Annotated in this window: 101 protein-coding genes, 3 tRNA genes, 3 rRNA genes and 4 pseudogenes; 65 read left to right on the top strand and 46 right to left on the bottom strand. The window is 56.0% G+C overall.

Going from position 1 to position 114,229, the window contains the following annotated elements:
- Positions 1-220 precede the first annotated feature (220 nt).
- Genes ulaA through H7R76_RS21160 form a run of 6 tightly spaced genes read left to right on the top strand, consistent with a single transcriptional unit; the run spans position 221 to position 4,627 of the window.
- On the top strand, positions 221-1,618 hold the full coding sequence (gene ulaA / locus H7R76_RS21185) for a PTS ascorbate transporter subunit IIC (protein ID WP_182966402.1): 1,398 nt from the start codon (positions 221-223) through the stop codon (positions 1,616-1,618).
- A 15-nt stretch (positions 1,619-1,633) separates the two neighbouring features.
- Positions 1,634-1,939, top strand: coding sequence for a PTS ascorbate transporter subunit IIB (ulaB, locus tag H7R76_RS21180; RefSeq protein ID WP_106927487.1), 306 nt, complete (start codon positions 1,634-1,636; stop codon positions 1,937-1,939).
- A 9-nt stretch (positions 1,940-1,948) separates the two neighbouring features.
- Positions 1,949-2,416: a PTS ascorbate transporter subunit IIA gene (gene ulaC / locus H7R76_RS21175; RefSeq protein WP_106927489.1), complete on the top strand. Its 468-nt coding sequence runs from the start codon at positions 1,949-1,951 to the stop codon at positions 2,414-2,416.
- 13 nt (positions 2,417-2,429) lie between these two features.
- A complete protein-coding gene (locus H7R76_RS21170; protein WP_106927491.1) occupies positions 2,430-3,080 on the top strand; it encodes a 3-keto-L-gulonate-6-phosphate decarboxylase UlaD in 651 nt (216 codons plus the stop codon).
- 9 nt (positions 3,081-3,089) lie between these two features.
- Complete coding sequence (locus H7R76_RS21165) at positions 3,090-3,944, top strand: L-ribulose-5-phosphate 3-epimerase (RefSeq protein ID WP_182966400.1); 855 nt, start codon at positions 3,090-3,092, stop codon at positions 3,942-3,944.
- Complete coding sequence (locus tag H7R76_RS21160; RefSeq protein ID WP_182930677.1) at positions 3,944-4,627, top strand: L-ribulose-5-phosphate 4-epimerase; 684 nt, start codon at positions 3,944-3,946, stop codon at positions 4,625-4,627. The genes H7R76_RS21165 and H7R76_RS21160 overlap by 1 nt, the downstream gene beginning before the upstream one ends.
- Before the next feature lie 124 nt (positions 4,628-4,751).
- On the opposite strand, the gene H7R76_RS21155 is transcribed toward H7R76_RS21160, so the two are convergent.
- On the bottom strand, positions 4,752-5,027 hold the full coding sequence (locus H7R76_RS21155; protein WP_106927495.1) for a YdgH/BhsA/McbA family protein: 276 nt from the start codon (positions 5,025-5,027) through the stop codon (positions 4,752-4,754).
- A gap of 338 nt (positions 5,028-5,365) precedes the next feature.
- Here H7R76_RS21155 and rpsF point away from each other — a divergent pair, with 338 nt between their 5' ends.
- The 5 genes from rpsF to H7R76_RS21130 all read left to right on the top strand — a co-directional run bounded on the left by rpsF (position 5,366) and on the right by H7R76_RS21130 (position 7,881).
- Complete coding sequence (gene rpsF / locus H7R76_RS21150; protein WP_042321529.1) at positions 5,366-5,761, top strand: 30S ribosomal protein S6; 396 nt, start codon at positions 5,366-5,368, stop codon at positions 5,759-5,761.
- Positions 5,762-5,767: 6 nt separating this feature from the next.
- Complete coding sequence (gene priB, locus H7R76_RS21145; RefSeq protein ID WP_064546888.1) at positions 5,768-6,082, top strand: primosomal replication protein N; 315 nt, start codon at positions 5,768-5,770, stop codon at positions 6,080-6,082.
- 4 nt (positions 6,083-6,086) lie between these two features.
- Complete coding sequence (rpsR, locus tag H7R76_RS21140; protein WP_000135199.1) at positions 6,087-6,314, top strand: 30S ribosomal protein S18; 228 nt, start codon at positions 6,087-6,089, stop codon at positions 6,312-6,314.
- A 41-nt stretch (positions 6,315-6,355) separates the two neighbouring features.
- The gene (rplI, locus tag H7R76_RS21135; protein ID WP_106927499.1) at positions 6,356-6,805 is read left to right on the top strand and encodes a 50S ribosomal protein L9; all 450 of its coding nucleotides are present in this window, start codon (positions 6,356-6,358) and stop codon (positions 6,803-6,805) included.
- Between the two features lie 146 nt (positions 6,806-6,951).
- The gene (locus H7R76_RS21130; protein ID WP_182966398.1) at positions 6,952-7,881 is read left to right on the top strand and encodes a DMT family transporter; all 930 of its coding nucleotides are present in this window, start codon (positions 6,952-6,954) and stop codon (positions 7,879-7,881) included.
- 87 nt (positions 7,882-7,968) lie between these two features.
- On the opposite strand, the gene H7R76_RS21125 is transcribed toward H7R76_RS21130, so the two are convergent.
- Positions 7,969-8,607 (bottom strand): OapA family protein, encoded by a 639-nt coding sequence (locus H7R76_RS21125; protein ID WP_106927503.1) that lies wholly within the window; start codon positions 8,605-8,607, stop codon positions 7,969-7,971.
- A gap of 206 nt (positions 8,608-8,813) precedes the next feature.
- On the opposite strand from H7R76_RS21125, the gene bamJ reads away from it, so the two are divergent.
- The 3 genes from bamJ (at position 8,814) to nudI (ending at position 11,725) form a co-directional block, all read left to right on the top strand.
- The gene (gene bamJ, locus H7R76_RS21120; protein ID WP_181358011.1) at positions 8,814-9,434 is read left to right on the top strand and encodes a BamJ family beta-barrel-assembly machinery protein; all 621 of its coding nucleotides are present in this window, start codon (positions 8,814-8,816) and stop codon (positions 9,432-9,434) included.
- Between the two features lie 302 nt (positions 9,435-9,736).
- The gene (cycA, locus tag H7R76_RS21115; RefSeq protein ID WP_106927507.1) at positions 9,737-11,143 is read left to right on the top strand and encodes a D-serine/D-alanine/glycine transporter; all 1,407 of its coding nucleotides are present in this window, start codon (positions 9,737-9,739) and stop codon (positions 11,141-11,143) included.
- 156 nt (positions 11,144-11,299) lie between these two features.
- On the top strand, positions 11,300-11,725 hold the full coding sequence (gene nudI / locus H7R76_RS21110) for a nucleoside triphosphatase NudI (RefSeq protein WP_106927509.1): 426 nt from the start codon (positions 11,300-11,302) through the stop codon (positions 11,723-11,725).
- Positions 11,726-11,763: 38 nt separating this feature from the next.
- On the opposite strand, the gene ytfE is transcribed toward nudI, so the two are convergent.
- Positions 11,764-12,426: an iron-sulfur cluster repair protein YtfE gene (gene ytfE, locus H7R76_RS21105; RefSeq protein WP_106927511.1), complete on the bottom strand. Its 663-nt coding sequence runs from the start codon at positions 12,424-12,426 to the stop codon at positions 11,764-11,766.
- A 231-nt stretch (positions 12,427-12,657) separates the two neighbouring features.
- Between ytfE and H7R76_RS21100 the strand changes: the two genes are divergently transcribed.
- Complete coding sequence (locus H7R76_RS21100; RefSeq protein ID WP_182968053.1) at positions 12,658-14,307, top strand: methyl-accepting chemotaxis protein; 1,650 nt, start codon at positions 12,658-12,660, stop codon at positions 14,305-14,307.
- Positions 14,308-14,415: 108 nt separating this feature from the next.
- Here H7R76_RS21100 and H7R76_RS21095 read toward each other — a convergent pair whose 3' ends face one another.
- The 3 genes from H7R76_RS21095 to H7R76_RS21085 all read right to left on the bottom strand — a co-directional run bounded on the left by H7R76_RS21095 (position 14,416) and on the right by H7R76_RS21085 (position 17,213).
- Positions 14,416-15,384: a DMT family transporter gene (locus H7R76_RS21095; RefSeq protein ID WP_182968051.1), complete on the bottom strand. Its 969-nt coding sequence runs from the start codon at positions 15,382-15,384 to the stop codon at positions 14,416-14,418.
- Between the two features lie 75 nt (positions 15,385-15,459).
- On the bottom strand, positions 15,460-16,284 hold the full coding sequence (locus H7R76_RS21090) for an AraC family transcriptional regulator (protein WP_182929589.1): 825 nt from the start codon (positions 16,282-16,284) through the stop codon (positions 15,460-15,462).
- 80 nt (positions 16,285-16,364) lie between these two features.
- Positions 16,365-17,213, bottom strand: a complete 849-nt coding sequence (locus H7R76_RS21085; protein WP_182966396.1) for an SDR family oxidoreductase — start codon at positions 17,211-17,213, stop codon at positions 16,365-16,367.
- Positions 17,214-17,297: 84 nt separating this feature from the next.
- Here H7R76_RS21085 and H7R76_RS21080 point away from each other — a divergent pair, with 84 nt between their 5' ends.
- Positions 17,298-17,678: a winged helix-turn-helix transcriptional regulator gene (locus H7R76_RS21080; protein ID WP_106927521.1), complete on the top strand. Its 381-nt coding sequence runs from the start codon at positions 17,298-17,300 to the stop codon at positions 17,676-17,678.
- A gap of 98 nt (positions 17,679-17,776) precedes the next feature.
- On the opposite strand, the gene H7R76_RS21075 is transcribed toward H7R76_RS21080, so the two are convergent.
- A complete protein-coding gene (locus H7R76_RS21075) occupies positions 17,777-19,720 on the bottom strand; it encodes a bifunctional 2',3'-cyclic-nucleotide 2'-phosphodiesterase/3'-nucleotidase (protein ID WP_106927523.1) in 1,944 nt (647 codons plus the stop codon).
- Between the two features lie 212 nt (positions 19,721-19,932).
- Here H7R76_RS21075 and cysQ point away from each other — a divergent pair, with 212 nt between their 5' ends.
- Positions 19,933-20,679 (top strand): 3'(2'),5'-bisphosphate nucleotidase CysQ, encoded by a 747-nt coding sequence (gene cysQ, locus H7R76_RS21070; RefSeq protein ID WP_106927525.1) that lies wholly within the window; start codon positions 19,933-19,935, stop codon positions 20,677-20,679.
- On the opposite strand, the gene H7R76_RS21065 is transcribed toward cysQ, so the two are convergent.
- Entirely contained in the window at positions 20,676-21,230 is a 555-nt protein-coding gene (locus H7R76_RS21065) for a YtfJ family protein (RefSeq protein WP_106927527.1), read from the bottom strand. The genes cysQ and H7R76_RS21065 overlap by 4 nt on opposite strands.
- A gap of 323 nt (positions 21,231-21,553) precedes the next feature.
- On the opposite strand from H7R76_RS21065, the gene H7R76_RS21060 reads away from it, so the two are divergent.
- Positions 21,554-21,760 (top strand): DUF1107 domain-containing protein, encoded by a 207-nt coding sequence (locus H7R76_RS21060; RefSeq protein ID WP_064546918.1) that lies wholly within the window; start codon positions 21,554-21,556, stop codon positions 21,758-21,760.
- Between the two features lie 88 nt (positions 21,761-21,848).
- Here the strand turns inward: H7R76_RS21060 and paeA are convergent, their stop codons facing one another.
- From paeA to H7R76_RS21030, 6 genes are all read right to left on the bottom strand, one after another.
- Positions 21,849-23,192 (bottom strand): polyamine export protein PaeA, encoded by a 1,344-nt coding sequence (gene paeA / locus H7R76_RS21055; protein WP_106927529.1) that lies wholly within the window; start codon positions 23,190-23,192, stop codon positions 21,849-21,851.
- Between the two features lie 143 nt (positions 23,193-23,335).
- Positions 23,336-24,880: an MFS transporter gene (locus H7R76_RS21050; RefSeq protein ID WP_182966394.1), complete on the bottom strand. Its 1,545-nt coding sequence runs from the start codon at positions 24,878-24,880 to the stop codon at positions 23,336-23,338.
- 88 nt (positions 24,881-24,968) lie between these two features.
- Entirely contained in the window at positions 24,969-25,991 is a 1,023-nt protein-coding gene (locus tag H7R76_RS21045) for a Gfo/Idh/MocA family protein (protein ID WP_182966392.1), read from the bottom strand.
- Between the two features lie 12 nt (positions 25,992-26,003).
- Positions 26,004-27,071 (bottom strand): Gfo/Idh/MocA family protein, encoded by a 1,068-nt coding sequence (locus tag H7R76_RS21040; protein WP_182929585.1) that lies wholly within the window; start codon positions 27,069-27,071, stop codon positions 26,004-26,006.
- A 2-nt stretch (positions 27,072-27,073) separates the two neighbouring features.
- A complete protein-coding gene (locus H7R76_RS21035; RefSeq protein ID WP_182966390.1) occupies positions 27,074-28,252 on the bottom strand; it encodes a Gfo/Idh/MocA family protein in 1,179 nt (392 codons plus the stop codon).
- 19 nt (positions 28,253-28,271) lie between these two features.
- The gene (locus tag H7R76_RS21030) at positions 28,272-29,426 is read right to left on the bottom strand and encodes a Gfo/Idh/MocA family protein (protein WP_182966388.1); all 1,155 of its coding nucleotides are present in this window, start codon (positions 29,424-29,426) and stop codon (positions 28,272-28,274) included.
- A gap of 189 nt (positions 29,427-29,615) precedes the next feature.
- On the opposite strand from H7R76_RS21030, the gene H7R76_RS21025 reads away from it, so the two are divergent.
- The gene (locus tag H7R76_RS21025; RefSeq protein WP_182929583.1) at positions 29,616-30,674 is read left to right on the top strand and encodes a LacI family DNA-binding transcriptional regulator; all 1,059 of its coding nucleotides are present in this window, start codon (positions 29,616-29,618) and stop codon (positions 30,672-30,674) included.
- On the opposite strand, the gene msrA is transcribed toward H7R76_RS21025, so the two are convergent.
- The gene (msrA, locus tag H7R76_RS21020; RefSeq protein WP_182929582.1) at positions 30,671-31,315 is read right to left on the bottom strand and encodes a peptide-methionine (S)-S-oxide reductase MsrA; all 645 of its coding nucleotides are present in this window, start codon (positions 31,313-31,315) and stop codon (positions 30,671-30,673) included. The genes H7R76_RS21025 and msrA overlap by 4 nt on opposite strands.
- Before the next feature lie 269 nt (positions 31,316-31,584).
- Here msrA and tamA point away from each other — a divergent pair, with 269 nt between their 5' ends.
- From tamA to H7R76_RS21005, 3 genes are read left to right on the top strand one after another with little or no spacing between them, the layout of a single operon-like run.
- Positions 31,585-33,318 (top strand): autotransporter assembly complex protein TamA, encoded by a 1,734-nt coding sequence (gene tamA, locus H7R76_RS21015; protein WP_106927543.1) that lies wholly within the window; start codon positions 31,585-31,587, stop codon positions 33,316-33,318.
- Entirely contained in the window at positions 33,315-37,091 is a 3,777-nt protein-coding gene (gene tamB, locus H7R76_RS21010) for an autotransporter assembly complex protein TamB (protein WP_182966386.1), read from the top strand. The genes tamA and tamB overlap by 4 nt, the downstream gene beginning before the upstream one ends.
- 2 nt (positions 37,092-37,093) lie before the next feature.
- On the top strand, positions 37,094-37,438 hold the full coding sequence (locus H7R76_RS21005) for a gamma-glutamylcyclotransferase family protein (protein WP_064546942.1): 345 nt from the start codon (positions 37,094-37,096) through the stop codon (positions 37,436-37,438).
- A 169-nt stretch (positions 37,439-37,607) separates the two neighbouring features.
- Here H7R76_RS21005 and ppa read toward each other — a convergent pair whose 3' ends face one another.
- Positions 37,608-38,135 (bottom strand): inorganic diphosphatase, encoded by a 528-nt coding sequence (gene ppa, locus H7R76_RS21000; protein WP_004109025.1) that lies wholly within the window; start codon positions 38,133-38,135, stop codon positions 37,608-37,610.
- 402 nt (positions 38,136-38,537) lie between these two features.
- Between ppa and ytfQ the strand changes: the two genes are divergently transcribed.
- The 5 genes and pseudogenes from ytfQ (at position 38,538) to H7R76_RS20975 (ending at position 44,893) form a co-directional block, all read left to right on the top strand.
- On the top strand, positions 38,538-39,494 hold the full coding sequence (ytfQ, locus tag H7R76_RS20995) for a galactofuranose ABC transporter, galactofuranose-binding protein YtfQ (RefSeq protein WP_182966384.1): 957 nt from the start codon (positions 38,538-38,540) through the stop codon (positions 39,492-39,494).
- A gap of 222 nt (positions 39,495-39,716) precedes the next feature.
- On the top strand, positions 39,717-41,219 hold the full coding sequence (ytfR, locus tag H7R76_RS20990) for a galactofuranose ABC transporter, ATP-binding protein YtfR (protein WP_182966382.1): 1,503 nt from the start codon (positions 39,717-39,719) through the stop codon (positions 41,217-41,219).
- Positions 41,220-41,232: 13 nt separating this feature from the next.
- Positions 41,233-42,253: pseudogene (ytfT, locus tag H7R76_RS20985) on the top strand (galactofuranose ABC transporter, ATP-binding protein YtfT); the annotation flags it as partial.
- On the top strand, positions 42,243-43,244 hold the full coding sequence (gene yjfF / locus H7R76_RS20980) for a galactofuranose ABC transporter, permease protein YjfF (RefSeq protein ID WP_182966380.1): 1,002 nt from the start codon (positions 42,243-42,245) through the stop codon (positions 43,242-43,244). The pseudogene ytfT and the gene yjfF, both read left to right, overlap by 11 nt.
- 86 nt (positions 43,245-43,330) lie before the next feature.
- Positions 43,331-44,893 (top strand): methyl-accepting chemotaxis protein, encoded by a 1,563-nt coding sequence (locus H7R76_RS20975; protein WP_106927624.1) that lies wholly within the window; start codon positions 43,331-43,333, stop codon positions 44,891-44,893.
- Between the two features lie 124 nt (positions 44,894-45,017).
- On the opposite strand, the gene fbp is transcribed toward H7R76_RS20975, so the two are convergent.
- Positions 45,018-46,016 (bottom strand): class 1 fructose-bisphosphatase, encoded by a 999-nt coding sequence (fbp, locus tag H7R76_RS20970; RefSeq protein WP_106927555.1) that lies wholly within the window; start codon positions 46,014-46,016, stop codon positions 45,018-45,020.
- 176 nt (positions 46,017-46,192) lie between these two features.
- Between fbp and mpl the strand changes: the two genes are divergently transcribed.
- On the top strand, positions 46,193-47,563 hold the full coding sequence (gene mpl / locus H7R76_RS20965; RefSeq protein WP_106927557.1) for a UDP-N-acetylmuramate:L-alanyl-gamma-D-glutamyl-meso-diaminopimelate ligase: 1,371 nt from the start codon (positions 46,193-46,195) through the stop codon (positions 47,561-47,563).
- 210 nt (positions 47,564-47,773) lie between these two features.
- Positions 47,774-48,298 (top strand): GNAT family N-acetyltransferase, encoded by a 525-nt coding sequence (locus H7R76_RS20960; protein WP_182929576.1) that lies wholly within the window; start codon positions 47,774-47,776, stop codon positions 48,296-48,298.
- Positions 48,299-48,439: 141 nt separating this feature from the next.
- On the opposite strand, the gene yjgA is transcribed toward H7R76_RS20960, so the two are convergent.
- Entirely contained in the window at positions 48,440-48,991 is a 552-nt protein-coding gene (gene yjgA / locus H7R76_RS20955; RefSeq protein ID WP_182929575.1) for a ribosome biogenesis factor YjgA, read from the bottom strand.
- Between the two features lie 106 nt (positions 48,992-49,097).
- Between yjgA and pmbA the strand changes: the two genes are divergently transcribed.
- The 12 genes from pmbA to H7R76_RS20895 all read left to right on the top strand — a co-directional run bounded on the left by pmbA (position 49,098) and on the right by H7R76_RS20895 (position 59,974).
- Positions 49,098-50,438, top strand: a complete 1,341-nt coding sequence (pmbA, locus tag H7R76_RS20950) for a metalloprotease PmbA (protein ID WP_182929574.1) — start codon at positions 49,098-49,100, stop codon at positions 50,436-50,438.
- A gap of 60 nt (positions 50,439-50,498) precedes the next feature.
- The gene (gene cybC / locus H7R76_RS20945) at positions 50,499-50,885 is read left to right on the top strand and encodes a cytochrome b562 (RefSeq protein ID WP_106927565.1); all 387 of its coding nucleotides are present in this window, start codon (positions 50,499-50,501) and stop codon (positions 50,883-50,885) included.
- A 289-nt stretch (positions 50,886-51,174) separates the two neighbouring features.
- On the top strand, positions 51,175-51,513 hold the full coding sequence (locus H7R76_RS20940) for a glycine dehydrogenase (RefSeq protein WP_182929573.1): 339 nt from the start codon (positions 51,175-51,177) through the stop codon (positions 51,511-51,513).
- 10 nt (positions 51,514-51,523) lie between these two features.
- Positions 51,524-51,886 (top strand): SFCGS family glycine-rich protein, encoded by a 363-nt coding sequence (locus H7R76_RS20935; protein WP_004206501.1) that lies wholly within the window; start codon positions 51,524-51,526, stop codon positions 51,884-51,886.
- Between the two features lies 1 nt (position 51,887).
- Positions 51,888-52,187: a DUF4312 family protein gene (locus tag H7R76_RS20930; protein ID WP_106927568.1), complete on the top strand. Its 300-nt coding sequence runs from the start codon at positions 51,888-51,890 to the stop codon at positions 52,185-52,187.
- A gap of 21 nt (positions 52,188-52,208) precedes the next feature.
- Positions 52,209-52,985, top strand: a complete 777-nt coding sequence (locus H7R76_RS20925; RefSeq protein ID WP_182966378.1) for a DUF4311 domain-containing protein — start codon at positions 52,209-52,211, stop codon at positions 52,983-52,985.
- 12 nt (positions 52,986-52,997) lie between these two features.
- Positions 52,998-53,642, top strand: a complete 645-nt coding sequence (locus tag H7R76_RS20920) for a DUF4310 family protein (RefSeq protein WP_065358444.1) — start codon at positions 52,998-53,000, stop codon at positions 53,640-53,642.
- Between the two features lie 104 nt (positions 53,643-53,746).
- Positions 53,747-54,880, top strand: a complete 1,134-nt coding sequence (locus H7R76_RS20915; RefSeq protein WP_182966376.1) for an amidohydrolase/deacetylase family metallohydrolase — start codon at positions 53,747-53,749, stop codon at positions 54,878-54,880.
- Entirely contained in the window at positions 54,864-55,982 is a 1,119-nt protein-coding gene (locus H7R76_RS20910) for a DgaE family pyridoxal phosphate-dependent ammonia lyase (RefSeq protein WP_182929570.1), read from the top strand. The genes H7R76_RS20915 and H7R76_RS20910 overlap by 17 nt, the downstream gene beginning before the upstream one ends.
- On the top strand, positions 55,979-56,719 hold the full coding sequence (gene dagF, locus H7R76_RS20905; protein ID WP_106927574.1) for a 2-dehydro-3-deoxy-phosphogluconate aldolase: 741 nt from the start codon (positions 55,979-55,981) through the stop codon (positions 56,717-56,719). The genes H7R76_RS20910 and dagF overlap by 4 nt, the downstream gene beginning before the upstream one ends.
- A gap of 167 nt (positions 56,720-56,886) precedes the next feature.
- Complete coding sequence (locus H7R76_RS20900) at positions 56,887-58,038, top strand: lactonase family protein (protein WP_106927576.1); 1,152 nt, start codon at positions 56,887-56,889, stop codon at positions 58,036-58,038.
- A 22-nt stretch (positions 58,039-58,060) separates the two neighbouring features.
- A complete protein-coding gene (locus tag H7R76_RS20895; RefSeq protein ID WP_182966374.1) occupies positions 58,061-59,974 on the top strand; it encodes a BglG family transcription antiterminator in 1,914 nt (637 codons plus the stop codon).
- A gap of 17 nt (positions 59,975-59,991) precedes the next feature.
- Here the strand turns inward: H7R76_RS20895 and nrdG are convergent, their stop codons facing one another.
- The 5 genes from nrdG to treR form a co-directional block, all read right to left on the bottom strand.
- Positions 59,992-60,456: an anaerobic ribonucleoside-triphosphate reductase-activating protein gene (nrdG, locus tag H7R76_RS20890; RefSeq protein WP_182966372.1), complete on the bottom strand. Its 465-nt coding sequence runs from the start codon at positions 60,454-60,456 to the stop codon at positions 59,992-59,994.
- 107 nt (positions 60,457-60,563) lie between these two features.
- Positions 60,564-62,702, bottom strand: coding sequence for an anaerobic ribonucleoside-triphosphate reductase (nrdD, locus tag H7R76_RS20885; RefSeq protein WP_182928407.1), 2,139 nt, complete (start codon positions 62,700-62,702; stop codon positions 60,564-60,566).
- 384 nt (positions 62,703-63,086) lie between these two features.
- The gene (gene treC, locus H7R76_RS20880; RefSeq protein ID WP_106927584.1) at positions 63,087-64,742 is read right to left on the bottom strand and encodes an alpha,alpha-phosphotrehalase; all 1,656 of its coding nucleotides are present in this window, start codon (positions 64,740-64,742) and stop codon (positions 63,087-63,089) included.
- 57 nt (positions 64,743-64,799) lie between these two features.
- Entirely contained in the window at positions 64,800-66,221 is a 1,422-nt protein-coding gene (treB, locus tag H7R76_RS20875; RefSeq protein ID WP_106927586.1) for a PTS trehalose transporter subunit IIBC, read from the bottom strand.
- A 194-nt stretch (positions 66,222-66,415) separates the two neighbouring features.
- On the bottom strand, positions 66,416-67,363 hold the full coding sequence (treR, locus tag H7R76_RS20870) for a trehalose operon repressor TreR (protein ID WP_106927588.1): 948 nt from the start codon (positions 67,361-67,363) through the stop codon (positions 66,416-66,418).
- 156 nt (positions 67,364-67,519) lie between these two features.
- On the opposite strand from treR, the gene mgtL reads away from it, so the two are divergent.
- A complete protein-coding gene (gene mgtL / locus H7R76_RS25185) occupies positions 67,520-67,570 on the top strand; it encodes a mgtA regulatory leader peptide MgtL (protein ID WP_219906270.1) in 51 nt (16 codons plus the stop codon).
- Positions 67,571-67,720: 150 nt separating this feature from the next.
- Positions 67,721-70,429: a magnesium-translocating P-type ATPase gene (mgtA, locus tag H7R76_RS20865; protein WP_182966370.1), complete on the top strand. Its 2,709-nt coding sequence runs from the start codon at positions 67,721-67,723 to the stop codon at positions 70,427-70,429.
- 160 nt (positions 70,430-70,589) lie between these two features.
- Here mgtA and ridA read toward each other — a convergent pair whose 3' ends face one another.
- The 4 genes from ridA to H7R76_RS20845 form a co-directional block, all read right to left on the bottom strand.
- Complete coding sequence (ridA, locus tag H7R76_RS20860; RefSeq protein WP_000047540.1) at positions 70,590-70,976, bottom strand: 2-iminobutanoate/2-iminopropanoate deaminase; 387 nt, start codon at positions 70,974-70,976, stop codon at positions 70,590-70,592.
- A 73-nt stretch (positions 70,977-71,049) separates the two neighbouring features.
- On the bottom strand, positions 71,050-71,511 hold the full coding sequence (gene pyrI, locus H7R76_RS20855; RefSeq protein WP_106927592.1) for an aspartate carbamoyltransferase regulatory subunit: 462 nt from the start codon (positions 71,509-71,511) through the stop codon (positions 71,050-71,052).
- A gap of 12 nt (positions 71,512-71,523) precedes the next feature.
- The gene (gene pyrB / locus H7R76_RS20850; RefSeq protein WP_182966368.1) at positions 71,524-72,459 is read right to left on the bottom strand and encodes an aspartate carbamoyltransferase; all 936 of its coding nucleotides are present in this window, start codon (positions 72,457-72,459) and stop codon (positions 71,524-71,526) included.
- Between the two features lie 36 nt (positions 72,460-72,495).
- On the bottom strand, positions 72,496-72,600 hold the full coding sequence (locus H7R76_RS20845; protein WP_072351778.1) for a pyrBI operon leader peptide: 105 nt from the start codon (positions 72,598-72,600) through the stop codon (positions 72,496-72,498).
- Between the two features lie 262 nt (positions 72,601-72,862).
- On the opposite strand from H7R76_RS20845, the gene H7R76_RS20840 reads away from it, so the two are divergent.
- The gene (locus H7R76_RS20840) at positions 72,863-73,315 is read left to right on the top strand and encodes a YhcH/YjgK/YiaL family protein (RefSeq protein WP_106927596.1); all 453 of its coding nucleotides are present in this window, start codon (positions 72,863-72,865) and stop codon (positions 73,313-73,315) included.
- A 137-nt stretch (positions 73,316-73,452) separates the two neighbouring features.
- Here the strand turns inward: H7R76_RS20840 and argF are convergent, their stop codons facing one another.
- Together argF and argL are read right to left on the bottom strand one after the other, a co-directional pair.
- Positions 73,453-74,457: an ornithine carbamoyltransferase gene (gene argF, locus H7R76_RS20835; RefSeq protein ID WP_106927626.1), complete on the bottom strand. Its 1,005-nt coding sequence runs from the start codon at positions 74,455-74,457 to the stop codon at positions 73,453-73,455.
- Positions 74,457-74,522, bottom strand: coding sequence for a putative translational regulatory protein ArgL (gene argL / locus H7R76_RS25300; protein ID WP_374956744.1), 66 nt, complete (start codon positions 74,520-74,522; stop codon positions 74,457-74,459). The genes argF and argL overlap by 1 nt, the downstream gene beginning before the upstream one ends.
- A 95-nt stretch (positions 74,523-74,617) precedes the next feature.
- On the opposite strand from argL, the gene rraB reads away from it, so the two are divergent.
- The 3 genes from rraB (at position 74,618) to H7R76_RS20820 (ending at position 76,813) form a co-directional block, all read left to right on the top strand.
- Entirely contained in the window at positions 74,618-75,040 is a 423-nt protein-coding gene (rraB, locus tag H7R76_RS20830; protein WP_106927598.1) for a ribonuclease E inhibitor RraB, read from the top strand.
- Positions 75,041-75,090: 50 nt separating this feature from the next.
- The gene (gene miaE, locus H7R76_RS20825) at positions 75,091-75,849 is read left to right on the top strand and encodes a tRNA isopentenyl-2-thiomethyl-A-37 hydroxylase MiaE (RefSeq protein ID WP_106927600.1); all 759 of its coding nucleotides are present in this window, start codon (positions 75,091-75,093) and stop codon (positions 75,847-75,849) included.
- 133 nt (positions 75,850-75,982) lie between these two features.
- The gene (locus tag H7R76_RS20820; protein WP_106927602.1) at positions 75,983-76,813 is read left to right on the top strand and encodes a topoisomerase II; all 831 of its coding nucleotides are present in this window, start codon (positions 75,983-75,985) and stop codon (positions 76,811-76,813) included.
- A 21-nt stretch (positions 76,814-76,834) separates the two neighbouring features.
- Here H7R76_RS20820 and H7R76_RS20815 read toward each other — a convergent pair whose 3' ends face one another.
- From H7R76_RS20815 to pepA, 4 genes are all read right to left on the bottom strand, one after another.
- Complete coding sequence (locus tag H7R76_RS20815) at positions 76,835-77,338, bottom strand: GNAT family N-acetyltransferase (RefSeq protein ID WP_106927604.1); 504 nt, start codon at positions 77,336-77,338, stop codon at positions 76,835-76,837.
- A 231-nt stretch (positions 77,339-77,569) separates the two neighbouring features.
- Positions 77,570-80,425: a valine--tRNA ligase gene (locus H7R76_RS20810; protein WP_106927606.1), complete on the bottom strand. Its 2,856-nt coding sequence runs from the start codon at positions 80,423-80,425 to the stop codon at positions 77,570-77,572.
- The gene (gene holC, locus H7R76_RS20805; protein WP_106927608.1) at positions 80,425-80,868 is read right to left on the bottom strand and encodes a DNA polymerase III subunit chi; all 444 of its coding nucleotides are present in this window, start codon (positions 80,866-80,868) and stop codon (positions 80,425-80,427) included. The genes H7R76_RS20810 and holC overlap by 1 nt, the downstream gene beginning before the upstream one ends.
- A 169-nt stretch (positions 80,869-81,037) precedes the next feature.
- On the bottom strand, positions 81,038-82,549 hold the full coding sequence (pepA, locus tag H7R76_RS20800) for a leucyl aminopeptidase (protein WP_064546996.1): 1,512 nt from the start codon (positions 82,547-82,549) through the stop codon (positions 81,038-81,040).
- A 267-nt stretch (positions 82,550-82,816) separates the two neighbouring features.
- Between pepA and lptF the strand changes: the two genes are divergently transcribed.
- The gene (gene lptF, locus H7R76_RS20795) at positions 82,817-83,917 is read left to right on the top strand and encodes an LPS export ABC transporter permease LptF (protein WP_182929562.1); all 1,101 of its coding nucleotides are present in this window, start codon (positions 82,817-82,819) and stop codon (positions 83,915-83,917) included.
- Positions 83,917-84,999, top strand: a complete 1,083-nt coding sequence (lptG, locus tag H7R76_RS20790) for an LPS export ABC transporter permease LptG (RefSeq protein WP_106927612.1) — start codon at positions 83,917-83,919, stop codon at positions 84,997-84,999. Before lptF ends, lptG begins: the two co-directional genes overlap by 1 nt.
- A gap of 161 nt (positions 85,000-85,160) precedes the next feature.
- On the opposite strand, the gene H7R76_RS20785 is transcribed toward lptG, so the two are convergent.
- Entirely contained in the window at positions 85,161-86,663 is a 1,503-nt protein-coding gene (locus H7R76_RS20785; RefSeq protein ID WP_182966366.1) for a helicase HerA-like C-terminal domain-containing protein, read from the bottom strand.
- Positions 86,664-86,791: 128 nt separating this feature from the next.
- Positions 86,792-87,811, bottom strand: coding sequence for an NADPH-dependent aldehyde reductase Ahr (gene ahr / locus H7R76_RS20780; protein WP_106927616.1), 1,020 nt, complete (start codon positions 87,809-87,811; stop codon positions 86,792-86,794).
- Between the two features lie 203 nt (positions 87,812-88,014).
- On the opposite strand from ahr, the gene H7R76_RS20775 reads away from it, so the two are divergent.
- Together H7R76_RS20775 and H7R76_RS20770 are read left to right on the top strand one after the other, a co-directional pair.
- Positions 88,015-88,099 (top strand) — tRNA-Leu (locus tag H7R76_RS20775).
- Between the two features lie 163 nt (positions 88,100-88,262).
- Positions 88,263-89,522, top strand: coding sequence for a tyrosine-type recombinase/integrase (locus H7R76_RS20770; RefSeq protein ID WP_182966364.1), 1,260 nt, complete (start codon positions 88,263-88,265; stop codon positions 89,520-89,522).
- A gap of 100 nt (positions 89,523-89,622) precedes the next feature.
- Here H7R76_RS20770 and H7R76_RS20765 read toward each other — a convergent pair whose 3' ends face one another.
- The 4 genes from H7R76_RS20765 to sid all read right to left on the bottom strand — a co-directional run bounded on the left by H7R76_RS20765 (position 89,623) and on the right by sid (position 92,598).
- Complete coding sequence (locus tag H7R76_RS20765; protein ID WP_182966362.1) at positions 89,623-90,351, bottom strand: type II toxin-antitoxin system death-on-curing family toxin; 729 nt, start codon at positions 90,349-90,351, stop codon at positions 89,623-89,625.
- Between the two features lie 690 nt (positions 90,352-91,041).
- Complete coding sequence (locus H7R76_RS20760) at positions 91,042-91,605, bottom strand: phage polarity suppression protein (protein WP_182966360.1); 564 nt, start codon at positions 91,603-91,605, stop codon at positions 91,042-91,044.
- Positions 91,606-91,633: 28 nt separating this feature from the next.
- Positions 91,634-91,852: an ogr/Delta-like zinc finger family protein gene (locus tag H7R76_RS20755; protein WP_126340312.1), complete on the bottom strand. Its 219-nt coding sequence runs from the start codon at positions 91,850-91,852 to the stop codon at positions 91,634-91,636.
- A gap of 2 nt (positions 91,853-91,854) precedes the next feature.
- On the bottom strand, positions 91,855-92,598 hold the full coding sequence (gene sid, locus H7R76_RS20750) for a capsid size-determining scaffold Sid (RefSeq protein WP_182966358.1): 744 nt from the start codon (positions 92,596-92,598) through the stop codon (positions 91,855-91,857).
- Positions 92,599-93,135: 537 nt separating this feature from the next.
- Here sid and H7R76_RS20745 point away from each other — a divergent pair.
- The 8 genes and pseudogenes from H7R76_RS20745 to dptF all read left to right on the top strand — a co-directional run.
- The gene (locus H7R76_RS20745; RefSeq protein ID WP_182966356.1) at positions 93,136-93,402 is read left to right on the top strand and encodes a helix-turn-helix transcriptional regulator; all 267 of its coding nucleotides are present in this window, start codon (positions 93,136-93,138) and stop codon (positions 93,400-93,402) included.
- Positions 93,399-93,731: pseudogene (locus tag H7R76_RS25055) on the top strand (ash family protein); the annotation flags it as partial. The gene H7R76_RS20745 and the pseudogene H7R76_RS25055, both read left to right, overlap by 4 nt.
- A gap of 24 nt (positions 93,732-93,755) precedes the next feature.
- Entirely contained in the window at positions 93,756-93,950 is a 195-nt protein-coding gene (locus H7R76_RS25050) for a host cell division inhibitor Icd-like protein (protein ID WP_286187656.1), read from the top strand.
- Positions 93,947-94,174, top strand: a complete 228-nt coding sequence (locus H7R76_RS20735; RefSeq protein WP_182966352.1) for a hypothetical protein — start codon at positions 93,947-93,949, stop codon at positions 94,172-94,174. Before H7R76_RS25050 ends, H7R76_RS20735 begins: the two co-directional genes overlap by 4 nt.
- Positions 94,171-94,491, top strand: coding sequence for a DUF5375 domain-containing protein (locus tag H7R76_RS20730; protein WP_182966350.1), 321 nt, complete (start codon positions 94,171-94,173; stop codon positions 94,489-94,491). Before H7R76_RS20735 ends, H7R76_RS20730 begins: the two co-directional genes overlap by 4 nt.
- A gap of 14 nt (positions 94,492-94,505) precedes the next feature.
- A complete protein-coding gene (locus tag H7R76_RS20725) occupies positions 94,506-96,839 on the top strand; it encodes a primase-helicase zinc-binding domain-containing protein (RefSeq protein WP_182966348.1) in 2,334 nt (777 codons plus the stop codon).
- Between the two features lie 746 nt (positions 96,840-97,585).
- A complete protein-coding gene (locus H7R76_RS20720; RefSeq protein ID WP_182966346.1) occupies positions 97,586-98,854 on the top strand; it encodes a tyrosine-type recombinase/integrase in 1,269 nt (422 codons plus the stop codon).
- 209 nt (positions 98,855-99,063) lie between these two features.
- Positions 99,064-99,504 (top strand): annotated as a pseudogene (dptF, locus tag H7R76_RS20715) (DNA phosphorothioation-dependent restriction protein DptF); the annotation flags it as partial.
- A gap of 33 nt (positions 99,505-99,537) precedes the next feature.
- Here the strand turns inward: dptF and H7R76_RS20710 are convergent.
- From H7R76_RS20710 to H7R76_RS20700, 3 genes and pseudogenes are all read right to left on the bottom strand, one after another.
- A pseudogene (locus H7R76_RS20710) lies at positions 99,538-100,659 on the bottom strand (IS3-like element ISSen4 family transposase).
- A gap of 109 nt (positions 100,660-100,768) precedes the next feature.
- Positions 100,769-101,218 (bottom strand): putative zinc ribbon protein, encoded by a 450-nt coding sequence (locus H7R76_RS25180; protein WP_227673988.1) that lies wholly within the window; start codon positions 101,216-101,218, stop codon positions 100,769-100,771.
- On the bottom strand, positions 101,218-101,556 hold the full coding sequence (locus tag H7R76_RS20700) for a DUF7828 domain-containing protein (protein WP_182966342.1): 339 nt from the start codon (positions 101,554-101,556) through the stop codon (positions 101,218-101,220). The genes H7R76_RS25180 and H7R76_RS20700 overlap by 1 nt, the downstream gene beginning before the upstream one ends.
- A gap of 196 nt (positions 101,557-101,752) precedes the next feature.
- Here H7R76_RS20700 and H7R76_RS24960 point away from each other — a divergent pair, with 196 nt between their 5' ends.
- The 6 genes from H7R76_RS24960 (at position 101,753) to rrf (ending at position 107,533) form a co-directional block, all read left to right on the top strand.
- The gene (locus H7R76_RS24960) at positions 101,753-101,923 is read left to right on the top strand and encodes a hypothetical protein (RefSeq protein WP_227673927.1); all 171 of its coding nucleotides are present in this window, start codon (positions 101,753-101,755) and stop codon (positions 101,921-101,923) included.
- Between the two features lie 483 nt (positions 101,924-102,406).
- Positions 102,407-103,946, top strand: a 16S ribosomal RNA gene (locus H7R76_RS20690).
- Positions 103,947-104,016: 70 nt separating this feature from the next.
- A tRNA-Ile gene (locus H7R76_RS20685) sits at positions 104,017-104,093 on the top strand.
- A 38-nt stretch (positions 104,094-104,131) separates the two neighbouring features.
- A tRNA-Ala gene (locus H7R76_RS20680) sits at positions 104,132-104,207 on the top strand.
- A gap of 206 nt (positions 104,208-104,413) precedes the next feature.
- Positions 104,414-107,320: ribosomal RNA gene (locus tag H7R76_RS20675) — 23S ribosomal RNA — on the top strand.
- 97 nt (positions 107,321-107,417) lie between these two features.
- A 5S ribosomal RNA gene (gene rrf, locus H7R76_RS20670) occupies positions 107,418-107,533 on the top strand.
- The 16S, 23S and 5S rRNA genes sit together here with 2 tRNA genes alongside, the layout of an rRNA operon.
- Before the next feature lie 125 nt (positions 107,534-107,658).
- On the opposite strand, the gene H7R76_RS20665 is transcribed toward rrf, so the two are convergent.
- The 4 genes from H7R76_RS20665 to trpS form a co-directional block, all read right to left on the bottom strand.
- Positions 107,659-108,783, bottom strand: a complete 1,125-nt coding sequence (locus H7R76_RS20665) for an ABC transporter permease (protein ID WP_182966340.1) — start codon at positions 108,781-108,783, stop codon at positions 107,659-107,661.
- The gene (gene rbbA / locus H7R76_RS20660; RefSeq protein WP_182966339.1) at positions 108,783-111,512 is read right to left on the bottom strand and encodes a ribosome-associated ATPase/putative transporter RbbA; all 2,730 of its coding nucleotides are present in this window, start codon (positions 111,510-111,512) and stop codon (positions 108,783-108,785) included. The genes H7R76_RS20665 and rbbA overlap by 1 nt, the downstream gene beginning before the upstream one ends.
- On the bottom strand, positions 111,509-112,576 hold the full coding sequence (locus H7R76_RS20655; RefSeq protein ID WP_106930489.1) for an HlyD family secretion protein: 1,068 nt from the start codon (positions 112,574-112,576) through the stop codon (positions 111,509-111,511). The genes rbbA and H7R76_RS20655 overlap by 4 nt, the downstream gene beginning before the upstream one ends.
- A gap of 263 nt (positions 112,577-112,839) precedes the next feature.
- On the bottom strand, positions 112,840-113,850 hold the full coding sequence (gene trpS / locus H7R76_RS20650; RefSeq protein WP_182929547.1) for a tryptophan--tRNA ligase: 1,011 nt from the start codon (positions 113,848-113,850) through the stop codon (positions 112,840-112,842).
- Between the last annotated feature and the right edge of the window lie 379 nt (positions 113,851-114,229).

The raw sequence follows: 114,229 nt of genomic DNA, 5'->3' as shown, positions 1-114,229 counted from the left end.
GCTTTAATCTATGTTTTTTATCTATTTAATTGATTTGAATTGATTATTTTTAACGGTATTCGATGGATCTCTATTCCATTGTAACAGTAGGTTTATTATTGCGGCGTGCATCACACTTAATCAAATTAAATCTTGTTGTGATTATTTTTGATTATTAGAGTGTGTGTCACCCGGCTGAACAGGGCTGTTGGTTCAGCTCCCTCATTTACTGGAGAGCGTTATGGAGATCCTCTACAACATCTTTACCGTCTTTTTTAATCAGGTGATGACCAACGCCCCGCTGCTGCTGGGTATCGTGACCTGCATCGGCTACATCCTGCTGCGTAAAAGCGTGAGCGTGATAATCAAAGGCACCATCAAAACGATCATCGGCTTTATGCTCTTACAGGCGGGGTCCGGCATCCTGACCAGTACGTTCAAACCCGTTGTGGCGAAAATGTCCGAGGTTTACGGGATCAATGGCGCCATTTCTGATACCTACGCTTCAATGATGGCGACTATCGAGCGCATGGGCGACGCCTATAGCTGGGTTGGGTACGCGGTGCTGTTGGCGCTGGCGCTCAATATCTGTTACGTGCTGCTGCGGCGCATCACCGGCATTCGCACCATCATGCTTACCGGCCATATTATGTTCCAGCAGGCCGGTCTGATTGCGGTGTTCTTCTATATCTGTGGTTATTCCATGTGGACCACCATTATTTGCACTTCGGTGCTGGTGTCGCTCTACTGGGGCATTACGTCCAACATGATGTATAAGCCGACGCAGGAAGTGACGGATGGCTGCGGCTTCTCCATTGGTCACCAGCAGCAGTTCGCCTCGTGGCTTGCCTATAAAGTCGCGCCATATCTGGGCAAGAAAGAGGAAAGCGTTGAAGATCTCAAGCTGCCTGGCTGGCTGAATATCTTCCATGACAACATCGTCTCCACGGCGATTGTGATGACCCTCTTTTTTGGCGCGATCCTGCTCTCCTTCGGCATTGATGTGGTTCAGGCCATGGCGGGGAAAACCCACTGGACGGTCTATATCCTGCAAACCGGTTTCTCGTTCGCGGTGGCGATCTTCATCATCACTCAGGGCGTGCGCATGTTTGTGGCGGAACTGTCCGAAGCGTTTAACGGTATTTCCCAGCGCCTGATCCCCGGTGCGGTGCTGGCTATCGACTGTGCGGCTATCTATAGCTTCGCGCCGAACGCGGTGGTGTGGGGCTTTATGTGGGGCACTATCGGCCAGCTGATTGCCGTGGCAATTCTGGTGGGCTGCGGCTCCTCTATTCTGATTATTCCCGGTTTTATCCCGATGTTCTTCTCCAACGCCACCATCGGCGTGTTTGCCAACCACTTTGGCGGCTGGCGCGCTGCGCTCAAGATTTGCCTGGTGATGGGGATGATTGAAATCTTCGGCTGCGTCTGGGCGGTGAAGCTGACCGGCATGAGCGCCTGGATGGGCATGGCTGACTGGTCAATTCTGGCGCCGCCGATGATGCAAGGCTTCGCCTCCGTCGGCATCGTGTTTATGGCCGTCATTATTGTGATTGCACTGGCTTATATGGTCTTCGCCGGACGCGCGCTGCGCGTTGAGGAAGATGCTGAAAAACAACTGGCAGACGCCTCTGCTTAATAAGGAGTTTTGACTATGACCGTACGTATTCTGGCCGTATGTGGTAACGGGCAAGGCAGTTCCATGATTATGAAGATGAAAGTAGATCAGTTCCTGACGCAGTCCAACATTGACCATACGGTTAACAGCTGCGCGGTAGGGGAGTACAAAAGCGAGCTGGCCGGGGCCGATATCATTATCGCCTCTACCCATATTGCCGGTGAAATTACCGTGTCGGGCAATAAATACGTGGTTGGCGTGCGCAACATGCTGTCGCCTGCTGACTTTGGTCCGAAGCTGTTAGACGTGATCAAAGAACATTTTCCGCAGGACGTGAAGTAAGGACGCGCCATGAAATTACGCGATTCGTTGGCGGATAACGACGCCATTCTTTTACAGGCCGACGCGGCAACCTGGCAGGAAGCGGTCAAGCTGGGCGTTGACCTTCTGGTTAAGGCCGATGTTGTTGAGCCGCGCTATTACCAGGCCATTCTTGATGGCGTGGCCCAGCATGGCCCCTACTTTGTGATTGCGCCGGGCCTGGCAATGCCGCACGGCCGCCCGGAAGAGGGGGTGAAGAAAACCGGTTTTGCGCTGGTCACGCTAAAAACGCCGCTGGTGTTTAACCACGAAGATAACGATCCGGTCGATATCCTGATCACCATGGCGGCGGTCGACGCCAATACGCACCAGGAAGTGGGCATCATGCAGATCGTCAATCTGTTTGATGACGAAGCCAATTTTGACCGCTTACGCGCCTGCCGCACCGCGCAGGAAGTGCTCGATTTAATTGATAACGCCAACGCGGCGGCCGTTTAAAAGGAAGAGTGAAATGTCATTACCGATGTTGCAGGTTGCGCTGGATAACCAATCAATGGCTTCAGCTTATGAAACAACGCGTTTGATTGCCGATGAAGTGGATATTATTGAAGTCGGCACCATCCTGTGCGTGGCGGAAGGGGTGCGTGCGGTTCGCGACCTCAAGGCGCTGTACCCAAACAAAATCGTGCTGGCGGACGCCAAAATTGCCGACGCGGGCAAAATTCTCTCTCGGATGTGCTTTGAAGCGAATGCCGATTGGATAACGGTGATCTGCTGTGCGGATATCAACACCGCGAAAGGCGCGCTGGATGTGGCGAAGGAATTCAACGGTGACGTGCAGATTGAGCTGACCGGCTTCTGGACCTGGGAGCAGGCGGCAGAGTGGCGCGCGGCGGGTATCGGGCAGGTGGTGTATCACCGCAGCCGTGATGCGCAGGCGGCTGGCGTAGCGTGGAGTGAGGCGGATATCAGCGCCATCAAACGCCTGGCGGATATGGGCTTTAAAGTCACCGTCACCGGTGGACTGGCGCTGGAAGATTTACCGCTGTTTAAAGGCATTCCTATCCACGTCTTTATCGCCGGGCGCAGCATCCGCGATGCCGCCTCACCGGTGGAGGCCGCGCGCCAGTTTAAACGCTCCATCGCCCAGCTTTGGGGCTAAGGAGCGGTTATGCTGACGAAACAGACGCCGCTCGGCATCTATGAAAAAGCGCTCCCCGGAGGGGAGTGCTGGCGGGAAAGACTGCTGCTGGCGAATACGCTTGGCTTTGATTTCGTGGAAATGTCGGTGGATGAAACCGACGCGCGGCTGGCCCGTCTCGACTGGAGCCGCGAGCAGCGTTTAGCGCTGATCGCCGCCATAGCGGAAACCGGCGTACGGGTGCCGTCGATGTGTCTTAGCGCGCACCGCCGTTTCCCACTCGGCAGTGAAGACGACGATGTTCGCCGCCAGGGGCTGGAGATCATGCGTAAAGCCATCCAGTTTGCTCAGGATATTGGCATTCGCGTTATCCAACTGGCGGGCTATGACGTGTACTACCAGCAGGCGAACGACGAGACGCGCCGCCGCTTCCGCGACGGGCTGAAAGAGAGCGTTGAAATGGCGAGCCGCGCGCAGGTGACGCTGGCGATGGAGATCATGGATTATCCATTGATGAACTCCATCAGCAAGGCGCTGGGCTATGCGCATTATCTTAATAACCCGTGGTTTCAACTCTACCCGGATATCGGCAACCTGTCGGCCTGGGATAACGATGTGCAGATGGAGCTGCAGGCCGGTATAGGGCACATTGTGGCCGTGCACGTGAAGGACACGAAACCCGGCGTCTTCAAGAACGTGCCGTTTGGCGAAGGGGTTGTCGATTTTGAACGTTGTTTCAGTACGCTGCGGGAGAGCGGCTATTGCGGGCCGTATCTGATTGAGATGTGGAGCGAAACGGCGGCCGATCCGATTGCCGAAGTAGCGAAAGCGCGCGACTGGGTCAAAGTGCGGATGGCCCGCGCTGGGCTGGTGGAGGCGGCATGATGCAAACGTTGAAACAGCAGGTCTTTGAGGCAAATATGGATTTGCCGCGCTATGGGCTGGTGACCTTCACCTGGGGCAACGTCAGCGCTATCGATCGTCAGCGTGGTCTTGTCGTGATTAAGCCCAGCGGCGTGGCGTATGAGACGATGTGCGTGGATGACATGGTCGTGGTCGACCTTGAGGGCATCGTTGTGGAAGGGGCGTTCCGGCCTTCCTCTGATACCGCAACGCATCTGGCGCTGTATCGTCGCTTCCCATCGCTTGGCGGTATTGTGCATACTCACTCGACTCACGCTACGGCCTGGGCCCAGGCCGGTCTGGCAATCCCGGCACTCGGGACCACCCACGCTGATTATTTCTTTGGCGATATTCCTTGCACCCGCGGGCTGAGTGAAGCTGAAGTGCAGGGCGATTATGAAGGCAATACCGGCAAGGTGATCATCGAAACATTGGGTGACGGCGAGCCCATGCATACGCCGGGCGTGGTGGTATACCAACACGGCCCGTTTGCCTGGGGTAAAGATGCACACGACGCGGTACACAATGCGGTGGTGATGGAAGAAGTGGCGAGAATGGCGTGGATCGCGCGCGGGATTAACCCCGGCTTACAGCCTATCGATGCTTATCTGATGAATAAACACTTCATGCGCAAACACGGCCCTGACGCCTACTATGGGCAGTAATAGGCGACGATACGTGTATCATACAGTGCTCCGGGATTTGTACGCCTTCGGGATGTTACTGGTCTGATTCCGGAGCCTTTTTGATACTTCGCCCCCGGGCGGAGGCGAAGCGTTGGGAACGGGGCTAGCGGTACAGCGCTGCGCTGGCGTGGATTAACCCGCCGCTGCCCGGCTCATGCACCAGGATAGGCTGGAAGAATTTTGCCCCCTGGGCGTCGCTCTCCTGACTGAGCGCCTGGTCGGCCTCTTGCTCAGTGGCGATATTGTGGTTGATATAGATAACCCCCAGGCTGTGGACATCGTCCATGTTACGCGCCTGATGGCTATCGATCTTAATGGCGGCCTGTGCGCTAACGCTAACCAGTAGCATCGCGATGGCGGCAAAAATGATATTTTTCATACGCAACTCCTGACTCACGGTCCTGATGGGGTAATCGGCTCTCCTGTGTCTATGGGGGGCTTCTGATTAAAGTGTAACCACTCTTTCGCAGAGGTATCATGACCATTTCTGATGCTGTCGTTCAAAAAAATGCATCATCCGCTACTGTTCAATTTTAAATCACTAACTTAGGTGTGCTTCACGCTTTGTGCGAATTTTTGCGCAATTAACTTGAGTTTCTGGGGGGGCGCAAGTATTATGACGCGTCAATTTTTCAGCCGCCCTTTAACACGTTCCTTGCCTCCATGGGCCGCGGCTGACCCAGACAGGAGGCTGAATAATCCGTAAGGAGCAATTCGATGCGTCATTACGAAATCGTTTTTATGGTCCATCCTGACCAGAGCGAACAGGTTCCGGGCATGATCGAGCGTTACTCTGCTGCCATCACTGGTGCAGAAGGCAAGATCCACCGTCTGGAAGACTGGGGCCGCCGTCAGCTGGCTTATCCGATCAACAAACTGCACAAAGCTCACTACGTTCTGCTGAACGTTGAAGCGCCGCAGGAAGTTATCGATGAGCTGGAAACTACTTTCCGCTTCAACGATGCCGTTATCCGCAGCATGGTTATGCGTACTAAACACGCTGTTACTGAAGCATCTCCGATGGTTAAAGCGAAAGACGAGCGTCGTGAACGTCGCGATGATTTCGCTAACGAAACCGCAGATGATGCTGAAGCTGGGGATTCTGAAGAGTAATTTCTGATGACCAACCGTCTGGTGTTGTCCGGCACCGTGTGCAGGATGCCCCTTCGAAAGGTCAGTCCATCAGGAATTCCTCATTGCCAGTTCGTGCTTGAGCATCGTTCTGTGCAGGAGGAAGCCGGGTTTCACCGGCAGGCGTGGTGCCAAATGCCTGTAATAATCAGCGGGCAGGAAAACCAGGCCATTACTCACAGTATAACGGTCGGTAGCGCAGTCACCGTGCAGGGCTTTATCTGTTGCCACAAAGCAAAGAATGGCCTGAGCAAAATGGTACTGCATGCCGAGCAGATTGAATTGATAGATTCTGGAGACTAGCCATATGGCACGTTATTTCCGTCGTCGCAAGTTCTGCCGTTTCACCGCGGAAGGCGTTCAAGAGATCGACTATAAAGATATCGCTACGCTGAAAAACTACATCACCGAAAGCGGTAAGATTGTCCCAAGCCGTATCACCGGTACCCGTGCAAAATATCAGCGTCAGCTGGCTCGCGCTATCAAACGCGCTCGCTACCTGTCCCTGCTGCCGTACACTGATCGTCATCAGTAATCGGTCACGGTCCATTAATACGACTTTGAGAGGATAAGGTAATGCAAGTTATTCTGCTTGATAAAGTAGCAAACCTGGGTAGCCTGGGTGATCAGGTTAACGTTAAAGCGGGCTACGCTCGTAACTTCCTGGTCCCGCAGGGTAAAGCTGTTCCTGCTACCAAGAAAAACGTTGAATTCTTCGAAGCACGCCGCGCTGAACTGGAAGCTAAACTGGCTGACGTTCTGACCGCTGCTAACGCACGTGCTGAAGCAATCAACGCACTGGAATCCGTAACCATCGCGTCTAAAGCTGGCGACGAAGGTAAACTGTTCGGTTCCATCGGTACTCGCGACATCGCTGACGCTGTTACTGCAGCAGGCGTTAAAGTTGCTAAGAGCGAAGTTCGTCTGCCGAACGGCGTTCTGCGTACCACTGGTGAGCACGAAGTGGACTTCCAGGTTCACAGCGAAGTGTTCGCTAAAGTTATCATCAACGTTGTTGCTGAGTAATCTGCAACCCACGTTTTGATAACAACAAATCGCCGGCCTCGTGCCGGCGTTTTGCTTTTTTGGCCCACCGCTTTTCAACTGGCTATCTTTCATCCTTTTGGCGATAATCTAAAAATTAAAACAATATTTTAATTTTTGGTGAAAGAATGGAAACTCTCCGCCAGCATCCGCTATTTTCCCGCAAGAACATCGTTTATCTCTGTGCCGCATTCTGCTGTCTGCTGTGGGGGAGCGCCTATCCTGCCATCAAGAGCGGGTATGAGCTGTTCCAGATCGCCGCCGACGACATCCCGACCAAAATCGTTTTTGCCGGCTACCGCTTCCTCTTCGCCGGCATGCTGCTGTTGCTGCTGGCCATGGCACAGCGCAAACCGATTGCCCGATTAACCCCGCGGCAGTTTGGCCAACTGACGTTGCTGGGTTTGACGCAGACTTCGCTACAGTACATCTTTTTCTACATTGGCCTCGCCTTCACCACCGGGGTGAAAGGCTCGATCATGAACGCCACCGGCACTTTCTTCAGCGTGCTGCTGGCGCACTTTATCTACCAGAACGATAAGCTCAGCTATAACAAGACGCTCGGCTGTATTCTCGGCTTTGCCGGGGTGATGGTGGTGAATTTTAATAGCGGCCTGCTGGATTTCAGCTTTAGCCTGTTGGGCGACGGTTCGGTGGTGCTGGCGGCGTTTATTCTGTCGGCGGCGTCGCTGTACGGTAAACGTATTTCGCAGACGGTCGATCCAACGGTGATGACCGGCTACCAGTTGGCGATCGGCGGCCTGGCGCTGGTGGTAGGGGGGTATCTGAGCGGCGGTACGCTGACCTTCCACGGTCTCCCATCGGTGGCGATTCTTGGTTATCTGACGCTGCTTTCATCGGTTGCGTTTGCGCTGTGGAGTATTCTGCTCAAGTACAACCGGGTGGGGATGATTGCACCGTTTAACTTCCTGATCCCGGTGTCGGGCTCCGTGCTGTCGGCGATTTTTCTGGGCGAAAACATTCTGGAATGGAAATACGCGATCGCGCTGGTGCTGGTCTGTTCCGGGATTTGGTGGGTGAATAAGGTTAAGCGGTAATGCCTGATGGCGCTGCGCTTATCAGGCCTGCGTTCACGGTTTTGGTAGGCCGGATAAGGCAAAGCCGCCATCCGGCTCTCTACATGATTAACGTGCGCGAATAAAGCTACCGTCCTGCTGACGGGTAAACAGCACCTGCCCGTTGTCGGATTCGATGGTCAGCCCGGTGACCACGCCGTTGGCGTTCTTACGAATCTGCACTTTCTGGCCATTTTTCAAGTTACTCAACGGCTTGCCCGCGCCTTCAACCTGCGCCATCGCGTAGACATCGGTCGGCGGCAGATTATTGTCACGGAACAGCTGCGCCAGCGTTTTGCCGGCCTCTACCTGATAGGTGCGCCATTCGTTGCCGCTGCTGCGGCTTTCCTGGTACGGCTGGGTGCGCGGCGCAGGAGCCTGTTCGCTCGGCTGCTCATCCTGAATCGGCTCTGGCGCGACCGGTGCGACCTGGTCCGGATCGCTCGACGGCGTAATCAGCTGGGCATGCAGCGGCTGCGCATCCGGCTGCGGCTGCGATTGTGACTGGAAGTCCAGCTGCGCACTACGGCTGACCGGTGCGACCGGCGTGTCGTCAGCGGAAGGCAACAAGAAGCCCACAATGACGGCCAGAGCAGCGATAATCACGCCACGACGGTGCGCGAGCGGCAGCGGATCCAGGATGCGAAGGTTGTCCGGCGCATGCCAGATTTTCTCCAGCAAAGGTTTTAATTCAAATCTCCCGGGCATGGCTTTCCTCCTGCTCCGTGTCATTGCTATCCATTATAGATAACTGCCTGATGAACGTGGCAAAGCGTATGTTCATCATATCCTATGGGCTTAGCGTATTGTTTCTTTTTCCCGGCAATTTGTCATCTTTCCTGACACAAAGTTTTACCCTGTGCGGCGCGGCTGCTATGCTGCCCGCTACTTTATACCCGAAGAAAGGAAAGACGATGGCCACCCCGACTTTTGACACCATTGAAGCACAGGCAAGCTACGGCATTGGCCTGCAGGTAGGACAGCAGCTGAGCGAGTCCGGTTTGCAGGGTTTACTGCCGGAAGCGCTGGTTGCCGGTATCGCCGATGCGCTGGAAGGCAAACAGCCGGCAGTGCCGGTTGACGTTGTTCATCGCGCGCTGCGTGAAATTCATGAACGTGCTGACGCGGTGCGTCGCGAGCGTTTTGCCGCAATGGCGGAAGATGGCGTGAAATACCTGGAAGAAAACCGTGAGAAAGAAGGCGTGAACAGCACCGAATCCGGCCTGCAGTTCCGCGTACTGACTCAGGGTGAAGGCCCGATCCCGGCGCGTACCGACCACGTTCGCGTACACTACACCGGTAAACTGATCGATGGCACCGTGTTTGATAGCTCCGTCGCGCGCGGCGAACCGGCTGAGTTCCCGGTTAACGGCGTTATCGCAGGCTGGATCGAAGCGCTGACCCTGATGCCGGTTGGCTCGAAGTGGGAACTGACTATCCCTCACAGCCTGGCCTACGGCGAGCGCGGCGCGGGTGCCTCCATTCCGCCGTTCAGCACCCTGGTCTTCGAGGTTGAGCTGCTGGAAATCCTGTAAGCCCTGCCTTTGTCCTCTCTCCATTGGGGGAGAGGGCACAAAATTCTTAAGTTTGATATATCCTGGGATTTTATCTTGCAAATGGCGCTGTTGCGTGTATTTTTGTGAGCTGTTTCCCATTGGTGAGGTGATATAACACTCACTTTAAACATATAATTAACATTATATTTAAATCATAGTATTCATCCCTCCGATTCTTACCTAATATCGAGACATCCTATAGATGGGATCGTCTTGCATGACGACATAAAGGGCCAGTAGAGCCCGCACAACACAGACAGAAACAACAGGAAGAAAATCACATGGTTGATCAGATAAAAGTCGCTACTGCCGCAGAGCAGGAGCCGGCTGAACAGTCGCTACGGCGCAACCTTACTAACCGGCATATTCAGCTGATTGCCATCGGCGGGGCCATCGGCACCGGGCTGTTTATGGGCTCCGGAAAAACAATCAGTCTCGCGGGGCCGTCGATCATTTTCGTTTATATGATCATCGGCTTTATGCTGTTCTTCGTGATGCGCGCAATGGGCGAGCTGCTGCTGTCCAATCTGGAATATAAGTCGTTCAGCGATTTTGCCGCCGATCTGCTCGGTCCGTGGGCAGGCTACTTTACCGGCTGGACCTACTGGTTCTGCTGGGTGGTGACCGGCATGGCGGACGTGGTGGCGATCACCGCCTACGCCCAATTCTGGTTCCCCGGGCTCTCCGACTGGGTCGCCTCGCTGGCAGTCGTGCTGCTGTTGCTGGGCCTCAACCTCGCTACCGTGAAGATGTTTGGCGAGATGGAGTTCTGGTTTGCGATGATTAAAATCGTCGCTATTGTGGCGCTGATTGTCGTTGGCCTGGTGATGGTGATGATGCACTTCAAATCGCCGACCGGCGTCGAAGCGTCGTTCGCCCACCTGTGGAACGACGGCGGCTGGTTCCCGAAAGGTATCAGCGGTTTCTTTGCCGGCTTCCAGATAGCGGTGTTTGCCTTCGTGGGTATTGAGCTGGTGGGGACCACCGCCGCAGAAACCAAAGATCCGGAAAAATCGCTGCCGCGCGCGATTAACTCCATTCCGATTCGTATCATCATGTTCTACGTCTTCGCGCTGATCGTCATTATGTCGGTGACGCCGTGGAGCTCCGTGGTGCCGGATAAGAGCCCGTTCGTTGAGCTGTTCATGCTAGTCGGTCTGCCGGCGGCGGCGAGCATCATCAACTTTGTCGTGCTGACCTCCGCCACTTCATCTGCCAACAGCGGCGTGTTCTCAACCAGCCGTATGCTGTTCGGCCTGGCGCAGGATGGCGTGGCGCCGAGCCTGTTTGCCAAGCTGTCTAAACGTGCGGTACCGGCGAAAGGGCTGACCTTCTCCTGTATCTGTCTGTTGGGCGGCGTCGTTATGCTGATGGTGAACCCTAGCGTCATTGCGGCCTTCACCATGATCACCACCGTATCGGCGATTCTGTTTATGTTCGTCTGGACGATTATCCTGTGCTCTTACCTGGTGTACCGTAAACAGCGCCCGCATCTGCACGAATCCTCAAAGTACAAAATGCCGCTGGGCAAAGTGATGTGCTGGGTGTGCATGGCGTTCTTCGCCTTCGTACTGGTGCTGCTGACGCTGGAAGCGGATACCCGCGAAGCGCTGATGGTAACGCCGATTTGGTTTATCGTGCTGGGCCTGGGCTGGATGTTCCTGCGTAAGAACAAGCTGGCTAAGTAATCAAATTCCCCCCTAACCCTCTACCCAACGAGGTGAGGGGAAACGACACAAAGCGCCCATCGTGGCGCTTTCTTTATTTTTGAGCCCCGCCTCGTAGCCCCACTTTTCGCAACGTGCTAACGTCCCCGCCACAAACGGATAGCGTATGGAGATGAAATGCGTCAGAGAACGATTGTCTGCCCGGTGATTCAAAACGAGGGCGAATACCTGCTGTGTAAAATGGCCGATGACCGCGGCGTTTTTCCCGGCCAGTGGGCGATTTCCGGCGGCGGGATGGAGCCGGGCGAAACCATGGAAGAGGCGCTGAGACGCGAAATTGGTGAAGAGCTGGGCGAAGCGCTGGAGATTACCGAGGTGAAGCCATGGACCTTCCGCGATGACGTGCGGGTAAAAACCTACGCCGACGGAACGACCGAACAGATCTATATGATTTATCTTATCTTTGACTGCGTGAGCGCCAACCGGGATATCACTTTCAATGAAGAATTTCAGGCGATCGCCTGGGTGAAACCCGAAGCGCTGGCCGACATGGACCTGAACGTGGCGACGCGGGAAACCTTCCGCCAGAAAGGGCTGCTGTAATAGAAAACGCCTCCCGCAAGGAGAGGCGCTGAGTCATCTTATTCGCCTTTGAGCGCGCGTGGGAACAGCACGTTGTTTTCGAGGCTGATGTGCTCCATCAGATCGTCGATCATTTCGTTAATGCCGTTATACATTGCTTTCCAGGTGGTGCAGGCTTCCGGCGGAATGGTGACGTTATTGGTGGTGTGCTTAATCACTTCCAGCAGTTCGCCCGCTTCGTCATGTTCGCTTTCCATCACGCTGATAGGCCCCATTGCTTGGCTGCCCATGCCCTGCTTAATCATCGGGAACAGGATCTGCTCTTCTTTCATCATATGGCTGGACAGTTCCTGGTGCAGCATGGTCAGGTATTTTGCCAGGCCTTTAGGCACGTTCGGTTTGTCGGCGTGAACGCGTTCCACTTTGGTCGCTTGTAAAATCAGCTCCGGCAGCTGTTCACGGTGTCTGTCGTGGTAGCGCGGGATGATGTAATCGATGATTTCGGCAAGGGATGCGGTGCGCCAGTCTTTCTCAACCGGCTGCTCGGCCAGTTTTGCCAGTTCGGCTTCAATCACGTCGACGTCCAGTTCCTTGCGGGCGGCTGCGCGAGCCAGCGTCTGCTTACCGCCGCAGCAGTAATCCATATCATATTTACGGAACAGCGCGGATGCGCGCGGGATGGAGAGCGCCAGCTCGCCTAAAGGTTGGTCGCGAAAGGCCATAGCAGTTACCTCGTCATCAATAATATAAGATGTATTTTAAATGCATCTTTACGACAAGGATATACCCCTTTATGGGGAGCGGATATAGGTGATGGCCGTCACAAAAAATTATTGTGCCTTTAACGTGCTGAATCTTATTGATAATCATGCTGGTAGGACCTGAATCGATTAAATAACCCCGCTGGGCTGCCGATAGTGAGACTTCAGACCACCTGCACAAAAAGGCAAATGATGTTTAAACGAATAAAAGTGATTACCGTACTGATTGTCGTGCTGGTCGCGCTGGGCGCGATGCAGCTGATATCAGCGGGCGTATTTGTACGCGCGCTGAATAACGACAAGCAGAACTTTACCGTCTCGCAGCTCTCCAGCCAGAACGTGGCCGAGTTTACCGATGCGTGGATTAGCCTTAACCAGGCGCGTGTGACCCTGAACCGTGGCATGCTGCGCCTGCAGGGGACGATGGCAAGTAGCGTCAACGGCGGGGAGCTGAAAACGCTGGTGGATACGGCGAACAACCTGTTGGCAGAGGCTAAACGCCACTACGACAAATATTACGCACTGCCGGAAACGCCGGGGTTGAATAGCCATCTCTCGGACAGCCTTGAGAAGCAATACGGCATCTACTCCGCGACGCTGGCGCGCATGAACGAACTGCTGGCAGAGGGCAAGCTGGAAGAGATGTTCAAGCAAAACGCCGAACAGAAACAGCAGGCCATGCAGGCGGTGTACCAGGAGTGGCGTGCGGCACAGGCATCGTTGACCAACGCTGGCATCCAACAGAACGAAAGCGACTATGTGCGTATTATGTGGACCCTGGGCGCCATTATGCTGCTGGTTGTGGTGGTCATCGTGATGAGCTGGGTCGCGATGCAACGCGTGCTGCTCAAGCCGCTGCATAAGGTGATGGCGCATATCCGCCATATTGCCGAAGGCGATCTGACCAACAACATCAATACCGAAGGCAGTAACGAAATGGCGCTGCTGGCACGTAACGTCAACGACATGCAGCAGTCGTTGGCGAATACGGTGGGCGTGGTGCGTGAAGGCGCCGACACCATCTATACCGGCGCGGGTGAAATTTCCGCAGGCAGCAACGATCTTTCTTCGCGGACCGAGCAGCAGGCGGCATCGCTGGAAGAGACGGCGGCCAGCATGGAGCAGCTCACCGCGACGGTGAAACAAAACGCCGACAACGCGCGTCAGGCGACGCAGCTGGCGCAGAATGCCTCCGAGACCGCGCAGAAGGGCGGTAACGTGGTCGACGGCGTGGTGCGAACGATGGATGAAATCGCTGCCAGTTCCAGCAAAATCGCACAAATTACCAACGTGATCGATGGCATTGCCTTCCAGACCAACATTCTGGCGCTGAACGCGGCGGTGGAAGCCGCCCGCGCCGGTGAACAGGGTCGTGGTTTTGCGGTGGTGGCAGGCGAAGTCCGCACGCTGGCGCAGCGCAGCGCCCAGGCGGCAAAAGAAATTAAGGGATTGATTGATGACTCGGGCAACCGCGTCAACGCCGGCTCCGCGCTGGTGCACGAGGCCGGAGAGACGATGGCTGAGATCGTGAATGCGGTAACCCGCGTGAGCGATATTATGGGCGAAATTGCCTCCGCTTCCGATGAGCAGAGCCGTGGCATCGATCAGGTCGGCCAGGCGGTCGCCGAGATGGATCGCGTGACTCAGCAAAACGCCTCGCTGGTGGAAGAGTCTGCCAGCGCCGCCGCCGCACTGGAAGAACAGGCCGCGCGTCTGAATCAAACCGTGGCGGTGTTTAAAATCAGCCGCCAGCAGACGATGCAGAAAACACCGGTGAAAAGAACGTCCGCACCAGCGGCTAAATCGGCGCCGCTGACCGAAGCAAACTGGGAAACGTTCTAAGGCCCAGCATCAAAGACCGGCATGAGTGCCGGTCCTTGATTGCCGGATGGCGGCGTAAACGCCTTATCGGGCCTATATTAATCGTGCAGGCCCGATAGGCAAGCGCCATCAGGCATCACCTGAAATCGGCACCACCGCCGGTTTCTGCGGTTTTGACCGAACCGCGATGACGACCCCAATCACCAATAACGTTATTCCACTCAGCGTTAATATCGGCGGCATCTCCTGGCGCAGCAGGAAGGTGTAAAGCAGCCCCGCCAGCGTTTCAAAAACAATCAGCGGCCCGAGGATCACCGTCGGCAGCCGCTGACTCGCTACGTTCCAGCATAGCGCGCCCACCCATGAACAGAGTACGGCGATGGCGATCATCAGGCCGATAAATACCGTCGGACGCGGACCGAAAGGCAGCGCGAAATCGGGCGTCTGGGCGTGCAGCCACAGGCAGGCCGCAACGTAGCCGAACAGCGAAACCGGTAGCGTCACCAGCGCCTGTGCGGTGGCCCACATAAGCGGCGGCTGATGCGGATTTTCCCGCAGCCAGCGGGCGTTACGCAGCGCATACCACGCCCAGCACACCACCGACACCGTCGCCAGCGCAATGCCTGAGCCATAGCGCCATCCGCTAAAGTCCGGCAGGCCCTGACGCAGCTCGGCCACGTTGACGCACAGCAGTCCGCTCGCAATCAGCACCAGCGCAGGCATCAGGCGTAGCCAGGACAGCTTGCCGTCGCGCTGGCTATACAGCAGGTTGGCGAAAACGGGGATCACTACCGGCAGGGTAGCAATAATCATTGTGGAAACGGGCGCGCCGGTCCGCTGAATCGCGCTGGCGAGACACACATAATAGATAAGGTTGCCAACCAGGGTGAGCGCCAGCGCCGTCCACCAATCCTGGCGCGTGAGCTGGCGTAAACGGGCGCGGCCGAGCCAGGCCAACGGCAGGGCAATCAGCCCGAGCGCCAGATAGCGCCCCATCGACTGCAAGACAGCCGGATAATCCGGCACGATAAGCGGTCCGACAAAAATCAGTCCCCACATTAAACCGGCTAACAGGGCGTACAGCACACCGCTAATCATCATCACATCCTGATATGTTAAACATGCGCAAAGTGTAGGAGGTGAAGCGCGCGGCGTATTGTATGAGATTGCTGATTAGCGACGGATCACTTGTTTTTGGTAACGCACCGGGGTTATGCCGTAGCGCTGGGTGAAGGCGCGGGTCAGATGCGACTGATCGGTGAGCCCGGTCGCGGCGGCAACGGCGGCGGCGGGCATGCCGTGGGTGAGAAATTCTTTTGCTCGCCACAGGCGCACCGCCATCAGCATCTGGTGCGGCGTAACGTGAAAATGGGCTTTAAACTGACGCTGGAAGTGCCACGGACTGAGCGCCGCGACGCCCGCTAATTCATCAAGGGTAATGGGATGCATGTAGTTGTCGTAAAGATAATCGCGTACGCGGGCAAAGCGATGGACGGCTTCTGTTCGCACAGGGGCGTGGCAGGCGAGCGGTCGGAAGGTGTCGATCATCTCCAGCAGCAGGCCTTTCTGTGCCAGCGGATCGTCGGTATGCCACAGGGCGTGGATTTGGCGGCCAATCAGCAAAGAACGCTGCGGATCGTGGCGGGTGGCATCGGCAAACCACCAATGGCGGATACCGGTCACTTCCTCAAGCAGATCGGGCTGCAGATAAATCATCCGATAGCGCCATCCGTCGGCGGTTTCCGCCTCGCCGGTATGCAGCTCGTCGGGGTTCATGGTCACCACTGAATGAACGGGGGCGATGTGCTGGCTGCCGCGGTAGCGGAAACGCTCGGCCCCGGCCTCAATGACGCCAATGCCGAACGCTTCGTGAGTGTGGGGTTCAAAGGCATAGCGCGAAATATGCGCATGGTACAGCTCGACGCCCGGCACCTGCGCCAGGTGGCGAAAGCGCGCGCTGTCTTTCTCGTCGCTGAACTGTTCCGGTACACCTTGCACGTTAAACTCCCCCTGGGCCTTCTTTTTATTATCCGAGATGACCCGTGGGGGCGCTACCCTCTTTAACGATTATTTAACGCTTACAGAAGGTCTTTGACGCTGTCGGCAAGCGAGGTGGTCGGGCGACCAATCAGCGTGCTCAGGGTATGGCTGTCGTCAAACAGACCGCCTTTGGCGGCGCCGATATCTGAGTCAGCCAGCATATCCGCCAGCCCGGCAGGCAGGCCTACGCTCTTCAGCGCCGCGGCGAAATCGGCCTGGCCCAGGTTCTGGTAAACCACGTTTTTGCCACTCTGTTTGGTCAGTTCGGCGGCCAGCTCGCTGAGCGTCCAGCCGTTATCGCCCGCAAGTTCATACACTTTTCCTGCGTGGCCGTCTTCCGTCATCACGCGTGCGGCGGCGGCGGCGTAGTCTGCGCGGGTCGCAGAGGCAATTTTGCCTTCACCGGCTGCGCCGATAAACACGCCATGCTCCAGGGCTGCCGGCGCGCTGGCCAGATAGTTTTCGGTATACCAGCCGTTACGCAGCAGGGCATAAGGGATACCGGAATCGGCCAGCATTTTTTCGGTTTCAATGTGTTCGACGGCGAGGCCTAGCGGTGAAGTGTCGGCATGCAGCAGGCTGGTGTAGGCAATGAATTTAACGCCCGCCGCCTTTGCCGCCTTGATGATATTACGGTGCTGCGGCGCACGCTGGCCGACTTCGCTGGAGGAGATAATCAGCAGCTTCTCGACGCCCTGTAGCGCCTGCGTTAGCGCGGTTTCGTCGCCGTAGTCGGCCTGGCGTACGCTAACCCCCTGCTGGCTCAGCGCGGCGGCTTTCGCCGGGTTACGAACAACGGCAACCAATTGTGCGGCGGCGGTGGTGTTAAGCAGGTTGGCAATCACGTGTTGGCCCAGCTGGCCGGTGGCTCCGGTAATGGCGATCATGGGTATTCTCCTTCGTGTTCATCGGGTGTTGTGGTAAGCTAACACCGTAACTAACTTTTAGTAAGTACGTACAAAAAGGTAAGTATGAAAGAAAGTAATGCGACCCTGACGCAAAAGATGCGCGATGGCGATCTGTTCTCGGCCAACTGCCCGTCGCGGGAGGTGCTCAAGCACGTGACCAGCCGCTGGGGCGTGCTGATTCTGGTGGCGCTGCGTGAGGGTACGCACCGCTTTAGCGATCTGCGCCGGAAAATGGGCGGCGTCAGCGAAAAAATGCTCGCCCAGTCGCTTCAGGCTCTGGAGCAGGACGGCTTTATCAACCGCATGTCTTACCCGGTGGTGCCGCCGCACGTAGAGTATAGCCTGACACCGCTCGGCGAAGCGGTCAGTGAGAAGGTGGCGGCGCTGGCGGATTGGATTGAGGTGAATTTGCCGCAGGTGATGGCGCAGCAGATCCCGGCGTGAGCGTCCTGTCCCGGTGAGGTTTTTGCCGGATGGCGGCAGCGCCTTATCCGGCCTGAAGAGTAGGCCGGGCAAGGCGTAGCCGTCACCCGGTACGGTTTTTACTTGCTCAAATCCAGCTGATAAATAGCAAAGCCAATATCATCGGTGGCGACCTGCTTCATCGGATACTGCGCTTTCTCTTTAATAAACGCCGCCGCTTTTTCTGACGGTGAGGTCTCAAAGCGAATATCCAGCTGGCTGTCGCTGTGGATAGGCGCCAGTCGCCAGTTGTTGTCCGCGGCCGGATGGATTGCGCCCGCTTTCTTCGATTCTGCGCTAATCCAGGCGGCCAGCACCGAACGGTTCTCATCCGGTGAGGCAAAAGCGATATGGCTATCGCCGGTGCCCGCGAACTTACCGCCGTAGGCGCGATAGTTGTTGGTCGCGACGAGGAACATGGCGTTCGGGTCGATCGGCTTACCGTTGAAGGTCAGATGCTTAATACGCTCGGACTGCGGGTTAATGCTCTGGCATTCGCCGTCGTAGCGGGCCGGTTGGGTCACATCAACCTGATAGTTCACGCCGTCGATAACGTCGAAGTTATAGGTGCGGAAACCGTCCCAGTTAATCAGCGACTGCGGCTTGCTGCTGTGCGGGTCAATCTGATTGAACTGCCCGGCGGAGCACTCCAGCCACTCTTTCACCTCTTTGCCGCTGGCTTTAACCACTACCAGAGTGTTGGGGTAGAGGTAAAGATCGGCAGCGTTGCGGAAGGTCAGTTGACCTTTTTCCACTTCAACATAGCTGGCCGGATCGTTCTTACGACCGCCCGCTTTGAACGGGGCAGCGGCAGACAGCACCGGCAGCTTCGCCAGGTCCGGGTCGCCCTGAATATAGTGCTCAACGTAGGCTTTTTGCGCCATGTTGACGACCTGTACGGTCGGATCGTCCTGCACCAGTGAGAGGAAACTGTACATGTTGTCGGATGATTTACCGATAGGCTTGCTGACGAACTCGCGGGTGGCGTCGTGGTCGGCCTTCAGCGCCTGCACCAACGTGTTATCTTCTGCTGCCAGTGATTTCTTGGTCGCGGCATCGTAAATCGGGCGCGCCTGTGCCTGGGCGGAGGTGACCTGCCATTTCCCACTGTCGTTATTCAGCACCAGATCGACAACGCCGAGGTGGTCGCCCCACATGCCGGGCATCACCGCAGGAATGCCGTTGAGGGTGCCTTTGGCGATATCCGCGCCTTTGATGTCGGCAAAGTCTTTACTTGGGAACACGGCGTGGGCATGGCCGAACATGATGGCGTCAACGCCTGGCACCTGGCTTAAGTAATATACCGAGTTTTCCGCCATCGCCTGGTACGGATCGGCAGAGAGGCCGGAGTGGGCAATCACCACGACGACGTCCGCGCCGTTCGCGCGCATCTCTGGTACATAGTGGCGTGCAGTTTCAGTGATATCGTTGACCGTCACTTTACCGCTGAGGTTAGCCTTATCCCAGGTCATGATCTGTGGCGGAACAAAGCCGATATAGCCGATTTTCAGCGGATGCTTGTTGCCGTCTTTATCGGTCACTTCCGTCTCTTTGATCAGGTACGGTGTGAACATCGGCTTTTGGGTCTTAACGTCGATAATATTGGCGTTAATATAAGGGAACTTCGCGCCAGCCAGCGCTTTGTGCAGGTAATCCAGACCGTAGTTGAATTCATGGTTACCGAGGTTACCCACGGTATAGTCGAGCAGGTTCATCGCCTTGTATACCGGGTGGGTATCACCCTGTTTCAGCCCTTTCGCAGCCGCATAGTCGCCCATCGGGCTGCCCTGAATGACGTCACCGTTATCCACCAGTACGCTATTTTTCACCTCGCTGCGGGCGGCATTGATCAGGCTCGCCGTGCGCACCAGGCCGAACTTCTCGGTCGCGGTATCTTTGTAGTAATCAAAATCCATCATATTGCTATGAAGATCGGTGGTTTCCATAATGCGGAGGTCCACCGTGGCGGCATTGACGCTGGCAGCGATCAGCGTGGCCAGAAGCGTTGCGCTAAACTTGATCATCAGAGGCATCCTTTTTATCGATCTAAGACACAGATTTAAATGTATTTGTTTTCTGTTGCTTATGAGGATGTGAATCATGCCAGAAAATCAGGATGGGAAATCGGCAGCGGTTCACAGTTATCCGGACCAATGATGGGAATAGCGAATTGCGCGGCAATACGATATAAATAAAACAATAAGTTAACACCACTGTAATTTTAACGAGGTGGAAAATGTTAGAACAAGTCTGTCAACTTGCGCGCGACGCGGGTGATGCCATCATGGATGTGTACGATGGCAAGCAGCCGTTAGACGTCGCCAGCAAGAAAGATGACTCACCGGTGACTGCGGCCGATATCGCCGCACACCACGTGATTGTTAAAGGCCTGAAGGCGATGACGCCGGACGTGCCGATCCTCTCAGAAGAAGATCCGCCGGGCTGGGATGTCCGCCAGCACTGGCAGCGCTATTGGCTGGTTGACCCGCTGGACGGCACTAAAGAGTTCATTAAGCGCAACGGTGAATTTACCGTTAACATCGCGCTGATTGAGAACGGCAAAGCGGTGATGGGCGTCGTGTTCGCACCGGTGCTGAAGGTCATGTATAGCGCGGCCAACGGCAAAGCGTGGAAAGAAGAATGCGGCGTGCGCAAGCCGATTCAGGTTCGCGATGCAAACCCGCCGAAGGTGGTTGTGAGCCGCTCTCACTATGCGAATGATGATGAACTCAAAGAGTATCTGCAGCAGCTTGGCGAGCATGATACGGCTGCGATTGGTTCGTCGCTGAAGTTCTGTCTGGTGGCGGAAGGCGAAGCGCAGCTTTATCCGCGCTTCGGGCCGACCAATATCTGGGACACCGCAGCAGGGCACGCGGTCGCGGTCGCCGCCGGCGCGCACGTGAACGACTGGCAGGGTAAAACGCTGGATTACACCCCGCGCGAGTCGTTCCTCAACCCCGGTTTCCGCGTCTCGATTTTTTAATTCAGCAGCTTATGCAGCAGGGCAATCACCTGCTGCACTTCTGCGGCCGTCAGCGCGCCGTCTTTTGCCCACTGTACTCGGCCATCTTTATCCAGCACGGCGATGGCCGAACTGCCTTCATCCAGCTGCCAGGCTTTCCGCACCACGCCGTCGCTATCGACGATAAACTGTGACCATGGGAACAGCTTTTTATTACTTTCGATGCTGCTGCGGACAAACATTGATGAGCCGGGAATGGCATCGTCAGTATTCACAATTGTGGTGGTCTGGTAGCGGTCATGCGGCAGGTTGGCCGCTTTAATCGCCTCAATCAGCGACGCATTTTTCTCTTTTGCGGAGGAACGTCCGGCAATATGTTGCACTACCCGCACTTTGCCAGGCAGCTGCGCGCTATTCCAGCTTTTATAGCTAAACTTATCATTATCGAGAATGAGTTCCCCGCGATCGGCCACGCCGACAGGCGCAACACGTTGTCCGTTTGTGAAATTATGTGCGGCAGCCATTAACGGCATTAACAGGCATGAAACCGCCAGTAGCGTACGTAGAGTCATGGTTTTTCCTTTTTTTATGCAGGTGATCCGACCACTTGGCCGATAGTTTTAATCATAAGTGCGATTGATGAAGTTTTCCCGCAAAGACGGTGCCAGTTTGTGGAGGAACGCACACAATCTTATGAAAATGAAGCCTTATACTGTCTTCGTCGTATAGCTGAAAAGAAAATTCTGAATTAATGTAATAAAAAGGTAAATTAGGACCGCTACGATAGGGGGCCTCTGTTGTTATGGACTATAGTTAACGAGTACTTCACTTTGCGCCCCGGAGCGTTGAAGCCAAATGTGGATCAACTAGGGCGTAGTACTCGCAGGAGATTAGAATGAAAATTTTCCAACGCTACAACCCGCTTCAGGTTGCGAAGTATGTTAAAACCCTGTTTCGTGGACGGTTGTATATCAAGGACGTTGGCGCTTTTGAATTTGATAAGGGTAAAATTCTTATCCCAAAAGTCAGAGACATCCAGCACCTTTCTGTGATGTCTGAAGTAAACCGTCACGTACTGCGTCTCCAGACCGAAATGGCGTAACGCAGGCACCACACGGTAGAATTAAAACGGCTCCCTATGGGAGCCGTTGATGTTTTCAGGCCCGGCATCTGCCGGCGCCCACGCTAGTTCAGGCCGCACCCTGGCCGCTTTCGACAATATCCGACTGCTTCGGTACCAGTACCGTTGGCTTGTTATCAATGCGCGTGACCAGCAGCTGGTCGATGCGGTAGTTATCAATATCCACCACCTCGAACTTGTAGCCGGAGAACTTCACGGCATCGGTGCGTTTCGGGATTTTACGCAGCATAAACATCATGAAACCGCCGATGGTTTCGTAGTTATCCGACTGCGGGAAATCGTCGATATCCAGCACGCGCATCACGTCGTCGATCGGCGTGCCGCCGTCAATAAGCCATGAGTTCTCATCGCGTGCGACGATCTGCTCTTCCAGGCCCTGGCCGACCAGGTCGCCCATCAGCGTGGTCATTACGTCGTTAAGGGTGATGATCCCCACGACCAGCGCATATTCGTTCATGATAACCGCGAAGTCTTCACCGGCGGTTTTAAAGCTTTCAAGCGCTTCAGACAGCGTCAGCGTGTCCGGCACGATCAGCGTATTGCGGATCTGCACGCCGCTGTTCAGCGCCATGCTTTGGTTCGCCAGCACGCGGTTCAGCAGGTCTTTGGAGTCAACGTAGCCGATGATGTGATCGATATCTTCGTTACACACCAGGAACTTGGAGTGCGGGTGTTCGGCAACCTTGTTTTTCAGGCTTTGCTCATCTTCGTGCAGATCGAACCAGATGACGTTTTCACGCGGCGTCATGGACGACGGCACGGTACGTGATTCCAGCTCAAACACGTTTTCAATCAGCTCGTGCTCTTGCTTACGCAGCACGCCCGCCAGCGCGCCGGCTTCTACCACTGCGTAGATATCGTCGGAGGTGATGTCGTCTTTACGCACCATCGGCAGCTTAAAGATGCGGAAGATGATGTTGGCCATACCGTTGAAGAACCACACCAGCGGCCGGAAGACCAGCAGGCAGAAGCGCATCGGGTTGATGATACGCAGTGCCACCACTTCAGGCGCAATCATACCGATGCGTTTCGGAGTTAAGTCCGCAAACAGAATAAACAGACCGGTCACCAGCGAGAAGGAGAGGATGAAGCTCAGCTGCTCGGAGAGTTCCGGCGACATGTAGTTAGAGAACAGCGAGTGGAACGCCGGAGAGAACGCCGCGTCGCCGACGATACCGCCAAGAATGGCGACCGCGTTCAGACCAATTTGCACCACGGTGAAAAACATCCCCGGGTTTTCCTGCATTTTGAGCACGCGTTGGGCGTTGATGTTGCCTTCATCGGCAAGCAGTTTCAGTTTGATTTTGCGCGATGCGGCAAGTGAAATCTCAGATATTGAGAAGAACGCACTGACGGCGATCAGGCAAAGTATGATGAATATACTGTTTAACATATTTTATCTAACCCGTGGGGCCAGATCCTCGGAAGGGAAGTTGATAAATCCGTGTGAAATACACATTGAAAACCGGCCCGAAGGAGATGGGCCGGCAATTTCAGAGGTTAGTATAGCGTAAGGGACTGTAAAGCTGCCAGAGGTTAACCGTTAGTCGGTTGCGGGTGGGTTTTTAGGTGCCCTTTCGCGTCGGCATCCCATACTCGGTTGTAGGTATAGCCGGTTAGCGCATGAATGACTTCACGGGTTTCCGCATCGCAGTCTTCCGCATGGCCGCCGAGCTTGCGGCGCGCCACTTCTTTGATCAGGATGCTATGCGTTTTCTGCGTCAGCTTAAAGCGATAGGTCATGTAAAAACTGACGGCCAGCAGCCCGGCGGTGGCGAACACCATAAGGCCGATAATGGCGTGCAGCGCGCTGGCGGGCTGCGTACCGCCGCCTTTCACAAAACCGCTCTCTTCCAGCACGATGCCAATCAGCATAATGGCTAGTGCAACCGTGCTTTTACGGGTTAAGACCATCACCCCGGCGAAAATCCCTTCGCGGCGCTGACGGGTGACCAGTTCATCAACGTCGGGGATGAAGCTGTAGATATTCCATGGAATATAATACAGCCCGGCTTTTGCCAGCCCCAGCAGGATGAACACCGCAGAGAACAGCAGCATGGGTACCTGAAGATGGCCGATATAGACGGTAAACAGAAACGCCAGAACGAGTAGAATGCTGCTGTAGGAAAGCCGCAGCGCGCCGGAAGGGGTGAGATTAAATTTGTTCATCAGCATCATGAAGCCGAAAGTGCCGGGGATAGAGACAAAAGCGGCAATGCTTAATAGCCCGGAAACCATTTCCGCATCACGGTGCAGCGCATAAACAACGTAATAGGTAAATACTGAACCAAATACGTCCATGGCGGTAAAAGAACAAATATAAATTAAAATATGCTGACGAAATATCCTTATTTTGAAAGAGGAAATAAGATCAATAACCAGGTACTTTAAATGATTTAAAAGACCGCGGCTGCGTTGATTATCCGGTTGAAATTCATATTCTTCGCGTACGTCTTTGGCTTCCCAGGTGCAGGCCCAGGTTGCTAATACCGCAACACAGTAAATGACTGCGAAAACGAGGCCGGTCAGGGTGTAGGTGAAGGCATTATCCTTACCGGTATATTGCATAATAATGCCGGGAACCGACACGGCCAGAAAGCCGCCGAGCGAGGAGCACATCATTCGCACGCCGGACAGTCGCGTGCGTTCGCTGAACCGGTTGGTCATCTCAGCGGCCAGCGTCTCCCAGGGCACCAGCACCATGGCGGACAGCAACTCAATAGAAAGATAGGTACCCAGATAGTACCAATAGTTCATATCGGTCATCCAGACGAGGGCATAGAGGAACATCAGCGGTGAGCCGATCAGCAGGAAGAAACGGCGGTGGCCAAATTTACGACCAAGCCAGGTATTGCCGAAATTATCCGTGATGTAGCCCATCACTGGACTTAAAATAGCATCAATAATACGCGCAATGGCAAATATTGAGCCGGCCTCTAATACGCTTAAGCCACAATATGTAGTGTAAAAAAATAAAAGCCATGTTCCTATAACGGCAAAGGCGCCGCCGCCAAATAAATCGGTCACGCCGTAGCCAATGGCAGTGCCATAGCCAACGCGACGCTCGGTTGGTTTCACCATGATATTATTATTCCTGTACTGGTAGGGTGTCAGTGCAGAGTGACCCCTGCACCTTATAATATTGACAGCAGGAAAAATCGAATGACGATCACTCGGTGATATTCACCCATTTCCTCAATAGTGACGATTGGTAAATGGCATTAACCATCTGTAATGATTTTGCCGCTTCGCGAATATCGCAGAAGGTGGCGGAGGCGGTGTTGTCGAGCGCCTGGTAGAAATGCTGTATCGCCTGCTGGTGGCCAATCCCCCAGTAGCTTTTGCCGATACCGTCCGGCGAGGCATCGCTGGCGATCGGCGTGCGCGTATCGCCGCAGACTTGCCACAGCACGTTGTCAGTCAGGCGCAGCATACCGTGCTCGAACTCCAGCTCCAGCAGCAGCGGTGAGTCGCTGGTGTGGCAGTTACTGGCGTAAAACAGCCCGCGCGCGCCGTTGTTAAAGCACAGCGTCACCATCGCGCTGTCTTCCGTTTCTATTTCATCGGCCAGCAGAGTGCTGTCGACCACGCCCTTCAGGCACCGCACGCCTGTACCAAACCACTGCATCAGGTCTAGTGTATGGATGGCCTGGTTAATCAGCAGACTACCGCCTTCGGTGGCAAAACTGCCGCGCCACGGGCTGGCGGCGTAGTAGTTGCCGGAACGTGACCAGGTGAGCACTGCTTTTATTGCGCGCAGGTTGCCAAGTCGTCCTTCCTCAACGCAGCGTTGAATCGCCAGGCTCGTGGGGTTAAGGCGGTTCTGATAACAGACGCCCACGTGGCGTTGGGCCATCGCGGCGGCGGCCTGAATGTCGGCCACCTCCTGCGGGTTCATCACCACTGGCTTTTCGCAGAATACTTGTTTCCCAGCCGCGAGTGCGGCAAGGATCATCGGCTTATGCAGATAATGCGGCGTGCAGATGTGTACCACGTCAATGGCGGCATCCAGCAGCATTTCATGATAGTCCTGATAAAACTGACAGCCATAGTCGGCCGCCAGCCGGCTCCCTTTTTCACTATCAATATCGACTACCGCGCGCACCACCGCGCCCGGTACGTGGCGCAGCGCATCCACGTGACAGGTGTGGATAGCGCCACAGCCAATAATCGCTGCATGACGTGTTTTCATCGCCGCCTCCTGTTATTCCACTGCGTTCGCCAGCATTTGCGCTTTCACGCACAGCTCGGCCGCTTTAAACGTGTGCGCCTGGGTCATGGCATTCTCCGTACGGTGCAGACAGTCCTGAATCAGCTGACCGAAGTAGGGGAAGCCCACCTGTCCGGCCACCGGGTAGCGGAACTCGCCTTCTCTGTTGACCAGGTACACCACGTCCTGCTCGCCGCGGGTGATGTCGACGTATTTGCGGATTTCGATGTAGCCCTCGGTGCCGAGCAGCGTCAGACGGCCATCTCCCCAGCTGGAAAGGCCGTCTGGCGTAAACCAGTCGCAGCGGAAGTAGCCGGTTGCGCCGTTGTCGCCCGCCAGCATCGCGTCGCCGAAGTCTTCAAACTGCGGGTACTGCGGATGGTTGACGTTACGCACCTGGCTGGCAACGATACGCGCATCGCTGTTGCCGGTGTAAAACAGAAATTGTTCAATCTGGTGGCTGCCGATATCGCAGAGGATGCCGCCGAAGAATTCCTTTTCGTAGAACCAGTCCGGGCGGCCTTCCCCCTCGCGATGCGGGCCGACGCCGAGCGTTTGCATCACTCGGCCAATCGCGCCCTGCTGCACCAGTTGCCCGGCAAACACCGCGCTCTCGACGTGCAGACGCTCGCTGTAATAGACCGCATATTTCCGCCCGGTCTCCGCCACTTTGCGTTTAGCGGCTTCCAGCTGGGCGAGGGTGGTTAACGGTGCTTTGTCGGTAAAGTAGTCTTTCCCGGCGTCCATCACCTTTAGCCCCAGCGCGCAGCGCTCGGACGGTACGGCGGCACCGGCAACCAGCTGCACGCTGCTGTCGTTGAGAAGGGTCTCCAGCGTCGGCGCAATCTGCGCCTGCGGGTACTGCTGAACAAATTTATCAACTTTCGCGGGGTCGGGATCATAAACCCACTTGAGCGTGGCGCCAGCTTCAATCAGCCCGTTACACATGCCGTAGATATGGCCATGGTCCAGCGCGGCGGCGGCAATAATAAACTCGCCTTCGCCGACGACCGGCTGCGGTTTGCCCACCGGGGCGTAGTTCATACCGTCTTTGATGCTCATGTTTATGCTCCTTTGTCCAAATCTTTACCCAGCGGGATTGCGCCCACCTCAGAGAAATTTTCCACCGACGCGCCTTTTTCATAGAAATGAGGGGCGAGGAAAACCAGGCCTCCGGTTTTATACCAGGGCTCATCCGGGCTGACGGGCAGCGTCACCACCCGCCCGGTTATTGAGGATTGATAAATGGCGGTAATCAGCTCCAGCGAACGCTTGCCCTGCACGCCGTCAATCAGCGGTTCGCCGCATTGCTCAACGGCATTGAGCAGGTCGTTAATCTGCCCGGTATGCAGCGTGTACTTGAGCTTTGGCGTATTGCGGAACAGCGCATCCAGCCGGGCTTCGCGTGCATCGTCGTGCTGTTCTTGCGGGAAGCCGTTATCGGCGGAAACGCTGGCCCACACGTCCCAGGGCGCCGAGACGCGCGCTTTATCGCCCTGAATAACGATTTTCTGATCTTCGCCGTGATGCACCACCGAGGCGGTCAGCTGAGTCAGCGCACCGCTGTCGTAGCGGAAAATCGCGGCGGAAAGATCTTCCACTTCGGCGTTGTCGTGGGCGACGTTGGTCATCATCGCCACCACTTCTTTCGGGAAGCCGAGCATCCACTGAATAGCATCGATATGGTGTACCGCATGGTTGAGGGTGCAGCCGCCGCCCTCTTTTTCCCACGTGCCGCGCCACCACAGGTCGTAGTAGCAGTGGCCGCGCCACCAGAACGAGTCCACCTGCGCGTGGCAGATTTTCCCCAGCTCGCCCGAATCCACCACCTGCTTTAAGCGCCAGAAGGCGTCGGTAAAGCGGTTCTGGGCAATAATGGAGAGTATTTTGCCGCTGGCGCGCTGGGCGGCGATCATCGCGTCGCACTCCTCCAGCGACGCCGCCATTGGCTTTTCACACAGCACGTGTTTCCCGGCGCTGAGGGCATCAATACTGATTTCCGCGTGCACATACGGTGGGGTGCAAACGTCAACAATGTCCACTTCAATACCGGACGCCAGCATTTCCTGATGGCTGCTGAAGACGCGGGCGTCGCTCAGCCCGTAACGCGTCTTTTTCTCGTGTGCTTTTTCCGGGTAAATATCGACCAGCGCAACAATCCGGCAGCGGTCAGCAAATGCTTGATATCCCTGAATATGGTTGTGTGAGATGTTCCCGGTTCCCACAATCGCAATGCGTAGCATGTCGTTTTCCTCTTGCGCGTTACCAGGTGCCTGAGGCATCAAGCGTTTTGCTTTCGACCTGCTTGTCGACGGAGCCCGCGATGCGCTCATCAAGCAGTTGTTTAAACCGTGCTTCGTCGAACGGCAGGTCAACCCAGCCGTCGGTCCAGGTCGACAGATGCATCGCGTTGGAGAGCGTCAGACCGTGAATACCGTCGGTACCCGGTGCCAGCAGCGGCGTACCGTGCAGCACCGCGGCGGCAAAGTTGGCGGTGATGACGTGGTGATCGCTGCACTCCGGCGCCACAGGGATAGTGACTTCCCAGCACTCCGGCTCGCCGAAGCCGTTTTCCCAGCGCGCGTTAAAGGTGGTTTCCGATTCACGCAGCCGCCAGAAGCGCAGCTTGCCGTCTTCCACCACCACTTTGCCGCGATCGCCAGCGATCTCCAGGCGGTTGGTGCCCGGCGCTTCGGCGGTGGTGGTAATGAAGACCCCGGTGGCGCCGTTGGCGTATTCGGCGTAGGCGGTCACTTCGTTTTCGACTTCAATATCGCGATGCTTGCCGAACTGGCAGAACGCGCGCATGCGCACCGGCATACCGACCAGCCACTGCCATAAATCGAGCTGGTGGGGGTCCTGGTTGAGCAGCACGCCGCCGCCTTCGCCTCTCCAGGTTGCGCGCCAGCCGCCGGAGTTGTAGTAGCTCTGCGAGCGATACCAGTTGGTGATGATCCAGTTGGAACGACGCAGTTCACCGAGTTCGCCGCTGTCTATCAGGTCTTTGACCTTCTGGTATAGCGGGTTCGGGCGCTGGTTGAACATCATGCCGAACACCACGTTGCAGCCGCGGGAAAATTCGTTCATTTCGCGCACCTGCGCGGTGTAAACGCCCGCGGGTTTTTCGCACAGCGTGTGAATGCCGTTGCGCATGGCCAGCATTGACAGCCCCGGGTGGTCGTAGTGCGGCGTGGAGACAATCACTGCATCAATCAGGCCGCTTTTCAGCATCGCTTCGGCGTCGCTGAACAGCGTGACGTCCTCGCCGACCAGCGCGCGAATCGCCGGATGCTTGCTGAGGTTGTTGTCGCACACTGCCGTCAGGCAGGCCTCTTTCACCGTACCTGCCAGCAGGTAGCGGGCGTGAACGGTCCCGATGTTACCCACGCCGATAATGCCAAAACGCACCTTATCCATGTTGCACCTTACGTGATAGGAATGACTGAAATCTGAAAATAGGGAAGGCGGTGAAGGCCGACAAACGGAATTTGTGAGAATGCTCGCAGGTAGAAAAGGAATATGCGCGGAGAACTGAAAATCGGTTTTAAAATCAGTGAACTGCATCTGCAAAAATTTGCAAAATATGATTGCGAGCGAGGTCACACAATGGCAGGCAAGCTAAAAATGGATGAAATAGCCGCCCGTACCGGCTACTCCATCAGCACCGTTTCCCGGGTGCTCAGCGGCAAATCCTACACCAGCGACAAGGCACGAGAGTCTATCGTCCAGTGTGCTCGCCAGCTTGGCGTGCTCGATTCGCTGGCAAACGGTCGTCTGCTGATTAACGGCATTGCGGTGTTTGCGCCAGAGCGTACTTTCCAGGGCCGGGGCGATACGTTTTATCTGGAAGTGACGAAAGGCATCGCCGAGGCCAGCGCGCCGCATGACGTCTGGATCAGCCACTGTGCGCTGGAAGAGCAGCACGCCGATGTGAAGCTGTTCCTCGAAAAAGCCGGCCAGAAGAATATCAACGCGGTGGTGATTATCGGCACGGACGACCCGACGATCCTTAAGCTCGCCAGCACGCTGAATAAGCCGTGCGTGCTGATTAACTCTATCGATCGAGAAATGGCGCTGGACTGCGTTTCTCCCGATCATCGGGCTATCGGTTTTACCGCGATGCGCTACCTCTTCGAACAGGGGCATCGGCGCGTCTTGACCATGACCTGCCTGCGGCGGGAAACCCTCTATGCCCGATTGGACGGTATTAAGGAGGCGTACCGCTATTACCATGTACCGTTCAATCCTCAGCATGACTTATTGGTCACCGAATGGTTCACGGCAGAAGAGGCGGAGCGGGCGCTGGACGCCTGGCTGAAGGCGCACGATCGTGCGCTGTGGCCGGATGTGATCTTTCCGAACAGCACCAGCATGACTGAGGGGGTGATAAATGCTTTGCAACGCCACGGCCTGCGCGTTCCGCAGGATATCTCACTGATTACCACCGATTTTACGTGGAATCTGCAAAACAGCCTGTCGACGCCGGTGACCGGCATTCGCGTGCCGTGCCGCGATTTGGGCATCGAAGCCGTGCATCTGCTGCAAACGCGGCTCAACCGGCCACAGTCGCCGGTCTACAACCTTTTATTGCAGGGGAAAGTCATGGACTTTGGTACCGTGGCGAACGCCACGCGGCATGCGGCGCGCGTGGCGCTGGACGGTTAGCCCTGGAGCTGAGGCGGCAGACACACGCCAATGCCGCCGATGCCGCAGTAGCCGTACGGGTTTTTGTGCAGATACTGCTGGTGCTCATCTTCCGCATAATAGAATGGTTTCGCGGCGGCAATTTCGGTCGTGATGTCCCGCGCGTCGCCCGCGCTGCGCATAGCGTCCTGGAACTGCTGCAGGCTAGCGTGCGCTTCCCGATCCTGCTCCGGCGTTAGCGGGTAGATGGCCGAGCGGTACTGGGTGCCGTGGTCATTGCCCTGGCGCATTCCCTGAGCCGGGTCGTGGTTTTCCCAGAATACTTTTAGCAGTTCGCCGTAGCTGACTACCGCGGGGTCGTATACCACGCGTACCGCTTCGGCGTGCCCGGTCTGGCCGCTGCATACTTCCCGGTAGGTCGGGTTTGGCGTGTAGCCGCCGGTATAGCCCGCTGCGGTGCTGTAAACGCCGGGTAGCTGCCAGTACAAGCGCTCAACGCCCCAGAAGCAGCCCATCGCGAACAGCGCGACCTCCATACCTTCCGGTACGTGGGTCATTGAGTGTTCCGTCACAACATTGAGCGTAGCGACCGGCATGGGTGTATTTCTTCCGGGTAGTGCATCCGATTGAGATACAATATTTTTTTTGTCAAACAAGCTCATGAGGATGGCCTCCGGGGAACAGTAATTTCCGTTAAGGTTGTAACCTGGCGTGTCTTTTAACACAATAAACGCGCCGAATACGTCTAAATTTAAACATAAGAATAATTTGGGGCTCTGTCTTTATTTCAACCCGACAAAGAGTGGGTTTTTTGTGCTGACGTTGAATGTCGCGCGCCGTCAGAGCGTGAAACAGACAAAAACGCAGTCGTGGCCGCGGAGCGGACTTTCGTTTCCCGTTGGGGTGGGAACAAGGATATTCAGGAGAAAAAGTGCGACAAATCGGCCATTTATGTGTGGTGAGCCTACTGTTGACCAGCGGCATTGCCAGTGCAGCAAACATCCGTCTACAGGTTGAAGGGCTTTCCGGCGAACTACAAAAAAATGTGCGAGCCCAGCTTTCGACGATCGACAGCGATGAGGTGACGCCGGATCGCCGCTTCCGTGCGCGCGTGGACGATGCCATTCGTGAGGGGCTAAAGGCGCTCGGTTATTATGAACCGACCATCGACTTCGAACTGAAGCCGCCGCCGGCGAAAGGCCGTCAGGTGCTGCTGGCGAAAGTGACGCCGGGGGAACCGGTGCGCATTGGCGGCACCGATGTCATCCTGCGCGGCGGGGCGCGCACCGACAGCGACTATTTAGCGCTGCTGAAAACCCGGCCGAAAATCGGCACGGTGCTCAATCATGGTGATTACGATCATTTCAAAAGTTCGTTAACCAGCGTGGCGCTGCGTAAAGGCTACTTTGACAGCGAGTTTAAAAAGAGCCAGCTTGGCATTGCGCTCGACCGCCATCAGGCGTTCTGGGACATTGACTACGACAGCGGCGAACGTTACCGCTTCGGCGATGTGACCTTCGAAGGTTCGCAGATTCGTGAAGACTATCTGCAGCATCTGGTGCCGTTCAAAAAAGGCGATGACTACCAGTCCAGCGATCTGGCTGAACTGAACCGTCGTCTGTCAGCGACCGGATGGTTTAACTCGGTCGTGGTGGCGCCAGAGTTTGATAAATCCCGAAAAACTAAGGTGTTACCGCTGCATGGCGTTGTTTCGCCGCGCAGCGAAAACACCGTAGAGCTGGGCGGCGGTTTTTCTACCGACGTGGGACCACGAGTGAAAGCGTCATGGCGTAAACCGTGGGTTAACTCCTACGGCCACAGCCTGACGACCAGCGTCAGCGTCTCGTCGCCGGAACAGCAGCTCGACTTCAGCTACAAGATGCCGTTGCTGAAAAATCCGCTGGAACAGTACTATCTGGTGCAGGGCGGTTTTAAAAGCACCGACCTCAACGACACCAAAGCGGACTCCACCACGCTTGCCGTCTCGCGTTTCTGGGATCTGTCCAGCGGTTGGCAGCGGGCGATTAACCTGCGCTGGAGCCTCGACCACTTTACCCAGGCAAACGTCACCAATACCACGATGCTGTTCTATCCTGGCGTGTCTATCAGCCGCACGCGTTCGCGCGGTGGTTTGATGCCAACCTGGGGCGATTCTCAGCGTTACTCGATTGACTACTCCAATACCGCATGGGGTTCGGACGTCGACTTCTCGGTGATTCAGGCGCAGAACGTTTGGATTCGCACCCTCTACGATCGCCACCGCTTCGTGATGCGCGGTAACCTCGGCTGGATTGAAACCGGCGACTTCGATCGCGTACCGCCGGATCTGCGTTTCTTCGCCGGCGGCGACCGCAGCATTCGCGGTTATAAATACAAATCCATCGCCCCGCGGGATGATAACGGCAAGCTGATTGGTGCCTCAAAGCTGGCCACCGGCTCGCTGGAGTATCAGTACAACGTCAGCGGGAAATGGTGGGGGGCGGTGTTCGTCGACGGCGGTGAAGCGGTCAGCGATATTCGCCAGAGCGACTGGAAAAAAGGCGCGGGCGTGGGCGTACGCTGGCAGTCGCCGGTGGGGCCCATCAAGCTCGACTTTGCCGTTCCGGTCGGCGACAAAGATGAACATGGATTGCAGTTTTATATCGGTCTGGGGCCTGAGCTATGAAGTTATGGAAAAAAATAAGCCTCGGGGTACTGATTTTTCTGGTGCTGCTGCTCGGCATCGTCGGCTTCCTGATTGGCACCACCACGGGTTTGCATCTGCTGTTTAACGCGGCGAACCGCTGGGTACCGGGGCTGGAAATTGGCCAGGTAACCGGCGGCTGGCGTGACCTGACGCTCAAAAAGGTGCGCTATACCCAGCCGGGCGTGGCGGTAGATGCCGGTGAGTTTCATCTTGCCGTTAACCTCCGCTGCCTGTGGCACAGCAACCTGTGCGTGAACGACATCGCGCTGCGCGACATCAACGTGGCAATCGACAGCAGTAAAATGCCGCCCGCTGCGCCGGTAAAGGAAGAAGACAGCGGCCCGCTGAATCTCTCCACCCCGTATCCCATCACCCTGAACCGGGTGGCGTTGAATAACGTCAATATCAAGATTGATGATACCACGGTGTCGGTCATGGACTTTTCCAGCGGCCTGACGTGGCAGGAGAAGAACCTGACGCTGACGCCGACGACCTTGCAAGGGCTATTGATCGCGCTGCCGAAAGTCGCCGATGTGGCGCAGAAAGAGGTGGTTGAGCCGAAAATCGACAACCCGCAGCCGCAGGAAAAACCGCTGGGCGAAACCCTGACCGAGCTGTTCTCCAAACCGGTGCTGCCGGAGATGACCGACGTTCATCTGCCGCTCAACCTGAATATCGAATCCTTTAGCGGTGAGCAGCTGCGCATCACCGGCGACACCGACCTGACGGTGTACAAAATGCTGCTGAAGGTGAGCAGCATCGACGGCAACATGAAGCTCGACACGCTGGACATCGACTCCAGCCAGGGCACGGTGAACGCCAGCGGAACCGCGACGCTCATTAACGACTGGCCGGTCGACCTGACCCTCAACAGCACGCTCAATATTGACCCGCTGAAGGGGGAAAAGGTGAAGCTGAAGGTGGGCGGCGCGGTGCGCAAGCAGCTGGAAGTGGGGGTTAACCTCTCCGGCCCGGTTGATATGGCCATTCGGGCGCAGGCGCAGCTGGCAGAAGCCGGGCTGCCGTTCAACCTTGAGGTCAACAGCAAGCAGCTGTACTGGCCATTTACCGGCGAGAAGCAGTTCCAGGCCGACGATCTGAAGCTGAAGTTGGGCGGCAAGATGACCGACTACACGCTGTCGTTCCGCACCGCAGTGAAAGGGCAGGGCGTGCCGCCGGCGGATATCACGGTGGATGCCAAAGGTAACGAACGCCAGGTGAGCCTCGATAAGCTCACCGTGGCGGCGCTGGAAGGCAAAACCGAGCTGACCGCGCTGCTGGACTGGCAGCAGGCGATCAGCTGGCGCGGCGAGCTGGCGCTACGCGGGATTAACACCGCGAAGCTGGCACCCGATTGGCCGTCGAAGCTGGACGGGCTTATCAAAACCAACGGCAGCCTGTACGGCGGCAGCTGGCAGATGAACGTGCCGGAAGTGAAAATTACCGGCAACGTGAAGCAGAACAAAGTCAACGTTGACGGCGCGCTGCGCGGTAACAGCTACCTGCAATGGACCATTCCTGGGCTGCATGTCGCGCTGGGCAACAACACCATGGATGTGAAAGGCGAGCTGGGGGTGAAAGACCTCGAGCTTGACGCCAATATCGATGCGCCGAAGCTCGACAACATGCTGCCGGGGCTCGGCGGTACCGCCAAAGGGCTGGTGAAGGTGCGCGGTACGGTTGACGCGCCGCAGCTGCTGGCCGATATCACCGCACGCGGCCTGCGCTGGCAGGCGCTGTCGATTGGCCTGGTGCGCGTTGATGGCGACGTGAAATCCACCGACCAGATCGGCGGCAACCTTGACGTGCGCGTTGAACGCATCGTTCAGCCGGACGTCAATATTGGGCTGGTACATCTGGCGGCGAAGGGCAACGAAAAGCAGCATTCCTTGCAGTTGCAAATTCAGGGCGAGCCGGTCTCCGGCCAGCTGGCGCTGGCGGGTAGCTTCGACCGTAAAGAAGAACGCTGGAAGGGCGCGTTAAGCAATACCCGCTTCCAGACGCCGGTCGGCCCGTGGTCTATCAACCGCGATATCGCGTTGGACTACCGCAATCTGGAGCAGAAAATCAGCATCGGGCCACACTGCTGGGTGAACCCGAACGCCGAGCTGTGCGTGCCGCAGACGATTGATGCCGGCGCGGCGGGGCGCGCGGTGGTGAATCTTAACCGCTTCGACCTGGCGATGCTCAAGCCGTTTATGCCAGAGGAAACCCAGGCCAGCGGCGTATTCAGCGGCAATGCGGATGTGGCATGGGATACCACCAAAGAAGGGCTGCCGCAGGGCAAAGTGACGCTCTCCGGGCGTAACGTTAAGGTGACGCAAATCGTCAACAACGCGCCGCTGCCGGTGGCGTTCGATACGCTTAACCTCAGCGCCGATCTGCACAACAACCGCGCCGAGTTGGGCTGGTTGATTCGTCTGACCAACAACGGCCAGTTAGATGGACAGGTGCAGGTTACCGACCCACAGGGACGGCGTAATCTGGGCGGTAACGTCAACGTCCGTAACTTCTCGCTAGCGATGATCAACCCGATTTTCTCGCGCGGCGAAAAAGCGGCCGGTACGGTCAATGCGAATCTGCGCCTCGGTGGCGACGTGAAAAGCCCGCTGATGTTCGGTCAGATGCAGCTTAACGGTATCGATGTGGACGGTAACTTTATGCCGTTCGATATGCAGCCAAGCCAGCTGACAATGAACTTCAACGGCGCGACGTCGACGCTGCAGGGCGAAGTGCGTACCTCGCAGGGGCAGATTAGCCTGAACGGTGACGCGGACTGGCGGCAGATTGAAAACTGGCGCGCGCGCATTGCCGCGAAAGGCTCGCGGGTGCGGATTACCGTACCGCCGATGGTACGCCTTGATGTTTCACCGGACGTCGAATTTAACGCCACGCCGAGCCTGTTTACGCTCGATGGCAGCGTCGATGTACCGTGGGCGCGCATTGTGGTGAAAGAGGTCCCGGAAAGCGCGGTGGGCGTCTCCAGCGATGAAGTGATGTTGAATAACGATCTGCAGCCGAAAGAGACCAAATCGGCATCGATCCCGATCAACAGCAACCTGACTATTCACGTCGGCAACAACGTACGGCTGGACGCATTTGGCTTGAAAGCGCGTCTGACCGGCGATCTGAAAGTTGCGCAGGATAAACAGGGGCTGGGCCTGAACGGGCAGATCAATATCCCGGAAGGGCGCTTCCACGCCTACGGGCAGGATCTGATTGTGCGTAAAGGTGAGCTGCTGTTCTCCGGCCCGCCGGATCAGCCGCTGCTGAATATTGAAGCTATTCGTAACCCGGATGCGACAGAAAACGACGTGATCGCCGGTGTTCGCGTCACCGGTACGGCCGATCAGCCGAAGGCGGAAGTCTTCTCCGATCCGGCAATGTCGCAGCAAGAAGCGCTCTCTTACCTGATTCGTGGACAGGGATTAGACAGCGGTCAGAGCGACAGCGCCGCGATGACTTCCATGCTTATTGGTATGGGGGTTGCACAAAGTGGTCAGGTTGTGGGTAAAATCGGCGAGACGTTTGGCGTAAGTAATCTGGCGCTGGATACCCAAGGGGTGGGCGACTCCTCCCAGGTGGTGGTCAGCGGTTACGTATTGCCGGGTCTGCAGGTGAAATATGGCGTTGGGATCTTTGACTCGTTAGCGACGCTCACGTTACGCTATCGCCTGATGCCTAAGCTGTATCTGGAAGCGGTGTCTGGCGTAGACCAGGCGCTCGATTTGCTCTATCAGTTTGAGTTTTAGCAATGCGAATATTTGTTTACGGCAGTTTACGGCGCAAACAAGGCAACAGCCACTGGATGACCAACGCTCAGTGGCTGGGCGATCACAGCGTGACCGATTATCAACTGTACAGCCTGGGCCACTATCCAGGCGCGGTGCCCGGCGATGGCACAGTACACGGTGAAGTTTATCGGATTGACGCCTCGACGCTGGCCGAACTGGATGCGCTGCGCACCAAAGCGGGCGAATATGCACGTCATCTCATCCAGACGCCCTATGGCAGCGCCTGGATGTACGTCTATCAGCGCCCGGTCGACGGGCTGAAGCTGATAGAAAGCGGCAACTGGTTGGATAAAGATCAGTATTGAATATGACAACAACGCCACCTTCGGGTGGCGTTATTTTTTGGTAAGCCTGATAAGCGCAGCGCCATCAGGCAATAGCGTGCACATTTGTTGGATGGCGGCATTGTCGTATCCGGCCTACAAACAAAAACACCGCCCGAAGGCGGTGTTTTTGTTGGCTCGGGAAGAAATCTTATTTCTTCGCGCGCTCGAAGGAAGCAACGATTTCAGCTTTAGCCGCTTCAGCGTTGTCCCAGCCGTCAACTTTAACCCATTTGCCCGCTTCGAGGTCTTTGTAGTGCTCGAAGAAGTGGGTGATCTGCGCTTTCAGCAGTTCCGGCAGGTCGTTCACATCTTTGATGTGATCGTATTCTTTGCTCAGCTTGGTGTGCGGTACCGCAACCAGTTTCGCATCTTCACCGGATTCGTCGGTCATTTTCAGTACGCCAACCGGACGGCAACGGATCACAGAACCCGGCTGCAGCGGGTACGGGGTCGGGACCAGTACGTCAACCGGGTCACCGTCCAGAGACAGGGTGTGGTTGATGTAACCGTAGTTGCACGGATAGAACATCGCGGTGGACATGAAACGGTCAACGAACAGCGCGCCGCTCTCTTTGTCGACTTCGTATTTGATAGGATCTGCGTTAGCCGGGATTTCGATAACTACGTAGATGTCTTCCGGCAGATCTTTACCCGCAGGGACGTTGAGTAAGCTCATGTCTGTTTCCTTTAGAATGTGTGGCAAACTAGTGCCCGGTATTATAGCCAACTCGCTGCGAAAGTCTTGAGCTGTTTTATCGCGGGCGCCTGCAGACCTGCACTTTTCAGCCCCTTTCGATGACCGAAAAATCCATAAAGTTAGCTGCATACTGAATAAAAACGTGAAACCGTTTACATCGCGGCGAAAAATGACCGCACGGCGTGCAAAATTTCCACAAAAACGATAGCCGTCAATGGGTGCGCAACGCCTACTCCTCCCTGAACTCCTCATTGTACCGTTGCTTAACAACTAATTTACTTTTTTGAAGTGTGATGTAACGCATTCCGTTACATACCCTATTGTCTATAGTTTTTCCGCAGATGAATCTCTGACCAACAATAACCCTACGAGGATACCTCTATGTGGAAGCGCTTACTTCTTGTTACAGCAGTTTCCGCAGCCATGTCGTCTATGGTCATGGCTGCACCCTTAACGGTAGGATTTTCGCAAGTCGGCTCTGAATCCGGCTGGCGCGCGGCGGAAACCAGCGTCGCGAAGCAGGAAGCGGAAAAACGCGGCATCACGCTGAAGATTGCCGACGGCCAGCAAAAACAGGAAAACCAGATTAAAGCCGTCCGCTCGTTCATCGCCCAGGGCGTGGACGCTATCTTTATTGCCCCGGTGGTGGCCACCGGCTGGGAGCCGGTGCTGAAAGAAGCCAAAGAGGCCAAGATCCCGGTATTCCTGCTCGACCGCTCTATCGATGTGAAAGATAAATCGCTTTACATGACCACCGTCACCGCCAATAACGTGCTGGAAGGGCAGCTGATTGGCGAATGGCTGATTAAAACCGTTGATGGCAAACCGTGTAACGTGGTGGAGCTGCAAGGGACGGTGGGTGCGAGCGTGGCGATTGACCGTAAGAAAGGTTTTGCCGATGCGATTTCTAAAGCCTCTAACATCAAGATTATCCGTTCCCAGTCCGGCGACTTTACCCGCAGTAAGGGCAAAGAGGTGATGGAGAGCTTCATCAAGGCGGAGAACAACGGCAAGAATATCTGCATGGTTTACGCGCATAACGACGACATGGTGATTGGGGTGATTCAGGCCATCAAAGAGGCCGGACTGAAGCCGGGCAAAGATATTCTCACCGGCTCGATTGACGGCGTACCGGATATCTACAAAGCGATGATTGCCGGCGAAGCCAACGCCAGCGTCGAGCTGACGCCAAATATGGCCGGCCCGGCGTTTGATGCGCTGGAGAAATTCAAAAAAGACGGCACCCTGCCGGAAAAAGTGACCCTCACCAAGTCCACGCTGTACCTGCCGGATACGGCGAAAGAAGAGTTAGAGAAGAAGAAAAATATGGGGTACTAAGGGATAACCCCCTCTGATGGCGCTTCACATATCGGGCCTGCAAACCGGTAGGCCTGATAAGCGAAGCGCCATCAGGCAATGCAACCATGCTGGATGGCGACGCTGTCGCGCCTTATCCGGCCTACAGGAGCGAGCCCCTCGCCGAGCGGTGCGGGCTGCAAGTCAGGCACAATACGTCCCCTCTCCCCTTGGGGAGAGGGCCAGGATGAGGGAGAGCGCACCATGACCACTGAAACCAACCCGGAAATCCTCCGCACCGAGGGGCTCTGTCAGTACTTTCCCGGCGTCAAAGCGCTGGATAACGTCAACTTCAGCCTGCGGCGCGGTGAAATTATGGCGCTGCTCGGCGAAAACGGTGCGGGCAAATCCACGCTTATCAAAGCGCTGACCGGCGTTTATCACCCCAACGGCGGCAGCATCTGGCTTGAAGGCCAGCAAATTCAGCCGAAAAACACCGCCCATGCCCAGCAGCTGGGTATCGGCACGGTCTACCAGGAAGTGAACCTGCTGCCGAACATGTCGGTGGCGGATAATCTGTTTATTGGCCGTGAGCCGAAGCGATGTGGCTTTCTGCGGCGTAAAGAGATGGAGCGACGCGCCACGGCGCTGATGGCGTCCTACGGTTTTTCCCTCGACGTGCGTGAGCCGCTGAACCGTTTTTCCGTAGCGATGCAGCAGATCGTGGCTATCTGCCGGGCGATCGACCTGTCGGCAAAAGTGCTGATCCTCGATGAACCCACCGCCAGTCTGGATACCAAAGAGGTTGAGATGCTGTTCACCCTGATGCGCCAGCTGCGCGATCGGGGCGTTAGCCTGATCTTCGTCACCCACTTCCTCGATCAGGTGTATGCGGTCAGCGATCGGATCACGGTACTGCGCAACGGATCGTTCGTCGGCTGCCGGGAAACGTGCGAGCTGCCGCAAATTGAACTGGTCAAAATGATGCTCGGCCGTGAGCTGGAGCATCAGGCGCTGCAGCGCGCCGGGCGTACGTTACTGAGCGATAAACCGGTCGCCTCGTTCGAGGGGTACGGCAAAAAAGGCACCATCGCGCCGTTCGATCTGCACGTGAGGCCCGGCGAGATCGTTGGCCTGGCGGGATTGCTCGGATCCGGGCGCACCGAAACCGCGGAGGTGATCTTCGGCATTCATCCCGCCGACAGCGGCCAGGCGATGATCAAAGGAAAACCGCAAACCTTGCGATCGCCGCATCAGGCCTCCTGTCTGGGGATCGGCTTCTGCCCGGAGGATCGCAAAACCGACGGCATTATTGCCGCCGCGTCGGTGCGGGAGAACATCATTCTGGCGCTCCAGGCGCAGCGCGGCTGGCTACGGCCGATTCCGCGTAAAGAGCAAAACGAGATTGCGGCGCGCTTTATCCGCCAGCTGGCGATCCGCACGCCCAGCGCCGAGCAGCCGGTGGAGTTTCTTTCCGGCGGCAATCAGCAGAAGGTGCTGCTGTCGCGCTGGCTGCTGACGCGGCCGCAGTTCCTGATCCTGGATGAACCCACGCGCGGGATCGACGTGGGCGCGCACGCGGAGATTATCCGCCTGATCGAAACCCTTTGTGCGGATGGCCTGGCGCTGCTGGTGATCTCGTCCGAGCTGGAAGAGCTGGTGGGCTACGCCGACCGGGTGATCATCATGCGCGATCGCCAACAGGTGGCGGAGATCCCGCTCGCTGAGCTTTCCGTTCCCGCCATCATGAACGCTATTGCGGCCTAAGGAGTTAACCGTGATGCCCCGAACCGTTCCTCAACCCGCTAAGCCCGAGCGCCGTTTCCACTGGCCACCGGGCATGCCGCAGATTGCGGCGTTAATTCTGGTGCTGCTGGTCGATAGTCTGGTGGCACCGCACTTTTTCCAGGTCACGCTTCAGGACGGCCGCCTGTTCGGTAGCCCGATTGATATTCTCAACCGCGCGGCCCCGGTGGCGCTGCTGGCGATCGGCATGACGCTGGTGATTGCCACCGGCGGTATCGATCTTTCCGTCGGTGCGGTGATGGCCATTGCTGGTGCGACCGCTGCCTCCATGACCGTCGCCGGGCACAGTCTACCGGTTGTGCTGCTGGCGGCGCTGGGTGCCGGCGTGCTGGCGGGGCTGTGGAACGGCATTCTGGTGGCGATCCTTAAAATCCAGCCGTTTGTCGCCACGCTGATCCTGATGGTGGCTGGACGCGGGGTGGCGCAGCTGATCACCTCCGGGCAGATCGTTACCTTCGATTCGCCGTCGCTGGCGTGGATCGGCAGCGGTAAGCTGCTGTTATTTCCGACCCCGGTGATTATCGCGCTGCTTACGCTGGTGATCTTCTGGGTGCTGGTCCGTAAAACCGCGCTCGGGATGTTTATTGAAGCGGTGGGCATCAACATTCGTGCGGCGAAAAACGCCGGTGTGAATACCTGTATTGTGGTGATGCTGGCCTACGTGCTGAGCGGCATTTGCGCGGCGATTGCCGGTACCATCGTGGCGGCGGATATTCGCGGCGCCGATGCCAACAACGCCGGATTGTGGCTGGAGCTGGACGCCATTCTGGCGGTGGTGATCGGCGGCGGCTCGCTGATGGGCGGGCGCTTTAACCTGCTGCTGTCGGTCGTCGGTGCGCTCATTATTCAGGGGATGAACACCGGGATTTTGCTCTCCGGCTTCCCGCCGGAGCTGAATCAGGTGGTCAAAGCGGTGGTGGTGATGTGCGTTCTCATCGTCCAGTCTCCGCGATTTATTCAACTGCTGAAGAGGAGGCCGGGGCCATGATAAAACGTCATTTGCCGCTGATGATCACCCTGGGCGTGTTTGTGCTTGGCTATCTCTACTGCCTGACCCAGTTTCCCGGCTTCGCATCGACGCTGGTCATCTGCAATATTCTGACCGACAACGCTTTTTTGGGCATTGTGGCAGTGGGGATGACCTTTGTGATCCTCTCTGGCGGTATCGATCTTTCCGTGGGTTCGGTGATCGCCTTTACCGGCGTTTTCCTTGCCAAAGCGATTGGCTACTGGGGGCTGTCGCCGCTGGTGGCCTTCCCGCTGGTGCTGGTGATGGGCTGCGCTTTCGGTGCGTTTATGGGCTGGCTGATTGATGCACTGAAGATCCCGGCATTTATTATTACGCTGGCCGGGATGTTCTTCCTGCGCGGCGTCAGCTATCTGGTGTCTGAAGAGTCGATTCCTATCGATCATCCGCTGTACGACACGCTTTCCGGCCTGGCGTGGACGATCCCCGGCGGCGGGCGGCTAAGCGCCATGGGGTTACTGATGTTGTTGATCGTGGTGCTGGGGATATTTCTTGCCCACCGCACGCGCTTTGGCAACCAGGTCTACGCTATTGGTGGTAACGCCACCTCGGCCAATCTGATGGGCATCCCAACCCGCAGCACCATCGTGCGTATTTATATGCTGTCGACGGGGCTGGCAACGCTGGCGGGCATTGTCTTCTCAATTTACACCCAGGCGGGCTACGCGCTGGCGGGCGTGGGGGTTGAGCTCGACGCCATCGCGTCAGTGGTGATTGGCGGCACGCTGCTGAGCGGCGGTGTCGGTACGGTGCTGGGGACGCTGTTCGGGGTGGGGATTCAGGGGCTGATTCAGACCTACATCAACTTCGACGGCACGCTGAGTTCATGGTGGACTAAGATTGCCATCGGGGTTCTGCTGTTTATTTTTATCGCCCTTCAGCGCGGGCTAACGGTGATGTGGGAGAACCGGCAGAATGCCGCAGTAACCCGCGTCGATGTCTCGCTAACAAAGAACTAACATACTGAAACGCTAAAGTTTTTCCGGTAGCAGCCGATACCAATCATTTACGCCAAACAGTACCCCTGCTACCGGACAACACTATGATGCTAAAAACGCTCTCTATCCGTACCGGCCTGCTGTCCCTGCTCGCCGTGATGACCCTCCTGCTGATCCTGGTCAGCGGCATCGGCATTTATGCTCTCACCCAAAGTTCCGCTTCGCTTCAGCGCATCGACCACCTGCAGAGCGAGCAAATGACCCAGCTCAACGAAGGTTACACGCTGCTGCTGCGCGCGCGTAATGAAGCCAGCCAGGCGGTCAGGCTGATGGAAATCGGTATGCTGGATGATGCGGCGAAAGCCGTTAAAGGCCTGGACGGGGAAGTGGCTATGGCGCAGAAGATCATCACCCGCGTGAGTCAGTCATCGATGGACGATGCCGACGGCGCGAAGCTGATGGCTAATGTGGCGAAAAGCTTTGAAATTTATAACGTTCAGGCGATCAAACCGATGCTGACGGCGCTGAATCAGCAAAATGTCGACAGCTATTATGATCTGCTGGAAAAGACCATGATTCCCGTCTCCCGTCAGTTTGATAACGCCGTTCATGCTTTCCAGGACTGGGGCGAATCGCGCGGGCAGCGAGAAGTGGCGGCGGTGCACAGCACGAAAAATCAGGTACTGACGCTGATGATCATCGCTATTGCGCTGACCGCCGGCGTGATGGCGCTGGGCTGGTTCCAGCTGCGTCATCTGCTGCTGAAGCCGCTGGCGGCGGCGATTGGCCAACTGGAGCGCGTGGCCAGCGGCGATTTAACCCCTGCCTCGCTGGAAGCCAGCGGCGCGGAGATTCAACGCCTGAACGTGGCGATTGCCGGTATGCGCGAGTCGATGATGAACTCGGTGCTGCGGGTGCGTGACGCCAGTTCGCAGATTGATGTCGGCAGCCGTGAGCTGACGGCGGGCAACAACCATCTGGCGCAGCGTACGGAATCCACGGCGACTTCGCTGGAGCAAACCGCCGCCAGTATGGAAGAGCTGACCGCCACCGTGAAGCAGAACGCCGACAACGCCGATCAGGCGCATAAACTGGCGCAGGCGGTTTCCGATACCGCCGATCGCGGCAGCGAGATGGTGTGCTATGTCATTGAGAAAATGCAGGATATCACCGGTAGCGCCAAACGTATTGCCGACATCCTCGGCGTGATTGACGGTATTGCCTTCCAGACCAATATTCTGGCGCTGAACGCTTCGGTAGAAGCGGCCCGCGCCGGTGAGCAGGGGCGTGGTTTTGCCGTTGTTGCAGGGGAAGTGCGGAACCTCGCCAGCCGCAGCGCCGATGCGGCAAAAGAGATTCGCCAGTTGATTGCCGACTCGCAGACTCACGTGAACGAAGGCAGCGACCTGGCGCAGCAGGCCGGGGAAACCATGGACGAGATTGCCGGTGAGGTCATGCGCATGACGAAGTTGATGCGCGAAATCGCCAGCGCTTCGCAGGAGCAGAGCCGCGGCATCGAGCAGGTCAATATTGCGGTGAGCCAGATGGATGAAACCGCGCAGCAGAACGCGGCGCTGGTACAGCAGTCTTCTGCGGCAACCCGCTCGCTGGAAGAACAGTCGCAGGCGCTGACGGCGGCAATGGCGTCGTTCAGGTTGCAGGTGTCTTAATCAGGTTTCCGATATTGTAGGCCGGATAAGGCGTTTACGCCGCCATCCGGCTATATCACCGCATCGTGCCGGACGACGCTTCGCTTATCCGGCCTACATCACCCTGTAGGCCGGGATGCTGCGATTACGCGTCCGGGTACTCACGAATCAAACGCTCAACGTCTTCAACCATATGGTCGTTGCCGACGAAGAACGAACGGCGCTGGTGCAGACTTTCCGGCTGAATATCCAGAATGCGTTCTTTACCGTCGCTGGCCTTACCGCCGGCCTGTTCCGCCAGGAATGCCATCGGGTTGCACTCGTACAGCAGGCGTAGTTTCCCTTCCGGGTGGCTGGCGGTGCTTGGGTACAGGTAGATGCCGCCTTTCAGCAGGTTACGGTGGAAGTCGGCGACCAGAGAGCCGATATAGCGGGAGGTATACGGACGCTGCGTGGCTTTATCTTCTTCCTGGCAGAATTTGATGTATTTCTTCACGCCGTTAGGGAATTTGATGTAGTTCCCTTCGTTGATGGAGTAGGTGCTGCCGCGCTGCGGGAAGCGCATGCGCTCCTGACACAGGCAGAACACGCCCAGCGACGGGTCATAGGTGAAGGCATGCACGCCGCAGCCGGTGGTGTACACCAGCATGGTTGAGGAGCCATAAACCACATAGCCAGCGGCGACCTGGCGGTTACCCGGCTGCAGGAAGTCTTCTTCGGTAACCGGGGTGCCCACCGGGGTCACGCGGCGGTAGATAGAGAAGATGGTACCGACAGAGACGTTAACGTCGATGTTAGATGAGCCATCCAGTGGGTCCATCAGGACCACGTATTTTGCGTGCTCACAGCCGTCAAAGACGACGATTTCGTCTTCTTCTTCGGAGGCGATACCGGCGACGATATCACGTGCACGCAGCGCTGCTTTCAGTTTCTCGTTCGCGAACAGATCGAGCTTTTGTTGTACTTCTCCCTGTACGTTTTCAGCGCCGCTGGCACCCAGGATATCGACCAGACCGGCCTTGTTGATATCGCGGTGGATGATCTTGGCACCTAACTTTATTGCCGACAGCAAAGCAGTGAGCTCACCGGTAGCATGAGAGAACTCGTGCTGCTTCTCGACAATAAATTCACCTAACGTTTTCATAACACTTTCCCTGACAGTGGATGTTGAGTAAAACGGCTGCAACAATACTAACAAAGAATAAAAAAAAATCGCACAGGTGAATCGCGCCAGCAAACTACGGAATATCCTGAAATGCATTTCTCTGCCGGCAAACATATGGGTAAAATGCGGGGCAGATAAAAAAAGGATAGTGACGTATGCGCATTCATATTTTGGGTATTTGTGGCACCTTCATGGGCGGTCTGGCGATGCTGGCACGTTCGCTGGGTCACGAAGTCACGGGTTCGGATGCCAATGTGTATCCCCCGATGAGCACGCTGCTTGAAAAGCAAGGCATTGATTTAATTCAGGGCTATGACGCCAGCCAGCTTGATCCGCAGCCTGACCTGGTCATCATTGGCAACGCCATGACGCGCGGTAACCCGTGCGTGGAAGCGGTGCTGGAGAAGAACATTCCGTACATGTCCGGGCCGCAGTGGCTGCACGATTTCGTGCTGCGCGATCGCTGGGTCGTGGCCGTTGCCGGTACCCACGGTAAAACTACCACCGCCGGGATGGCGACCTGGATCCTCGAAGAGTGCGGCTATAAGCCGGGCTTTGTTATCGGCGGCGTGCCGGGCAACTTTGAGGTTTCCGCGCGTCTGGGCGACAGCCCGTTCTTCGTGATTGAAGCCGATGAATACGACTGCGCGTTCTTCGATAAGCGTTCTAAATTCGTGCATTATTGCCCGCGTACGCTGATCCTCAACAACCTTGAGTTCGATCACGCGGACATCTTCGACGATCTGAAAGCTATCCAGAAACAGTTCCACCATCTGGTGCGCATCGTTCCGGGCCAGGGCCGCATTATCCTGCCGGAAAACGACGCGAACCTGAAGCAGGTGATGGCGATGGGCTGCTGGAGCGAACAGGAGCTGGTGGGCGAACAGGGCCACTGGCAGGCGAAGAAACTCAATACCGACGCCTCCGAGTGGGAAGTGCTGCTCGACGGTGAAAAAGTCGGCGAAGTGAAGTGGGGCCTGGTGGGTGAACACAACATGCATAACGGGCTGATGGCGATTGCCGCCGCGCGTCATGTGGGTGTGACCCCGGCCGATGCGGCCAACGCGCTGGGTAGCTTTATTAACGCCCGCCGCCGTCTGGAGCTGCGCGGTGAAGCTAACGGCGTTTGCGTTTACGACGACTTCGCACATCACCCAACGGCTATCCTCGCGACGCTGCAAGCGCTGCGCGGTAAAGTCGGCGGTACGGCGAAAATTATTGCCGTGCTGGAGCCACGCTCGAACACCATGAAAATGGGCGTCTGCAAAGACGACCTGGCGCCATCGCTGGGCCGCGCGGACGAAGTCTTCCTGCTGCAGCCGCAGCATATCCCGTGGCAGGTGGCGGAAGTGGCAGAGGCCTGCGTGCAGCCAGCGCACTGGAGCGCCGACGTGGATACGCTGGCGGATATGATCGTCAAAAGCGCCGAGCCAGGCGACCATATTCTGGTGATGAGTAACGGCGGCTTCGGCGGCATTCATCAGAAGCTGCTCGACGGGCTGGCGAAGAAAGCGCAGCAGGAGTAATTCGCTGATGTTGCGCTGAGCGGGTTTTCTCCCCTCACCCGAACCCTCTCCCCACGGGGGAGAGGGGACCGATCGAGCCGCTAGCACGGTCGGTTTTCTCCCTCGCCATGCGGGCAGAAGGCCCGGCCGGTTTTCTCCCTCGCCCGTTTGGGGAGAGGGCCGGAGTGAGGGGGCTCGCTCGATCCAGCCCTTTCCCCGGAATCCCAAAAAATGCTAACCGCTCAAAAAATTACCTCAACCGACTCCGTTTTCTTCCCCCCACTGGACACCCTATACACCCACGCCTTTCCCTGGCACGAACAGCGCGAACTCCCCGCCAAACAGCGCGCCCTCAACTCGCCGCACTACGCACTGGAAGCGTGGTTCGACGGTGAGCAGTTTATTGGCATGAGCGGATGCTGGACGTTTGACGGCTACGTCTACATTGAACATCTGGCGGTTGACAGCAGCCTACGCTCTCAGGGCTACGGCAAACGTCTGCTAGGGCAGATCCTCGAACGTGCGCCGAAAACGATTCTGGAAATTGACCCGTTGACCACCGACATTGCCCACAAGCGCCTGCGTTTTTATGAGGGCATGGGGTTCTTCGCTAACCCGTGGCCGCATACGCATCCGACCTATCACGCCGGTATCGCCGATCACGAATTAATTGTGCTGAGCTACCCGCAGCCGATTGATGAGGTGCAGTACCAGCGCTTCAACAGCGATTTACGTGATGTCGTCATGGGCCGGTAGGCCTGATAAGCGAAGCGCCATCAGGCGATGCAAGCGCAGATTGCCGGATGGCGGCGTAAACGCCTTATCCGGCCTACAGTCTGCGCCAACGTTAGCGAATGGCAAAAAAATACCCTCACGAAGAGGGCATTTTACGGAAGCTTAATCCTGGTGTTCCGATAGCTCGCGCAGATACTGGAAAATCTGGCGGGAAGATTTCGGCGGCTTGTTGCCAGCCTTTTCTTTCCTGGCGTTGCGTACCAGCGAACGCAGCTGCTGACGGTCGGCGTCAGGCCACAGGTTCATGACTTCTTCGATGGCTTCATCGCTGCCATCAACCATACGGTCACGCAGTTGCTCCAGCTTATGGAAAACAACAACCTGCTGGTTGTGGCGGTTTTTCAGCTTATCCAGCGCCTGGCGGAACGGCTCAACGTCGCGCTGGCGCAACATTTTACCAATCAGCTGCAGCTGGCGGCGACGGCCTTCCATTTTAATACGCTGCGCCAGCTCAATGGCGGCGCGCAGGTCGGCGTCCAGTGGGATCTTGTCCAGGGCGTTCTTCCCGAGATCCACCAGTTCCGCACCAAGCTTCTTCAGCTCTTCGGCGTCACGTTTAATTTCACTCTTGCTGACCCAGATAATTTCATCATCTTCGTCCTCGATATCATCACCGGGGACTTCGTCGAGCCAGTCTTCGGGCTGCTTTGTCATTTCAGGCTCCTTAAAAAAGAGGCTAATACTAACAGCTTGAGCGCATACTGAGAAAGGGTTCTCTGTTAGACTTCATTTAACTTTACCTCAGATTATGGCTTAGACGATGAAAGTGATCACACAAGTTGCGGAACAACGTATTGCGCTGGAAAAAGCAGTCTCCACGGCATTAGAGCTGGCGGCAGGTCAATCGGACGGCGCAGAAGTCGCGGTCAGCAAGACCACCGGTATCAGCGTCAGCACGCGCTACGGTGAAGTCGAAAACGTCGAATTCAACAGCGACGGCGCGTTGGGGATCACCGTTTATCACCAGAATCGTAAAGGCAGCGCGTCCTCTACCGACCTGAGCCCGGACGCCATTGCCCGTACCGTGCAGGCGGCGCTGGATATTGCGCGCTACACGTCGCCGGACCCGTGTGCGGGCGTGGCAGATAAAGAGCTGCTGGCCTTTGATGCGCCGGATCTCGACCTGTTCCACCCGGCGGAAGTCACCCCGGATGAGGCTATCGAACTGGCCGCACGCGCCGAGCAGGCTTCGCTAAAAGCGGACAAACGCATTACGAATACCGAGGGCGGCAGCTTCAACAGCCACTACGGCATTAAGGTGTTCGGCAACAGCCACGGCATGCTGCAAAGCTACAGCTCCACCCGCCACTCGCTGTCGAGCTGCGTGATTGCCGAAGCCAACGGCGACATGGAACGCGATTACGCCTACACCATCGGCCGTGCGCTGGGCGACCTGCAAACGCCGGAGTGGGTAGGGGAAGAGTGCGCGCGCCGCACCCTGTCTCGCCTGGAACCACGTAAACTTTCCACCATGCAGGCGCCGGTTATCTTCGCTAATGAAGTCGCGACCGGGCTGTTTGGTCACCTGGTGGGCGCCATCGCCGGCGGCTCGGTGTACCGCAAATCCACCTTCCTGCTCGATTCCCTCGGCAAGCAAATTCTGCCGGAGTGGCTGACTATTGAAGAGCACCCGCATCTGCTGAAAGGGCTGGCCTCCACGCCGTTCGACAGCGAAGGCGTGCGCACCGAGCGTCGCGATATTATTAAAGACGGCATCCTCACCCAGTGGCTGCTGACCAACTACTCCGCGCGTAAGCTGGGCCTGAAGAGCACCGGCCACGCGGGCGGCATCCACAACTGGCGTATCAAGGGGCGCGGCCTGAGTTTTGAAAAGTTGCTTAAAGAGATGGGCACGGGTCTTGTCGTCACAGAACTGATGGGGCAGGGTGTTAGCGGCATCACCGGCGACTATTCACGCGGTGCATCCGGCTTCTGGGTTGAAAACGGCGAGATTCAGTATCCGGTGAGTGAAATCACCATCGCTGGCAACCTGAAAGACATGTGGCGCAATATGGTCACCATCGCCGACGATATTGAGACACGCAGTAATATTCAATGTGGTTCCGTACTGTTACCGGAGATGAAAATCGCCGGGCAGTAATCACGTGCCGGGCGCATCCTGCAGCGCCCGCTTACTTAAATAATAAAAAGGAAGTGAGCAATGCGTAAAAAACTGGTAGCGATGCTGGCGGTCTCCGCGCTGGCGCTGGGTTCGGCGTCGGCGTTTGCCGATCTGGGCGAAGATATGGACACCCTGGCGGAAAATCTGCAGATCGTGCAGAAGTCCACCGACGCCGGTGAGCTGAAAGCGGCGCTGACCAAGATGCGCACCGCAGCAGAAGATGCCAAAAAAGAGACCCCGCCGAAGCTGGAAGGCAAAGCGGCTGACAGCGCTGAAATGAAAGACTATCGCCACGGTCTGGATACCCTGATTGGTCAGATTGACGGGGCTTTGAAGCTGGCGAACGAGGGCAAAGTGAAAGAAGCTCAGGCCGCCGCGGAAGATTTCAAAACCACCCGCAACGAGAACCACAAGAAGTTCCGCTAATCCTTTCTCCGGAAGGTATCGCCCGATACCTTCCGTCTTTCTCTGCCGCAAAACTTCACCGATATCACACTTTTCACCTTCGTTTTACCATGCACTTTTCCAATGACCTTGTCCCACAGACGTGACATTCATCACGCGAATATATCGAAATCGTTATTTTCGTGGTGAATGTGTGAATCCGATCACTCAAGCCGTCTACCTTTCCACTTCGAAGTGGAAAACAACTCGCTACAAACTCCCACCCCCCGGCGTTAGGTTTATCCCCAGAGACATTAGCGGGGTAACACGAGTGAATAACGGAGCGGTAATACACGACGCAGGGGAGCAGGCGCTACAGACCGAACGGCTGGCCGACAAAATGTTGCAGCAGGTGTTCGCACTGTTACGCCGCCGCGACATCACCCCTAACGACGTGCAGGAGCAAATGCTGACCTCCCACGTGCGGGCCATGGCCCACCGGTCCATCAGCGGCGAGCCGCTGCCGGAAGTGGATGCCAGCCTGTTTGAAGAGATTTCTGACGATTCAATGATGCTTGCCCGTGAAGTGGTCGCGGAGTTCGGCAACCTGCCTGATGAAGAGGCGTGGCTGCTTTCCGTTCACTTCGAAGTAGCAAAAGACAACCTGTAAGGAGCAATAAATGGAACAGATCACCGTAGTCATTGGCGACCGCCTGGGTAAAGGACAAAAAGTGGCAGCTGGCGCGGAAAAAGCCGGTGCTCGTGCAGTTGTAGTACCGGGCGTAGCCGCCGACATGAAGCTGGGCGACATGATGAAGGCCGAGAACGCCACTTTCGGCATCTCCTTCTGCGGCAGCGGCGGCGCGGGCGCTATTACCGCACAGACTAAGTACGGCTACAAAGCAAAATACGGCATGCGTTCGGTGGAAGAAGGCGTGACGGCCATCAACGAAGGCTGCAACGTGCTGGGCTTCGGCTTTATGGACAAAGAAGAGCTGGGCGAACGCCTGGTAGAGGCCTGGAAGAAGAAGTACGGCGCTTGATATGAAAGAGCAATTCACCACCACGGTGAGGGTCACGGGCAAAGGCGAGAGCAAAACACGGGCGTTCGCCGATGCCCTGAACCACGTGCAGGCAGCGGTGATGAAAACATCATCGCGCATCCTACTGCGTATTGAGCCACAGGATGTGGCGGTTGTTCATGCGCGCGAAGCGGTACGAAAAGAGGCATTTTTATTCTTCTTTTTACGCCGTGAACGACGAGCGTACAGCGTGGAGCTGGACGTTACCGTCAACGTGACCGCCATCGACATCGATAAAGTGGATTTCGTCACGCAAACCTGATTTTTACCAAAGGGTCAGACTATGTTCCTGATAATTTTAATAAAATCGCTCATTATCGGCGGCCTGGTTGGCGTCGGCGTGGGCGCCGGAGCGGCACGCATGTTTCATGCGCCCACCACGCAGGGGATGGGGGCGTTTCGTACGTTGGGCGAGCTGAACTCCTGTGAAGGCGATCCTGCTTCCCACTTCTCCTTTGGCCTCGGTTTCTTCTTTAACGCCTGGGCTTCTTCCGTTGCAGCAGGTTCTTTCACCCAGGACGTTGACCACCGCATTATCCCGAACTGGGGCGCGGCGGCGCTGATGATTAAGAATCGCAACGTCGGCGAGACGCTGCATGATCCGCGAAAAATGGCGATTGCCTGCGGCATCATCGGCATGATTGTGGTGGCCTTCCTCAACCTGACCGCCTCTTCCGTACCGCAGGCGCTGCAGGTGACGGCAGTTAAAGTACTGGTTCCGGCAGCCAACCTGCTGGTGAACACCGTGATGCCGGTTATTTTCTGGCTGGCGGCGATCGATGCGGGCAAAAAATCCGGCTTCTGGGCCACCATCTTCGGCGGCGCGGCGCAGCTGATTATGGGCAACGCCGTACCGGGCCTGGTGCTGGGTATTCTGATTGGTAAAGGCGTTGAAGAGAGCGGCTGGCACCGCGTGACCAAAGCGATGATGGGCGCCATCGTTGCGCTGTTCGTCCTGAGCGCCTTCTTCCGCGGTTTCGACATGAAGATGATTGAATCCTTCCACCTGACCGTACCGAACTGGCTGGATCTGATCCACAGCTCAATCAGCGGTAAATAACAGGAGCCTGATATGGAACAGAATAAAGGTTTTTGGTATGCCGACTGGTCGTTCCCGATCTTCGTTGGCCTGCTCTCTTCCGGCGTGTTTGCCGGGACGCACATGTACTACCTCTACGGCATTGGCGCCTTCAACGAAGTGGCCTTCGTGGCGATGCTGAAGGCCGGGATTGATACCGGGGCTTACGGCGCGGTGGCGGCGTTCGGCGCGAGCTTCCTGTTCGCCCGTATCATCGAAGGTTCGCTGGTGGGGATCCTTGATATCGGCGGCGCGATTCAAACGGGTGTCGGCCTTGGCGTCCCGGCGCTGCTGCTGGGCGCGGGCATCATGTTCCCGGTGACCAACTTTATCGCCTCCCTGATTACCGGGCTGGTGATTGGTCTGGCGATTGGCTACATCATCATCCTGGCGCGTAAGTTCACCATTAACCAGAGCGACTCCACCTACGGGGCCGACGTGATGATGGGCGCGGGTAACGCCTCCGGCCGCTTCCTTGGCCCGTTGATTATCCTCAGCGCCATGACCGCTTCGATTCCTATCGGTATCGGTTCGCTGGTGGGCGCGCTGCTGTTCTACATTTGGCAGAAGCCGATCACCGGCGGTGCGATCCTCGGGGCGATGATCCTCGGCTCCATCTTCCCGGTAGCGATTAGCTAAGTTTTGCGGTAGGCCGGATAAGGCGTAGCCGCCATCCGGCAACGCTGCCTGATGGCGCTGCGCTTATCAGGCCTACACGCCCCCCATTCCAACAGGAGAGAGATATGTTTGATTTACTCCTGCGCCGTGCGCGCCTCGTCGACGATACCCTGACTGATATCGCCATTCTGGACGGGAAAATCGCGGCGCTGGGCGAGATTAGCGCGCCTGCCCGTAAAACCGTGGTGCTGGACGGCAAATATTACGTCAGCGCCGGCTGGATTGACTCCCACGTCCACTGTTATCCGAATTCCCCGATTTATCACGACGAGCCGGACAGCGTGGGTATCGCCACCGGGGTCACCACGGTGATCGATGCGGGCAGCACCGGCGCCGACGACGTTGATGACTTTTATCAGCTGACCCGCAAAGCGGCGACCGATGTTTATGCGCTGCTCAATATTTCCCGCGTCGGGCTGATTGCCCAGAACGAACTGGCCAATATGGCCAATATCGATGCCGAAGCGGTGAAGCAAGCGGTAGCGCGCCACCCGGACTTTATCGTGGGTTTGAAAGCGCGCATGAGCAGCAGCGTGGTCGGCGAAAACGGTATTACGCCGCTGGAGCGGGGTAAAGCGATTCAGAAAGAAAACGGCGACCTGCCGCTGATGGTGCATATTGGCAACAATCCGCCAAACCTCGACGAGATTGCCGAACTGCTGAGTTCGGGCGACATCATTACCCACTGCTACAACGGCAAACCTAACCGCATTCTGACGCCGGAAGGTGAACTGCGCAGTTCTATCGTTCGGGCGCTGAAGCGCGGCGTGCATCTGGACGTCGGTCACGGCACCGCCAGCTTCAGCTTTGAAGTGGCCCGCCGGGCGATTGCGATGGGTATTTTGCCGCACACCATCAGCTCTGATATCTACTGCCGTAACCGCATCGACGGCCCGGTGCGCTCGCTGGCGCTGGTGATGTCAAAATTCCTCGCTATCGGTATGTCGCTACCGCAGGTGATTGACTGTGTGACCACTCACGCCGCCGACGGCCTTCGCCTGACGCACAAAGGGCGGCTGGCGGTTGGCTATGATGCGGACCTCACGCTGTTTACCCTCGCGCAGACGCCCACGGTGCTGGTGGATGCCGAAAAAGAGAGCCTACAGGCTAACAAGATTCTGCTGCCGCTTGCCGCGATTCGCGCGGGCAAGGGCTATTTGACCGAACAAGGGAGCGCGGAAAATGCCTTCGATTTTTGAAAAATACGATTTAAAACAAGTGATTAATACTTCAGGCCGCATGACGGCGCTCGGGGTGTCTACCCCGCGCCCGGAAGTGGTTGAAGCGGCGATGGCCGGGATGAACCAGTACTTTGAGATGAAAGATCTGGTCAATAAAACCGGTGCTTATATCGCGAAGCTGCTGGGTGTAGAAGGGGCGACGGTGGTGTCTTGTGCGTCCGCCGGTATCGCACAATCCGTGGCGGCGGTGCTGGTAAAAGACAGCGATTGGCTGCTGGAAAATTTGCACGTGACGCCGATTGAGAACAACGAAATTGTGCTGCCGAAGGGGCATAACGTGAACTTCGGCGCGCCGGTGGGAACGATGGTGGCGCTGGGCGGCGGCAAGCTGGTCGAAGCGGGCTATGCCAATGAGTGTTCTGCCGACCAACTGGCGGCAGCCATCACCCCGCGTACCGCGGCTATTCTGTACATCAAATCTCACCACTGCGTGCAGAAAAGCATGCTTAACGTCGCGCAGGCCGCGGCGGTCGCGCGCAGCCATAATGTGCCGCTGATTGTGGATGCGGCGGCGGAAGAGGATCTGCACGCCTACTACCAGGCGGGCGCTGACCTGGTTATCTACAGCGGTGCGAAGGCGATTGAAGGGCCGACCAGCGGGCTGGTGATTGGCAAAACCCAGTACGTCGAGTGGGTAAAACGTCAGTCGATGGGCATCGGCCGCGCCATGAAGGTGGGCAAAGAGGGCATTCTGGGCCTGACCTGTGCCATTGAACATTACCTGACGGCGACTAAAGAGAGCGGTGCTGAAATGGTGGCGAAGATGACGCCGTTTATCGCGCAGCTCAACACGCTTAACGGCGTGACCGCGCGCGTCGTCTGGGACAGCGCCGGGCGAGATATCGCGCGCGCAGAAATTAAATTTGATGAGGCGACGACCGGCGTGAATACCGGCGCGTTGGTCAACGCGCTGAAGCAGGGCGAATACGCTATCTATTTCCGCGGCTACAAGGCGAATGAAGGCATTATTGAAGCCGATGTTCGCAGCGTGGATGCCCAGCAGCTGGAGATTGTGGCTCGCCGTATTGCCGAAGTGTTGAACAAGGAGAATAACGCATGAAACTGACCCCAAACTTTTACCGTGACCGCGTCTGCCTGAACGTTCTGGCGGGTAGCAAACAGAACGCTAGCGAGATTTATGAAGCGGCGGAAGGTCATGTGCTGGTGGGCGTGCTCTCCAAAAACTATCCGGACATCGCCAGCGCGGTGGCTGATATGCGTGAATACGCAAAACGGATTGATAACGCACTGTCTGTAGGTCTGGGCGCAGGCGACCCGAACCAGTCGGCGATGGTCAGCGAAATTTCCCGTCAGGTGCAGCCGCAGCACGTTAACCAGGTCTTCACCGGCGTGGCAACCAGTCGCGCGCTGCTGGGACAGAGCGAGACCGTGGTCAACGGCCTGGTGTCGCCAACCGGTACTGTCGGCATGGTTAAAATCTCCACCGGCCCGCTCTCCAGCAACGCGCCGGACGGCATTGTGCCGCTGGAAACCGCCATTGCCCTGCTGAAGGATATGGGCGGCAGCTCAATCAAATACTTCCCGATGGGCGGCCTGAAACACCGCGACGAATTTATTGCCGTGGCCGAAGCCTGCGCGCGGCATGACTTCTGGCTGGAACCTACCGGCGGGATCGATCTGGAAAACTACGGTGAAATCCTGAAAATTGCGCTGGATGCTGGGGTAAGCAAAATTATCCCCCATATCTATAGTTCGATTATTGATAAGGCGAGCGGCAATACCCGCCCGGCGGATGTGCGTCAGCTGCTGGATATGACGAAACAGCTTGTTAAGTAGTGCGATTAACCCCCTCACCCCGGCCCTCTCCCCATAGGGGAGAGGGAGAAAAACTACCGTGCCTTTTGCGCCTCTCGTGCGTAAACGCACCGAACGGTCCCCTCGCCCCTCAGGGGAGAGGGTTAGGGTGAGGGGGAAAACCCCCACCGAACCATCAAGGAGTCACCATGCCAACCGCTCGTCACCTGCTTGTTGCTTCACTCTCTCTGCTTGCCGCCAGCGCCGCCGCGCAGACCCAGTACGCTTGGGTGGGCACCTACAACCCCAACGGCGAAGGTCTGTATCGTTTTACCGTCGATGGAAAAACCGGCGAGCTGCGCGATAAAGCGCTCGTTAGTTCGCTACCGAACGTTGCGCAGCTGACCGTCAGCCAGGATGGCAAAACGCTTTACGCCGCCAGCGAGGTGGAAAAAGGCGTGGTGCAGGCGTGGCGCATTGCCGCGAACGGCGAGCTAAGCAGCCTGAATCAGGTGGCTTCCGGCGGCGCGGGCCCGGTTTATCTTTCGCTTACGCCAAATGGCCGTCATCTTCTGGTGGCAAACTATGTCAGCGGCTCGATTGCCGTCCTGCCGGTGAAAGAGGACGGTAGCCTTGGCGAGGCGGTGGATGTGCATCAGGATCAAGGTCCTGCGGGGGCTGCGCGCCCAGCGGCGGCCGTCGAAGGTAGCTTTGCTATCAGCGATCATAACGGCCCGCATGCGCATATGGTGGCCGCCGATCCGAGCGGGCGGTTTGTTTACTCCACCGATCTGGGGTTGGATCGTCTCTACCAATACCGCATGGACAGCGCCAGCGGCAAGCTCACGCCGAACGATCCGCCGTTTATCGCCGCCTCTTCCGCCGGGGCCGGTCCGCGGCACTTCGTCTTTACGCCTGCGGGTGATGGACTCTGGTTGATTAACGAAGAGGCTTCCACGCTGACTTTCTATCACCTTGATAAACAAAGCGGGGTGCTGCGTGAAGGTAAAACGATCTCGGCATTGCCGAAAGCGTACAAAGGCACCAGCTTTGCTGCGGGCCTGGTGCTGAGCCCGGACGGTAAGCAGCTCTACGTGGCTAACCGTCTGCATAACAGCATCGCTCACTTTAGCGTGATGGCCGATGGCAGCCTGACGCATCAAGAGGATATCTGGACGCGCGGGGACTATCCGCGAACGCTAACGCTTGATAAACAAGGACATTGGCTATACGTCATGAATCAGCGTAGTGATAATATTACCCGTTTTAGCGTCGCGCCGAAGGACGGCCGGCTGACGTTTTTACCGGACTATACCCCGGTAGGCAGCCCATCGCAGATGGTGATTTCTGCTCAACCTTAAGCCATAACATCAAGGAACCGACATGCGATTTCCCAATCAACGTTTAGCGCAACTCTTCACTCTGCTGCAAAACGAAACGCTGCCCCAGGACGAACTGGCGCAGCGGCTGTCGGTTTCAACCCGCACCGTGCGCGCCGATATTACGGCGCTCAACGCGCTTTTGCATCAGTACGGCGCACAGTTCGTTCTCGCGCGCGGCAGCGGTTATCAGCTGAAAATTGACGACCCTTCGCGCTATCAGGCGCTGGAAGCATCGGCGCCTAAGCCGCTGCTGCATATACCCCGCACCGTCCAGGATCGCGTGCATTTTCTGCTGGTACGCTTTTTGACCTCAGCGTTCTCCATTAAGCTGGAAGACCTGGCCGATGAGTGGTTCGTCAGCCGGGCAACGCTACAAAATGACATGGTCGACGTTCGTGAGCGCCTCGCGCGTTATCAGCTTACGCTGGAGACGCGCCCGCGCCATGGGATGAAGCTGTTCGGTAGCGAAGTGTCGATTCGTGCCTGCCTGACCGATTTACTGTGGGAGCTGAGCCAGCAAGGGGCGTTAAACCCGGTGGTTCACGAAGGCGTATTTGATGCGAGCGTTCCCACGCTGCTGGAAGGCGTGCTGCAGGAGGTATTACCTCGCCATCATGTTCGCGTAACCGATGAAGGCGAGCGCTTTATCTGTCTGTACGGCGCCGTGGCGGTACGTCGGGTGAGTGAAGGTTTTCCGTTGGCGGATTTCAGCGCGGAAGAGGTCGCGCAGAACGTGCGCGATGCTGCCCATGAGGTTGCCCTCGCCCTGCAGCAGCTGGCGGGAAAGCCCTTTTCGTCGGCGGAAGAAGCCTGGCTCTGCGTGCATCTTGCCGCTCGCCAGGTGCAGGACGTCGACCCGGAAACCATCAGCGCGGACGACGACGAAGCGCTGGTGAATTACATCCTGCGCTACATTAACCAGCAGTATAACTACAACCTGCTGGACGATGCCCAACTGCACGCTGACCTGCTCACCCATATCAAGACGATGATCACCCGCGTGCGCTATCAGATAATGATCCCCAATCCGCTGCTCGATAATATTAAGCAGCACTACCCGATGGCGTGGGATATGACGCTGGCGGCGGTATCGAGCTGGGGAAAATATACGCCGTATACCATCAGCGAAAACGAAATCGGTTTTCTGGTGCTGCACATCGGCGTAGGGCTTGAGCGCCATTACAACATTGGCTATCAGCGCCAGCCAAAGGTGCTGCTGGTATGTGATGCGGGTAATGCGATGGCGCGTATGATCGAGGCTATTTTGCAGCGCAAATACCCGCAGGTGGAAATTGCTGCCACGCTCTCCCAGCGCGATTACGAACAGCGGGAGACCATCGCCGAAGACTTTGTCATCTCGACGGTGCGTATCAGTGAAAAAGACAAACCGATTGTGACGATTGCCCCGTTCCCAACCGACTATCAGCTGGAACAAATTGGCAAGCTGGTGCTGGTGGATCGGACGCGTCCGTTTATGCTGAATAAGTACTTTGACGCTGCGCATTTCCGGGTCATCGACGGGCCGCTCGACCAGCAAAGCCTGTTTGCCGAGCTGTGTCAGCAGCTGCAGCAGGAAGGATTTGTTGATGCGGAGTTTTATGACTCGGTGGTGGAGCGTGAAGCGATAGTCAGCACGATGCTTGGCGACGGCATTGCGTTACCGCACGCGCTGGGTCTGCTCGCGAAAAAGACCGTGGTCTACACCGTCATTGCGCCTGACGGTATTGCCTGGGGCGATGAAACCGCCCACATCATTTTCCTGCTGGCGATCAGTAAAAGCGAGTATGAAGAGGCGATGGCGATTTACGATATTTTCGTCACCTTCCTGCGCGAGCGCGCCATGGCCCGGCTGTCGGCCACCCGCAGTTTTGATGAGTTTAAAACGGTGGCGATGGAGTGCGTCAGCCGGTTTTAAACGGCTGACGAAAGCGATTAGCGCAGGTGGTGCACCACCTGATTACTGCTGCCGCGCCAGATCAGCGACGGGTCTTTTAAATCCTGCACAAACTTACCGTCAACCAGCACGTTGATAAGGTCGACGATCTCCCTCTGTGCGGCATCGAGTTCGTCAATCTTATAGCCGGTCCAGACCCAGATATCTTTGCCGGGGCATTCGGCGCGGATGCGCTGAACCAGCTGGAGAATTTCCGGCACGTTCTGCGGATGCAGCGGGTCGCCGCCGGAGAGCGAAATCCCCTGACGCTTGACGCGGGTGTCGTTGAGGTCGGCGATAATGCGGTCGGCCATTTCGGTCGTAAACGGCTGGCCGGAGTTCACCCGCCAGGTGCTCTTGTTGTAGCAGCCGGGGCATTCGTGCACGCAGCCGGAAACAAACAGCGTGCAGCGCGTGCCGGGGCCGTTGACGATATCAACCGGGTAATATTGATGGAAGTTCATTTTCGCGTTCCAGATTTTCGGCCAGCATACGGCCGTACAGCGAGCGGTAAAACGGTCCCCTCTCCCCTGTGGGGAGAGGGTTAGGGTGAGGGGATAACCGCTCGGCCTTAACCGAGCTGCCCGTTACCCAGGTGCTTAACGCGGCGCTTAACTTCTTCCTGCTTACCGGCGTTGAACGGACGCGCGTCCGGGCTGCCGAGGTAACCGCACACGCGGCGGGTAACGGAGACGCGGGCGGCGTCGTGGTTACCGCATTTCGGGCAGGTGAAGCCTTTGCTGGTGCACTCGAACTCACCGGTAAAGCCGCACTCGTAGCATTCGTCGATCGGCGTGTTGGTGCCGTAGTACGGCACGTGCTGATAGCTGTAATCCCACACGTCTTCCAGCGCCTTCAGGTTGTGTTGGATGTTCGGGTACTCGCCGTAGCAAATGAAGCCGCCGTTGGCCAGCGGTGGGTATGGTGCTTCGAAGTCGATCTTGTCGTACGGGTTAACCTTTTTCTCCACGTCGAGGTGGAAGCTGTTGGTGTAGTAGCCTTTATCCGTCACGCCTTCCACCACGCCAAATTCTGCGGTGTCGAGACGGCAGAAGCGGTCGCAGAGGTTTTCGCTCGGCGTGCTGTACAGGCTGAAGCCGTAGCCGGTTTCGTCTTTCCACTGGTCAACTGCATCGCGCAGACGCTGAACAATCGCCACGCCTTTCTCACGCAGCATTTCGCTGTCGTACATATGCTGATTGCCGAACAGCGCGTTGATGGTTTCGTGGATGCCGATATAACCCAGCGAAATAGATGCGCGGCCGTTTTTGAAGATTTCGGATACGTCGTCGTCGGCTTTCAGGCGCACGCCGCACGCCCCTTCCATGTACAGGATTGGCGCCACGCGGGCTTTCACCCCTTCCAGACGCGCAATGCGGGTCATCAGCGCTTTACGCGCCAGCACCAGGCGCTCGTCCAGCAGCGCCCAGAATGCCGCTTCGTCACCTTTGGCTTCCAGCGCGATGCGCGGTAGGTTCAGGCTGATCACGCCCAGGTTGTTACGCCCGTCGTGTACCTGTTCGCCGTTCTCGTTTTCCCACACGCCGAGGAAGCTGCGGCAGCCCATCGGGGTTTTAAACGAACCGGTGACTTTAACCACCTGATCGTAGTTGAGAATATCCGGGTACATGCGCTTGCTTGCGCACTCCAGCGCCAGCTGTTTAATGTCGTAGTTGGCATCGCCAGGCTTGTGGTTCAGGCCGTCGCGGATCGCGAAGACCAGCTTCGGGAACACCGCAGTTTTGCGATTTTTGCCGAGGCCCGCGATGCGGTTACGCAGAATGGACTGCTGAATCAGGCGCGATTCCCAACTGGTGCCGAGGCCGAAACCGAAAGTCACGAACGGCGTCTGGCCGTTGGCGGTATGCAGCGTGTTAACTTCATACTCCAGTGACTGGAAGGCGTCGTAGCACTCTTTCTCGGTGCGGGTACGCGCATACTCTTCGGCGTTTGGAATCTGCCATTCGTCGGCAATTTTGCGGTGTTTGTTGAAGCTTTCGGTCACGAACGGCGCCAGCACTTCATCAATACGGTTAATGGTGGTACCGCCGTAAATGTGGCTGGCAACCTGCGCGATGATTTGTGCGGTAACCGCCGTAGCGGTCGAGATGGATTTCGGCGGCTCGATTTCCGCGTTACCCATTTTGAAGCCCAGCGTCAGCATGCCTTTCAGATCGATCAACATGCAGTTGAACATCGGGAAGAACGGCGAGTAGTCGAGGTCGTGATAGTGAATCACGCCGCGCTCGTGCGCCATCACCACGTCATGCGGCAGCAGGTGCTGGCGGGCGTAGTGCTTGGCGACGATACCGGCCAGCAGATCGCGCTGGGTCGGGATGACTTTACTGTCTTTGTTGGCGTTTTCGTTGAGCAGCGCCGAGTTGGTCTGCTCGACCAGACCACGAATTTCCTGGTTCAGGCGGCCGCGCTTCTCGCGCTGGCTATCGCGGTCGTGGCGGTATTCGATATAGGAACGAGCCAGCTGTTTGTACGGCCCGGACATCAGCTGGTTCTCAACGGCGGTCTGGATTTCGTTGATATCAACCTGCGCCTGGCCCTGCATTTGTTGGCTTACGATTGCTGCGACGGTGGCGCAATAATCTGCGTCATCGACTCCCGCTGCTTTAGCTGCACGCAGAATTGCTTCTTTGATGCGCTCTGATTTGAACGGCACTTTACAGCCATCTCGTTTCATCACATGCGGTGTCATGATCACTCCATTATTTATAAGAACAGGTTATCCACAGAAGTGGGAAAACGGTGAATGGCGTAATGGTGCTATTAACCAATACTTTCCCCCACTCGCGGCCCAGGTTATCCACATACCGGCTATTTTTTGGTAATTCTCATTGTGGCAATAATAGTCGATAAACACCATATGTTGGGCCGGGGTGCATTTTAAGTTCTATATGTAGTGATTTGCATCAAACTTGTTTGCGCTTTTATTGATTCAGGACAAAGTAAAAATGCGAGAGTACATATGGCAGGCGTTATGGATTATGTAAATTTTATTGCGCAATAAATGTCCAGAAAAGGGCGTGGAAACAGCGAGATGCAGGCAGGCCCGGCAGCACAGCGCTACCGGGCAGGATGCTTAGCCCTGAAGCCACCAGATAGCTTCAAACGGACGCAGGGTGATGGCGGTAGGGGAGGCTGCGGCATCGTCGTAGTTGCTCATCAGCACGCGCGCATCGGCAAGGTCTTCCGTTGGCTGCCACGTCTGGTGCTCACCGCTGAGGTTGGCAAGCACCAGCAGCGTTTGCCCTTGCCACTGACGGCGGTAGCACCACAGAGAAGGATGTTCTGGCAGCAGATCCTGATAGTCACCCCAGGTCAGCACCGGCTGCGACTTGCGCAGCGCAATCAGCTGCTGGTAGGCATAGAACACCGAATGCGGATCGGCCAGCGCGCGCTCAACGTTGATGTCGGCGTAATTATCGCAGACGCCAATCCACGGTTCGCCGCGGGTAAAGCCGGCGTTGGTGCTGGCATCCCACTGCATCGGCGTGCGGCTGTTGTCGCGTGATTTGCTGGCCAGGATCGCCAGCAGCTCATCGGCGCGTTGCCCCTCTGCCAGCCGCTCGGCGTACATATTGTGGCTTTCTACGTCGCGATACTGCTCAATCGTAGCGAAATGCGGGTTGGTCATGCCAATCTCTTCGCCCTGATAGATATACGGCGTGCCCTGCATGCCGTGTAGCACCATCGCGAGCATTTTGGCGGCGGTGACGCGGTGCTCGCCTTCATCGCCAAAGCGCGAGACGATGCGCGGCTGGTCGTGGTTACACCAGAACAGCGCGTTCCACGCCCGGTTGTGCATTCCCTGCTGCCAGTGGCTGAACAGGGTTTTCAGCGCGACGTAGTCCGGGCGCGCCAGCGTCCACTTCTCGCCGCCCGGGTAGTCGACCTTGAGGTGGTGGAAATTGAACGTCATCGACAGCTCTTTACCGTCGAGCGAGGCGTACTGCTGACAATTTTCCAGAGAGGTTGAGGACATCTCGCCGACGGTCATCAGCTGGCGCGGGGTAAAGACGTCGCGGCTGAACTCCTGGAGGAATTCATGGGCGCGTGGGCCATCGGTATAGAAGCGGCGGCCGTCACCCTGATGGTCGTCCGGGAAGGATTGATCCTTGGAGATCAGGTTGACGACGTCGAGACGCAGGCCGTCGACGCCGCGATCGGCCCAGAACTCGCAGACCTTTTTCAGCTCGGCGCGCACCGCGTCGTTTTCCCAGTTGAGGTCCGCCTGCTCGGTGGCGAACAGGTGCAGATAGTACTGGCCGCTCTCGGCGTCCCACTGCCAGGCGTTACCGCCAAACTTGGAACGCCAGTTGTTCGGCGGCGTGTCCGGCGTACCGTCGCGCCAGATGTAAAACGAGCGGTAAGGGCTCTCTTTTTTACGCGATTCTTTGAACCATGCGTGATGCGTTGAGGTGTGATTCAACACCATGTCGAGCACGATGCGGATACCGCGCTGGTGCGCCTCGGCAACCAGTTGATCGAAGTCGTCGAGCGTACCGTAAGACGGATCGATCGCCGTATAGTTGGCGACGTCATAACCGTTGTCGACCTGCGGTGAGACGTAGAACGGGGTCAGCCAGATGGCGTCGATGCCGAGTTTTTGCAGGTAGTCGAGACGAGACGTCACACCGCGCAGATCTCCCGTGCCGCGGCCGGTGGTGTCCTGAAAGCTCTTCGGGTAAATCTGGTAGATAACGCCGTTTTGCCACCAGTGGGGAAGTGTATTCATGGGATTGTCCTTTAAGAAGGCGAAGGGGCGCAATTGCGCCCCGAACAGAGTTGAGATTTACGCGACCGGCAGCGTGCCCTGACGCAGCTTGCGTTTGTACACCGCCATGGTCAGAAGGATGGGCACCACGACGGCGATAATCATCGCAAGGCTGTAGATGCCCCAGAAGGCCGGTTTAATGGACAGAATGCCCGGCAGGCCGCCGACGCCGATACCGTTCGCCATCACGCCATACAGGCCGCACAGCAGGCCGGCGATGCCGGAGCCAATCATGGCGCAGAGCATCGGGAAGCGATACTTCAGGTTGATCCCGTACATCGCCGGTTCGGTGACGCCAAGGTAGGCGGAAATGGCCGCCGGGACGGAGATCTCACGTTCATTCGCCTTACGGCTGCAAATGATGATGCCGACAACCGCAGAAGCCTGTGCGATGTTAGACAGGGCAATCATCGGCCATACCGGGGTGCCGCCCATGCTCTGGATCATCTGCATATCAATCGCCAGCGTAGTCTGGTGCACGCCGGTAATCACCAGCGGCGCATACAGGAAGCCAAACAGCGCGGCGCCAATTGGCGCGAAGCTGCCGGTCATCAGGTGACGAACGGCAAAGGCCACGCCGTCGCCAATCCAGCGGCCGAACGGGCCGATGATGGCGTGAGCAAGGAATACGGCGAGAATGATGGAACACACCGGCACGATCACCAGGTACAGGTAGTCAGGCACGATGCGTTTCAGGCGCGTCTCAATAAAGCCGAGCGTCAGGCCTGCCAGCAGCGCCGGGATGACCTGAGCCTGGTAGCCGACTTTGGCAATGGTAAACAGGCCGAAGTTCCACACTTCCGGTACCTGCTGCCCCAGCATGTAGGCGTTCATCAGCTGCGGTGACACCAGGGTGACGCCCAGCACGATGCCGAGAATCGGCGTACCGCCCATTTTCTTCACCGCCGACCAGCAGATGCCTACCGGCAGGTAGAAGAAGATGGCTTCGCCAATCAGCCATAAGAAGTCATAAATGGTTTGCAGCGACGGATGCATCTGCGCCAGCGTCTGGCCGTTGCTCATCGGCAGGTCGCCGATGACGTTGCGGAAGCCTAAGATCAGACCCCCGCTGATCAGCGCCGGCAGCAGCGGGAAGAAGATTTCCGCAAAGTGGGAAATTAACTGCTCGTGCCATTTCATATTCTGGCGTGCTGCCAGCTTGGCCTGTTCTTTATCCGCCTCTTTTTGCCCGGTGGTCGCCAGTAAAGCTTGATAGTAGTCGCCTACTTCGGTGCCGATAACGACCTGGAACTGCCCTGCGTTGGTAAAGCAGCCCTTCACCATCGGCAATTCTTCAATGGCTTTCGGGGAGGCTTTGGCCGGGTCGTTCAGCACAAAGCGCAGCCGCGTGATGCAGTGGCTGACGGTCGCGATATTGTCGCGTCCGCCGACCAGTTCGATAAGTTTATCGATGTTCTTTTGGTCTATTTTTTTGCTCATGATAGGGCCTTCAAACAGAGATAAGATCTCCCCGATAGCCGTCAATGCAGACTTCCGTTACGCTGGCGATCGGACGGGCTCAGGATATGAATCGTGAGTAATACGCTGAATATAAGCGTAGCGGGTTTATCGTTTATGGAGAATGGGAACGTTCCCGAAACGTTGCAACGATCACACTAAAGCTGACATTACGCTTAGGCGAGAACGGCGGGGATCACTATCTGTTTCGGCTCGCTGCGCCCGCCGATCAGGGTAACCAGCTGCTCTGCGGCGCGGCGTCCAGCCTCGGCGTAGCCGGGATCGACGGTAATAATTTCCGGGTGCAGGAACTTGGTGAGCGGAGTATTACCAACGCTCGCCAGCTGCACGCTATTGATGCGCTGCTCTTGCAGGTACTTGCTGGCGCCCAGGGCCAGCGTATCGGTAGCGCAAATGAGTGCGGTGGTCTCTGGGGTGAGTACCTGGCGGGCGAAGTCGTAGCCCTGTTTCATCGCCAGGCCGGGCAGCGCGGCGACCGGCGTCAGCTGATGACGCTGGCAGAAGTCCTGATAGGCATCGTAACGGCGCTGGCCAGTGGTGACGTCGCTGGTCGGCACGCCGAGGAAGCTGATATGACGATGCCCCTGTTTATACAGTCGCTGCATCAACTGCGTGATGGCACCGTTATCGTCATAGCAGACGGAAGAGAAGCCGCTGGCGTCGCGGGCAATGAGTACCAGAGAGGGCTGCCAGTTGGCCAGCGTCTCTTCATTGACGCCGGTAAAACCAAACAGAATGACGCCATCGATATTGCGGCGCTTCAGCATCGCCAGATGCTCCGCTACTTTCTCTGGCGAGAACTGGCTTTCCATCATGATCGGGTCGTAGCCCTGCTCGTAGAATGCGGGCAGCATGGTTTGCACCGCCAGATTTTCAGAGAGCGAATCCAGACGCGTAACGATGATGGCGACCACTTTATCGCTTTGCCCGCGCATGGCGCGCGCGGAGCGGGAAGGGGAGAAACCGTGTTGCATCATTACCGCTTCAACGCGCTCGCGGGTGCGTTCGCTGACGCCGCTTTCGTTGTTCAGCACGCGGGACACGGTTGATTTGCCAACACCACTCAGGCGAGCGATATCTTTGATAGTCAGCCGATCTTGCATAGCGTTGCCCCGCGTGAATATTTTTACCGTCAGACCGGATGGTTGACGTGTTGTTGAATGACTTGCCGTTATTATATCGCTCAAATAGTCACAAAACTTATGATTTTCTGCGTATAATTCGCGGCGTTTTATTTCATCAACCTTACCGGAGGCTTTATGGATCCCGATCCCACACCTCTCTCGTGCTGGAGAGTAACCTACCGGTAAGTCAGTATTGCGCTGCCTTGCCGATGACGTGAGGCAGTGACATTCCACAATCGTGTCCCTGCAATAAAAATTGAGTGCCTGTGCGGTACAGATTGACTGTACCCGTGGGTCTGACTGCGTCTGCCAGCGGTAGTCGCAGGGGGATTTTGTATGCTGAAAAATTTAACCCGGCAGCTGTTTGCACAGCTTGGCCGCCATTTGCCGCGCCGTTTAGTCCAGCGCGATCCGATGCCCACTCAGCAAAGCGTCGCCAATACGCCGATTCCACCGTCGCTTAGCGAGCACTGCCTGAAAATGGCTCAGCTCAGCGAGCGCGAGCTGTGGCAGGCGTTTCATAGTCACCCGGAAGGGCTGAATGCCGCCGAAGTTGAGCAGGCGCGCGCTACCCACGGTGAAAACCAGCTGCCGGCACAGCAGCCGCAGCCGTGGTGGGTGCATCTGTGGCTGTGCTATCGCAACCCGTTCAACATCCTGCTGACCGTACTGGCCGCCGTTTCCTATGCGACTGAAGATCTGTTTGCTGCCGGCGTGATTGTGCTGATGGTGGGCATTTCCACGCTACTCAATTTCGTTCAGGAAGCGCGCTCAACCAAAGCCGCCGATACCCTGAAAGCGATGGTCAGCAACACTGCGACGGTACTGCGCGTTATCAATGAAAAGGGCGAGAGTAGCTGGGTTGAACTGCCTATCGACCAACTGGTGCCGGGCGACATCATTAAGCTGGCGGCTGGGGATATGATCCCCGCCGATCTGCGTGTGATTCAGGCGCGCGATCTGTTCGTCGCGCAGGCTTCGCTAACCGGTGAATCGCTGCCGGTAGAGAAGGTGGCGCGTACCCGAGAGCCGCAGCAAACTAACCCGCTGGAATGCGATACCCTGTGCTTTATGGGCACTAACGTGGTGAGCGGCACCGCGCAGGCGATGGTGATTGCCACCGGGGCCAACACCTGGTTTGGGCAACTGGCCGGTCGCGTGAGCGAGCAGGAGAGCGAGCCGAACGCCTTCCAGAAGGGCATCAGCCGCGTCAGTATGCTGCTGATCCGCTTTATGCTGGTGATGGCGCCAATTGTGTTGGTGATCAACGGTTATACCAAAGGCGACTGGTGGGAAGCGGCGCTGTTTGCCCTTTCCGTCGCCGTTGGCCTGACGCCGGAAATGCTGCCGATGATCGTCACCTCGACGCTGGCGCGCGGCGCGGTGAAGCTGTCGAAACAGAAAGTGATCGTCAAGCACCTCGACGCCATTCAGAACTTTGGCGCAATGGATATTCTGTGCACCGATAAAACCGGTACGCTGACTCAGGACAAAATCGTGCTGGAGAACCACACCGATATCTCCGGCAAGGTGAGCGAACGTGTGCTGCAAACGGCGTGGCTCAACAGCCACTATCAGACCGGGCTGAAAAACCTGCTGGATACCGCGGTGCTGGAAGGGGTCGATGAAGTGGCGGCCCGCGAGCTGTCTACCGCCTGGCAGAAAGTGGATGAGATCCCGTTTGATTTCGAACGCCGCCGCATGTCGGTGGTGGTGAGTGAAAAGCCGGACGTACATAAGCTGATTTGCAAAGGGGCGCTGCAGGAGATCCTGAACGTCTGTACTCAGGTGTATCACAACGGCGAAATTGTGCCGCTGGATGAGACCATGCTACGCCGCATCAAACGCGTGACCGATACCCTGAACCGTCAGGGGCTGCGCGTGGTCGCGGTGGCGAGCAAATATCTCCCGGCTCGCGAAGGCGACTATCAGCGCATTGATGAATCGGATCTGATCCTCGAGGGCTACATCGCGTTCCTCGATCCGCCGAAAGAGACCACCGCACCGGCGCTCAAGGCGCTCAAGGCCAGCGGCATCACCGTGAAAATTCTCACCGGTGACAGCGAACTGGTGGCGGCGAAAGTGTGCCACGAAGTGGGGCTGGATGCGGGTGATGTGATTGTCGGTAGCGAGATTGAACACCTGAGCGATGACGAGCTCGCGAAGCTTGCCCAGCGCACCACGCTGTTTGCTCGCCTGACCCCGATGCATAAAGAGCGCATTGTCACCCTGCTGAAACGCGAAGGGCACGTGGTGGGCTTTATGGGCGATGGCATCAACGATGCGCCTGCGCTGCGCGCGGCGGATATTGGTATTTCCGTGGACGGCGCGGTGGACATCGCCCGTGAAGCGGCCGATATCATCCTGCTGGAAAAGAGCCTGATGGTGCTGGAAGAGGGCGTGATCGAAGGCCGTCGTACCTTCTCGAATATGCTCAAGTACATCAAGATGACCGCCAGCTCTAACTTCGGTAACGTCTTCAGCGTGCTGGTGGCCAGCGCCTTCCTGCCGTTCCTGCCGATGCTGCCGTTACACTTACTGATTCAGAACCTGCTGTACGATGTATCCCAGGTGGCGCTGCCGTTTGATAACGTGGATGACGAACAGATTCGTAAACCCCAGCGCTGGAATCCGGCGGATCTCGGCCGCTTTATGGTGTTCTTCGGGCCGATCAGCTCCATCTTTGACATTCTGACCTTCTGCTTGATGTGGTGGGTGTTTAAGGCCAATACCCCGGAAATGCAGACGCTGTTCCAGTCCGGTTGGTTTATCGAAGGGCTGCTGTCGCAGACGCTGATTGTGCACATGATTCGTACCCGCCGCATTCCGTTCGTACAGAGCCGCGCCGCGTGGCCGCTGTTTGCGATGACGCTGCTGGTGATGGCCGTGGGCATCGCGCTGCCGTTCTCGCCGCTGGCAGGCTATCTGCAATTAGAAGCATTACCGCTGAGCTACTTCCCGTGGCTGGTGGCGATTCTGGTGGGCTACATGACCTTCACGCAGATGGTGAAAGGGTTCTTCACCCGCCGCTACGGCTGGCAGTAACCTCGATTGTAGGCCTGATAAGCGAAGCGCCATCAGGCAGAATGGCGCAGGTTGCCGGATGGCGGCTTCGCCTTATCCGGCCTACAGGGGGCTTGTTGAAAATACCGTACCAAACAAAAAAGGCAGCCATCGGCTGCCTTTTCTTTATGCTGCATTGAAATTAGCGACGAACGGCAATCGCTTCGATTTCAATCTTCACGTCTTTCGGCAGACGCGCCACTTCGACGCAAGAACGTGCCGGGAAGGTGGCGTTGTGCTCGGTGAAGAACGCTTCGTAGGTGGCGTTAACGGTCGCGAAATCGTTGAGATCTTTTACGAATACGGTGGTTTTCACGATGTCGCCTACTTTCAGGCCTGCGGCTTCAACGATAGCTTTCACGTTATCCAGCGACTGACGTGCCTGTGCGGACACGTCTTCCGGCACGCTACCGGTTTTTGGGTCAACCGGGATCTGACCGGAAGTGATGATCATGCTGCCCAGGTCAACGCCCTGAACGTAAGGGCCGATAGCGGCTGGTGCATTTTCCGTCGCAATAGTTTTGCTCATGATATCTCCAGATGAACTGCAGTAATTAGGTCGTAGCCATTATAGGGACGCGTAAAACCAATACCAACCGCAATTAGTTGGCCAGCACCACATAATGAGAAAACTCTTTTTCGCAGTATTTGCATTTGAGTGCAACGTCATCGGCGCGTTTTTTCACTGCAAAACTGGATGAAACCGGTTCGGCATGGCTGATGCAGTTGCTGTTCGGGCATACCAGCACGCTATCAATACGCGCCGGCAGGCTGGGACGTGATTTGCCGACCACTTCATAGTTGTCGATGCGGTTAACGGTCGCCTGCGGCGCGTACAGCGACAGCTGGTTCACCTGCTCGTCGGTCAGGAAGGTATTTTCGATTTTGATCAGGTCTTTACGGCCCATTTCGCCGGACGGCAGGTTCAGGCCGATGGTGATGCGCTGGTCGGTTTCGGTCAGTTTGAACAGCGTCAGCAGCTTAAAGCCGACCTGCGCCGGGATATGGTCGATTACGGTGCCACGTTTGATGGCTTCTACCTGCAATTTATTGTCGTGTGTCATCGTCATTTCCCCTTACAGAGCCAGTTCGCTATTCAGTACCAGTGCCAGTAACGCCTGGCGGGCGAAGATGCCGTTGCCGGCCTGCTGGAAGTACCAGGCGTGCGGCGTTTTATCGACATCCGTGGTGATTTCATCAATGCGCGGTAGCGGGTGCAGCACCTTCATGTTGTCGCGCGCACCGGTCAGGTCGGCGGCGCGCAGCACGAACTGCGCTTTCACGTTGGCGTACTCCGACGGATCGAGGCGCTCTTTCTGTACGCGGGTCATGTAGAGAATGTCCACTTCAGCCATCACTTCCTCAATCGCGCTGTGCAGGCTCCAGGTGATGCCTTTCTCGTCGAGCATATCGAGGATGTACTGCGGCATGGCCAGCGCATCCGGGGCAATGAAGTAGAAACGGTTGCCGTTAAATTTCGCCAGCGCCTGGGTGAGTGAGTGCACGGTGCGGCCGTACTTCAGGTCACCGACCATCGCGATGTTGAGGTTCTCAAGACGGCCCTGGGTTTCCTGAATGGTAAACAGATCCAGCAGCGTCTGGGTCGGGTGTTGGTTCGCGCCATCGCCAGCGTTGAGCACCGGAACACCGCCGGAAAACTCGGTTGCCAGACGTGCTGCGCCTTCCTGAGGGTGGCGCATGACGATGGCATCAACATAGGTGCTGATCACCGAAATGGTGTCGGCCAGCGTTTCGCCCTTTTTGCCGAGTGAGGTATTGGCGCTGTCGGAGAAGCCGACCACGCTGGCGCCCAGGCGGTGCATTGAGGTTTCGAAGGAGAGACGGGTACGCGTCGAGGCTTCGAAGAAGCAGCTGGCGATAACCTTATGCTTGAGTAACTCCGGCTGTGGGTTCGCTTTCAGTTTAGCGGCGGTCGCCAAAACCAGTTCAAGGTCTTCGCGGCTGAGATCGTTTATGGAAATGATGTGTTTTTGATACAGCGGATTAGCCATGGTTATCTCCTGACGACGGCGCAAAAAAAAAGCCCCTTAAATAAGGGGCTTTACGAATACGGATGCAACGGAAAGGAAAAACGGCAGGCCAGCGTCTGTTTTCAGACGCGGTAAGACGCGATGTCGTACACACTGAACCATAATTCCTCCCGGCAAAACGGGTGGCATTATACGCAGCTTTAGTAGGCGATCAAGCGGTGAATTCACACTTTAATCAACGAAAACGATTCTCATACCTTAACTATGCTGAAAATGTGCATATTGATTCATATTTCGACGGGGGGGCAAAGTGTGCGCTAAACCGGCAGGATGGTAATAACAGGATAAAAAGTGCTGGTATGGTATCGCAAATTTACGTATAACAACTGAAAATTGAAACATTGTTTTATTTGCGGAGTGAACGATGATTATTGGCAATATCCATAATGTGCAGCCCTGGCTGCCGGAAGAACTGCGTCAGGCAATTGCCCACATTAAGGCGAACGTCACCGCTGAAACCCCGGAAGGGAAATACGATATCGACGGCAGCCGCCTGTTCTATATGGTGTCTGAAAACATGACCGAGCCGTTTGCCGACCGCCGTGCAGAGTACCACGCCCGTTACCTGGATATTCAGGTCGTACTGAGCGGCCAGGAAGGCATGGCGTTCAGCACCCAGCCTGCGGGTAAACCGGATACCGACTGGTTAGCGGACAAAGACATTGCGTTCCTGCCGGAAGGCGTGCAGGAAAAAATGGTGGTCATGAGCGAAGGTGATTTCGTGGTGTTTTACCCGGGAGAAGTGCACAAACCGCTGTGTGCCGTGGGCGCGCCGGCGAAGGTGCGTAAGCTGGTGGTGAAACTGCTGGTGGCGTGAAGATAAGTCGGCCTGATAAGCGTAGCGCCATCAGGCACGATGCGGTGGTCAAGCCGGATGGCGACGTTCCGCCTTATCCGGCCTACCACCCGCAGAGAATGCCGACGCCGGGAAAACCCGGCGTCCTGTGGCTGCTGTTACTTGCTCAGCGTCGCGACCATCACCGCTTTAATGGTGTGCATCCGGTTTTCCGCCTGGTCAAACACGATGCTCGCCGGCGATTCAAAGACCTCGTCGGTCACTTCCATGCCGCCGTGCATGCCGTACTCCGCCGCCATTTTTTTGCCAAGCGTCGTCTGGTCGTCATGGAACGCAGGCAGGCAGTGCAGGAATTTCACCTGCGGGTTACCGGTCAATTTCATCATCGCGCTGTTGACCTGATAGCCGCGCAGCAGGGCGATACGCTCTGCCCATTTCTCTTTGGCTTCCCCCATCGATACCCACACATCGGTATAGATAAAGTCAGCGCCTTTCACGCCTGCGGCAATATCTTCCGTCAGCGTGACGTTGCCGCCGTTTTTCTGCGCCAGCGCTTTGCATTCGGCGACCAGGCTCTCTTCCGGCCAGCAGGCCTGCGGCGCAACGAGACGCAAATCCAGGCCGGTCAGCGCCGCCGCTTCGAGCATCGAGTTACCCATGTTATTGCGCGCGTCGCCTGCATAAACCAGCGTCATTTCATTGAACGCTTTGCCCGGCAAATGTTCCTGCATGGTCAGCAGGTCCGCCAGCAGCTGGGTCGGGTGAAACTCATCGGTCAGGCCGTTCCATACCGGTACGCCGGAGTACTCTGCCAGCGTTTCGACAATCTCCTGGCCGTAGCCGCGGTATTGAATACCGTCATACATGCGGCCCAGCACGCGGGCGGTGTCTTTAATGGATTCTTTGTGGCCAATCTGGCTGCCGCTGGAGCCGAGGTAGGTAGCGCGGGCGCCCTGATCGTAAGCGGCAACTTCGAAAGAGCATCGTGTACGGGTTGAGTCTTTTTCGAAGATGAGCGCGATGTTTTTACCGGTCAGGTTCGGCGACTCCGTGCCGCTTTTTTTATCCGCTTTGAGTTTTGCCGCGAGCTGCAGCAGGGTGGTGATTTCTGCAGGGGTAAAATCGAGTAATTTTAAGAAGTTCTTTTTATACAGAGTAGACATCATTCCCTCACCTGGCTTAAGCCACTTATTGAATTAAAATTCACTTTATATGTATGAATATTCATTTGCAACCCCCATAACAAATCTTTCTCGGAAAGGTGGAGGCAACGGCAACGGTATGTGACAATAAGAGTATCAGCCACATTACGAGGAACGAGCCATGGCAAACCCGGAACACCTGGAAGAGCAGCGTGAAGAGACGCGTCTGATTATTGAAGAACTGCTGGAAGACGGCAGCGATCCTGACGCGCTGTACACCATCGAACACCACCTGTCCGCCGACGATTTTGAAACGCTGGAAAAGGCGGCGGTTGAAGCGTTCAAGCTGGGCTATGAAGTGACTGAACCGGAAGAGCTGGAAGTGGAAGAAGGCGACACCGTGATCTGCTGCGACATTCTCAGCGAATGTGCGCTGAACGCCGAGCTTATCGACGCGCAGGTTGAACAGCTGATGACCCTGGCCGAGAAGTTTGAGGTTGAGTATGACGGTTGGGGTACCTACTACGAAGATCCTAACGGCGAAGAAGGCGACGACGACGACGAAGATGAGGTCGACGAAGACGACGATGGTGTGCGTCACTAAGCATCATTCACCTGCGGCAGCGCCTGCTGCCGCAGGGTCAAGGATAACCGATGGATTACCCGCAAATTCTCTCTCCCGTTCTCAACTTTCTGCACTGCAAAACGCCGCAGGCGTGGCTCGATAAAGCCCGCGACCCGGCCAATCTTCCCCTGCTGCTGACCGACCACTTAGTTTGCGAGCTGAAAGCGGCGCAAACCGCGATGCTGCTGGTGCGTAAATATGTCGCCGACAAGGCGGGAGCTCAGGCGCTCCTTGACTGGCTGAAGCCGTATGAAGCCTTTGCGTTTCGCGAGGGTGAGGAGCCGGATTTTGCCGCGCTGAATCGGCAGATTAACAAAAGCGTGATGCCGCAAACCGACGATCCGTGGGGCCGCAGGCTTATCGATAGCATGGTGCTGCTGATCAAAGAGGAGTTGCACCACTTCTGGCAGGTGCGCGAGGCGATGCAGCATCGCAACATTCCCTACGTCAAAATCACCGCCAGCCGCTACGCGAAAGGCATGCTCAAAGAGGTTCGTACCCACGAGCCGTTGACGCTTATCGATAAGCTGATTTGTGGAGCCTATATCGAAGCCCGCTCCTGCGAGCGTTTCGCCGCGCTGGCACCGTACCTTGAAGCCGATTTACAGGCGTTTTATCTGTCGCTTCTGCGCTCTGAAGCGCGGCACTATCAGGACTATTTAGCGCTGGCGCAGCAAATTTCAGATAGTGATATTAGCGAACGGGTGCGCTTCTTTGGTGAAGTCGAAGCGGCGCTGATTTCCTCGCCGGATGACGAGTTTCGCTTCCACAGCGGTGTGCCGGTCTAGCCCTTTTTTGTCCCCCTTGATGCCGCTGAGGACGAAAAAGGGTGGCTGGAAAAAAACCTTCATTACCTTAATAATCAAAACGTAATAAAGGGGAGGAAATCCCCATAACGCTTGATTTAAATAAGGATGGTTTATGAACTGGGCACATGTATTGCTAGCGGGCTACATCGGTGCGGTCATCGCTATTGTCGTTGGCGTTTTCCGCAAAAAAGGCTGGGTAGGCAAGGTTTCCGGTGCGGTGATTTTTGTCGTCGCAATTATCGGCTGGAATCTGTTTGATGTGCACTACCTGATCCCGCGCGAAAGCCCGGACTATGGCCTGACGGAAACGCAGAAATTCGAAAAAGCGATGCTGTCGATGCCGGTCTATCAGGTGCTGAAGGAGCAAGAGCCCGCGCTGTGGACGAAGATCCTTAGCCAGTCGGCGCAAATGAAAGAAGCAGGGAAAAGCGAACAGCAAATTATCGATACCATCCAGCCGCAGATCCTTCAAATACAGATGGCGCGTTTACAGCAGGCGCCCGATGCCAACGTGATTGAATATATGAAGATTAACCTCGAACAGATTGCCGCGGTGGCGAAAGTGGGCGATGACGAATGTTTTCGTTTCCTCTTCCCTGCGGTGAAGGGGGGAATCAACCCGGTGCGGATCATTCCGCAAACGATCATGAGTCGACGCATGGAGAGCGATATGAGCATGATGCGCGCTGCCTATGGCCCGGAAAAACACACGGTCACCGCCGAGGAGAAGCAGCTCGCCCTCCAGGATCTGCAAACTATCACCCCGGAGCTGGTACAGCGCTATGGGCCGGATATTCAGATAATGGCCGACCCGAGTAAAGGCGTGGGGAATGAGAAAGCGGGTTGCGCAATGGTGCAGGATCTCTGGACGCAGGTGCTGAAGCTGCCAACGGCACGCGCGGCCGGCGTGATTCGTCTGGCGCTCTCCGCCGAGATGCAGTAAGCCCGATGGCCCCCTGCGACATCAGAGGGGCTTTAACATTCTCACTTCGCAGTCGACATGCCCGGTGCAGCCGAGCGGCTCGTCGATGTGCGCAAATCCCAGACGTTCGTACAGGCGTATCGCTTCGGTCAGAAACGCCGTGGTTTCCAGGTAGCATTGCTTAAAGCCCTGCTCGCGGGCGTGATCGAGCGCCATCAGCGCCAGCTTTTTCGCCAGCCCCTGACCGCGCACGCTCGGCAGGAAGTACATTTTTTGCAGTTCGCAAATTTCCGGTTCACTACAGCCTAACGGCGCCACGCCGCCGCCGCCCATCACCTGCCCATTTTGCTCGACGACCCAGTAGGCGGAGCCCGGCTGGCTGTAAACCTGAAACAGCTCGTCCAGATTCGGATCGGCCACCGTGTAGCCTTTATCGGCGGTCAGGCCGTATTCGGCGGAGACCTGGCGGATTACGCGGGCAATGGCGGCGTTGTCGTCGGCGGTTATGCGGCGCAGCGTTGCCGAGACAGGTGTCATAACACTCATAGCGAACTCATAGCAAAAAGGTGAAACATATGCAGTTAATAACACTGCGGGGCGGGGGAGTGCAAGCGAGGATAATTCAAGAAAAAGCCTCTGAGCGGGTGCATCAGAGGCTTTATTGGATTTATGAGCCGTCAGTTTTGTCGGATGCGCTACGCTTATCCGACCTACGTTGACGTTGCCCGTAGGCCGGATAAGCGCAAGCGCCATCCGGCAAACGTACGGGCACGATTTTTACAGCGCAGCGATAACGGCCTGCTGTTCAATCAGCTTCGCTTTGGCTTCGGCGTAACCGTCCAGCTTCTCACGCTCTTTGGCGATCACCGCTTCCGGTGCGCGGGCAACGAAACCTTCGTTGGACAGTTTGCCTTCGATACGGGCAATCTCACCTTCGATTTTAGCCACTTCTTTCGCCAGACGCGCCAGCTCATCTTCTTTGTTGATGAGGCCAGCCATCGGGATCAGCAGCTCGGCGCCGTCGATGATTTTGGTCACGGAGACCGGACCTTTGTCATCGGCAGGTAGCACGGTGATGCTTTCCAGACGCGCCAGGTTCAGCAGGAAGCTCTTGTTGTCGTTCACGCGACGCATTGCGTCAGCGCTGCAACCACGCAGCAGCAGCTCCAGCGGTTTGCCCGGGGCAATGTTCATTTCCGCGCGGATGTTACGTACGGCAACAATCGCCTGCTTCAGCCATTCGGTATCGGCCAGCGCCGCTTCGTCTACCTGAGCCGCGTTATATTCCGGGAACGGCTGCAGCATGATGGTATCTGCGGTGTTGCCACAAATCACTTTCACGCGCTGCCAGATGGTTTCGGTAATGAATGGAATGATCGGGTGCGCCAGGCGCAGCAGGCCTTCCAGCACGGTCACCAGCGTATTGCGGGTGCCGCGCAGTTCAGACTCGGAACCACCGGTCATTACCGGCTTGGTCAGCTCCAGATACCAGTCGCAGAACTGGTTCCAGGTGAATTCGTACAGGATGCCCGCAGCGATATCGAAGCGGAAGTTGTCCAGCGCTTCGCGGTACGCTTTGATGGTCTGGTTGAATTCAGTGAGGATCCAGCGGTCGGCCAGAGACAGGGTCATTTCGCCGCCGTTGAAGCCGCAGTCCTGATCTTCGGTGTTCATCAGCACGAAGCGGCTGGCGTTCCACAGCTTGTTACAGAAGTTACGGTAACCTTCCAGACGCTTCATATCCCAGTTGATGTCGCGGCCAGTAGAGGCCAGCGCCGCCAGGGTGAAACGCAGGGCGTCGGTGCCGTGCGGCTCGATGCCGTTCGGGAACTGCTTCTCGGTACGTTTGGCGATCTTCTCGGCCAGCTGCGGCTGCATCATGTTGCCGGTGCGTTTTTCCAGCAGCTCCGGCAGTGAGATACCGTCGACCATATCCAGCGGGTCGATAACGTTGCCCTTGGATTTGGACATCTTCTGGCCTTCGTCGTCGCGAATCAGACCGGTCATGTAGACGGTATGGAACGGAACCTGCGGCTTGCCGTTTTCATCTTTGATGAAGTGCATGGTCATCATGATCATGCGGGCAATCCAGAAGAAGATAATGTCGAAGCCGGAGACCATCACGCTGGTTGGGTGGAACTGACGCAGCGCGTCGGTATTTTCCGGCCAGCCCAGGGTAGAGAAGGTCCACAGCGCGGAGGAGAACCAGGTATCCAGAACGTCTTCGTCCTGACGCAGCGCAACGTCGGCGCCGAGGTTGTTTTCCTGACGCACTTCGTCTTCGGTACGGCCAACATAGACGTTGCCCGCTTCGTCGTACCATGCCGGGATACGGTGACCCCACCACAGCTGACGGGAGATACACCAGTCCTGAATATCGCGCATCCAGGAGAAGTACATGTTTTCGTACTGCTTCGGTACGAACTGAATGTCGCCGTTCTCAACCGCTTCAACCGCCGGTTTCGCCAGTACGTCAGCACGGACGTACCACTGGTCGGTCAGCATTGGCTCGATAACCACGCCGCCACGGTCGCCGTAAGGCACGGTCAGATCGTGAGGTTTGATCTCTTCCAGCAGGCCCATCGCATCGATGGCAGCGACGATCGCTTTACGCGCGGCAAAGCGTTCCAGCTTCTGGAATTCAGTCGGGATAGCGTTGGAGTAAACGTCAGACTCTTCGCCTTTGGTGTCATACACTTCCGCGGTTTCGCGGATGTCGCCATCAAAGGTCAGGATGTTGATCATTGGCAGGGCGTGACGACGACCGACTTCATAGTCGTTAAAGTCGTGCGCCGGGGTGATCTTCACGCAGCCGGTGCCTTTTTCCATATCGGCATGTTCGTCGCCGACGATCGGAATACGGCGGTCAACCAGCGGCAGAATAACGAATTTGCCGATCAGATCTTTATAGCGCGGATCTTCCGGGTTCACGGCCACGCCGGTGTCGCCCAGAATGGTTTCCGGACGGGTGGTCGCCACGACCAGGTAATCTTTACCGTCTGCGGTTTTCGCGCCGTCGGCCAGCGGATAGCGGATGTGCCACATTGAGCCTTTAGACTCGCGGTTTTCCACTTCCAGGTCAGAGATGGCGGTGCGCAGTTTCGGGTCCCAGTTTACCAGGCGCTTGCCACGGTAAATCAGATCTTCTTTGTACAGGCGAACGAAGACTTCTTTCACGGCATTGGAAAGACCTTCGTCCATGGTGAAGCGCTCGCGCTCCCAGTCAACGGAGTTGCCGAGACGGCGCATCTGACGGGTAATGGTGCCGCCGGATTCCGCTTTCCACTGCCAGATTTTGTCGATAAATGCTTCGCGACCATAGTCGTGACGGGTTTTACCTTCTTCAGCGGCAATCTTACGCTCAACCACCATCTGGGTAGCAATACCCGCGTGGTCGGTACCGGCCTGCCACAGGGTGTTTTTACCCTGCATGCGCTGGTAGCGAATCATGGTGTCCATGATGGTTTGCTGGAAAGCATGACCCATATGCAAACTGCCGGTGACGTTCGGCGGCGGGATCATGATGCAGAAGGACTCTTTGCTTTCGTCGCCGTTAGGCTTGAAATAGCCCTGCTTTTCCCAGTGCTCGTAAAGCGGCTGTTCGATATCTTGTGGGTTATATGTCTTTTCCATTATTTCCAGGTTGCCGTATTCAGGTTAAAACCAGCCACGCGGTAGGCTTTGTAGCGATCGCGGGCGAGTTGTTTCAGAGTTTCTTCGTAAGGGACGAAGTCTACCACTTCTGTGAAAGCGGTGGCAAAATCTGCAAAGTTTACCCGCAGACTGATCAGTATATCCCGTGGGCTGCTGTTGCGCTTGGCAGGCCACGCAATCTCGACCGGCGCACCGCCGCGCGGACCTTCGCCAGCCAGGTTATGCGGTACAAAGCTCTCGGGCGGCCTGCTCCACAGCGCTTCATCCAGGCGAATGGCCTGCTGCTCGTCTTCGCAGGCGATCAGCACGCGCTTGCCGGCGCGCCAACGTTCTGCGGCAATTTCACACACCAGTTGCTCGACGGCGCTGAGGTCGTCGACGGTGGTGTCGTTGTCCAGAAGATAGAACGTTGCATTCTTCATATATGGGGCTTCTTGTGATGGATTTAAATGCAGCGCCCGGCGGACCGGGCCTGCGATTTATTGCCGTATGTAGGCCGGATAAGGCGTAAACGCCGCCATCCGGCGATTGTGCGCCAGTGCCTGATGGCGCTGCGCTTATCAGGCCTACATGTTGCAGGCTTGAAGCGTATTACTCTTCGCCGTTAAAGCCAGCGCGATTGAGCAGGAACTGCGACAGCAGCGCCACCGGACGACCGGTAGCGCCTTTGGCTTTCCCGGAGCGCCATGCGGTACCGGCGATGTCCAGGTGCGCCCAGTTGTACTTACGGGTAAAGCGCGCCAGGAAGCAGCCCGCGGTGATCGCACCGCCAGGACGGCCGCCGATGTTGGCCATATCCGCGAAGTTAGACTCCAGCTGCTCCTGATACTCATCGCCCAGCGGCAGACGCCACGCGCGGTCGCCAGACTGCTCGGACGCGCCGATCAGCTCATGCGCCAGCGGGTTGTGGTTCGACATCAGGCCGGTGATGTGATGGCCCAGCGCAATCACGCAGGCACCGGTCAGGGTCGCGACGTCAATCACCGCCTCCGGCTCAAAGCGTTCGACGTAGGTTAACACGTCGCACAGTACCAGACGGCCTTCGGCGTCGGTATTGAGTACTTCAACGGTCTGGCCGGACATGGTGGTCAGCACATCGCCCGGGCGATACGCGCGCCCGCCCGGCATGTTCTCACAGCCTGCCAGTACGCCGATGACGTTAATCGGTAGCTGAAGTTCAGCAACCATGCGCATCACGCCGTACACCGCCGCCGCGCCGCACATGTCGTATTTCATTTCGTCCATGCCTTCGGACGGCTTAATAGAGATGCCGCCGGAGTCGAAGGTCAGACCCTTGCCGACCAGCACAATCGGACGAACGTCTTCGGACTCGACGCCTTTATACTCGATGACCGACATCAGCGATTCGTTTTGTGAACCGTTGCCGACCGCGAGGTAGGAGTGCATGCCCAGCTCTTTCATCTGCTGTTCGCCGATCACGCGGGTGATGACGTTTTTACTGTAGCTATCTGCCAGCTGGCGCGCCTGAGAGGCCAGGTAGGCCGCGTTACAGATGTTTGGCGGCATGTTGCCAAGATCTTTGGCGGCTTTAATACCGGCAGCAATCGCCAGTCCGTGCTGAATGGCGCGCTCGCCGCTGGTCAGTTCACGGCGGGTTGGTACGTTGAAGACCATTTTACGCAGCGGACGACGCGGCTCGCTTTTGTTGGTTTTAAGCTGGTCAAAGCTGTATAGCGTCTCTTTGGCTGTTTCAACCGCCTGGCGTACTTTCCAGTAGTTATTGCGACCCTTAACGTGCAGTTCGGTCAGGAAGCAGACGGCCTCCATGGAACCTGTGTCATTCAGCGTGTTGATCGTTTTCTGAATGACCTGCTTGTACTGGCGTTCGTCAAGCTCGCGCTCTTTGCCGCAGCCGATCAGCAGGATGCGCTCTGACAGTACGTTAGGTACGTGGTGCAGCAATAAGGTCTGCCCCGGTTTGCCTTCCAGTTCGCCGCGACGCAGCAGCGCGCTGATGTAGCCGTCGCTGATTTTATCGAGCTGTTCGGCGATGGGAGAGAGCCGACGTGGTTCGAATACGCCCACGACGATACAGGCACTCCGCTGTTTCTCCGGGCTACCACTTTTTACACTGAACTCCATGCACTACGCTCCTGAATCTTAAAGACAACGGCGGTGGCTACGGATAGAATTGCAAGCTTACGTAACTCATTTCCGCTGTTGCGGTGACTTCGTGTTAATCTTAACGTTATTACGGTGTTGGCACGTCAGAACAGGTCCTGAAACGTGAAACCGCTGAGTCATTTAATCTTAGCGATGTTTTCGACGACTCAAGAGAATAAATGACGTTTAAGCCATGAAACAAGCTATTTTCCTGCAATAAGACGGGTTTTTACGGGCGTATTTATAGTGATAATCATACGATATCTGGTGCGGGAGACGCTAAAAAGCCAGCTTGCCATCCTCTTCATCCTGCTTTTGATCTTCTTTTGTCAAAAACTGGTGAGGATCCTTGGCGCTGCGGTTGATGGCGATATCCCGACAAACCTGGTCCTCTCTTTGCTGGGGCTCGGCGTACCCGAAATGGCACAGCTTATCTTACCGCTGAGCCTGTTCCTCGGTCTATTGATGACGCTGGGAAAACTGTATACCGAAAGTGAAATTACGGTGATGCACGCCTGCGGCCTGAGTAAAGCCGTGCTGGTGAAAGCAGCGATGGTGCTGGCGCTGTTTACCGGCATCGTTGCGGCGGTCAACGTGATGTGGCTGGGGCCGTGGTCCTCTCGCCATCAGGATGAAGTGCTGGCGGAGGCCAAGGCCAACCCCGGCATGGCGGCGCTGGCGCAGGGCCAGTTCCAGCAGTCCACCGACGGCAACGCGGTGTTATTTATTGAAGGCGTGAATGGTGCTAAGTTCCACGACGTCTTCCTGGCGCAGCTGCGGCCAAAAGGTAGCGCGCGCCCTTCGGTCGTTGTCGCCGACTCCGGCCAGCTTTCTCAGCATAAGGACGGCTCTCAGGTCGTCACCCTTAACCAGGGGACGCGCTTCGAAGGGACCGCGATGCTGCGCGACTTCCGCATTACTGATTTTAAAAACTATCAGGCGATTGTTGGCCATCAGGCGGTAGCGGCTGACCCGACCGATACCGAACAGATGAACATGCGTACGCTATGGAACACCGATACCGATCGCGCCCGTGCGGAGCTACACTGGCGCATTACGCTGGTACTGACGGTGTTTATTATGGCGCTGATGGTGGTACCGCTGAGCGTGGTGAACCCGCGCCAGGGGCGCGTACTGTCAATGCTGCCGGCAATGCTGCTGTATCTGGTGTTCTTCCTGCTGCAGACTTCGCTGAAGTCGAATGCCGGTAAAGGCAAGCTCGATCCCGCCGTGTGGATGTGGACGGTGAACCTGCTGTACATCGCGGTTGCCGTCGCGCTCAACCTGTGGGACACCGTACCGATGCGCCGTCTCCGCGCCCGCCTGACCAATAAAGGAGCGGTATAATGCAGCCATTTGGTGTACTTGACCGCTATATCGGTAAAACCATCTTCACCACCATCATGATGACGCTGTTCATGCTGGTGTCACTGTCCGGCATCATTAAGTTTGTCGACCAGCTGAAGAAAGCCGGGCAGGGGAGCTATGATGCGCTGGGCGCGGGTATCTATACCCTCCTCAGCGTGCCGAAAGACGTGCAGATCTTCTTCCCGATGGCGGCGCTGCTTGGCGCGCTGTTGGGCCTGGGCATGCTGGCCCAGCGCAGTGAACTGGTGGTGATGCAGGCGTCGGGCTTTACCCGTATGCAGGTGGCGCTGTCGGTAATGAAAACCGCGATTCCGCTGGTGCTGCTGACCATGGCAATGGGTGAGTGGGTGGCGCCGCAGGGCGAGCAGATGGCGCGTAACTATCGTGCTCAGCAGATGTACGGTGGCTCACTGCTTTCCACCCAGCAGGGCATGTGGGCCAAAGATGGCCACAACTTCGTCTATATTGAGCGGGTAAAGGGTAACGATGAGCTGGGCGGCGTGAGCATCTACAGCTTTAACAACGAGCGTCGTTTACAGTCCGTGCGCTATGCGGCCAGCGCGAAGTTTGATAACGAACAGAAGGTGTGGCGGCTGTCGCAGGTGGATGAATCGAACCTGACCGACCCGAAACAGATCACCGGCTCACAGACGGTGAGCGGTACCTGGAAAACCACCCTGACGCCGGACAAACTCGGCGTGGTCGCGCTGGACCCGGATGCGCTGTCGATTAGCGGCCTGCACAACTACGTGAAGTATCTGCATGCCAGCGGCCAGGATGCCGGTCGTTACCAGTTGAATATGTGGAGCAAGGTCTTCCAGCCGCTGTCGGTGGCGGTGATGATGCTGATGGCGCTGTCGTTTATCTTCGGCCCGCTGCGCAGCGTACCGATGGGCGTGCGGGTGGTGACCGGCATCAGCTTTGGCTTCGTATTCTATGTGCTTGACCAGATCTTCGGCCCGCTGACGCTGGTGTACGGCATCCCGCCGATTATCGGCGCGCTGCTGCCAAGCGCCAGCTTCTTCCTGATAAGCCTCTGGCTGATGATGCGAAAAGCGTAACGCCACTGATAACCCGGCCAAGCGAAAGCGACGCCGGGTTTTTTGTGCCTGTTATTTGATGGTATTGGGTGCTGTAGCCCGAGCTGGCCGCCGGATGGTACAGAAGGGCGTAGGCCGGATAAGGCGTTTACGCCGCCATCCGGCAAACCGGCGATGAAGAACTAACGCCGCCGCCCGCCCAGCAGGCTACCCAACATCCCACGCACAATCTGGTTCGTCACCTGGCGCACGGCGCTTTTCGCTGCCGTTTGCACCAGCCCATCGTGCTTGCCGCCGCGCGGCCCGGTGGTGCCAAAGAAGATATCCTTCAGGCCGCCCAGCAGGCCGTCATCGGCACTTTGCTGCTGGCCCTTCGCAGGCGGCGCGTCCGCCTGTCCCGCGCTGTTCTGTACACCTTTTTGCAGCATTTCGAACGCGGATTCGCGGTCGACTTCATCCTCATACTTGCCGTACAGCGGCGAGTTGTTGATTAGCCCGTTACGCTCATCGTCGGTCACTGGCCCCATGCGCGAACACGGCGCAATCACCATGGCTCGCTCAACCACCGACGGGCTGCCTTTTTCAGCGAGGAAGGAGATCAGCGCTTCACCGGTACCCAGCTCCTGTATCGCCTGTTCGGTGCTGAACGCCGGGTTGGCGCGCATCGTCTGGGCGGCGGTTTTCACCGCTTTCTGATCCTTCGGCGTGAAGGCGCGCAGGGCGTGCTGCACGCGGTTACCTAACTGGCCGAGCACCACATCGGGGATATCCGACGGGTTCTGCGAGACAAAATAGACGCCGACGCCCTTGGAGCGGATCAGGCGGATAACCTGCTCGATTTTATCCAGCAGCACCTGCGGCGCATCGTTAAACAGCAGGTGCGCTTCGTCGAAGAAGAACACCAGCTTGGGTTTTTCGAGATCACCGGCTTCCGGCAGTTGCTCATACAGTTCAGAGAGCATCCACAGCAGGCTGGCGGCGTAGAGCTTCGGCATTTGGTAGAGCTTTTCAGCGCTGAGGATATTGATGATGCCTTTACCGTTACTGTCGACGCGCATCCAGTCTTTAATATCGAGCATCGGCTCGCCGAAGAAGTGCTCGGCCCCCTGTTGCTCAAGCGTCAGTAGCCCGCGCTGGATCGCTCCGACGGAAGCAGTGCTCATGTTGCCGTACTGGTTCTGGAAGGATTTCGCGTTATCGCCGATGTACTGGGTGATGGCGCGCAGGTCTTTGAAGTCCAGCAGCAACAGGCCCTGGTCGTCGGCGATGCGGAAGATGATATTCAGCACCCCGGACTGCACCTCGTTAAGGTTCAGCAGACGCGCGAGCAGCAGCGGACCAAGGTCTGAGACGGTCGCGCGCACCGGATGGCCTTTTTCACCGAAGATATCCCACACCACCACCGGATTGGCGTGCGGTTCCCAGTCGGTGACACCGATGTTGTTCAGGCGTGTCATCAGCTTCTCCGACGCCAGGCCTTCTTTGGCGATGCCGGTCAGATCGCCCTTTACGTCGGCCATAAATACCGGTACGCCAATCTCTGAGAATGACTCCGCCAGTTTTTGCAGGGTGACGGTTTTCCCCGTGCCGGTAGCGCCGGTAATCAGTCCGTGACGGTTGGCCATATTGGGCAGCAAAACAAGCTGCGTGTCCTGGGTGCGTGCAATCAGCAGCGGTGCGCTCATGATAAATCCTCCATTTATTCTGCGTCGAGTATAGGCAAAACAAAGGCATTGCGGCGCGGTAAATTGTCTGTTTTGCGGTAAGGGGGAGTGGTGCAGAGAACCGGCGGCAGAACGCCGCCGGTGGCATATCAGAAGTCGGCTTTCAGCACCACGCGGTAACGGGCTTTACCGTCGCGCACGTGCTGGATGGCGTCGTTAATTTTCGACATCGGGAACAGTTCGGTAATAGGCGCCACCTTGCTGCGGCCGGCAAACTTCATCAGCTTGCGCAGCTCGAACGGGTTACCCGTTGCCGAACCGGAGACGCTGCGGTCGCCGCCAATCAGGGTAAACGCCGGCACCGGCAGCGGCGTGAGCACTGCGCCCACGGTGTGGAAGTTGCCGCCCGAGGCCAGCGCTTCGAAGTACGGCTGCCAGTTCAGGTCGACGTTGACGGTGTTGATGATCAGATCAAACTGACCCGCCAGCTCTTTAAGCGCTTCCGGTGAACGGCTGTTAACCACGTGGTCTGCGCCCATCGCCCGCACTTCCTGTTCTTTTGATGGATTCGAGCTAAAGGCAGTCACCTCGGCACCCATCGCGCGCAGCAGCTTAATGGCGATATGCCCCAGACCACCGATCCCAATCACCCCCACGCGGCTGGTGGCGGTGACATGATGCATCAGCAGCGGTTTAAATACCGTAATCCCGCCGCACAGCATCGGGCCTGCGGTTTCGATATCAATGTTGTCCGGCAGTGGAATCACCCACTGCCAGTCAGCGCGCAGCTTATCGGCAAAGCCGCCGTGGTTGATGATGGTCGGCACCGAGCCTTCGGTACAGTTAATCTGGTTGCCATCGATACAGGCATCGCAGTGGCCGCAGCTGCGCGCCGTCCAGCCAATGCCCACGCGTTGGCCAATTTTCAGCCCTTTATTCTGCGCGGCGCTGCCCAGCGCTACCACGTGACCAATCACCTCGTGACCGGCAACCAGCGGATATTGAGAGAACCCCCATTCGTTGTCGATCATCGACAGGTCCGAGTGGCAGATCCCGCAGTAATCCACTTTCACCTCAACGTCTTCCGGCAGCAGCTCCCCGGCATCGTATTCCCAGACTTCCAGTTCCCCGCCGGCGTTTTTCGCGGCGTAGCTTTTTATTATGGACATCGTGCTTCTCTCAGTTTGGTGTTGAACTGAGAGTGTAGAGCATGGGGAGGGGAAGTGCTTGGCGGAAGGGGGGATTAAGGCAATAGTGAACGTGACTTCGTTGTGTTGTTTTTTTCGACACTTAGCGACATTAGCGTACGCTGGCGCTTGCATGGTGGCGCGTGGCAGGTATAATCCTCAACGTTTTCCGCATACCTTTCCGTGCCGGAGTGGCGAAATCGGTAGACGCAGTTGATTCAAAATCAACCGTAGAAATACGTGCCGGTTCGAGTCCGGCCTTCGGCACCATTAGTACTTCCAAGACCATCCGAGAAAGTCCAATTATCCCTTAAAAATCAATGCTTACAGTGATTTTTACGTCCTGTGTCGTCCGAGGTTGTCCGTTGAAATCCGGATGTCATTGGGGGCATAATTGGGGGCATCTTAACTTCGATTAGAAATGTGCCCCCAAATGAAGCTCAACGCCAGACAGGTCGAGACCGCAAAGCCAAAAGACAAAACCTACAAAATGGCCGATGGCGGCGGTTTGTATCTCGAGGTTTCGGCCAAGGGTTCTAAATACTGGCGCATGAAATACAGACGCCCCTCTGACAAAAAAGAGGATCGCCTCGCTTTTGGTGTTTGGCCTACAGTGACGCTTGCTCAGGCAAGAGCAAAGCGCGATGAAGCTAAAAAGCTCTTAGTACAGGGCATAGACCCAAAAGCCGAACAGAAAGAAGCTCAGGCCGAGAATTCGGGAGCATATACTTTCGAAACCATTGCTCGTGAATGGCATGCCAGTAACAAGCGATGGAGTGAAGATCATCGATCGCGCGTTCTTCGCTATCTTGAGCTTTATATCTTCCCGTATATCGGCTCATCCGACATTCGCCTGCTCAAAACCAGTCACCTGTTAGCCCCGATTAAAAAAGTTGATGCCAGTGGTAAGCATGATGTTGCTCAGCGCCTGCAACAGCGCGTCACGGCCATAATGCGTTACGCCGTGCAAAACGATTACATCGACTCAAATCCAGCCAGCGATATGGCCGGTGCGCTATCTACAACCAAAGCGCGACATTACCCCGCTTTACCCTCCAGCCGGTTCCCTGAGTTTCTTGCTCGTCTTACTGCATATCGTGGCCGTGTAATGACACGGATTGCGGTCGAGCTTTCCTTGCTCACTTTCGTGCGTTCCAGTGAGTTACGTTTCGCGCGTTGGGATGAATTTGACTTCGATAAATCTCTCTGGCGCGTACCGGCAAAACGAGAAGAAATCAAAGGTGTGCGTTACTCGTACCGTGGCATGAAAATGAAAGAGGAGCATATTGTCCCTCTCAGCCGGCAGGCGATGGTTTTATTAGAGCAGCTCAAGCAAATTAGTGGTCATAAAGAGCTGCTGTTCCCGGGGGATCACGATGCAACGAAGGTTATGAGTGAAAACACAGTAAATAGCGCATTGCGTGCGATGGGGTATGACACGAAAACCGAGGTTTGCGGGCATGGATTTAGGACGATGGCGCGTGGCGCGCTCGGTGAGTCAGGGCTATGGAGTGACGATGCGATAGAACGACAGTTGAGCCATTCAGAGCGTAATAATGTACGTGCAGCCTATATCCATACATCTGAGCATTTGGATGAACGTCGTTTGATGGTGCAGTGGTGGGCCGATTATCTTGAAAAAAATATTATTAATTATATTACACCATATGATTTCGCAAAAAAGCAGGTGTAAATTTGTAATTAACAGTACGCAATTTTGTTAAGTATTATATTTAAGATGGTGATTTTTCATTTTAATAATAGAAGCCTGCGAAACGCAGGCTTCTTAAATTTTAGATCTTGGCTAGCCAATCAAAGACTTTTACACGAAGTTTCATAAATTCATTCAAATCCTCATTCAAGCCTTTTTGCCCATAAAAACGAGCGCTATCAATGCCATGTTCAGGGGTTAAATCTAAACGCTTTCGAAGCTCAGCAATATATGCTTGATCATATTCTTGCATTCCTTGCTTCCCTTTTTTTAGTACTTTCTCAACGATCTCACCATTTTTATAGATAAATGCATATTGCCCTTCATCTTCTAGTTGAAAATCAAATTGAGATAAACTTTCTCGTAGGCTCGAAAAGTTAAGCGGTTTTTCTCCCTTCACTATTCTCCGAGTATTCCTGTTAAACCAATCTGCTATAATGTCTATCTCATCATCCCTTTTCTCACATATTTCATGAGCGGCAACCTGACGAGTAAACTCAAACATTTCCTCATCATTACATTTTTCTAACCAAAGGTTGTGTTCACTCAGGAAATAAAGGGCTGATAATAATGCGGTTCTTTTGTTTCCGTTATAAAAACAGTGGTTGGAAATAACTCCATGGAATAGTGCTGCTGCTTTGAGGTATACATCGCCAAAAGCATCCTGTCCACCAGCGGAAGCAAACGGTCTTGCACAAGCTGATTCTAGTAACCCCACATCTTTCACTCCTGGTGGAGATATAGGGTCTTCGGAGTTGATATAGTATTCGCTTAAAAAATTGTGGATTTCCTCTACAGTTCCAGTACGCACTCACTATCCTTATTACGATTTTAAGATTACATGAAAGATATTGATAACATTTTGATTGTCAACATTCCATATCCGGAAACAAAAAAGCTGATTAAGCATGCTCCCATGCGTCAGTATTGCACAGCATCTTAAACAAGTTGAGAAAATAGGTACGTTACTCATTTCCTGTCGTGCCGTCTGCTCCATGATAGCCTAATTTATCTGACGGCTATAAACTGGTACGTGAATTGGTACAGGTTGCTATAGCAACGAATAAGCGTTGCAAAAAAATTGTTAGACAGTATATGACCGGATTTAAAAGTTACACCTTCGGCACTCAACAAGTGACTGATTTATGCCGCCTTAAGGCGTCTTCTTCGTCTCCTTTCGCTTAGTCATTTCAGAGGTTGCGCCAGCCTCGAATAGTATCCGCTAGTCACAGGCACTCGTACGAATCCGCACTGCGTGGCGTCACGCTCAGGCCGCGAAATTAACTAAACACTTTGATGCTGGCGCGCAATGCTCTCCCCGCCACGCCTGCCCGCTTAAGGGGGCGCTTTTAATGCAGGCGCATGACCAGCCTCAGGGCGCGCCAGTGCTGGCGCTGGCGGGGGATTCAGTGTCGGTAAAACGCATGCAAAACCATGCACCTTATGCATGCATGGCTTTTAGACGTAAAAATGGCGGGATTTTCGGGGATTTTTGAAAGGACTACTGCGCAGCCAGTTCTGCACGGCGGCGGGTGTAATTCAGGTTCTGTGCAGGTGTGAATTTTTCACGACTATCATCGCGCGAAGGCGCGTCAGGCCTGAATCCGATGGCCGTTAAAATGTCATTATCCTGCACCGAATAATTAATTTTTTCACCGGCGGCCAGCCAGAGCTGTAGCGCCTCCCTCAGATAGTCGAGTGAGTGCTGCATGGCACAGCGCTGAACGGCGGGATGTTGCCCGGGATAATTCATCAGCTCCGGGGCAAGTGCGGCGGCCAGCTCCGCACCGTGCGCCTGCATAAAATCATTTAATCGGTCGCGGATGCTGATGCGCTGCACCTCCTCATGCGAGCGGATATAACGCCCGGCAGCCTGGTTAATTTCCCACTTTTTCACGTCGATAATCTCGCGCAGCGTTTGCAGGCTCCGGCCGCTGTGGCCGCTGCCGGCAGGCTGTTCGCGGTATGCCTGCTCGGCCTGCGTCAGTTCTTCCCTGCGTTGCAGCCAGGCGGATTTGTTTGCCTGGCAGGCCTCAAAGGCTTTCTGTAGCGTCAGTGTGGTCACGTATGTTTCTCCTGATGACTGGCCGTGCTTACGCACCGGCACGGTTAACGGTGGTCGCCGGTGCGGGTACCGGGATAACCGGCTCTGTCGCCGGTGAACGAATCACCCCGTCGATGGATTCAAGCGTGCGGAACGTGGCCGAGCACTCGATGTTCATGCACTGGTGATAGCGCTGTTTGACGTTATCGGACAGATACCGGCTGGTGCGGGAATGCGCGCTGGTTTTGCAGAACGGACAGTGAAACATACTTACTCCTCCGCTTTTGTCTCGACATTCTCAGCCAGCTTTCTGGCAAGCATCATTCTCTTTGCAGGGCTGCGTAACAGCTCCGTATCAACGCCGGTAATCTGCGGCCGGTGCATGCCCGTCACGGACAACACCGGCTCCTGCGTCATATCGAAGTGATACAGGCTGCCCTGACGGCTCAGCGCATCGCGCAACTCGCCGATGGTCACGGACTGAGGAGCGCTTTCTCCCTTCATTTCGAGGGCACGAATGCGCAGCAGGAAAGCGCGGATGAAGGCGACAGGAACCGCATTGACAGCCTGAGCCCATTCCGCACCGGCGTAAGCGGTAAAGGCATCTTCATGCGCTGAAAGGTATTTATTGCCGGTGGAGCAGGCATTCAGCATGGCGCGTGTCCGGTCAGTCTCCAGCTCCGCAATCAGGCCGGTGAACTCGTCGGCCAGCTCGCGACTGGCGATACGCCTGCTGTGCTCAGCTTTCATTTCAGGGGTGAGACTGCCGCGCAGGGTGCGAAAGCGGCTGCGCCAGTCCTGCTCCGCTTCTGCGCTCTCATCGAGGGCGGTCTGCCGCTCCTGCTTACAGCGTTCAATGGACGTATCAATCTCTTTCAGAACCTGCATGCTGGCCGCGTGGGTGTCTCTGGCCGTAGTGAATACGCTCAGCTTGTCGGTGATGCGCTGGCTGTTCTCTGCGGACTGCTTGGCGGCAACATCTTGCAGGGCGGTAATGACTGTTTCGGGTTTCATTTTCAGGCTCTCCGTTTATTCAACCTGAAATGATTCTGCCCTTCATCACACAACATCTCGATTCATTGCAGTTGTGGCAGTTCTGGCACAAACACCACTCAAAACCCGGCTTGCCAGGGAAAGGTCTCAGCAAAACCTTACTCATCGTTTGTTTTTTTACTTATAACTATTCACCACTGTTCACCTAAAATAAAAATATAAGTAATACAGTAAGATAAAGGGTGAACAGTTGAGGGTCTGACTGTTCACCGTCTGTTCACCACTGTTCACCCTCCTGTTTTGCTCTGTCGATACCACTTAGACTTTATTTCGATTAAAAATGAAAAACGTATAACTAAAAGTAATAGAAATTGCTGCATTGTAATGCAGTGATTTGCATATGTTTGCCAGCGTTTTCCTTTGTTTGCCATAGCGAAAAGTCAATGTTTGTTTCCTCAAAAATCTCACATGACCTGAGGAAAAATATAGACATAATAAGGAGCTACCCGAAGCCGGACGGACATGACCGGCACTGTATGGACATTATGAGGTAGCCCGATGCACACCGATTTTTCTTCCCCGTCTTCTGCCCCTGCCGCGCCACTGATGCCGGTTTCTGATGCCGTTCAGGAGCGCTTTATCCGCCTGCCTGAAGTGATGCATCTGTGCGGCCTGTCCCGGTCAACCATTTACGACCTCATCAGCCGCGAGGCTTTCCCGAAGCAAATCTCCCTCGGCGGTAAAAACGTGGCGTGGGCGCAGTCTGAAATCACCTCATGGATGGCGGATCGCATTGCCGAGCGCAACCGGGGCTATGACGCATGATGATGACCGTTCAGCAAACTGCCCCTTTTTCTGGCTTGCTTCCTGTCGCCGTTTCCAGGTATAGTTTTCCCGCTGTCGCAAAATCGGCAGCCGGGATTGGCGTCCCGTTTACAACATTGGCGACACCGGACGCGCCTTGCGTCTTTTTTTGTGTCTATGCCTCAGCGCATCCATTTTTGATCCAGAGATTTATCTGTCTATGGATCCTTCGTGTAATGGTGGCTCAGGCGGGGGCTTCTCACGAAGCGCCGGTTTCCAATGTTGCCGGTTACGCCAACCCCGTCTGGGCTACCACCAGTGAAATTGGCGTTTCCAGTGGTAGCAGTCACATGCAAACATTGGAGGTTGCCACTATGGCTACGACCCTCACCCCGTCACATCCGCAGTTTGTCTTTGTGTTTGCCGCCGTTCCTCGTGCAGACCGTAAACCCCGTATCTGTATTCTCCGCACCGTTGCCAGCGATGAACACGCTGCACGTCGTTCCCTCGTTCGCGATTACGTCCTCTCGTTTGCTGGCCGTCTGCCGGTTGCGGAGGTGCGCGCATGAGACACACCACCATTACAGCCCGTGACCTCGAATGCCTTGAGCACATGCGCAATGTCGGCCAGCTCGTCAATGAGCTGATGCAGGTACAGGACTGCGCCACCGTTCGTCGTGATCCTGCGCAGCAGTCGCAACTCACCTCCGTGATTTACCTTATGACCGCCCAGCTCGACGGCGTGGTAGAGCGCTGCAATCAGTGCTGGCTGACCGGGGAGGGCAACGTATGAAAAAGCCATTACCGCCCATATTACGCGCCGCGCTGTATCGTCGCGCCGTGGCCTGTGCATGGCTGACGGTATGCGAACGCCAGCGCCGCTACCCAAACCTCACCCTCGACGCGCTGGAAAGTGCGATTGCCGCCGAGCTGGAGGGCTTCTACCTGCGCCAGCACGGCGAGGAAAAAGGCCGCCAGATTGCCTGTGCGCTGCTGGAAGATTTAATGGACGCCGGACCACTCAGGGCCGCGCCGTCACTGTCTTTTCTCGGGCTCGCCGTGATGGATGAACTCTGCGCCCGTCATATCACATCGCCTGTTATGCACTGAGGGAGAAAATAACGATGAAAATGAACGTAACGGAAACCGTAAAACAGGCGTGCGGCCACTGGCCGCGCATTCTCCCGGCGCTGGGTGTGAAGATCATGAAAAACCGGCATCAGGCCTGTCCGGTGTGCGGCGGCTTTGACCGTTTTCGCTTTGACGATAAAGAGGGGCGCGGGACGTGGTTCTGTAACCAGTGCGGTGCGGGTGACGGTCTTAAGCTGGTCGAGAAAGTGTTCGGCGTGACCGCATCAGAGGCCGCCGGAAAGGTGGATGCCGTGACCGGCAACCTGCCACCGGTTGCCCCCGAAGTGATTGCGGCCGCAGAGGCTGAAACCGAAGCAGACCGCAAAGCGGCGGCCGCGCTGGCCGTCAGACTGATGGAGAAAACCCGCACGGCCAGCGGCAACGCCTATCTGACCCGCAAGGGATTTTCCGGTCATGAATGTGTCATGCTGACGGCCACACATAAAACCGGCGGCGTGATGTTCCGCGCCGGTGATGTGGTTGTCCCGTTGTATGACGATACCGGCGCGCTGGTTAACCTTCAGCTTATCAATTCTGAGGGGCTCAAACGTACCCTGAAAGGCGGGGCAGTAAAAGGAGCTAGCCATACCATCGAAGGGAAAAAACAGGCCGGAAAACGCCTGTGGATTGCAGAGGGCTATGCGACCGCGCTCACCGTGCATCACCTGACCGGCGAAACCGTTATGGTGGCGCTGTCGTCCGTGAACCTCCTTTCTCTGGCGAGCCTTGTCCGCCAGAAACACCCGGCCTGTCAGATTGTGCTCGCTGCAGACCGCGACCTTAACGGTGACGGCCAGAACAAAGCCGCTGCGGCCGCAGGAGCCTGTGAGGGCGTTGTTGCTCTGCCGCCGGTGTTCGGTGACTGGAATGATGCGTTTGTACAGAAAGGCGAGGAGGCCACGCGGAAAGCCATTTATGACGCCATCCGGCCACCGGCGCAAAGTCCGTTTGACACCATGAGCGAGGCGGAATTTACCGCCATGAGCGCCAGCGACAAGGCTCTGCGGGTGCATGAGCATTACGGCGAAGCGCTGGCGGTGGATGCGAACGGCCAGCTCCTGTCCCGTTATGAAGCAGGTATATGGAAAGTCGTTCAGCCGTCCAGTTTCGAACGCGACGTAGCCGGGCTTTTCCAGCGCCTGCGCGCCCCGTTCTCGTCAGGGAGAATCACCTCAGTGGTGGAGACGCTGAAGCTGATTATTCCTCAGCAGGCCGCACCGGCACGCCGTCTGATTGGTTTTCGCAATGGGGTACTCGATACCCAAAGCGGCCTGTTCAGTCCGCACCACAAATCGCACTGGCTGCGCACGCTGTGCGACGTGGATTTTACCCCGCCGGTGGAAGTCGAAATGCTGGAGACTCACGCGCCGAACTTCTGGCGCTGGCTCGACCGTGCTGCCGGTAGCAGACCAGAAAAACGCAACGTGATTCTGGCCGCGCTGTTTATGGTGCTGGCGAACCGCTACGACTGGCAGCTCTTTCTCGAAGTCACCGGTCCCGGCGGGAGCGGGAAAAGTATTCTGGCCGAAATTGCGACCCTGCTTGCCGGAGAGGATAACGCCACGTCGGCCGATATCGACACGCTGGAAGACCCGCGCAAGCGTGCCTCCCTGATTGGCTTCTCGCTGATACGTCTGCCTGACCAGGAAAAATGGAGTGGTGACGGCGCAGGGCTGAAGGCCATCACCGGCGGCGATGCGGTCTCGGTTGACCCGAAATACCAGAACCCTTATTCAACGCATATTCCGGCGGTCATTCTGGCCGTGAATAATAACCCGATGCGCTTCACCGACCGCAGCGGCGGTGTGTCACGTCGCCGGGTGATTATTCATTTCCCGGAGCAGATTGCCCCGGAGGAACGCGACCCGCAGCTCAGGGATAAAATTGCGCGAGAGCTGGCCGTCATCGTGCGCCAGCTTATGCAGAAATTCAGCGACCCGATGACCGCGCGCGCACTGCTCCAGTCGCAGCAGAACTCCGACGAGGCGCTCAGTATCAAGCGTGATGCTGACCCGACGTTTGATTTTTGTGGCTATCTGGAAATGCTGCCGCAGACTAACGGGATGTTTATGGGCAATGCCAGCATCGTCCCGCGCAATTACCGTAAATATCTCTATCACGCGTATCTGGCCTATATGGAGGCTAACGGATACAGGAACGTGCTCAGCCTGAAAATGTTCGGGCTGGGGCTGCCCATGATGCTGAAAGAGTACGGCCTGAATTATGAAAAGCGGCACACAAAGCAGGGGATACAGACCAACCTGTCGCTGAAAGAGGAAAGCTACGGCGACTGGCTGCCGAAATGCGATGAACCCGCAGCGACATAACCCACTCCAGACCGGCTACTGCCGGTCTTTTTCTTTCCGGCAATTGCCACAGGGTGAACACTCCACTGTTCACCCTTCACCGTATATTCACCCTGTATCCATATGAAATTATTGATAAAAAGTAAAAGGTGAACAGTGTGAACAGTAAAACCGGAAAAAACTTTTTATACCCCCCGTGTATTGCCTGACCGGGCGCAGCCAGAACGAGCAAAACGAACAAAGGTGAAGAGTAGACTGTTCACCCTTCACCAACTCATCACCACTTAACTTCATGATATAAAATGAGAAATAACTGAGGTAAACAGTGTGAACAGTAAAATGCAAAAAAACTTTATTTGTGGGCATTGAGTCCCGGTTAGGATCCGGATTTCGGATCCTAACCGAATAGGGCGTTAATCTTGAATTTGGTAGCAATATCAAATAGCTAAGTTTGATATGTTCAAAAAAATCGTTGGGGGCACAAAAGGGGGCATATTACTTATGGTTGTTGTGAATGTTATTGTATTTCAGTTGCTTAAGTTGTGATTTGAGTCCGACCTTGGCACCATCGGAACATCAATAGACGTCAACGGACGTCTTTTTTTGTGCCTGAAATCCAGTATTCGCAAGGCTTACCTCGCTTTTTCACTCAACAGAAGTCAATCTGAGTCAACCCACATCAAGTCGCTTGTGAGTATAGAACCGAGTATATATGCTGGTTCGATAATGGTTGTATACTCACAGCGGCACATGGAAGGAGAACTTTTATGGTTCTGACAGATATCAAAGTGCGTTCTGCAAAACCGCAGGAAAAGGAATACACCCTTGTCGATGGGGATGGCATGTTTTTGCTTATTCATCCTAACGGTTCAAAATACTGGCGGTTCCGCTTTCGTTTTGGTGGTAAGCAGCACCTAATGGCGTTTGGAGTTTATCCTGAAACGTCATTAGCTGATGCTCGTCAAAAGAGGGAAGAGGCCAGAAAGCTTGTTGCTGCAGGTATCGATCCCCGTGAACACAAGCGCGCAGTGAAAGAAGAGCAGGCGAAAGAGGCTATTACCTTTGAGTCAGTTGCCAGAGAGTGGCACGCAACTAACAAGAAATGGTCAGAGGAACACAGTCGACGGGTGCTGAAGAGCCTTGAAGATAATCTGTTTCTAGCTATTGGCAAGAGTAGCATTGAAGAGTTGAAGACTCGTGACCTGCTTGCACCGATTAAAGTTGTAGAGGCAACTGGTCGCTTTGAAGTCGCTTCTCGCCTTCAGCAGCGAACCACAGCAATCATGCGCTATGCGGTGCAAAGTGGCTTGATTGATTACAATCCAGCCCAGGAAATGGCGGGCGCAGTAGCTTCAAGTAATCGTGTCCATCGCCCTGCACTTGAATTGAAACGCCTACCTGAACTACTCCACCGAATTGACAGTTACACGGGACGACCTATGACTCGTCTGGCCGTTGAACTCACTTTGTTAATCTTCATTCGTTCCAGTGAATTACGCTTTGCGCGTTGGTCTGAAATCGATTTTGAAACGGCAATGTGGACGATACCGGCTGAACGAGAAGCTATTGAAGGAGTGAAGCATTCACAGCGAGGCTCCAAAATGCGTACACCTCATTTGGTGCCCTTATCTCGGCAGGCACTGGACATCCTTAGACAGGTCCATAAGTTCAGTGGTAATCGTGATTTTGTTTTCGTTGGAGATCACAACCCTCGTAAACCGATGAGTGAAAATACGGTGAACAAGGCGCTGCGTGTCATGGGTTATGACACAAAGGTCGATATTTGTGGACATGGTTTCAGGACTATGGCATGTAGCTCGTTGATTGAATCGGGGTTGTGGTCCAGGGATGCGGTAGAACGCCAGATGAGCCATATGGAGCGTAACTCTGTGCGAGCGGCTTACATTCATAAGGCTGAGCATTTGGATGAGAGAAGATTGATGCTGCAATGGTGGGCGGATTTTCTGGATGTAAATCGCGAGAAATGGATTAGCCCGTTTGATTTTGCCAAAATTTTTGCGTTGTTAAAGCGCTAAAGCTGTGTAACAAAAATAGAGCCTACCGTCACACTTTGTTAAGTAGGCTCGTTGGTCAAAGTTGCAACAATTTCATGATGGTAGCTGTCCGCGCATTGGTTTCAGGTAGTTCTGCAGAGTATTGAACGTACCTGGAGAAAAAGGCATATGGTGCTCAATTGTTAGCTTGTATAGAATAAGGATATTCTTTCTTTAGAGAACATGAAGTTATGAGCGCGATCACATTACGTAAAGCGTTAGGTGTACTTGCGAAGTCATCTTCGTTTTCCGTAACCACAGAAACTCATCGGCAAAAGGATGTGTTCGATGAGCTAAAAGAACAACTCTTTGTTAAACAAGAGATTGAAGAAGAGTTACAGCGTTATCTGGATACAGCTACTCCCGGTGAGATCATTTTTCTATGCGGAAGTAGTGGAGACGGGAAATCCGAAATTTTAACCCGCTGTAAGTCAGATCCACAATATCAACAGAAGTTTAGTTTCCATCTGGATGCGACACATAGCTTTGCGCCTCAACAATCGGCTATCGATGCACTGAATGATTTATTTGAAAATCATCATTCGCAATCATACCCGCTCCTCATCGGTATCAACACCGGGATGCTAGCCAATTTTGCCAGAGAAGGTTCTGAGTCCCATATGGCTACCCGTGCTGTGACCTGCCCCCACGATTAGATACAACACTCAGTTAGTAACGTCGGAATCTTCATTCTCAGAATGACCCTTTCTCCAGCCCGCTGCAAATTCAGACGGTGTCTGATAATTCAGCGTGGAGTGCGGGCGGCATTCGTTATAATCCTGCCGCCAGTCATTAATAATTTTCCTGGCATGAACGATATCGCTGAACCAGTGCTCATTCAAACATTCATCGCGAAATCGTCCGTTAAAGCTCTCAATAAATCCGTTCTGCGTTGGCTTGCCCGGCTGGATTAAGCGCAACTCAACACCATGCTCAAAGGCCCATTGATCCAGTGCACGGCAAGTGAACTCCGGCCCCTGGTCAGTTCTTATCGTCGCCGGATAGCCTCGAAACAGTGCAATGCTGTCCAGAATACGCGTGACCTGAACGCCTGAAATCCCAAAGGCAACAGTGACCGTCAGGCATTCCTTTGTGAAATCATCGACGCAGGTAAGACACTTGATCCTGCGACCGGTGGAAAGTGCGTCCATGACGAAAATCCATCGACCAGGTCAGATTGGGCGCCGCCGGACGGAGCAGCGGCAGACGTTCTGTTGCCAGCCCTTTACGACGTCTTCTGCGTTTTACGCCCAGGCCACTGAGGTGATAAAGCCGGTACACGCGCTTATGATTAACATGAAGCCCTTCACGGCGCAGCAACTGCCAAATACGACGGTAGCCAAAACGCCTGCGCTCCAGTGCCAGCTCAGTGATGCGCCCTGATAAATGCGCATCAGCAGCCGGACGGTGAGCCTCATAGCGGCAGGTCGACAGGGATAAACCTGTAAGCCTGCAGGCACGACGTTGCGACAGACCGGTCGCATCACACATCAACATCACGGCTTCCCGCTTCTGGTCTGTCGTCAGTACTTTCGCCCAAGAGCCACCTGAAGCGCCTCTTTATCCAGCATGGCTTCGGCAAGCAGCTTCTTGAGTCTGGCGTTCTCTTCCTCAAGCGACTTCAGGCGCTTAACTTCAGGCACCTCCATACCGCCATACTTCTTACGCCAGATGTAAAACGTGGCATCGGAAATGGCATGCTTGCGGCAGAGTTCACGGGCGGGTACCCCAGCTTCGGCTTCGCGGAGAATACTGATGATCTGTTCGTCGGAAAAACGCTTCTTCATGGGGATGTCCTCATGTGGCTTATGAAGACATTACTAACATCGGGGTGTACTAATCAACGGGGAGCAGGTCAAATCACATACTCCGCTGGTCTGAATCGTATCGTCATGGTCAGTTGCCTCCCTGATCTTCGGGGGAGGGTTGCGCAGGCTTGTCAACAGGACAAATATAACTCTCCCGCCATGCGGTCTCCTCAATGCTGTAGATACCTGTGTTGCAGGCCGCGCAGTGTTTCTCACCCGCATAGTGACGCCCGCACCAGACGCAGTACCAGGCCCCGACTGGGGCAGACGCATCCAGAGGAAAGGATGTGAATATAAACCTTGTGTGCCAGTCTCCCGGCAATGTGGCAGAGTCGTCCCGATACTTGCACTGCCTCAGTACATCATTCCCCACTGACCGTTGGTCGTGTTCAAACCAGGCGCGAATGCCAGGGTCATCAGAATGCAGTACCAGACGACATCCGCAGGACGGGCATGTCCAGCTTTCTTCAGGCTGGCTGGCCGCTCTTCTGCTGCCTGTTTGCTCACCTCTGGTATTCAGAGCCCAATAGCATGGCATCAGGAGCATATGACCTCCTCATCTCCGTAAGCGTGATATTCACTGGTGCATTGATCTGCATGACTGACCACCGGCTTCGCATTGGGTACGTAACGACGTAGCTTGCGTATCAACTGAATTTCATCAGCCGCAGGGAGAACGTAAGGGCAACCTTGCGTGCCTCGCTCAGTGAGTGCAGCATCGGTATGCGCAAACCACGGGCGCTCAGCGTCAAGGTGCAGCACCAGAATACTGCCGCAGTGTTGGCAGGTGTATTGTTCGTCAGGAGAGCGTAGTGCGGTTCTGGCACCGGTCAGGCGACCAGCGTTATTGAGGGCAAGAAATGATTTTGGGTACATAGTAATAGTCCTCTCCGCCATATGACACACAGGCATAGACCGTCCCTGTATGGGCACCGTCATGCTGGGTATCAGGCGGGGGATGTAGTGGTTTACTGAATTTGGCAACCTGACAATAAAGGTCACCGGCACATTAACGCTTGAAAGCAGTCAGTCGCTCACGCTGAAAAGCGGGGTCGATTTTAAAGCCTGCGCGGTGAGGGACCTGAAACTGGATGCTACCAATATCGTCAGCGAAGCCAACGCGGGGCTAACCCAGAAGGCAACCACGATTAATAATGAAGCGAGAGCCACGCTGACCAATAAAGCCAGCTCAACGCAAACGGTAGATGCGGTGGGGTACTCACGATTAAAGGTGGTCTGGTGAAAATCAACTAAGTAAATGGAAGGCACGACTGTGAAAATCCGTACCTGAATAGCCGCTCATACGTTATTGCAACGTAAAATTGTGGATAACTCTGTGTGTAAATGGGTATAAGGCGGGGTTCTGCTGTGGAATGCAGCAGTCAGTCATTTTTCTGCAATTTAAGGGTTGCGGCCTCAGGGAAACTCCCTATAATGCGCCTCCATCGACACGGCGGATGTGAATCACTTCACAGCAACTAGCCGGTTAGGTTGAAGAGAAAAAATCCTGAAAATCAGGGTTGACTCTGAAAGAGGAAAGCGTAATATACGCCACCTCGCAACAGTGAGCGAAAGCCGTGTTGCACTGCTCTTTAACAATTTATCAGACAATCTGTGTGGGCACTCGAAGATACGGATTCTTAACGTCGCAAGACGAAAAATGAATACCAAGTCTCTGAGTGAACACGTAATTCATTACGAAGTTTAATTCACGAGCATCAAACTTAAATTGAAGAGTTTGATCATGGCTCAGATTGAACGCTGGCGGCAGGCCTAACACATGCAAGTCGAACGGTAGCACAGAGAGCTTGCTCTTGGGTGACGAGTGGCGGACGGGTGAGTAATGTCTGGGAAACTGCCCGATGGAGGGGGATAACTACTGGAAACGGTAGCTAATACCGCATAACGTCGCAAGACCAAAGTGGGGGACCTTCGGGCCTCACACCATCGGATGTGCCCAGATGGGATTAGCTAGTAGGTGGGGTAACGGCTCACCTAGGCGACGATCCCTAGCTGGTCTGAGAGGATGACCAGCCACACTGGAACTGAGACACGGTCCAGACTCCTACGGGAGGCAGCAGTGGGGAATATTGCACAATGGGCGCAAGCCTGATGCAGCCATGCCGCGTGTATGAAGAAGGCCTTCGGGTTGTAAAGTACTTTCAGCGAGGAGGAAGGCATTAAGGTTAATAACCTTAGTGATTGACGTTACTCGCAGAAGAAGCACCGGCTAACTCCGTGCCAGCAGCCGCGGTAATACGGAGGGTGCAAGCGTTAATCGGAATTACTGGGCGTAAAGCGCACGCAGGCGGTTTGTTAAGTCAGATGTGAAATCCCCGGGCTCAACCTGGGAACTGCATTTGAAACTGGCAAGCTTGAGTCTCGTAGAGGGGGGTAGAATTCCAGGTGTAGCGGTGAAATGCGTAGAGATCTGGAGGAATACCGGTGGCGAAGGCGGCCCCCTGGACGAAGACTGACGCTCAGGTGCGAAAGCGTGGGGAGCAAACAGGATTAGATACCCTGGTAGTCCACGCCGTAAACGATGTCTATTTGGAGGTTGTTCCCTTGAGGAGTGGCTTCCGGAGCTAACGCGTTAAATAGACCGCCTGGGGAGTACGGCCGCAAGGTTAAAACTCAAATGAATTGACGGGGGCCCGCACAAGCGGTGGAGCATGTGGTTTAATTCGATGCAACGCGAAGAACCTTACCTACTCTTGACATCCAGAGAACTTAGCAGAGATGCTTTGGTGCCTTCGGGAACTCTGAGACAGGTGCTGCATGGCTGTCGTCAGCTCGTGTTGTGAAATGTTGGGTTAAGTCCCGCAACGAGCGCAACCCTTATCCTTTGTTGCCAGCGGTTCGGCCGGGAACTCAAAGGAGACTGCCAGTGATAAACTGGAGGAAGGTGGGGATGACGTCAAGTCATCATGGCCCTTACGAGTAGGGCTACACACGTGCTACAATGGCATATACAAAGAGAAGCGACCTCGCGAGAGCAAGCGGACCTCATAAAGTATGTCGTAGTCCGGATTGGAGTCTGCAACTCGACTCCATGAAGTCGGAATCGCTAGTAATCGTAGATCAGAATGCTACGGTGAATACGTTCCCGGGCCTTGTACACACCGCCCGTCACACCATGGGAGTGGGTTGCAAAAGAAGTAGGTAGCTTAACCTTCGGGAGGGCGCTTACCACTTTGTGATTCATGACTGGGGTGAAGTCGTAACAAGGTAACCGTAGGGGAACCTGCGGTTGGATCACCTCCTTACCTTAAAGAAACGTTCTTTGAAGTGCTCACACAGATTGTCTGATGAAAAATAGCAGTAAAGAATCTCTGCAGGCTTGTAGCTCAGGTGGTTAGAGCGCACCCCTGATAAGGGTGAGGTCGGTGGTTCAAGTCCACTCAGGCCTACCAAATTCGTCCCGCGAATTTGAGGGAGATTCATAAACGATGGGGCTATAGCTCAGCTGGGAGAGCGCCTGCTTTGCACGCAGGAGGTCTGCGGTTCGATCCCGCATAGCTCCACCATCTTTACTGCAACAATACAAGAAAACTTCAGAGTGTACCTGAAAAGGTTCACTGCGAAGTTTTGCTCTTTAAAAATCTGGATCAAGCTGAAAATTGAAACGACACACTGTGTCTGTTCTCCGTAATAAGAACAGATAAGCGGTGTGTTCGAGTCTCTCAAATTTTCGCAACACGGTGGTGTTTTACGAAACATCTTCGGGTTGTGAGGTTAAGCGACTAAGCGTACACGGTGGATGCCCTGGCAGTCAGAGGCGATGAAGGACGTGCTAATCTGCGATAAGCGTCGGTAAGGTGATATGAACCGTTATAACCGGCGATTTCCGAATGGGGAAACCCAGTGTGATTCGTCACACTATCATTACGTGAATACATAGCGTAATGAAGCGAACCGGGGGAACTGAAACATCTAAGTACCCCGAGGAAAAGAAATCAACCGAGATTCCCCCAGTAGCGGCGAGCGAACGGGGAACAGCCCAGAGTCTGAATCAGCTTGTGTGTTAGTGGAACGGTCTGGAAAGTCCGACGGTACAGGGTGATAGTCCCGTACACCAAAATGCACAGGTTGTGAACTCGAAGAGTAGGGCGGGACACGTGGTATCCTGTCTGAATATGGGGGGACCATCCTCCAAGGCTAAATACTCCTGACTGACCGATAGTGAACCAGTACCGTGAGGGAAAGGCGAAAAGAACCCCGGCGAGGGGAGTGAAAAAGAACCTGAAACCGTGTACGTACAAGCAGTGGGAGCCTCTTTATGGGGTGACTGCGTACCTTTTGTATAATGGGTCAGCGACTTATATTCTGTAGCAAGGTTAACCGAATAGGGGAGCCGAAGGGAAACCGAGTCTTAACTGGGCGTTAAGTTGCAGGGTATAGACCCGAAACCCGGTGATCTAGCCATGGGCAGGTTGAAGGTTGGGTAACACTAACTGGAGGACCGAACCGACTAATGTTGAAAAATTAGCGGATGACTTGTGGCTGGGGGTGAAAGGCCAATCAAACCGGGAGATAGCTGGTTCTCCCCGAAAGCTATTTAGGTAGCGCCTCGTGAATTCATCTTCGGGGGTAGAGCACTGTTTCGGCTAGGGGGTCATCCCGACTTACCAACCCGATGCAAACTGCGAATACCGAAGAATGTTATCACGGGAGACACACGGCGGGTGCTAACGTCCGTCGTGAAGAGGGAAACAACCCAGACCGCCAGCTAAGGTCCCAAAGTCACAGTTAAGTGGGAAACGATGTGGGAAGGCTCAGACAGCCAGGATGTTGGCTTAGAAGCAGCCATCATTTAAAGAAAGCGTAATAGCTCACTGGTCGAGTCGGCCTGCGCGGAAGATGTAACGGGGCTAAACTGTGCACCGAAGCTGCGGCAGCGACACTCTGTGTTGTTGGGTAGGGGAGCGTTCTGTAAGCCGTTGAAGGTGTCCTGTGAGGGGTGCTGGAGGTATCAGAAGTGCGAATGCTGACATAAGTAACGATAATGCGGGTGAAAAACCCGCACGCCGGAAGACCAAGGGTTCCTGTCCAACGTTAATCGGGGCAGGGTGAGTCGACCCCTAAGGCGAGGCCGAAAGGCGTAGTCGATGGGAAACAGGTTAATATTCCTGTACTTGGTGTTACTGCGAAGGGGGGACGGAGAAGGCTATGTTAGCCGGGCGACGGTTGTCCCGGTTTAAGCATGTAGGCGGGAAGTTTAGGTAAATCCGGACTTCTTTTAACGCTGAGGTGTGATGACGAGGTACTACGGTACTGAAGTAACAAATGCCCTGCTTCCAGGAAAAGCCTCTAAGCATCAGGTAACATCAAATCGTACCCCAAACCGACACAGGTGGTCAGGTAGAGAATACCAAGGCGCTTGAGAGAACTCGGGTGAAGGAACTAGGCAAAATGGTGCCGTAACTTCGGGAGAAGGCACGCTGATATGTAGGTGAAGTGGTTTACCCATGGAGCTGAAATCAGTCGAAGATACCAGCTGGCTGCAACTGTTTATTAAAAACACAGCACTGTGCAAACACGAAAGTGGACGTATACGGTGTGACGCCTGCCCGGTGCCGGAAGGTTAATTGATGGGGTTAGCGGCAACGCGAAGCTCTTGATCGAAGCCCCGGTAAACGGCGGCCGTAACTATAACGGTCCTAAGGTAGCGAAATTCCTTGTCGGGTAAGTTCCGACCTGCACGAATGGCGTAATGATGGCCAGGCTGTCTCCACCCGAGACTCAGTGAAATTGAACTCGCTGTGAAGATGCAGTGTACCCGCGGCAAGACGGAAAGACCCCGTGAACCTTTACTATAGCTTGACACTGAACACTGGTCCTTGATGTGTAGGATAGGTGGGAGGCTTTGAAGCGCGGACGCCAGTTCGTGTGGAGCCAACCTTGAAATACCACCCTTTAATGGCTGGTGTTCTAACGTAGACCCGTAATCCGGGTTGCGGACAGTGTCTGGTGGGTAGTTTGACTGGGGCGGTCTCCTCCTAAAGAGTAACGGAGGAGCACGAAGGTTAGCTAATCCTGGTCGGACATCAGGAGGTTAGTGCAAAGGCATAAGCTAGCTTGACTGCGAGAGTGACGGCTCGAGCAGGTGCGAAAGCAGGTCTTAGTGATCCGGTGGTTCTGAATGGAAGGGCCATCGCTCAACGGATAAAAGGTACTCCGGGGATAACAGGCTGATACCGCCCAAGAGTTCATATCGACGGCGGTGTTTGGCACCTCGATGTCGGCTCATCACATCCTGGGGCTGAAGTAGGTCCCAAGGGTATGGCTGTTCGCCATTTAAAGTGGTACGCGAGCTGGGTTTAGAACGTCGTGAGACAGTTCGGTCCCTATCTGCCGTGGGCGCTGGAGAATTGAGGGGGGCTGCTCCTAGTACGAGAGGACCGGAGTGGACGCATCACTGGTGTTCGGGTTGTCATGCCAATGGCATTGCCCGGTAGCTAAATGCGGAAGAGATAAGTGCTGAAAGCATCTAAGCACGAAACTTGCCCCGAGATGAGTTCTCCCTGACTCCTTGAGAGTCCTGAAGGAACGTTGAAGACGACGACGTTGATAGGTCGGGTGTGTAAGTGTAGCGATACATTGAGCTAACCGATACTAATGAACCGTGAGGCTTAACCTTACAACGCCGAAGATGTTTTGGCGAAGAGACAGACATCATATTCAGCTTGATTACAGATTACATTAACCGGCAAAAAGCGGGTTAATAACAGAATTTGCCTGGCGGCCGTAGCGCGGTGGTCCCACCTGACCCCATGCCGAACTCAGAAGTGAAACGCCGTAGCGCCGATGGTAGTGTGGGGCCTCCCCATGCGAGAGTAGGGAACTGCCAGGCATCAATTAAGTGAAGAAGCCCATCCTGACGGATGGGCTTTTTTGCGTCTGCGTTTTGTGGGATGCGGCATTGTGGATATTGCCGGACGGCGGCTTCGCCTTATCCGGCCTACGGGCAGAACATATTTATGCCATTTCGCCGATGGTTTTGCGAAAACGCACCAGAGCAACGGTAAAAAATACCCCGCCAATCACTATCAGCGTCAGGAACTGCGGCCAGACGATGGCAAAGTCAGCACCGCGATAGAGAATCGCCTGCGCCAGGCTGACAAAGTGCGTTGTCGGCATCGTTTGCATAATATCCTGCACCACCTGAGGCATACTCTCGCGCGGCGTTGAACCGCCGGACAGCATCTGCAACGGCAGCAGTACAAGGATCATCAGCAGCCCTAACTGCGGCATTGAACGGGCAATCGTCCCCATAAAAATGCCGATCGACGTCGTTGCAAACAGGCTCAGCGCAACCCCCAGCATAAAGAGCGGGATCGAGCCTTCGATCGGCACCTGCAACACGCCCTGCACCATCAGTATCAGCGACAGCCCGGAGACGACCAGAACCACCAATCCCATAGACCAGACCTTGGCGAGCATAATTTCAAACGGCGTCACCGGCATCACCAACAGATGCTCCACCGTTCCATGCTCACGCTCGCGGATCAACGCCGAACCGGTGAGCACAATCGCCAGCATCGTAATGTTGTTGATAATGGCCATGACTGCGCCGAACCGCTCCTGCTCAAGATTAGGGTTAAAGCGCATCCGCACCGCCAGCTCCACCGGCAGCGCACTGTTATCCCGATATCGTGCCACAAAGCTGTTTACCTCGCCGGTCACGATATTCTGGATATAGCTGTTGCCGGTAAATGCCTGACTCATACGCGTCGCATCCACGTTAACCTGTAATTCCGGCTGCCTTCCCGCCAGCACATCACGTTGAAAATTAGGTGGAATATTGATGGCGAAGGTGTAGCGCCCGGCATCCAGTCCCGCGTCCATCTCGTCGGCGGTGATCAGCTCCGGCTCCAGAAACCACGGGCGATAGAAGCTGTTAATAATCCGTGACGAAAGCTGCGACTTGTCCATATCAGCAATCGCAATCGGCGCCAGATGCAGCGAGCCAGGCATCACCGTTGCCGACGAGTAAACCGACACCGTAAACGCAAACACGATCAGCGCCAGCATCGCTTTATCGCCCAGCAGGCTGCGCAGTCCCTTCACGCCGAGGTTATAAATATTGCGTAATCCGCGCATTAACCCTCCTGTTTTTTCAGCAGCCACACGCTCAAACCCAACACCAACGGCACGGCAATCAGCAGCGGAATAAACGACGCCCACAGATCGCTGAGCCCCAGCGCCTTCGAGAAGGTGCCGCGGGCGATGGTCAGAAAGTGGCTGGTCGGGTAAATCTGGCCGATCCAGCGCCCTGGACCTTCCAGCGACGCGACCGGATCGATCATCCCGGAGAACTGCGTGGCCGGGATCAGCGTAATAATGGCGGTACCGAAGATCGCCGCGATCTGGCTCTTCATAAAGGTGGAAATCAACAGCCCAAGCCCGGTGGCGATAGTGACATACAGCAGCGCCGCCAGCGTTAACGTCAGGAAACTGCCCTTATGCGGCACGCCGAAAACAAACACCGACAGCGCGCACAGCAGCAGGAAGTTGAACATGCCCAGTGCGATATACGGTATCTGCTTACCGAGCAGGAATTCGGTGCGGGTCGTCGGCGTGACGTAAAGGTTGATGATGGAACCCAGCTCTTTTTCGCGCACCACGCTTAGGGCGCTGAGCATTGCCGGGATCATCATCAGCAGCAGCGGGATCACTGCCGGTACGATCGCCGGCAGACTCTTCACATCCGGGTTATAGCGGTAGCGCGTCTCTATTGACATTAAAGCGCTATCGCTGGCGGCGCTGGGCTGTCTTCCGGCCATTTCCTGTAGCCATGCCAGGTGCATAGCCTGCACGTATCCGCGCACCGTCTCCGCACGGTTTGGCATGGCCCCATCCACCCATACGCCGATTTGCACCGGTGTACCGCGCGCAATATCGCGGCCAAAGTTGGGGGGGATCTCAATGGCGACCGCCAGCTCGCCATCGCGCATCCGGCGGTCGAGATCGTCGTAGCTGTGCAGCGGCGACTGCTCAATAAAGTAGCGCGATCCGGCAATGTTCTGCGTCCAGCGCTGGCTGCTGACGGTTTGATCGCGGTCGAGCACCGCAAAGCGTAAGTCCTCAACGTCCATGCTGATCCCATAGCCCATGATAAACATCAGGATCACCGTTCCGAGCAGGGCCAGCGTCGATCGCACCGGATCGCGGCGCAGCTCCAGCGCTTCGCGGCGGCTATAGCTGAACAGTCGGCGTAAGCTAAACGCCTGGCGCGGTGGTTCGGCGGCGGCTTGCGCCGGGGGCGTCATTGTCCCGGTATCGGGCGTTGGTTCGGCGGCCTCCTTAAGGTAGGCAATAAACGCCTCTTCCAGGCTCGCCGCACCGCGTTTAGCGACCAGCGCCTGCGGCGTATCGCTGGCCAGCACTTTGCCCGCATGCATCAGCGACATGCGGTCGCAGCGCTCGGCTTCGTTCATAAAGTGGGTGGAGATAAAAATGGTGACTTTGTCCTGCCTGGCAAGATCGACCATCAGCTGCCAGAACATGTCACGCGCCACCGGATCGACGCCGGAGGTCGGTTCATCCAGAATCAGCATCTCGGGGCGATGAATCACCGCCACCGCCAGCGATAGACGCTGGCGAATACCCAGTGGCAGCGCGGCAGGCAGGGCATCTTCAACGTCGGTGAGCATAAAGCGCTGGCTCATTTCGGCCACGCGGCCGGGAATTTCCGCGTCGGGGATATGGAACAGCCGGGCGTGTAGCTCCAGGTTCTGACGCACGGTCAGTTCGCTGTACAGCGAAAAGGCCTGCGACATATAGCCGACGCGGCGGCGGGTTTCGATATCCTTCGGATCCACCGGCTGGCCGAATAGCCAGGCTTCTCCTTCGCTGGCGGGTAAGAGGCCGGTCAGCATCTTCATGGTGGTGGATTTACCGCAGCCGTTCGAGCCGAGGAAGCCAAAAATTTCGCCGCGCGCAATGCGGAAGTTCACGTGGTCGACCGCGACAAAGTCACCAAAGCGCATGGTCAGGCCGCGCGCTTCAATTGCGATCTCTTCTTCACTGGCGTCGCGCGGTGGGATCACGACCTCCTGATGCGCGTTACGCTGTGCCTCCGGCAGCAGGGCGATAAAGGCCTGCTCCAGCGTCTGGCTAGCGGTTTGTGTACGCAGTTCTTCCGCACTACCGGTTGCCAGCACCTCCCCGGCGTTCATCGCCACCAGCCAGTCGAAGCGCTCGGCTTCTTCCATATAGGCGGTGGCCACCAGCACGCTCATCTCCGGCTGGCGTGCGCGAATGCTGTCGATAAGTTCCCAAAACTGAGCACGTGAAAGCGGATCGACGCCGGTGGTTGGCTCATCAAGGATCAACAGCTGCGGATCGTGGATTAGCGCGCAGCACAGGCCCAGCTTTTGCTTCATCCCTCCGGAGAGTTTGCCTGCCGGACGGTCGCGGAACGGCGCCAGCCCGGTGCTGTGCAGCAATTCGTCGATGCGTGCTTCGCGCTCGCGCTTATCATGACCGAACAGACGGGCGAAGAAGTCGACGTTTTCGTATACCGAGAGCGTGTGATAAAGGTTTTTGCCCAGTCCCTGTGGCATCCAGGCAATTTTCGGGCAGACATCACGGCGGTGCCGGGCATCACGCATGTCGCCGCCCAGCACCATCACGTTGCCCTCTTCAATCACTCGCGCGCCGGCGATCAGCGACAGCAGGCTGGATTTTCCCACGCCGTCCGGGCCGATCAGCCCCACCATGCAGCGGGAGGGAATGGCCAGCGTAATGTCGTTGAGCGCGACGGTGCTGCCGAAGCGCTGGCCGACGTGCTCTAATTGAGCAACCGGGGGATGCGCGTCCTGTCTCATTGCGGCAGCCTCACCATCAGCGTTGCCGGCCAGGGCTGCTGGTTATCCAGCCTGACGTAGGCCATGCCCGGCAGACCGGTTTTAACGTATTCCAGGTGTTCAGCCAGCAGCTCGGGTGGAATGCGCGCTTTTACGCGGAACATAAGTTTGAGCCGTTCGTCGCTGGTTTCCACGGTTTTGGGCGTGAACTGGGCCACGCTCGCGACAAAGCTAATATTGGCGGGAACCACCAGATCCGGCGCGGCATCGAGGATCAGGCGTACTTCACTGCCCACCGCCAGCAGGCCAGCCTGCTCGGTCGGCAGGAAGAAGGTCATGTAGACATCGGAGAGGTCGACCATATTCAGCACCCGTCCACCGGCGGCCAGCACCTCGCCCGGTTCGGCGACGCGATACTGAATGCGGCCGTCGCGCGGGGCTTTCAGCGTGCTGTCATCAATATCGGCCATGATACGTCGTTCGGTGGCCTGAGCTGCTTCCACGCGGGTCTGTGCCTGAATAATGCTGGTTCGCGCGGCTTCAATGGCTGCTTTGGCGGCGGAAACCTGCGCGCGTGCAGACTCGAGCGCGGCGCGTCCGCTTTCGGCGGCGGCTCGGTCATCATCCAACTGCTGGGCTGAAACCGCGCCACGTTGGGATAGCGTGCTGGAGCGGGCGTGGCGTTTCGACGTGGAATCAAGCTCGGCCTGGCGCTGTTTCACCACCGCTTCGCTGGCACGCATTTCGCTTTGTCGCTGGTCGAGCAGGGCTTTTGCGGCAGCGACGGCGCTTTGCGCCTCTTTGATTTGCGCTACGGCCTCCAGCCGTTGTTCGTTCAGAACCCGGGTGTCCATCTTCGCCAGCACCTCGCCCTGGCGGACAAACTGTCCCTCTTTGACCACTATCGTCTCAATGCGACCAGCGGTTTTGGTGGCGATATCCACTTCAGTGGCTTCTATTCTGCCGTTACTGCTGGCGAAACCGTCCGGTAGCCCCGGTGGACGCAGCATCCACCATGAAACGGCGGCGATTGCCACCGCGAAACCGATGATATACCAGGCCCAATGCCGCTTGAATTTGTCCATACGCTACCCGCTCTATTCCCTGTTGCTGAGTGGCGCGCGTTTCATTGTGAAGAGAAGGGAGGAGGCTGTGAAGTGTGCTACTCATGTGGTCATCATCAGCAATCCTGGCCGTAAATGAAACACGCATATATATAGCTACTGTCAATGTCATACTAGCATCGACATTGAGTATGTCCATACTATTAACATGGGCTTGAGAAACGATTAACACGTTTAATCAAAATAAGATGAGGGCACCTGCGGAGGCGATGCCCTCACGGTGCTCAGAACAAAATGGGCAGCCCCAGGCCGCGTTTCACCGCATGCAGCGTTCGCTGTGTGACTTCATGCGCCCGCTCGCTGCCCTGGCGTAGCTGCTCCAGCAGCATCGCTTTATCCTGAATGAAGGTCGCACGACGTTCGCGGATCGGGGCCAGTAGCGTCTGTAGGCAGGCTTCCAGCTCGTTTTTACACTGCCTGTCGCCCAGCCCACCACGCTGGTAATGCGCCTTCATGCTGGCGACCAGCGCTTTATCGGGATGGAAGGCATCAAGATAGGTAAAGACCACGTTCCCCTCAATTTGCCCCGGGTCGGCAACGCGCAGGTGGTTGGGATCGGTAAACATGGCGCTGACCGCGTGATGGATTTCCGCTTCGCTGGCGGAAAGCGTCAGCGTATTGCCGAGTGATTTCGACATTTTTGCGCCGCCGTCGATACCCGGCAGGCGGCTCACCTCGCTGAGCAGCGCCTTACAGTGACGCAGCACCGGTTCGGCGGTCAGGCTATTCATTTTGTGCACGATTTCGTTGGTTTGCTCGATCATCGGCAGCTGATCGTCGCCGACCGGCACCAGATCTGCGTTGAAGGCGGTGATGTCGGCCGCCTGGCTGATGGGGTAGGCCATAAAGCCTACCGGCAGCGCGCGCGAAAAGCCCTTCTGTGCAATTTCATTTTTCACGGTCGGGTTGCGCTCTACCCGGGCGACGGTGACGATATTCATGTACAACGCGGTCAGTTCAGCCAGCGCGGGCAGCGCCGATTGCAGGCACACGGTGGTGAGCTGGGGATCAATACCCACCGCCAGATAGTCGGCCATAACTTCCAGAATATGATGGCTGATTTTCTGCGGGTTGCTGCCGTTATCGGTCAGCCCTTGTAAATCTGCGATCAAAATAAACTGTTGATATTGATGCTGAAGCTGCACACGCTGGCGTAAAGAGCCGACATAGTGCCCCAGGTGCAGCTGGCCGGTAGGACGGTCGCCGGTAAGCAGAATATGTGAGGTGTTGTTCATCAGTTGCTCCGTTTAAAACATTGAGCCGAAAGACGCACTGAGAAACAACAAAGCCGCCTTTCGGCGGCTTTGAAAAGATAACGTAACCCGAGCCGCCTGTCAGAAAGGCAGCCACCAACGGTTTGAGCGGGTAACGGTCACATTTGTGTTCATCCTTTTATCCTGCCACCAAACTGACCCGCCTGTCTACCCCTGGCGGATTTTCTGGAAGGGGTATCTAAAAATGGATTAATAACCAATATATATTACCAAAAAATAAAGAGATTATTATTATCTGCAAATATGATGACGTATTGGACGTCATCTTTTATTTGTACTTAATATCAAGAATGATACGAATACTCAAAAAGACTCACATTTATCATTCCGTAAATACGAA

The sequence above is a fragment of the Klebsiella sp. WP8-S18-ESBL-06 genome (assembly GCF_014169755.1).
Taxonomy (GTDB): domain Bacteria; phylum Pseudomonadota; class Gammaproteobacteria; order Enterobacterales; family Enterobacteriaceae; genus Kluyvera; species Kluyvera ascorbata_B.
This window is presented reverse-complemented; position numbering and strand designations above follow the sequence as displayed.

What these genes read in the sequence shown, in the direction of transcription:
- treR (WP_106927588.1), bottom strand. Translation starts at nt 67,363, where the DNA reads ATGCAAGATCGGCTGACTATCAAAGATATCGCTCGCCTGAGTGGTGTT.
- H7R76_RS25050 (WP_286187656.1), top strand. Translation starts at nt 93,756, where the DNA reads ATGGCTACGACCCTCACCCCGTCACATCCGCAGTTTGTCTTTGTGTTT.
- trpS (WP_182929547.1), bottom strand. Translation starts at nt 113,850, where the DNA reads ATGAACAACACCTCACATATTCTGCTTACCGGCGACCGTCCTACCGGC.
- ytfE (WP_106927511.1), bottom strand. Translation starts at nt 12,426, where the DNA reads ATGGCCTTTCGCGACCAACCTTTAGGCGAGCTGGCGCTCTCCATCCCG.
- tamB (WP_182966386.1), top strand. Translation starts at nt 33,315, where the DNA reads ATGAAGTTATGGAAAAAAATAAGCCTCGGGGTACTGATTTTTCTGGTG.
- H7R76_RS20785 (WP_182966366.1), bottom strand. Translation starts at nt 86,663, where the DNA reads ATGAGCGCACCGCTGCTGATTGCACGCACCCAGGACACGCAGCTTGTT.
- ytfQ (WP_182966384.1), top strand. Translation starts at nt 38,538, where the DNA reads ATGTGGAAGCGCTTACTTCTTGTTACAGCAGTTTCCGCAGCCATGTCG.
- H7R76_RS20895 (WP_182966374.1), top strand. Translation starts at nt 58,061, where the DNA reads ATGCGATTTCCCAATCAACGTTTAGCGCAACTCTTCACTCTGCTGCAA.
- lptG (WP_106927612.1), top strand. Translation starts at nt 83,917, where the DNA reads ATGCAGCCATTTGGTGTACTTGACCGCTATATCGGTAAAACCATCTTC.
- H7R76_RS20755 (WP_126340312.1), bottom strand. Translation starts at nt 91,852, where the DNA reads ATGTTTCACTGTCCGTTCTGCAAAACCAGCGCGCATTCCCGCACCAGC.
- pyrB (WP_182966368.1), bottom strand. Translation starts at nt 72,459, where the DNA reads ATGGCTAATCCGCTGTATCAAAAACACATCATTTCCATAAACGATCTC.
- fbp (WP_106927555.1), bottom strand. Translation starts at nt 46,016, where the DNA reads ATGAAAACGTTAGGTGAATTTATTGTCGAGAAGCAGCACGAGTTCTCT.
- H7R76_RS20900 (WP_106927576.1), top strand. Translation starts at nt 56,887, where the DNA reads ATGCCAACCGCTCGTCACCTGCTTGTTGCTTCACTCTCTCTGCTTGCC.
- yjfF (WP_182966380.1), top strand. Translation starts at nt 42,243, where the DNA reads ATGATAAAACGTCATTTGCCGCTGATGATCACCCTGGGCGTGTTTGTG.
- miaE (WP_106927600.1), top strand. Translation starts at nt 75,091, where the DNA reads ATGGATTACCCGCAAATTCTCTCTCCCGTTCTCAACTTTCTGCACTGC.
- mgtA (WP_182966370.1), top strand. Translation starts at nt 67,721, where the DNA reads ATGCTGAAAAATTTAACCCGGCAGCTGTTTGCACAGCTTGGCCGCCAT.
- H7R76_RS20820 (WP_106927602.1), top strand. Translation starts at nt 75,983, where the DNA reads ATGAACTGGGCACATGTATTGCTAGCGGGCTACATCGGTGCGGTCATC.
- H7R76_RS20815 (WP_106927604.1), bottom strand. Translation starts at nt 77,338, where the DNA reads ATGAGTGTTATGACACCTGTCTCGGCAACGCTGCGCCGCATAACCGCC.
- argF (WP_106927626.1), bottom strand. Translation starts at nt 74,457, where the DNA reads ATGTCTACTCTGTATAAAAAGAACTTCTTAAAATTACTCGATTTTACC.
- H7R76_RS21125 (WP_106927503.1), bottom strand. Translation starts at nt 8,607, where the DNA reads ATGCCCGGGAGATTTGAATTAAAACCTTTGCTGGAGAAAATCTGGCAT.
- H7R76_RS21080 (WP_106927521.1), top strand. Translation starts at nt 17,298, where the DNA reads ATGAAAGAAAGTAATGCGACCCTGACGCAAAAGATGCGCGATGGCGAT.
- H7R76_RS21170 (WP_106927491.1), top strand. Translation starts at nt 2,430, where the DNA reads ATGTCATTACCGATGTTGCAGGTTGCGCTGGATAACCAATCAATGGCT.
- priB (WP_064546888.1), top strand. Translation starts at nt 5,768, where the DNA reads ATGACCAACCGTCTGGTGTTGTCCGGCACCGTGTGCAGGATGCCCCTT.
- holC (WP_106927608.1), bottom strand. Translation starts at nt 80,868, where the DNA reads ATGAAGAATGCAACGTTCTATCTTCTGGACAACGACACCACCGTCGAC.
- H7R76_RS20720 (WP_182966346.1), top strand. Translation starts at nt 97,586, where the DNA reads ATGGTTCTGACAGATATCAAAGTGCGTTCTGCAAAACCGCAGGAAAAG.
- cycA (WP_106927507.1), top strand. Translation starts at nt 9,737, where the DNA reads ATGGTTGATCAGATAAAAGTCGCTACTGCCGCAGAGCAGGAGCCGGCT.
- H7R76_RS20665 (WP_182966340.1), bottom strand. Translation starts at nt 108,783, where the DNA reads ATGCGCGGATTACGCAATATTTATAACCTCGGCGTGAAGGGACTGCGC.
- rpsR (WP_000135199.1), top strand. Translation starts at nt 6,087, where the DNA reads ATGGCACGTTATTTCCGTCGTCGCAAGTTCTGCCGTTTCACCGCGGAA.
- H7R76_RS20730 (WP_182966350.1), top strand. Translation starts at nt 94,171, where the DNA reads ATGAAAAAGCCATTACCGCCCATATTACGCGCCGCGCTGTATCGTCGC.
- rplI (WP_106927499.1), top strand. Translation starts at nt 6,356, where the DNA reads ATGCAAGTTATTCTGCTTGATAAAGTAGCAAACCTGGGTAGCCTGGGT.
- H7R76_RS20770 (WP_182966364.1), top strand. Translation starts at nt 88,263, where the DNA reads ATGAAGCTCAACGCCAGACAGGTCGAGACCGCAAAGCCAAAAGACAAA.
- nrdD (WP_182928407.1), bottom strand. Translation starts at nt 62,702, where the DNA reads ATGACACCGCATGTGATGAAACGAGATGGCTGTAAAGTGCCGTTCAAA.
- msrA (WP_182929582.1), bottom strand. Translation starts at nt 31,315, where the DNA reads ATGAGCTTGTTTGACAAAAAAAATATTGTATCTCAATCGGATGCACTA.
- H7R76_RS21100 (WP_182968053.1), top strand. Translation starts at nt 12,658, where the DNA reads ATGTTTAAACGAATAAAAGTGATTACCGTACTGATTGTCGTGCTGGTC.
- H7R76_RS20845 (WP_072351778.1), bottom strand. Translation starts at nt 72,600, where the DNA reads ATGGTTCAGTGTGTACGACATCGCGTCTTACCGCGTCTGAAAACAGAC.
- H7R76_RS21045 (WP_182966392.1), bottom strand. Translation starts at nt 25,991, where the DNA reads ATGAAAACACGTCATGCAGCGATTATTGGCTGTGGCGCTATCCACACC.
- H7R76_RS20930 (WP_106927568.1), top strand. Translation starts at nt 51,888, where the DNA reads ATGAAAGAGCAATTCACCACCACGGTGAGGGTCACGGGCAAAGGCGAG.
- H7R76_RS20920 (WP_065358444.1), top strand. Translation starts at nt 52,998, where the DNA reads ATGGAACAGAATAAAGGTTTTTGGTATGCCGACTGGTCGTTCCCGATC.
- H7R76_RS20915 (WP_182966376.1), top strand. Translation starts at nt 53,747, where the DNA reads ATGTTTGATTTACTCCTGCGCCGTGCGCGCCTCGTCGACGATACCCTG.
- nrdG (WP_182966372.1), bottom strand. Translation starts at nt 60,456, where the DNA reads ATGAACTTCCATCAATATTACCCGGTTGATATCGTCAACGGCCCCGGC.
- ahr (WP_106927616.1), bottom strand. Translation starts at nt 87,811, where the DNA reads ATGTCCATAATAAAAAGCTACGCCGCGAAAAACGCCGGCGGGGAACTG.
- H7R76_RS20975 (WP_106927624.1), top strand. Translation starts at nt 43,331, where the DNA reads ATGCTAAAAACGCTCTCTATCCGTACCGGCCTGCTGTCCCTGCTCGCC.
- H7R76_RS21050 (WP_182966394.1), bottom strand. Translation starts at nt 24,880, where the DNA reads ATGGTGAAACCAACCGAGCGTCGCGTTGGCTATGGCACTGCCATTGGC.
- H7R76_RS20700 (WP_182966342.1), bottom strand. Translation starts at nt 101,556, where the DNA reads ATGTACCCAAAATCATTTCTTGCCCTCAATAACGCTGGTCGCCTGACC.
- treC (WP_106927584.1), bottom strand. Translation starts at nt 64,742, where the DNA reads ATGAATACACTTCCCCACTGGTGGCAAAACGGCGTTATCTACCAGATT.
- rpsF (WP_042321529.1), top strand. Translation starts at nt 5,366, where the DNA reads ATGCGTCATTACGAAATCGTTTTTATGGTCCATCCTGACCAGAGCGAA.
- cysQ (WP_106927525.1), top strand. Translation starts at nt 19,933, where the DNA reads ATGTTAGAACAAGTCTGTCAACTTGCGCGCGACGCGGGTGATGCCATC.
- H7R76_RS21060 (WP_064546918.1), top strand. Translation starts at nt 21,554, where the DNA reads ATGAAAATTTTCCAACGCTACAACCCGCTTCAGGTTGCGAAGTATGTT.
- ridA (WP_000047540.1), bottom strand. Translation starts at nt 70,976, where the DNA reads ATGAGCAAAACTATTGCGACGGAAAATGCACCAGCCGCTATCGGCCCT.
- H7R76_RS21085 (WP_182966396.1), bottom strand. Translation starts at nt 17,213, where the DNA reads ATGATCGCCATTACCGGAGCCACCGGCCAGCTGGGCCAACACGTGATT.
- H7R76_RS21160 (WP_182930677.1), top strand. Translation starts at nt 3,944, where the DNA reads ATGCAAACGTTGAAACAGCAGGTCTTTGAGGCAAATATGGATTTGCCG.
- H7R76_RS21035 (WP_182966390.1), bottom strand. Translation starts at nt 28,252, where the DNA reads ATGCTACGCATTGCGATTGTGGGAACCGGGAACATCTCACACAACCAT.
- ytfR (WP_182966382.1), top strand. Translation starts at nt 39,717, where the DNA reads ATGACCACTGAAACCAACCCGGAAATCCTCCGCACCGAGGGGCTCTGT.
- H7R76_RS21165 (WP_182966400.1), top strand. Translation starts at nt 3,090, where the DNA reads ATGCTGACGAAACAGACGCCGCTCGGCATCTATGAAAAAGCGCTCCCC.
- H7R76_RS20840 (WP_106927596.1), top strand. Translation starts at nt 72,863, where the DNA reads ATGATTATTGGCAATATCCATAATGTGCAGCCCTGGCTGCCGGAAGAA.
- H7R76_RS20960 (WP_182929576.1), top strand. Translation starts at nt 47,774, where the DNA reads ATGCTAACCGCTCAAAAAATTACCTCAACCGACTCCGTTTTCTTCCCC.
- ulaB (WP_106927487.1), top strand. Translation starts at nt 1,634, where the DNA reads ATGACCGTACGTATTCTGGCCGTATGTGGTAACGGGCAAGGCAGTTCC.
- H7R76_RS20745 (WP_182966356.1), top strand. Translation starts at nt 93,136, where the DNA reads ATGCACACCGATTTTTCTTCCCCGTCTTCTGCCCCTGCCGCGCCACTG.
- H7R76_RS25180 (WP_227673988.1), bottom strand. Translation starts at nt 101,218, where the DNA reads ATGCCATGCTATTGGGCTCTGAATACCAGAGGTGAGCAAACAGGCAGC.
- nudI (WP_106927509.1), top strand. Translation starts at nt 11,300, where the DNA reads ATGCGTCAGAGAACGATTGTCTGCCCGGTGATTCAAAACGAGGGCGAA.
- H7R76_RS21040 (WP_182929585.1), bottom strand. Translation starts at nt 27,071, where the DNA reads ATGAGCATCAAAGACGGTATGAACTACGCCCCGGTGGGCAAACCGCAG.
- H7R76_RS20735 (WP_182966352.1), top strand. Translation starts at nt 93,947, where the DNA reads ATGAGACACACCACCATTACAGCCCGTGACCTCGAATGCCTTGAGCAC.
- ppa (WP_004109025.1), bottom strand. Translation starts at nt 38,135, where the DNA reads ATGAGCTTACTCAACGTCCCTGCGGGTAAAGATCTGCCGGAAGACATC.
- H7R76_RS20810 (WP_106927606.1), bottom strand. Translation starts at nt 80,425, where the DNA reads ATGGAAAAGACATATAACCCACAAGATATCGAACAGCCGCTTTACGAG.
- H7R76_RS21130 (WP_182966398.1), top strand. Translation starts at nt 6,952, where the DNA reads ATGGAAACTCTCCGCCAGCATCCGCTATTTTCCCGCAAGAACATCGTT.
- H7R76_RS20910 (WP_182929570.1), top strand. Translation starts at nt 54,864, where the DNA reads ATGCCTTCGATTTTTGAAAAATACGATTTAAAACAAGTGATTAATACT.
- H7R76_RS21065 (WP_106927527.1), bottom strand. Translation starts at nt 21,230, where the DNA reads ATGACTCTACGTACGCTACTGGCGGTTTCATGCCTGTTAATGCCGTTA.
- pepA (WP_064546996.1), bottom strand. Translation starts at nt 82,549, where the DNA reads ATGGAGTTCAGTGTAAAAAGTGGTAGCCCGGAGAAACAGCGGAGTGCC.
- treB (WP_106927586.1), bottom strand. Translation starts at nt 66,221, where the DNA reads ATGAGCAAAAAAATAGACCAAAAGAACATCGATAAACTTATCGAACTG.
- ulaC (WP_106927489.1), top strand. Translation starts at nt 1,949, where the DNA reads ATGAAATTACGCGATTCGTTGGCGGATAACGACGCCATTCTTTTACAG.
- H7R76_RS21005 (WP_064546942.1), top strand. Translation starts at nt 37,094, where the DNA reads ATGCGAATATTTGTTTACGGCAGTTTACGGCGCAAACAAGGCAACAGC.
- H7R76_RS20655 (WP_106930489.1), bottom strand. Translation starts at nt 112,576, where the DNA reads ATGGACAAATTCAAGCGGCATTGGGCCTGGTATATCATCGGTTTCGCG.
- H7R76_RS21030 (WP_182966388.1), bottom strand. Translation starts at nt 29,426, where the DNA reads ATGGATAAGGTGCGTTTTGGCATTATCGGCGTGGGTAACATCGGGACC.
- H7R76_RS21095 (WP_182968051.1), bottom strand. Translation starts at nt 15,384, where the DNA reads ATGATTAGCGGTGTGCTGTACGCCCTGTTAGCCGGTTTAATGTGGGGA.
- H7R76_RS21155 (WP_106927495.1), bottom strand. Translation starts at nt 5,027, where the DNA reads ATGAAAAATATCATTTTTGCCGCCATCGCGATGCTACTGGTTAGCGTT.
- H7R76_RS20925 (WP_182966378.1), top strand. Translation starts at nt 52,209, where the DNA reads ATGTTCCTGATAATTTTAATAAAATCGCTCATTATCGGCGGCCTGGTT.
- cybC (WP_106927565.1), top strand. Translation starts at nt 50,499, where the DNA reads ATGCGTAAAAAACTGGTAGCGATGCTGGCGGTCTCCGCGCTGGCGCTG.
- rraB (WP_106927598.1), top strand. Translation starts at nt 74,618, where the DNA reads ATGGCAAACCCGGAACACCTGGAAGAGCAGCGTGAAGAGACGCGTCTG.
- paeA (WP_106927529.1), bottom strand. Translation starts at nt 23,192, where the DNA reads ATGTTAAACAGTATATTCATCATACTTTGCCTGATCGCCGTCAGTGCG.
- pyrI (WP_106927592.1), bottom strand. Translation starts at nt 71,511, where the DNA reads ATGACACACGACAATAAATTGCAGGTAGAAGCCATCAAACGTGGCACC.
- mpl (WP_106927557.1), top strand. Translation starts at nt 46,193, where the DNA reads ATGCGCATTCATATTTTGGGTATTTGTGGCACCTTCATGGGCGGTCTG.
- H7R76_RS21075 (WP_106927523.1), bottom strand. Translation starts at nt 19,720, where the DNA reads ATGATCAAGTTTAGCGCAACGCTTCTGGCCACGCTGATCGCTGCCAGC.
- ulaA (WP_182966402.1), top strand. Translation starts at nt 221, where the DNA reads ATGGAGATCCTCTACAACATCTTTACCGTCTTTTTTAATCAGGTGATG.
- rbbA (WP_182966339.1), bottom strand. Translation starts at nt 111,512, where the DNA reads ATGAGACAGGACGCGCATCCCCCGGTTGCTCAATTAGAGCACGTCGGC.
- pmbA (WP_182929574.1), top strand. Translation starts at nt 49,098, where the DNA reads ATGAAAGTGATCACACAAGTTGCGGAACAACGTATTGCGCTGGAAAAA.
- bamJ (WP_181358011.1), top strand. Translation starts at nt 8,814, where the DNA reads ATGGCCACCCCGACTTTTGACACCATTGAAGCACAGGCAAGCTACGGC.
- H7R76_RS20935 (WP_004206501.1), top strand. Translation starts at nt 51,524, where the DNA reads ATGGAACAGATCACCGTAGTCATTGGCGACCGCCTGGGTAAAGGACAA.
- sid (WP_182966358.1), bottom strand. Translation starts at nt 92,598, where the DNA reads ATGAAACCCGAAACAGTCATTACCGCCCTGCAAGATGTTGCCGCCAAG.
- dagF (WP_106927574.1), top strand. Translation starts at nt 55,979, where the DNA reads ATGAAACTGACCCCAAACTTTTACCGTGACCGCGTCTGCCTGAACGTT.
- H7R76_RS20725 (WP_182966348.1), top strand. Translation starts at nt 94,506, where the DNA reads ATGAAAATGAACGTAACGGAAACCGTAAAACAGGCGTGCGGCCACTGG.
- yjgA (WP_182929575.1), bottom strand. Translation starts at nt 48,991, where the DNA reads ATGACAAAGCAGCCCGAAGACTGGCTCGACGAAGTCCCCGGTGATGAT.
- H7R76_RS21025 (WP_182929583.1), top strand. Translation starts at nt 29,616, where the DNA reads ATGGCAGGCAAGCTAAAAATGGATGAAATAGCCGCCCGTACCGGCTAC.